The following is a 115,343-nucleotide window of genomic DNA, read 5'->3' on the forward strand; positions in this document are numbered from 1 at the left end:
TACTCCTCTCTTGTTGGATGAAAAGGCACAACAGCGTTGAAAACCTCATTCCATTTTAATTGGTTTATGATTTCTTCAATGATGTTGATACAATCGTTTTGATGAATCAGATTTACGGGAGCATCCGGATTTTCAAGGTTTTCTTTTCCTGCCAAAAATTTCACGGGATGACGATCTTCACCAATCAATCCGCCGAAGCGCAGAATTGTAGTTTCAAAGTTTTGATTTTTCTGCAAAATTCCCTCTGCCAGAAGCAATTGTTTACCGCTTTCGGTTTCCGGATTTGGAGTTATTTCTTCCGTAATCAAATCATTTTCATCTCCATAAACTGAAGTTGAACTCACAAAAAGCACTTTTTTAACTGAGGAATTCTCAATAAACGGAATTAGGTTTTTGATTTTTTCGACAAAAGCTTTCTTTTCAGAATCCGGATTGACAGCTCTCAGTTTTGGCGGAATGTCAATAATCAGGATGTCGCTTTCCGCTAAAAAAGCATTGATGTTTACAGAGACACTTTCGCTTTCAAGCGCAACCAAAAATGGATTTATTCCAGCATCTTTTAAAATCGGAAGTTTATTTTCTGAAGTTGTGGATCCGTTTACTGAATTTCCTTTTTCGATTAGTCTTTTCGCTAAAGGAAGTCCAAGCCACCCACAACCTAATATGCTTATTCGTCTCATTTTTTGAGTTTGTTTTGAGTAATAATCTCGCAAAGTCGCAGAGGCGCAAAGAATGTTAAACTTAGCGTCTTCGCGACTTTGCGAGAATAAAAAGCCAAAGTTATTATTGTTTATTACAAATCCAGAAAAAAACAAACTTTGTCTTTCCCTTTTGCACCAATTCTGTGGTAGAATTTTATAGCTCTTTCGTTAAACTGAGGAGTCCGCCATTGCATGTTCACACAGTTTTTCTCTTTTCCGATTTGCTTTAATGCATTGATTAAGAACTCTCCAATTCCAAAATTTCTGGCCTTTTCTTTCAAAAACAGACAATCCATGTAAATGTAATCGCCGGCACTCCAGGTGGAGTAAGAAAAAGTATAAGTTGTATATCCTATAATTTCTGTTTCAGTAGTAACAACTAAGCAGAATAATTTAGGATTGTCATTAAATAATTCTTTTTTTAAGCCTTCTTCTTTTCCTTTCGGATCATACTCAGCTTTCTCAAATTCTGCGTGTTTTTGGCATAAAACGACTAATTGGGGTAAATCGGCTATTTCACAGTTTCTTATTGAATATTCCATTGCAGATTGATTTCGGTTTGCAGAAAGTTGATAAAATGATTGAAATAGTCCGGATAATTCTCTTTGGCTCGTGTAGCGATAAAATGTTTCCTCTTCAAACCGTTTTTACCAACTTTAATCGCTTTGATGGGACTGGTTTTTAAATGTGGCTGAACTGCCCATTTTACCATCGACATCACACCCATATCGGCCTTTACCATTTCAAGGGAAGCTTCTGTTAAAGGCATTGGCGTTATTTTCTTCGGACTTACTTTTGCAGGAGCTAAAAGAAACTGATGAATCGTAACGGTTTCCATCGGTAACGAATGGATAATCAGATGCTCATTGATAAAATCTTCTGCAACAACATATTTTTTATCCGCCCAGACATGATTTTCAGAAACGACCATCATAACCTCATCTTGGAATAATTCAGTGTATTTTATATTATTGTCTTTTATTGGGTCGCTTATAATGGCGATATCAATGGTATTATCTAAAAGTTTCTGCAGCGGAATATGGGTAGCTTCAATTACAATTTTAAGTTCTACATTGGGATACAAAAGATGAAACTGCTTTAAAACCGATGGAAGCCAGTGATAACTTGAAAAACATTCGGTACTGATTCTGATTTCGCCATATTCGCCAAAAACCATTTGCTTGATCTGACTTTCGGTTTCAGTTAATTTGTTCAGAATTTCATTAGCGAGATCGTAGATTTTTTCACCCGCTTTGGTCAAAACCAGTTTTTTATTGGTTCGAAGAAAAATGGCTGTTCCCAATTGATATTCGGCTTCCTTGAGCTGATGGCTCAAAGCCGATTGTGTCAGATGAAGTTTATCTATTGCTTTGGTAATGCTGCCTTCTTCGACAATTGCTTTTATCAATTTTAAGTGACGTATTTCCATTTTTTCAGTGATTAATACACAAAGTAACAAAATTTTAGATTGGCTTTTGTATGAAAAAAAGTAATACTCAACATGAATTCTTTTCGTTTTTATGTGAATGTAAAGCATCATATTTTTGAAAAAACAAAAAACTTTAAACATTCAATATGGAAGCACAAATTAGACATTACGAGAATAAGCTGGCATTTGAAATGGATCCGTCAGATTTATTTGAAGCCCTGAACAATGGCGAAAAAATTGTTGTAATCGATGCCCGCAGCGCTTTTGGTTACGATGAAGAGCATATTCCAAACGCTCTTAATATTCCACATCGCGAAATGAATTTAGAAGCCACACAGTATTTGAATAAAGATGTTTTGTATGTCGTTTATTGTACCGGAATTGGCTGTAACGCCTCAACAAAAGGAGCTTTGAACATGACCAGACTCGGATTTAAGGTAAAAGAACTAATTGGCGGACTGGAATGGTGGAAAAATGGAGGTTATGCAACTGAAGGCACAAAAGGAGTGAAAGACGGATTGAAGATTGAATGTGCCTGTTAAATATAAAAAAGGCAGACTGTTTTGATAAGTCTGCCTTTTGAATTTTCCTGAATGATTTAATTTATTCAATTTTAATATCGTTTTGCTCAGCAACTTTTTTGAATAAATCTTCTTTCTTTTCACTTTTCATTTTTTGATAAATAGCACCAATAATTTTTTCCGTATCTTTTATGTAATCGGATTTTTCAACGGTATAAATTCGATGTGCTTTAAAAATATTATCTAAAGCTTTTTCAGAATCATCGAGTGCCAAATAGTTTTTCCCTGCGCCAAAAAAACCTTCTGCATTATTAGGATCAAACCTTATCAGTTTTTCATAATAAGTAATAGCTGTTTTGTAATCTGTTTTTAAACTATAAACAACACCAATGTTTACTAAGGCAAAATCACCCTCAGGATAAATTTCAAGTGATTTTTTATAATATTTAACTGCATTGTCATAATCTTTTAATTGTCTGTAACACATGGCAATGTCATCCAGCGCCAAAACAAATTTTGGATCTTTCTTTAGAGCCATTTGGAAACCTTCAATCGCAAGGTCATATTTTTTGTCGTACATAAAGTCTTTAGCAATAATATAAGAGTTTTGCGCCTGTTCATTTTTTGAATCACTGTAAAAAGGGCTTGACTTACTTATTACTGCTTTTGGTTTGGCAATAATTTTATCACAGGTTTTGTTTAAAACCTCAGCTGTTTTTTTAAAAAGATCCTGAATTCCTTCAACTGTATTCATGGATTCCCTAACCTTTACATCTTTATCAGTCATAACAACCTCAGTCATGGATTCGCTTATACAGCTTGTGTATATTTCTTCGGTTATTTCAGTTTTTTTGTTTAAACAATCACATGTCTGTTTCGCTATTTTTTCTTCAATCGTCTGAGAAAATACGTTGTGGAAACTTACAGAAATTACAAAAACCCAAAATGCTTTTTTCATTAAATACGACTTAAATGATTATTGATTTATGACTTCTTTTTTAATTTTCATTACAGGAGTAAGACTGTCTATTTTAACTGTTGTACTATCAGTTACAGGAACAGCTTCTATAGGTTTTACCGGAGCTGTATATCTTTTAATTTTTTGCTGAATCAGAACGGCATCATTCAAAACAAAAGGAGTTGGCATCATCCAGTTACTTCTTGGTTTGATGTTAAACAACGGATTGGTCATTAAATCGAAAGAACTTTCAATCAAATCCATATCAAAAACAGTCGATTTATTAATAATGAATTCCATTACAAGAGGTTCGTTACCCACAACATAATAGCACAAAACTTTACTGTCCTGTCTGTCTAAACGATTTCCTTTTTGCCCAGAAGCCGAAACACCATTGGCTTTAAAGTTATAAAACGTCATTTTTGGATTTGCATAGATATCGTAACGATTTACTTTACGGTTTGGCGTGATTTTTATTTTCAGATATCTTTTACTTCCAATAACACTATCTCTTACAAAGGAAATGGTTGGTTTTGGAACTTCAATTTTAGGTGCAATGGCACTATATGTAAAATTTGAATTGTATTTGCTTGCTATTGGCAAACCGTTTAAGCCTACGGCTTTCTGATTCATATTACCCAGGTAGCTTCTCGTCCAGTCATCAAGATTAGTATCATAAGTTGCCCAGACAGCAGAATTGGTATCGGCATTGTAAACGTACAATAAACTGTTTGATTTTGCTTTTCCTGGTTTATAATCCGAATGGTAGCCAGCGTAGATAAAAAAGCTGATTGATATGGCAAAGAAAAGCATTGTCCAAACCCCTTTTTTTACAAATGAACCAAATACAGGAAGCAGCAATCCGAAAAGTAAAACGGTAAGTATGGCACTTCCAAAAAGTATTTTTAAACCTAAACCAATAGGAAACATAATAATAAACGGAGCTACAATTGCCAGAGCAGGAATACTAAACAATAAATTTAGTCCAACATTATAATGATGTGTAAAAACAAAAATCCCCAATAAAATAACTCCAAAGTAAACCGGGATAATCAGGAAGCCCGCTCCTGTTAATTGATTCGCTAAAATAATATTGATGATTATCCATAATAATAATGGCGCTATGAAATGGTTCATCGTAATTTTTTCTTCCGAAAAATGATGATAGAAAGCAAAACAGATTGCAATACTAAGTGTTACAAAAGCCCCAATGTAGGCATGACCATTGTAGGTGAATCCATTTAGTAAATCCGAATATTGCGGATAAATCTGGAGCACAATTTTCCATCCTAAAAAAGTTACCAGACCAGCAATTATCATAGATCCCAATAGAGGAACAAATCCTTTAAAAATTTCCCTAAAAGAAATAAGATGTTTTACTTTTCCAACGAAAATAAAGAAAACCAATAATCCTAAAGCAATGATGCTCATTGGAAAAACCCATGAAAAAGGATAATTTATAAAAAATCCGAACGGAACACTAAAATAAACATTGTCTTCTGTGGTGTGAGTAGAGTTTAAATCAATATTAGAAAAGTATTTTAAAAGCGGCATCAAATAGGAACCCTGATGCGCCAGTGTTGTTTTGTTTAAATGCTGAAAATCGTCTTGCTGGGTGTGGTAGTTGTAATGCCCGTCGATAAAAGCAAAATTGAAACCCTGAATATTTCCCTGTTCTCTGAAAACCGTTAAATCAGTATCATTTGGCAACATTTTGTAAATACTGTACATCAGCGAGTTCGAAACCGGATATTTTGTTTTTGCATTCGAAAACTCCTTTACAAGCGTCTGATTTCCTTTGTTAGTTTCCATCAGCATATAACTTGGACCTGAGGAACCTCTCGCCTCAAAATTCAAAACCAGTCCGACATCTTTTGCCCACGGATGCTGATTCACAAATAGTGCAGCACCATTCAAACCTAATTCTTCAGCATCAGAAAAAAGAATAATAATATCATTTTTATGCTTTTCGTTAGCATATAAAAAGGCTCTTACACCTTCAAGAATCGTTGCCACTCCCGAAGCATCATCGCTGGCTCCTTTAGAAAAGGAATGCGGTGCACTATCATAATGTGAAAGTAATAACAGGGCTTTCGAATTATCAGTTCCTTTTATACGAGCCAGAATATTTTTGGATTTTACCAAAAGGCCTTTATCATTCAGGGTAAATCCTTCCTGAACCGAAGTTTCAAGACCAATTCTGTTTAGTTCAAGTTTAAGATAATTCGCAACTAACTCATGATTGGTTGAGCCAACAAAATGAGGCTTTTGGGCTATAATCTGAACCTGGCTGAGTGCCCGTTCTGTTGAAAATTCGGCAAGAGCTTCTTCATCTTTAGAAATGTACTGGGGCATCATCGAGGCAAATATGATGGCCAGAATTCCTAAGACTCCTAAAAAAGCCAGAATTGAAGTAGGTTTTTTTTTCATAATGTGGTATTTACTAAATTTCTTTTTTTACGAGCATAAAATAATCATTGTCCAAAGACCGATATCCCTGATCGTACAGGAAATAGTAGGTATTGCCTGTTTTGGTCTGCAAAATATTGGTAAAAAATTCAAAATCAAAACCTTTATTGAGCATTTTATCACGTGTTGCTTTTGATTTTCCTTCCGAATTTAATTCAGACAAAATACGGTAATTTTTACGCAGCTTGTTGTTTACATTGCGCATAAAATTTGTACTGTCTTTATTTATTTTATTGTTGTAGGCATTGCGACAGCTGTCAGAGCAAAACTTTTTATCTTCCCGGCCTACAATTTTTTCGGAGCATTCGAGGCATGTTTTCATGAATCAATTTTCTTTATTTCGTATAAATCTGTTCTTCTGTCTTTTAAGGTATGTACACTTCCATGCTCATGCAGTTCTTTCAGTAAATTCAAATCAACATCAACAATTAATGTCATTTCAGTGTTTGGTGTGGCTTCGGCTTTGATACCGTTGCTTGGGAAAGCAAAATCCGAAGGCGTGAAAACAGCAGCTTGTGCATATTGAATATCCATATTATTTACTTTTGGAAGATTCCCTACACAGCCTGCAATGGCAACATAACATTCATTTTCTATCGCACGTGCCTGCGAGCAGTGTTTAACACGGGTATATCCATTTTGTGTATCGGTCAAAAATGGTACAAACAGAATATTCATTCCTTCATCTGCCAGTAACCTTGGGAGCTCCGGGAATTCTACATCATAGCAAATCAGGATTCCAATTTTACCGCAATCGGTATCAAAAGTTTTAAATTCGGAACCGCCTTTCATTCCCCAGTGTACTACTTCGTTTGGCGTGATATGAATTTTGGTATACATTTCAGAGGTTCCGTCTCTTTTACATAAAAAACCAACATTATATAAATTACCGTTTTCCAAATAAGGCATACTTCCGGTAATAATATTGATATTGTATGAAATGGCAAACTCCTGAAAACGTTTCCTGATAGGAACCGTATAGCGAGCGAGCTCCCGAATAGCTTCGGCTTCGGATAAATGATTGTAATCCGCCATCAAAGGTGCAATAAAAAGCTCCGGAAAGAGTGCAAAATCACTTCCGTAACCGGAAACCACATCTATAAAAAATTCGGCCTGCTCAAAAAATTCTTCAAGATTATTCAGCTGACGCATCTGCCATTGCACAAGTCCGAGGCGAATAACACTTTTTTCGAGATTAATCAGTTTCGGACTTTCGTCATAATAGACATTGTTCCATTCCAGAAGAACTGCAAATTCCTTAGATTCTTCATCGCCTTCCAGATAGTTTTTAATAATTCGCAAAACATGAAAATCATTACTCAGTTGAAAAGAAAGTACAGGGTCGTATAATTCTTTGTGTTTTACCTTATCAATATAATTTCTCGGAGTCAGTTTTTTAGAATGCTGTGCATAATTCGGAATCCTGCCTGCAAAAACAATTGCTTTCAGATTCAGTTGTTCGCATAATTCTTTTCGGGCATCGTACAAACGTCTTCCTAAACGCAGTCCGCGATAATTAGGATGAATAAAAACGTCAATTCCGTATAAAATTTCCCCGTCAGGATTGTGCGTCGAAAAGGTATAATTGCCAATAATTTGTTTATAATTGTGCCTTTTATCGACAAGTTTTTCATCTACAATAAGGGACAATGCAGATCCTACTACCTTGCCGTCCACGAGAATAACTAACTGGCCTTCAGGAAATATAGAGAGCAGTATTTCAATTTCATCAGCTTCCCAATACGAGTTTGCCATTTCAGGATAAGATTCCACCATTGAATTCTTTAACTGTTTATAGTCGTCAAATTCTAAATTCCGTAATTCTACCTTGTTAATTTGAGTCTGCATGTGGTGTATTTCTCTCAAATATAGTAAAATATTTCCATTTACAAACGGTTACAAACAGTTACAACCGAAAGTAAACAGTTCATTACCGACTAATTTTTGAAACCCGTCACATCTTTGCACTGTTGAATTTGACGGACGAGTTCAATTTTATATAAACCTTAAAAATAGTATACGCCATGAAAAACAAAGTACAATTAATCGGTAACGTAGGTAATGATCCTGAAATCAAAACATTAGACAGCGGAAGAAAATTAGCGCATTTAAGTATTGCAACCAACGAGAAATACACCAATGATAAAGGAGAAAAAGTAGAGCAAACCGAATGGCATCGTGTTACAGCCTGGGGCAAAACAGCCGAAATTATCGAAAAATATGTTGCAAAAGGAAAAGAAGTTGCCGTTGAAGGAAAACTAACACATAGAAGTTACGACGATAAAAACGGAGAGAAACGTTATGTTACAGAGGTTGTGGTAAACGAAATTTTATTGCTTAGCAAATAAGATTCGATTTGTTGGTTAACCCCGACAGGTTTTACAGCCTGTCGGGTTTTTATTTTTCATCAAACATGATCAATTAGACAAGGGGCTTCGACCTCGCTGAGCCTGACACCTCTTTAAATTTCAACCGACTAGATATAAAATTATAATATCGAAGCGCCATTGATATCAGTCGTCAGTATTTCGCTCATGTAATCAAAAAAGGGCCTCATATTCTGCATGGTTTCCAAAGACTGTTCTAAAAAGTGCGGACTCAAAACTTCATCATCCGAAAAACGTTTAATAATCAAAAACTGTTTAAAACGCAATAAATCAATAGCCTTATGGTTGATATCAAAACCTTTTGGTGCTGTTTTGAGCTGTTCACCCTGCAACGCTCCAAAAGTATTTTTAAAAGCTTTTGAATTCAGTATTTTTTGAAATGATTCTGGATCATGATCAAATTCGCTTCGAATGCGTTTTAAATCTGCAGCATTGGGTCCCCAAAAACCGCCTGCAAAAAAACTGTTTCCTTTTTCAAGATGAAAATAATAACCGCCTCGTCTTGCCGCTGTTGCTCGTGTATAACTTCCTCCCCAAAAGGTTTTAAAAGGCGTTTTATCTTTAGAAAAACGAATATCGCGGTAAATTCTGTACACACTTTTTTTACCTGATTTAGTTTCCAGAACATCTGTTTTAGAAAGTTCGTGAAGCAAAGCCTCTGCAAAAGTTTCAATATGATTTAATTCGGTTAAATATTCCTGTTTATGCGCTTCGAACCAGAGTTTGTTATTGTTTTCTTTAAGCAGAAGCAAAAAATTAAGAGCAGATTGGGGAATTATGATTTGGTTTTCCATATAAATTTGAGTCTTTTAAAAATCTGACGTTGACCGCAATTTAAAACTAAAAAACCCACCGGAAAAATCTGGTGGGTTTTGTATATATAAGTTAAGCAGTCTTTTTGAATAAATCGAACATAGGACAACGTGAGCAGCGTTTCTTTTCACTTTTTTTGTATTTCTCACAGCAAGAAGATTTACAGTTTTCAATCTTCTTAATTTTATCAAGGATATCTTTGTTTTTCTTTTTCTTTTTATCCTTTTTCTTGTCCTTGTCTTTTTCTTTCTTGCTCAATTTTCCTCTGTATTAAAAACAGAGACAAATATAAACAGAAAATATTATTTTTATATATTCTAAATAAACTTTAACTTTTTTACTTTGGATTAATAGCAATGGAACTGGTAACTGCAATTTGTTGGATATCACGATCGAACAGGTAAAGTCCGCCTTTGTCTTCGCCTATCAGGTTAATTTTATCCAGAATAGATTTAGCTGTAGCTTCTTCTTCAATTTGTTCAGAAACGTACCATTGTAAGAAATTATGTGTTGCATAATCTTTCTCTTCAAAAGTAATATGAACCAGTTCGTTGATCGATTTCGAAACAAAAAGTTCATGATTGTAAAGTTCCTCAAACATTTCTTTAAAAGTAGAATATGTTATTCTTGGCGCTTTTAAATCTGTAATCTGAGCGTGTCCACCTCGTTCGTTTACATACTTTACCAATTTAAGCATGTGTGCACGTTCTTCGTCTGACTGTGTGTACATAAATTGAGAAATTCCTTCTAATCCGTGTACTTCAGCCCAACAAGCCATAGAAAGATAGGTTTGCGAAGATTCTGCTTCTATGCGAATTTGCTTGTTTAGAGCCGTTTCAATATTTTTTGATAGCATAATGTGTGTCTTTTTTGTAAAATTAACGAAAATAATTCATTCTACTTTTTAGAAATAACTAAAACATTAGGCATTTGAATAAATTCAGTAGGATTTAATTTTCCCAAAAGAAGCCGGTTGCGAAAGGATAGACTTATTTATAATTGGGTTTCTTTCTTCATAATTGAATCCATCTGTGAATTTACGCATGATAAATTGTTTGGAAACACTGTCATAATAACTTAAAATGTAATAATCTTTTAATTTTAGTGCATCAAATAATGAAACTTTTTTATTTGTATTTAAAAAATAAAACAAGTTATCTATTGCTAATGGTTCCGCATATTTGTCTTTTATGAAATCCAGATTTTCATTTAGCATAGCATCAAAATAAACCATTTTATGTGATGAATATGTAACACGTTCTCCAAAACCATCGGGAGAGTCAAAGTAATAATCAGAATAATAATACTCTAAATATTCGCCAAAACCGCTAAAAGTAATAAAACTGTTTTTCTTATTTTTAATAACTGAAATACCTGCAGGTAATCCATCCAAATTTTTAAGGAATTTTGCAGTGTTTTTTAATTGATTGGTTTTTCCGTTATTAATTTGAATAAGGAAGGGAGAGTTTTTAAAAGGAATTGTATCGTTTTTTGAGAAAGAATAATTCTTAAGGGTATTTCCAGAATCAAAATCTTTTACCTCAAACAAAAATTCCTCTTCATTTGCGACCATTTGAAATAGTTTCTTTTCAATGTAAAAGGAATTTGCCCTTCTAAATGTTTCTTTAGCAACTGGCAGTTTAAAAGTTTTTTCCTCAATATCGCCAGTATTCAGGTTAATAGTAAAAATCTGTGTCTTTATTAAATCACCATCAAATGTCAAAACAATTTGATCATCAATCACATATAGTTTACTTTTTTTTGATACTAAATCTATAGGATTAAGAATACCTGATTCCATTTTTTGAATTGGAAAGTATTTAATAAGCGCATTAAAAGAGATGTTTACATTATCCTGATTTTTAAAAATAAAAGTAGAAAAATCAAGCATTTTAATTTCACACTTTCCTTCTTCAAATTTGTAAAGCATAAGATGTTCAAAGTCTTTTTCTTTACCCAGAATATAAAAAGCATTATTTTGTTGAAAATAACTTATAATATAATCGTGATTTCCCGGGAAATCAAAATTTAAGGATTTTGAAGTCTTAGTATCCAGATCATAAGTTTTATTTAGGATGTTTCTGTAGTTTCGAGAAATCCAATAGAGAGTTGGTTTATTTTCCTGACTAATGTGGCAGCCAACCAGATTTCGATTCATTTCATATTTTATAGAATCTGTAAATTGATTGGTCAGAAATAAAGATTTATTGTATTTTAAAATGTTTATGTTCTTATTGTCCCAGGCAAAAACATAAATATCATTCGTTTTTTCATCTTCGACATTTAAAATTTGGGTTTTTTCCAGATTATTTAAATGTAAAGGCAAGGAATTTAATACCGTCTGACTTAGTAAGACCGTATTATAAAAGGTACACAAAAGCAGTAGTAATTTTTTCATATGAATTTACGCTCAAATACTGTTCCATTTATTTCTCCTTATGATCCATTAATTCCTGAAAAAGATCAATAAATTTCCCTAAATGTAAACCGTCCATCAAACCATGATGTACGTGAACCGACATTGCAATAGTTCTCTTTCCTGTTTCAGAAGTCATCATTTTCCCAAAAGAAATTTTAGGACAGCTGTCCGGATAAGTGTAGCTGCGCGCATGCGAAAGCGAAGTAAAATTTATCCACGGAATCGCCGAAAAATGAATCAGGTTATCCTCATCAAACGACCTGGTAAAAAGTCCTGATGTTTTCTGAATCCGTTCAATTTCTGCTAAAGCATTTTTTTCAAAAACACCAAAATCAGCGTTATATTCAATTAACGAAAATCCGAAAGTTCCGTCCTCACGACCAATGGTTGCCGATGCATCTATATGATCATTGATGTAAATTTTGTCTTCTGAAATCCGGTATTTAAAATTCTCAATCGAATTTACCGCTACCAAAGTTTTATGCAGGTAAAAGATAAAAAAAGAAGTCTTTAGATTTTTAGCAGTTTGATACCCTTTTGTACAATCAATTTCTACGGTAGCGCCAAAAAAAGGTTCTTCCATTTTGCTGAAATGTTCAAAATGCTCTTTCCTATTCCAGTTTTCTAAGTCTAAAAGGGTTTTCATTATAGTAAATTAGGAACAACTTCTGCAATAGTTTCGAATGAACTAAAATGCTCATGTTCTACTTTATGATTAATTTTTTCATGTTCCCAGGTCGTATGAAACGGAATGTGAACAGCATAACCGCCAATTCCTAAAACCGGAAGCACATCTGATTTTAACGAATTTCCAATCATCAAAAATTCATGCGCCTGAATATCCAGACGTCCTAACAATTTTTGATAGTCAATTTCCTGTTTGTCCGACATGACTTCGATATGATGAAAATAATGTCCCAAACCGGAACGGTGTAATTTGCTGTGCTGGTCTTTTAGATCGCCTTTTGTAGCTACAACCAGTTTGTACTTTCCATGCAAAGCCTGTAATGTTTCCTCGATTCCATCCAGAAGTTCAATTGGTTTTTCGAGTAATTCTTTTCCGTATTGAATTATTTTTTCAATGACTTCAACCGGAATAGTGTTGTTAGAAATATTCATTGCGGCTTCAATCATCGATAAAATGTATCCTTTAATTCCATAACCGTACAAAGGCAAATTTGCAATTTCGACTTTAAACAATTCCTGAGAAATTCCCTGATGTGAAAGATAGTCTTCCATCAGGGCGCAAAATTTATGTTCAGTTTCCTGAAAATACGGTTCATTAACAAACAAAGTATCATCGGCATCAAATGCGATTACTTTTAAAGCAGGGATTTTATTTTTATGAAGCATTTTATGGTTTCTCTAAATATTTATGTGTAAAGTTATTTTTTCTTATTTCCAAATACAATATTTGATTCAAAATTTATCATTCTGTACTAAAAACCTTTTGTTCAGAAAAATAAACAAAAGACAAACTTATAATAAATCATATCCTTTTGATTTTCAAAATTTTAACATAAAGTTGTTTTTTTATGTTCCATTTTATAAAATGAAACAAGCTAATCCTTAAAAACGCTACAGTTTAGATTATTAATTGGCTAATTTTGAGAATCTTAATTAAAAATTAAGAAAATTCCTCTTCAAAATTTCTAAAAAAGGAATCATAGCTTTTAATCACTTTTCAATAAAAAATTAATCCGGTTTTTTCAAATCTTAATGATGGCGCATGAAAAAATCATTAACAAATTTTATTACCATGAAAAAAAGTAAACTTCAAAATGGATTTAGAAATGCAATGCTATTATTTGCATTAATGTGCTTAACAACTAATGAGTTGAATTCTCAAAATAAAAAGCAGCCCAATATCTTAGTACTTTGGGGTGATGATATTGGAACTACAAATATTAGTGCCTATAGTGACGGAGTCATGGGTTATACCACTCCCAACATTGATCGTTTAGCCAACGAAGGACTACGATTTCTTCATTATTATGGAGAACAGAGCTGCACTGCGGGACGGGCAGCATTTTTAACAGGACAGCATGGCCTTAGAACAGGTTTGACAAAAGTAGGTTATCCTGGTGCCCCAATGGGAATGAGTCAGTTAGACCCTTCTATCGGTGGAATAATGAAACAATTGGGATATGCAACAGGGCAATTTGGTAAAAACCACGTTGGAGACCGTAATGAAAATTTACCAACCGTAAATGGTTTTGATGAATTCTTCGGAAACCTGTACCATTTAAATGCAGAAGAAGAACCGGAATTACCTGATTACCCAAAAGATCCTGAATACCTGAAAAAATTTGGTCCAAGAGGTGTTTTAAAATGTACCGCAACAAATACAGATGATTCAACCACTGATCCTCGCTTTGGAAGAGTGGGAAAACAAAAAATTGAAGATACCGGAGCACTTACCAAAAAAAGAATGGAAACTGTAGATGATGAAACTTCTGCTGCAGCCATTGATTATATTAAAAGGCAAACTGCCGCCGGAAAACCTTTTTTCTGTTGGTTTAATGCTACTCGTATGCACCTTCGTACGCACGTGAGAAAAGAACATAGAGGCAGATATACGCATGGAGACAGCGAATATATTGATGGTATGATTGAACATGACGAAACTATTGGAAGCATCTTAAAAGCATTAGACGATTTAGGAATTGCTGACAATACTCTTGTTATTTATTCCACAGATAACGGACCTCATATGAATACGTGGCCAGATGCTGCAATGACACCATATCGTTCAGAGAAAAATACAAACTGGGAAGGTGCATTTAGAGTTCCATGTGTTGTAAGATGGCCCGGAGTTATTAAACCGGGAACTGTAACGACTGAATTAATGAGTCACAACGACTGGATGCCAACTCTTGCTTCAATTGCAGGAGAGCCAGATTTGGTAAAAAAAGCTTTAACAGGGTACAAAGCAAATGGAATTACTTACAAAGTTCATTTAGATGGTTTTGATCAAAGTGATTTTTTGCGTGGCAAAACACAAAAAAGTGCCAGAGATAAATTCTTTTACACTGATGATGATGGTCTTTTGGTTGGTTTAAGAGAAGGTGATTATAAATATGTTTTTGCAGAACAACGTCTTGCCGGTACCATGGGTGTTTGGGCAGAGCCGTTCACAAAACTTCGTCTGCAAAAAATATTTAATCTCTATCAAGACCCATATGAAAGAGCTGATTTCACTTCGAACACATACTGGGACTGGGTTATGAATCATGTTCAGATGGTGTATGGAGCTATATATGATGTAGGTGTATTTGCTGAAACATTTAAACAATATCCACCAAGATCAATTCCGCCGAGCTTCTCTGCTTATACTATTATGGAAGAGGCTATGAAAGATGTTAAAGCACAACAGTATATAGAAAAAAATGTACTTCCTAAGTTAAAAGAAGATGAAGCAGTATCGAAAAAGAAAAAATAAATAATACTAAAGAGATTCAAATTCATAAACCTGAATCTCTTTACTAAAATGAAAACATCATGAGAAAAAAAATATATTTTTTAGCTCTAGTCGTTTTGCTCCTCTTTTCCTGTAAAAAATCAGACGGCTTAACTTCTCCAACAACAGAAAATAATCAGACAGAAACTGAAGTAAACGGCGACCCATTGCCAAGCTGGAATGAGGGCACTTTAAAAAATGATATTATTGCTTATGTTGAAAAAGTAACCAAAGAAGGGAGTCCTGATTTTATTCCATTAGAAAACAGAATCGCGACTTTTGATAATGATGGAACGCTTTGGGCTGAAAAACCTTTAGTTCAGGAATTATTTGCTTTTTATCGGGTTAAAAAAATGGTAGAAGCCAACCCTGCTTTGGCACAAAAACAGCCTTTTAAAGCTGTAATCGAAAAAGACAAAAGTTATTTTGAAAAAGGAGGCGATAAAGCACTCATCGAATTGGTATCCGCAACTCATACCGGAATGTCTGAAGATGAATTTGAAAAATCCGTTCAGGATTTTTTTAAAGACGCACAAATTCCGGGGAAAAATATTCCTGTAAAACAAATACGTTATCAGCCTCAATTAGAATTATTGAATTATTTGCGTGCCAATGGTTTTAAGACATTCATTGTCACAGGAGGTACCATCGAGGTTGTTAGAGGAATCTCTGAAGATTTTTACGGCATTCCAAAAGAACAAATAGTGGGTACTTCTTTTAAATATAAATATGATTCGGATAAAAATGTAGTGATGAGAGAACCTGCTATGGATCTTTTTAACGACAAAGAAGCTAAACCCGTGGGTATACAACTACATATTGGGCAACGCCCGGTTTTTGCATGTGGGAATGAAGGCGGTGCCGGAGATATTGCCATGCTGCAATATTCTCAGGGAAATAAATATACATCCTTTCAATTACTGGTCAACCATAATGATTCGATTAGGGAATACAGTTATCAGGAAAAAGATAATGCTTCATTAAATGCGGCAGCAAAAAATAAATGGCACGTTGTGGACATGAAAAAAGACTGGAAAAAAGTTTTTTCAGATAATTAGATTGAGTTAGTTAGTGATTAAAGTGAAACAACTTTCATTGGTTTAGTTGTTTCATTTTAATCTAAAAGAAGAATCTGTAAAATTAAAAATATGAAACATGTATCGCATAAAGCTTTCAAATTCCTTCTGGGGATCCTTTGTTTTTTTTTAAGTTTTAATTCTTATGCTCAGGAAGAGCCAACAAAACCGGGAAACAGTGCACAAGAACTTGCTGATAAATTAGCAAATCCTGTAGCTAGTTTAATTAGTGTACCGCTTCAGAATAATCTCAACTACGGAATTGGTCCGTACAATGGTGTAAAATATACTATCAATGTACAACCTGTTATTCCATTTAAATTGAATGACAACTTAAACTTAATAAGCCGATGGATTCTTCCTGTAGTAGATCAACGAAATATTACAGGACTAAATTCACATGAATTTGGCTTAAGTGATGCTACAGTTACAGCATTTTTTGCGCCAAAAAGCGAAAAAATAATATACGGAGTCGGACCGGCATTTTTGGTACCAACGGCCACAGAAAAATTATTGGGAACAGAAAAATTTGGTGTTGGTCCCAGTGTCTTAGTAATGCATCAGGGAAAAGGTCTTTCGGTTGGTTTTATCGCCAATCAGATTTGGTCAGTTGCAGGAGCTTCTGATCGCGCTGATTTTAATAGTTTTTATACACAGATATTTATGTCTCATAGTTATAAAAGTGGTGCAAATTGGGGAGTCAATGCAGAAATTACTCAGAACTGGGAAGGCAATACTACTTTAATTTCTCTAAATCCGATGATGGGAGGAATTACCAAATTTGGAGATCAGATTGTTCAGTTCTCTGTACAGCCCTTAATTCCGATAGTCGGACATCAATCCATAAAACCCGATTGGGGATTGAGAGCCGTTGTAGCTTTTGTGTTTCCGAACTAATATGCATTTTTAAGTTTTCATCTAAAAAAATAAATTATGAAATCAAAAATTTTGTCTCTCGTTGTAGTTGTATTTTTGATCTCCTGTACAAAATCTACAACAAAAAATGAAACTACAAATGTTTCTGACAGTACATCATCATCTCAGTTTAAACCTGCAAGTTTAGACGAACAAGTACTATATAATCGTGCATTTGAAGCGGTAGTTTGGGGAATTCCAGCCGTGAATTTTGAATTGCTAAATGAAAGTTTAGCAAAAGCAAAAGGTAATTTCAATCAAATTATTTATTGGTCAGGACTGATTAATTCAAAAAACCAGACATTAACACCTAACCCTGATGTTATCTATATCAATCCTTTATATGATACTAGGAAAGGGCCGGTCGTTTTAGAAATTCCGGCAGTTGATGGAGCTTCTTCACTTACGGGAAGTCTTGATGACGGCTGGCAGACAGCAATTGAAGACATCGGCCCAGCAGGTGTAGATAAAGGAAAAGGAGGAAAATATATAATTCTTCCGCCAGATTATAAAGACAAAGTACCTTCAGGGTATATTCCGATGCCTTCTTCAACTTATACAGGATTTGCAATTTTGCGTTCCAATCTTACTGACGGAAGCCCAAATGATATTAAACGTGCGGTTGAATACGGAAAACGGGTTAAAATTTATCCTTATTCACAATCAGCAAATCCTCCGGCTACTCAGTTTTTAGATTTATTAGAAGTTGATTTCAGCAACACAATTCCTTATAATTTTCATTTTTTCGAAGTATTAAATGAGTTTGTACAACGCGAGCCTTGGTTACCAAGAGATTTAGTTATGATTGATTTTTTGAAATCAGTTGGTATCGAAAAAGGGAAACCTTTTGAAGCAGATACAAGAAAAAAAGAAATCCTTGAAGCAGCGATAAAAAATGCCGGAAAATGGATTGACAGCAGATATCAAGCTATTTTTAAACCGTCTTTTTATAACGGAACCAATTGGGCATTACCTGCATCTCCGGATGTTCTAAAAGCTTTAATGTCAAATTATACAATACCTAATATTTATCCGGTAAGCGATAGAGCTATTAGTTATTCAATGGCTTATTTCAGTTCTAAACATTTAGGAACGGGGCAGTATTACTTAATGTCAATTAAAGATGATAAAGGTGAAGAGTTTGACGGATCAAAATTGTATCAACTACATTTACCGCCAAAGGTCCCTGTAAAGTTATATTGGTCAATAACGGTTTATGATCGCGAAACTCATGCCTTGATCAAAAACATGAAATATTCCAGTCGAGCTTCAACATCTCCGGGACTTCAAAAAAATGCTGATGGATCGGTTGATATTTACTTTGGTGCAAAAGCTCCAGAAGGTAAAGAAAGTAATTGGGTTCCAACAGATCCGAAAGGAAAATTTGAATTACTGGCTCGTTTCTATGGACCTGAAAAAGCTTTTTTTGAGAAAACCTGGAAAATGGATGATGTTACCGAAGTAAAATAGATTATCGCATATTTCTAAATATTAATAAAAACTCCATTCTGTTTCAATTCTTAAACAAAAGGGAGTTTTTATATTTTCTATTTTTTATAAGATAAAAATTTTAGAGAAATAGTCTTATCGTAAAAAGTAATCCGGATTCCGAAAAGTAGAATAATACCACCTAAAACCATCTGCAATGTTATTTGCTCTTCCAAAAACAGCCAGGCTAATATTGAGGTAATTACAGCCTGACTCAACAAACTCAGAGAAACTCTCGTAGCCCGCATGTGCTGTGTTGCATAACTAACCGAAAGCCACGCACACAACTGGCAAATTACAGCCTGCAATACCAATACAAACCAGCCTGTATCTGAAAACCCGGTGAAAGGTTCATTTAGGCTGTAACACAAAATTCCCAAATAGATACTTGAAGCAAATAAACTGATGGTCATAAACGATAAAACATCCACTTTTGAAAGTACATTTTTGCTGACCAAAAGATAAATTGAATATAAAATACCGGACAATACGGCAAAAAGAAAAGCCTGATCGAAATTCAATTCGACAAAAAATTCAAAGCCAACTAAAGTCACCATTCCGAATAAAGACACTATGGTTCCAATCCAGAAATTAGCTGCAGGTTTTGATTTCAGAAACAAAAAAGAACCGATTCCAACCCACACCGGAGATAAGTTCGTCAACAAAGAAGCCTGTGTAGCACTCGAATCTTGAATGGCGATATTCCAAACCGCTACATCTGATGCAAATAAAATTCCGCAAAGTGCTGCTAAAAGAGTGAATTTTAAAGTTGGCAACTTAAAGTTTTTGCTCAAAAGTACATAAGGTAAAAGCAAAGTCACCGCAAAAAACATTCGGTAAAAAGCAGAAATTAATCCCGGAGTCAAACGTAATTTTACCAATATGGGAAAAATTGAGATGCAGAGAATACCGCAGATTAGAGCTAATCTTGGTTTGGAGAGTTTCATTTTTGTATTATTAAACAGAATGCAAAATTAGCATTTTGAAACTGTTCTTATCATAAAGAAATATTAATCTGAGAATTCTATTTTGAAATTTAGGTGCAAAGGTTCAGAGTTTACAAGTTCTTTAAACTCTAAAAGTAAAAGATATCTTTTCAGAAAATCAAAAAGCCCAAAAAGAATAGAATTTTTCCTTTTGGGCTTTTAAATTAGTCTTTCAAACTATATAATATTTTTTGAAAATCGGCTTTAAATGTATCTTTCTTATCTTTAGATGTCCAGGACATTACTTTGTAAAAAGACTTTTTAGTTTCAACTATTCCAACCAAATAATAGATTTCCATATTGGCTTCTTTATCAAAATAAGTAGCATCCGCCTCTATAAAATTAATATCCCCAATTTTTTTAGAAACAGGCTTTGATATCGTTTTCTTCTCCTCATCTGCTAAAAAGTCTTTCATAAAATCATTATAAAAATCATCTACAGAAGTGTAGTTTAATTCGATGTAACCTAATTCTTCTTTAGTATCATAAATTACACATCCATAAACTTCTTTAACCTCGCTTTTATACTGAATAGCCGCAGAAGTGTTTAACCCTGCCGTTTTATTCATATAATCCGGTAAACTAATATCAAAGGTATGACCGGCTTTATATTGTTTCAATTTAGTCTGGGCAATAGCAACCGTACTCGTAAAAGCTAAGGTCATTATAAAAATGGTAATTTTTCTGTTCATTTTATTGATATTAAATATATTGATTTCTGTAATTCGAGTTGTATTGGAGAAGTTCTTCTTTAAAAATTTTAGACTATCCCCTTCTCTAACATTTCCAGCATTACCGGAGAAGCATTTTTAAACGTCGGGTCCTGTTCAATAATACTTCCGGCGTTCTTTTTATTTACTTTGAAAGTCACATCATTGTCTGTAGTAAAAAGCAAAGCTGTCAGAAACGGTTTTTTAATATACGAACCTAAGATTAGCAAAGCTTCTTCTAAAGTATGAATGCTTTCAATTTCTTCTGTTTTGTAACGTGTTGTCAGCGAAATCGAAAATGTATCATCTTCATTTAGAACTAATCTAAAATATATGTTTTTAATCTCGGTATCGCCCATGGTTTTGGCCAAAGTCAGTTTTGCGAAAGTTCCGCTTTTGATGCTTTCTTTAACCCGTTCACAAAAAAGGGCAAATATTGGTTCGTAGGACATTTTTTAAGGTTCTAAACTTTTACAATCTTTGTTTATTATATAAACACAAAGGTCACATTTTTTAGCTAAAGATTAAATGGATTAAATCTTTGCGAATCCCTGTGTGATCTTTGTGTGACTTTGTGGAATAGCTTATTTTCCTGTAAATTCGGCTTTGCGTTTTTCTAAAAATGCAGTGGTTCCTTCTTTAAAATCCTGCGTTCCAAAGCATTTCCCGAATGATTTTATTTCAGTATCAAAACCATTTTTACCATCTTCAAAATTAGCATTGATTGCTTTTATTGCTTTTCCAATTGCAAAAGGAGCATTTTTAATGATTTTTTGCGCAATGACATTTGTAAAAGACAAAAGTTCTTCTTGTGGCACAACATGATTTACTAAACCGTAATCTTTAGCTTGTTCAGCAGTAATCATTGCTGCGGTCATAATCATTTCCATTGCACGGCCTTTACCTATTAATTGAGGCAGGCGTTGTGTTCCTCCATAACCCGGAATTAATCCTAAGCTTACTTCTGGTAATCCCATTTTAGCATTATCAGAAGCAATTCTGAAATGACACGCCATCGCCAATTCTAATCCACCTCCTAATGCAAATCCGTTGATTGCTGCAATAACCGGTTTTTTAAGTCCCTCAATATAATCAAAAAGAGATTCCTGACCTTCAGCAGCCAGTTGCACACCTTCTACAATAGTATAATTCGCAAATTCAGAAATATCGGCACCGGCCACAAAAGCTTTTTCACCGCTTCCGGTCAAAATTATAATGCGAACATCTTCATTTTTACTTAATAATTTAATTGCTTTGCTAAGATCGCTGATAGTCTCTTTATTCAAAGCATTTAGCTTTTCAGGTCTGTTAATCGTTACCGTTGCTATTTTTTCTTCTATAGAAATTAAAATATTTTCGTAGTTCATGACGCTTATTTTATGAGTTCGTAATAGGCAGGATAACCCTGAATGTAGTTCCTTTTCCGTAAGTTGACTCAAAGGTAATCGTTCCTTTGTAATTTTCGATGATGTTTTTGATAATTCCGAGACCAAGTCCCATACCACTGGTTTTGGTCGTAAATTTTGGTTCGAAGATTCGGCTAATATCTTGTTTCTGAATCCCGATTCCGTTGTCTTTCACTGCAATTTCAACATCCTCGTTTAGCCTTTTTACACTAACTACAATTGATTTCTGAAACTGACTTTCCGGAATAGCCTGAGTGGCATTTTTAACCAGATTCGTAATTACACGGATTAACTGCGTACGGTCCATTTTGGATATAATTTCTTCTTCATCACTTTCAAAAGAAATATATTCTTCGTTGAAAATATCCAAAGCCAATTCAACAACCTCAACAACATTTAAGGTTTCATTTTGCTGTGCCGGCATCGAAGCAAAGTTCGAAAACGCCGAAGCTACAGCCGTCATGGTATCAATCTGCTGAATTAAGGTTTCAGAGTAATCGTTCATTTTCTGCTTTACATCAGGAGCAGCAGGGTCAAACTTTCTTTGGAAACTCTGAACCGTCAGACGCATTGGCGTAAGTGGGTTTTTAATTTCGTGTGCAACCTGTTTTGCCATTTCCCGCCAGGCTTCTTCACGCTCACTTTGTGCTAATTTGATGGCACTCGTTTCGAGCTTGTCTACCATTCCGTTATACGCTCTAATCAGAAAGTTAACTTCTTTACTGTTGGCTTCCAGAACAATCTTTTCATTTTTCTGATCCAAATTGGTTTCTTCTAAACGATCGGAAATGGTTTTTAAAGATTTTGTAATATAAGTCGAAAGGAAATAAGCCAATGCAAAAGCCACAATCAGCATGAAAGAATACACCTGACTTAAACGGATCAAAAATGTATTCAGCTCATTGTCATAATAACCATCGTCCTCTAAGTACGGAAGATTCAGGATTCCAAGGGGTTTGAATTTTTCGTCTTTAATTAAACTGTAGGAAGACCTGTTTTTAACTCCGTCAATGGTTTTAATATCTACAAAACGTTTTTCGATGGAGGAGCGAACGAGTTTTAAAATAAAATCCGGAATTGGCGGCGGTGCTTTATCAACGGCAAAAGACTCTTTTGATGATTTTAATAATTTTCCGTTAAGGCTGTAAATATTGATTTCAATTTTGTGAATCTGAGCTAATTCATGGATTTTATCTTTGAAAATCAAATCCAGATTTTGGGTCTTTAGCGGATAAGTTGTAGTTGAAAGAACATAATTAATGTGTTCTTTCACCGCATTTTCTTTTCGTTCTAAACGTTCCTGATGGTATTCTTTGGCCTCAGTCTTAAACTGAATAATCGAAATGGAAGCTAATAAAAAAGATGCCACAACAATCAATACAATCATCGACAGGAATATCCTGGTACGAAGTGAGAGCATTGACATTTTGAAGTTTAGCATTTTTTTTAATTATAAATTGTGAATTGTAAATTATGAATTATTCGGTTTGCGTTATAATTTACCATTAACAATTCACAATTTATCATTATTTCTTTTCTCTAATTCTTTTATAAAAACGAAATCCCAGTATAATTAAAACCGAGAATAAAATAATTCCGATTACGCCGAAAATCCAGTTGATGGCACTTTTTAAAACCACTAAAAATACAACAGCAAACAAAATAATCGTAGCGCCTTCGTTCCATAAGCGCATAAAATTATTCGAATATTTCACCTCATTATTTTGCAGCTGTTTAAAAATCTGATGACATTTTCCGTGGTATAAATACAACAGGAAAACGAAACATAGTTTTACGTGCATCCAAGGCATTTTAAGCCAGGCATTTCCTAAATCGGTGAAGAGCAGCATCCAAAAAGCAAAAATACTCGCCAAAACCGCCGATGGCCATGTAATAATGTACCACAAACGGTAGGCCATAATTTTGTATTGCGCCTGAAGAATTTCTTTTTCCGGCGAAGGTTTTTCACTGGCTTCTATTTGGTAAACAAACAAACGCACAATATAAAACAAACCCGCAAACCAAGTAATTACAAAAATAAGGTGTAACGATTTTAAGTAATTATAGTACTCCATCATAAAGTTTTTTTTCTTTACTCTTTCTTCTAAAGTCTTTGTTCTTTCTTCTATTCTCTATTTAGCCCAGTCATTAATCCAATTCGAAACCGTCTGACACCATTCATCATCATCATTAAGACAAGGAATTGCCAAGAATTCTTCTCCGCCATTTGCTTCAAAATCTTCTTTGGCACGCATGGCGATTTCTTCCAGAGTTTCTAGACAATCAGAAACGAAAGCTGGTGTAACAACTGCCAATTTCTTAATTCCTTTTGCAGGCATATTGTCAATTTCAACATCTGTATAAGGTTCTAACCATTTATCACCTGCCAAACGAGATTGGAAAGTCAAACTGTATTTGTCTTCCGGAAGTCCCAATAATTTAATGACTTGTTTTGTCGTTTCGTAACATTGGTGACGGTAACAGAATTCATGCGCCGGAGATGGCGTGTTACAGCATGAACCGTCAATTTTACAATGCGATTTTGTTACGTCTGTTTTACGAATATGACGTTCCGGAATTCCGTGATACGAAAACAACAAATGATCATAATCAAATCCTACTAAATGTTTCTGAATAGAATCTGCTAAATTCTTGATGTAATCTGGTTTGTTATAAAATGCCGGAACATCTGTAAACTTCATATGTGGAAATTCCTTTTTACGAATTTCCTCTGCTTTCACTAAAATTGTCAAAGTCGAAGCCATTGCATATTGTGGATATAATGGAAAAAGCATTACATCTGTAACTCCTTTGTCGCTCAATTCCTGAAGTCCTTTTTCAATAGTCATGCTTCCATAACGCATTGCCAGCGAAACAGGAACATTTACTAAAGGTTGCACTTTTTTCTGCATTCTTTCTGAAAGAACAACTAATGGTGAACCTTCTTCCCACCAAATTTTTGAGTAAGCATGTGCCGATTCTTCCGGTCTCTTTCTTAAGATAATACCACGAACTAATAATGCTCTCAATAAATACGGAACGTCGATCACGTATTTATCCATTAAAAATTCATCTAAATAAGGTTTTACATCTTTTGGAGTTGGACTATCTGGTGATCCTAAGTTTACTAATAATACGCCTTTCATTATGTATCTTGCTTTTAAGCTTTTATTTGTTTTTAAAATTTCGGCAAAAGTATTTCATGATACTTTATCGAAATATGATATTTATTACTTTTTAATTATTGTGGAATATCTAAAATCAATTTCTCTCGCAGATTCGGGAGATTGAGCAGATTATTTATTTTGTACTAATTCGTGACTAACAAATTAAACATTCGCATTAATCGACATCAAATATTTTTTTGGTGTTGTTCCGAATTTCTTTTTGAATGCAGCTATAAAGTGACTTCCTGTGCTGTAACCGATTTTCAATCCTACTTCGTTTACATTATAAGAACCGCTGTCTAAAAGTTTTCTGGCGAAATCCATTTTGTAATCGAATAAGAAACCATAAACCGTATCGCCATAAATTTGTTTGAAACCCATTTTAAGTTTTTTCAAATTCAGACCTATTTCATCTGCCAATTCCTGTAATCCTGGCGGTTCGGCCATATTGGCAATTACAATTTCCTTTGCTTTTCTGATTTTCAAAACATTGTCCTCATCAATCAAAAACGGACATTGTTCTGCGTTTGGATCTTCGGTTCTGTTGAAATACAGACTTAATAGTTCGTATCCTTTTCCTTTATAATACAGGTTTTTTATGGATGGATGAAGGTTGTAATGAAATAACTGACTCAGCACAATTGCCATTGATGGACTGATGTTTCCTTCGTTATAATACTTCTTATCCTTATTGTCTGGACTTAAAAAAGTAATATAATCGGCTTCGGCAGAAAATAATGCGTGAAATTTTTTGATCGATACTATTACTGAAATCGCCCACGAGTTTGGAGCGAGTTCTAAATTAAGAGGTAATTCTTTCTGCGGATTATACAAAAGCAATGATTTTTCTTCTTTTAGTTCTAAAGCATAAGTGCCCTGATTGAACAAAAATCTGGCATTGCCTTTTATCCCAAAATGAAACTGTATCAGGCCTGTACCTACAATTTCATACTGTGCAAAAAATGGTTCGGCACCGTCGTTTTGAAAACGGATCAGCGTAAAGTCGTCTTCAATTTTTATAATTTCCTGAGAACCCATAGCGATATTTTTTTGAAACGAAAATCAAAACAAAGTTCAAATGTTATTTAGAACGACTCTAAACTAATCCTTTCTAATGAGTTGATTTTGCTACAAAAGTAGTCCTTTTTACTCAAAAACACCTATTTAGGTTCAAAAAAACATACAGCGACATAAAAAGTACTTTTAGCGTTATTTTTATCAATGGTATAGTAATAATTTTGTTGCACTTTTATGAAAGTGAATTTATGGAAAACAATACCGTACCGAAACACCTTTATTTTTACTCAGTTGGTCTGAGTTATAAAAAAGCTGATGCTGAGGTCAGAGGTCAATTTAGCTTGGATGCCGTTGCAAAGACTCGTTTGCTGGAACAGGCTAAAAACGATGGAATAGAAAGTTTAATAGTAACTTCAACCTGCAACAGAACCGAAATTTATGGTTTTGCAGAGCACCCTTTTCAATTAATCAAATTGATTTGCGACAACAGTAATGGTTCTGTTGACGCTTTTCAAAAAGTGGGTTTCGTTTACAAAAATCAGGAAGCAATCAATCACTTATTTCGCGTAGGAACTGGTTTAGACAGTCAGATTTTAGGTGATTTTGAAATTATATCTCAAATTAAGACCAGTTTTATCCATTCAAAATCTTTAGGTTTAGCGAATGCTTTTATGGAAAGACTGGTAAATGCAGTTATTCAGGCGAGCAAGAGAATTAAAACTGAAACTGAAATCAGTTCCGGTGCAACTTCGGTTTCTTTTGCATCGGTACAATATATCCTTAAAAATGTTGAGGATATCAGCAACAAAAACATTCTGCTTTTCGGAACCGGAAAAATTGGAAGAAATACTTGCGAAAATCTGGTAAAACATACTAAAAACGAACATATTACTTTAATCAACCGAACGAAAGACAAAGCTGAGAAACTGGCTGGAAAACTAAATTTGATTGTTAAAGATTATTCGGAGTTACACCTAGAACTTCAAAAAGCCGATGTTGTCGTTGTAGCAACAGGTGCACAAAACCCAACTGTTGACAAAGCAATTTTGAATCTTAAAAAACCGTTGTTGATTCTGGATTTATCGATTCCGAAAAATGTAAATGAAAACGTAGAGGAATTAGAAGGCGTAACTTTAATCCATATGGATTATTTGTCTCAATTGACGGATGAAACATTGGAAAACAGAAAATTACACATTCCGGCAGCTGAAGCCATCATCGAAGAAATCAAAGAAGAATTCATTACCTGGATGAAAGGGAGAAAGTTCGCTCCAACAATTAATGCGCTAAAAGAAAAATTGAACGCTATTAAAATATCGGAATTGGATTTTCAAAGTAAAAAAATTGCTGATTTTAATGAAGAGCAGGCTGAAATCATTAGTAACCGAATCATCCAGAAAATCACTACTCATTTTGCAAATCATTTAAAAGACGATGATACCATGGTCGATGAAAGCATTGAATGGATCGAAAAAGTCTTCAAAATAAAAGCATCTTAAATAAAAATTTAAACCATATAAGTTATATAAGTTCATTTAAAAACTGTGTTTTACCCAAACTACTTAAATTTACTTATATAACTTATATGGTTCAAAAAACAAAACATGGCTGAAAAAACAATCAGAATTGGAACGCGTGACAGCGAATTAGCACTTTGGCAAGCACATACTGTCGAGAAATTACTAAACGATTTAGGTTATAAAACCACAATTGTTGCGGTAAAATCTCAAGGTGACATTATTCTGGATAAGCCACTTTACGAATTAGGAATCACTGGAATTTTTACTAAAACGCTTGACATCGCCATGATTAATGGTGACGTTGATATTGCAGTACATTCTATGAAAGATGTTCCTACTTCTTTGCCAAAAGGAATTGTTCAAGGAGCTGTTTTGCCAAGAGCCAATGTTCTGGATATTTTAGTTCATAAAGGAAATCCTGATTTTGCGAACCCAAGCACGATTGCAACCGGAAGTTTACGCCGTCAGGCGCTTTGGCTGAACAAATACCCAAATCATACAGTAGTGGATTTACGTGGAAACGTAAACACTCGTATGCAAAAGCTTCAAGACAATAATTGGGACGGAGCTGTTTTTGCAGCTGCAGGTTTGGAGCGCATCAACTTAAAACCTGAAAATTATATCAATTTAGACTGGATGATTCCAGCACCGGCTCAAGGCGCAATGCTTGTAGTGGCAATGGAAAATGACAATTATACATTGGATGCACTTTCTCAATTAAATGATATCGAAACGGAAATTTGTACTTATATCGAACGTCAGTTTTTAAGAACGCTTGAAGGCGGATGTACTGCACCAATCGGATCTTTAGTTACCTATAACGAAGATGAAGACACTTTGCATTTTCAAGGAGTTTTACTTTCTATTGACGGAAAACAAAAAATTGAAATCAATAAAACGGTCGATATTTCGGAGTGGAAAAAATTAGGTTTCAACGCAGCTCAGGAAATCTTGAATAATGGCGGAACTGAATTAATGAAGCAGATTAAAGAATCCCTGAAAAAATAATGGCAAATCCAGTTCAAATAGTATCTACTAAAATATTATCACCTCTTCATAAACAAGAGCTAATGAAATATGGCGTTGAATTAATCGAAGCCGATTTCATTAAAACCGAAAACAAACCTTTCGAATTAAAAGACCTAAACGAAAGTCTGATTTTTACGAGTCAGAATGCTGTTCATAGTGTTTTATCCAATCCCAAATCAGTAGAATTAAAAAAGAAAAACGTGTATTGCGTTGGACTTAAAACCAAAAATCTTTTAGAAGAAAACGGTTTTAATGTTGTGGCTTACACTGGTTACGCTTCAGATTTAGCAGAAATTATCACTTTGATTTACAATAGTGAAAGCTTTACTTTTTTCAGCGGAAATTTAAGAAGAGATACTTTGCCAGAAGCTTTAAAAGAAAACGGAATTAAATTCAATGAAATTCAGGTTTACGAAACTACGCTTCAACCTCAGAAAATAAAAGTAAATCCAGAAGCGATTTTGTTTTTTAGTCCGTCTGGAGTTAAAAGTTACCTGAAACACAATACCATAAATAAACAAATCTGTTTCTGTATTGGTGATACCACTGCAGAAGCCTTATCAAAAATCACAAAAAACATCATCGTCGCAGATCAACCCACAATTGAAGACGTGATCGAAGATGTAATTCACGAATATAAGTAATATATAGCAAACCCGACAGGTTTTAAAAACCTGTCGGGTTTAAATAATTAAATAATAAATACCTACAAGGTTTTGAAAACCTTGCAGGAAAAACAAATAAGAGATGTTAAAAAACGACCTATTTTTAAAAGCATTAAAAGGAGAAACAATACAGCGTCCACCGGTATGGATGATGCGTCAGGCAGGAAGATATTTACCAGAGTTTAGAGAACTTCGTGATAAATATGATTTCTTTACGCGTTGCGAAACGCCAGAATTAGCTGCAGAAATTACAGTGCAACCAATTCGCCGAATTGCTCCTGATGCTGCAATTTTATTCTCAGATATCTTGGTTGTGCCTCGCGCAATGGGAATTTATGTAGAATTGAAAGACAATTTAGGTCCTATTATTCCAAATCCAATTCGCACAATGGAACAAGTAAATCAAGTTTTTGTTCCAGATGTAAACGAAACATTAGGTTACGTTTTTGACGCTGTGAAATTGACTAAAGAAATGCTGAACGATGAAGTTCCTTTAATTGGTTTTGCAGGTTCGCCTTGGACCATTTTCTGCTATGCTGTTGAAGGAAAAGGTTCTAAAAGTTTTGATACAGCAAAAGGATTCTGCTTTTCAAACCCGGTTGCAGCGCATACTTTATTGCAAAAAATTACAGATACTACCATTTTATACTTAAAAGAAAAAGTAAAATCGGGTGTAAATGCCGTTCAGATTTTTGATTCTTGGGGAGGAATGCTATCTCCTGTTGATTATCAAGAATTTTCATGGAAATACATCAACCAGATTGTTGACGCTTTAGCGGATATTACTCCGGTTATTGTTTTCGGAAAAGGATGCTGGTTTGCTCTTGGCGACATGGGTAAAAGCCGTGCTTCTGCTCTTGGAGTAGATTGGACTTGTTCTGCAAGAAATGCTCGTTATTTGTCTGGCGGAAACATTACGTTACAAGGAAATTTTGATCCATCAAGATTGCTTTCTCCAATTCCGACGATCAAGAAAATGGTTCACGAAATGATTGATGAGTTCGGAAAAGATAAATACATAGTAAATTTAGGTCACGGAATTTTACCAAATATCCCTGTAGATCACGCAAAAGCGTTTATTGACGCGGTGAAGGAATACGGGCAATAATAGTTGATAGTTTATGATTGATGGTTGTTGGATAAAATGACTATCAACCATAAACCAGCAACCAACAACTTATAAAATGCTCAACAAAGGTCTAAGAGACGAAGAAAAAATAAGAATCGATAACGTCCTCAAAACGTTACGAACTCTTGTTTATGTCCCTTATCCTTTAAACAATCTGGAAAAGGAAAACATTGAAAACCAATTAAAAGAAATTGGGTTAAACCTCGAAACTTTGTCTAACCAAACTAATGAAGATTTAATCACATTATTAATACGTCTTCATTTTGATTGGGAACATTTAGAGCAATTCGGAGATGTTTTAGTCGAATTTTCTAAAGAAGAAAATTATAATTTTGAAGATAAAGCTTTGGCTGTATACCAATATATTCAAGCTGAAAGCAAAGCTTTTTCTTTTGGGATTAATGCTAAAATAGCTTCGGTGAAGGCCAAAAATAATTACAATGAAAGATAAATTTTACGCATACATACAAAATTTACAAGACCAGATTTGCGCTGGATTAGAAGCTGTTGACGGAACTGCAAAATTCCGTGAAGACTTATGGAAACGTCCTGAAGGCGGCGGCGGAAGAACACGTGTTATTGAAAACGGAGCTGTTTTCGAGAAAGGTGGTGTAAACATTTCAGCCGTTCACGGAAAACTTCCTGAAACCATGCAAAAAATGTTCAATGTTGGAGAGGCTGATTTCTTTGCCTGCGGATTAAGTTTGGTTCTTCATCCAAAAAACCCGATGGTTCCAACCGTTCATGCAAACTGGCGCTATTTTGAAATGTACGATGAGTCTGGAAATGTTATCCAACAATGGTTTGGCGGTGGACAGGATTTAACGCCTTATTATTTGTTTGAAGAAGATGCAAAACACTTTCATCAAACGTGTAAAATTGCCTGCGACAAACATAATCCGGATTTTTATCCGAAATATAAAAAACAATGCGATTCGTATTTTTGGAATGCACATCGTAACGAAGCCCGCGGACTTGGCGGTTTATTCTTTGATTATTGCAAAACAAATGAGCAAATGTCAATGGAGAACTGGTACGATTTTGTAACTGAAGTTGGAAATAGTTTTCTTGAAGCGTATGTTCCAATTGTAGAAAAAAGAAAAAACCTTTCTTATACGCCCGAAAACAGAAACTGGCAGGAAATCCGTCGCGGTCGTTATGTTGAGTTTAATCTGGTCCATGATAAAGGAACTTTATTCGGTTTAAAAACTAATGGAAGAATCGAAAGTATTTTGATGAGCCTTCCACCGCACGTACAATGGGTTTACGATCATCACCCGGAAACAGGAAGTGAAGAGGAAAAATTAATAAAAGTATTGGAGAATCCTGTAGACTGGATTTAATCCTTTACAACAAGACATAAAAAAGCCCTAAAATTGATATTTAGGGCTTTTGCTTTTTATTTATTTAATTCGTCAATTAAATCCAATGTCTGCAGAATAATATTTTTGTCTGCTTTTACTGAATTTAATTTTAACTCAAATTTCAGCTTATTATCAATCAGTTTCTTGGCTGAATACAATGTAACGTCACTGAATTGCTGCGCCAGACGATTCAGGACTTTAAGTTCAGATCCTTTAGCTTCACCTGAATTAGAATAAGCTGTTACTAATTTATCGATGCTTATTTTAGCCGAAATATAATTCTGCTTCAATTCTTTTTTAACTTCCTTAGAAAACGAATTGTCTTTTGGATAAATAGCGTCAATATTATTCCCAACAATTACGACATCTTTTTCCTTAAAAATAAACAAACCACCGTATTCCTGAGTTCCTTTTATTTCGTAATAATTCCCTTTTTGAATTAATACGTTTTTGCGAACTCCCAATTGAATCAGTTTATCAGCAAAAGTAGGATGTGTTGAAGTAAAAATTACTGAAAACTGCGGTATTGCTTTTTTTATCGTTTTCACAACCTCCTTTGATTCATAATTTTCATCATATTCAAAAGTTTTTGTGGTAACCTCCTTTTCGGTGACATCATAAAGAAACATGCTTAAATCACCGTCAAAAAGAGTCGCTGTGGCTTCTTCATCAATAATTGTCGAAATCAAATCGGTTACAACACCAATATCTTCTTTCAAAATATAAGGATTGTTGAAAACCTCGGCACTCAAAGTCGGAAAACTATTCAGCATTTCCTTTGTATTAAAATGATAGGTCAAATAACCAAGCGGTTTTTGAGCAGGAAAATAATTAAAGATGTTTTTATTGACTTTTCGATTACTGATTTTACCCACCAAATCGGCGATTGGTTTAGTGTATTCTACAATTTCCTCGATTCGCGCATTATCATTATCAAAATAAAAATTGACATTCACACCTTTTACAAAATTGCCTAAGTTCTTCTGACTTGGTAAAAATTTATTATACGTCGTAAACTTTGCCAAAGCCATATAAGCCGAATTAAAGCTGCTCATTGCTGTACCATAATCAACCCAACAGGAAATATCCGCATTTTCATGAACTTTGTCTGAAGACGGAACCGTAAAACCATTTTCAAAAAGCAACTTTATAAATCTGTTTTGACTGATAGCCTGAATGCTGTCAAAAGCAGTCTGTTCTTTTTGAAAATTAGCGTAATAATTATCTGTGTACGCAGTATCTACAACAGGCTCTTCAATTGTTTCCACTACCATTTCTGTTACCGGAGATTCCGCTACCACAGCTACGGTATCATCTACCACAGGTGGTGCCAAAGCATAATCATTATATGAATATTTTTTTGTTAAGCCGAAGATCACCAAATAACTATCATTCCAGGCAACGGTTGTCTTTTTATCTGCTGAATTATAAACTGAATACTGACCAAAATCTTCAATCAGTAACTTTGAAGATGAAGCATTTTCCTGATCCTTTTGAATTAAAAAGTTCTTAATGTCGCCTCTGCTTTTTATCGGAATTGTAACCTGATAATACGGTATGCTGTCTGAATAATTTCCATGAACAGTTATTTTTTGGTCTAATTTTATAAGATCTGCATATTCATTGACGTCCAGTTTCATTTTCTCTTTCGCATTTTTTAAGAGAGAATGATTTAAAACCTCAGCAACATTAACTTTTTTAGAAAGCTGACTGCCATTAAACTGAACAAAATAATCCTGCTTTTTAGGAAGTGACTGACTATAAGTCAAACCGAACGTAAAAAGAATTAAAAAAGTAAAAATTTGTTTCATTGTAGATGTTTGAAAATATTATTTGATAATAATTATGGAATTAACTGAATGTTGTTATTCATTAATGATGATTTTTTAAGCACACTGTACATACTCTGCTTCAAAAAAACAGTCTTTTTATTTGGGGAAATTTTGCAATTGGTATTACTTGCTGTTACTATATCACGGTCAAAAGTATAAATAGATATGATGTTGGCTTTTTCCAGATCTTCCTTTTTCTTTTCATCCTTCAGTAAGTTTTCCGGAATTGGGTACGATGCAATTCTTTCGAAACTCCTGGAGTCGGCCGTAAAATGAATCTGATTTTTCTGTTTGTTTAAAGTATTTACAACTTCATTTAGGGCTTTCAGGTTTTTATAATCTAATTTGATAATAAAAACATACCGGTCAAAATCGGTTTTGGTTGATACATTCGAAATTCCTTCCATTTTTGAAACTTTCGATTTAAAATCATTTAGTTTCTGTGCAATTTCCTGTTCATTCGGGATTTTCACGCCATCCACTTCTTCCAGCCAGATAGCCGATTTGGTCTTTAGCCATGATTTCGAAAAATCAACCATCAAAGTGTATTCACCACTCTGATCGTCATGATGTTTAATTCTTTCTGTTATCTCAAAACAGCTTGTTAAGAGCAGACAGCAGCATAATACAAATATTTTCTTCATTTGGGAGATTTAAATTTGAAAAAACATTCCGTAAGAAGATTCTTCATAGAAGTTTAAAAAAGCGATACGAATTTAGATAATATTAACGAATTCTACCGCATTGCTGACTCTTTATTTGGCCGTTTTTTCTTTAACTTTGCGGCACTTATTTTAATTTCACTTTAAAATGAATATGAACTATTTACAGATAAATATTCGTTTTAGATTTTATAAAAAAAACACTCTATGTTCCCATTACAAAGAAACCGCCGTTTAAGAACCAATGAGTCTATTCGTTCTTTAGTTCGTGAAACCAGTTTAAGTCCACAGGATTTTATGCTTCCAATGTTTGTGGCTGAAGGAAAAGATGTAAAAGTCGCCATTCCGTCTATGCCCGGAATTTACCGTCACTCTTTAGACAATACCATCAAAGAAGTAAAAGAAGCCTGGGATTTGGGAATCAAAGCAGTGAATATTTATGTAAAAGTAAGCGACCACCTAAAAGACAATAAAGGTGTTGAAGCCTGGAATAAAGACGGATTGATGCAGCAAACTATTCGAGCCATTAAAGATGCTGTTCCGGAAATGATTGTAATGCCGGATGTCGCTTTAGACCCGTATTCAATTTACGGTCATGATGGAATTATAGAAAACGGTCAGTTGATCAACGACGCAACAGTTGATGCTTTGACACGAATGAGCCTAAGCCACGCAGAAGCCGGGGCCGATTTTGTAGCTCCAAGCGACATGATGGACGGAAGGGTTTTGGCCATCAGAAAAGCTTTGGAAGAAAATGGTCACCACAACGTGGGGATTATGAGTTACAGTGCTAAATATGCTTCAGCTTTTTATGGACCGTTTCGTGATGCATTGGATTCTGCTCCTGTAGACTCTCAAAATATCCCAAAAGATAAAAAGACTTATCAGATGGATTATGCCAACCGAATTGAAGGAATTCGTGAAGCATTATTAGACGTTGAAGAGGGTGCAGACATCGTTATGGTAAAACCTGGAATGGCTTATTTGGACATTGTTCGTGAGGTAAAAAATGCCGTTCATGTGCCGGTTGCTGTTTACCAGGTATCTGGTGAGTACGCTATGGTAAAGGCCGCAGCAGAAAAAGGATGGCTGGATCATGACAAAATTATGATAGAGCAACTTTATTGCATTAAGCGTGCAGGGGCTAATATTATCTCTACCTACTTCGCAAAAGAAGCTGCTGTAATTCTAAATAAATAATCATGAAAAAAATAATACTTTTAGCGGCCATGATAGCTTTATCATCTTGTAAAAAAGAAAGTCAGGAGCCATTTGGTAAAAACACAGAAAATGCGACTGAAACTTATTCTGAAGGAGAAACTGCTGCAGCCAAAACACCTGAAGATTTAGGAAAAGAAATTTTTGAAGGAAAAGGAAATTGTATTTCCTGCCATCAGGTGGATCAAAAAGTAATTGGTCCGAGTATTCAGGAAATCGCCAAAATCTACAAAGACAAAAAAGGAGACATGGTTACTTTCCTGAAAGGAAATGGTGAACCAATTGTAGATCCTGGTCAGTTTGCTGTTATGAAAACCAATTTTCCGGTAACACAGGCAATGTCTGATGAAGAACTAAAAGCAATTGAGACTTATATTTACAGTCATTTGAAATAATTATAAACAAAACGGCGCTGAAATTCAGCGCCGTTTTTCATATTCTTTATCCCCTTACCAGATTTTAACTCTCTTCTCTGGTTCAACATACATTTTGTCGCCTTTTTTGATATCGAAAGCCTTATAAAAAGCATCAACATTCTGAATTGGAACAACAGCTCTGTACATTCCCGGAGAATGCGGATCTGTTTTCACCTGACTTTTAAGAGCTTCATCTCTTGATTTTGTTCTCCATACAGTCGCCCACGAAATAAAGAAACGCTGTTCAGGTGTAAACCCGTCAATTAGTCCCGGATTTCCATTAGCTTTCAAATACAATTGTAAACCGTCATATGCGGCATTGATTCCACCCAAATCTCCAATATTTTCACCTAAAGTGAATTTACCGTCCACATGGATTCCAGGTAAAGGCTCCAATGCACTGTATTGATCTGCCAAAGCACCTCCAAGAGCCGTAAATTGTTTTAAATCATCTGCTGTCCACCAGTCAACAAGGTTTCCGTCTGCATTGAAACGTGCTCCGGAATCATCAAAGCCATGTGAGATTTCATGACCGATAACAGCTCCTATTCCACCATAATTTACAGCTTCATCAGCCTGGTAGTTATAAAATGGAGGCTGTAAAATAGCGGCAGGAAATACAATTTCATTATAAGACGGATTAAAATAAGCATTTACAGTTTGCGGAGACATTCCCCACTCTGTTTTATCAACCGGCTTTCCAAGTTTTGCAAGATTTTCTGAGTATGCCCATTTTGAAATGTCTTTCATATTATCAAAATAAGTTCCGCCTTCAGAAACGTTTTTGAGCTCTAATTTTGAATAGTCTTTCCATTTATCCGGATAGCCAATTTTAATTGTAAGTTTTTTCAACTTTTCGATTGCTTTAGCTTTAGTTTCATTAGACATCCATGGCAAAGCATTGATTCTGTTTTCATAAGCCAGCATTACATTTGCAATCATGCTCTTTGCTTTTTCTTTAGCTTCAGCCGGAAATAATTTCTCCACATACAGTTTTCCCAAAGCTTCTCCGGTTGCACCATTGATAACCTGCAAAGCCACTTCTTCACGAGGGCGCTGTTTTAAAGCTCCTGTTAAGGTTTTTCCGTAGAAATCAAAATTTGCATTTTCGATATCGGTACTTAAAGTTGAAGCAGATTTGTTTAGTAAAGACCATTTTAGATATTCTTTCCACGCTTCAACTTTCTTTTCAGTAAAAGTTTTTTCTAATGCAATCATGTAACGAGGCTGAGCTACATTCACAGTGTCTAATTTCTCCATACCTACTCCGGCAAAATATTTATCCCACTGAATAGAAGGTGTGTTCTTTTTCAAATCAGCAACAGCAGTTGGATTATATTGTTTTCTACGGTCTCTTCGTTCTACACGATCCAGTCTTGGTGCAGACATTTCGATTTCTAAAGCCAGAATTTGTTTGGCACTTTCTTTAGCCTTAGCAGGAGATTCGCCAATAAACTGTAACATTCTGGCAACATGAACTTCATATTTTTCGCGTTTTTCCTTTGAGTCTTTATCATCTGAATTGTAATAATCCTTATCAGACAATCCTAAAGTTCCCGGACTCAGAGAAACCGTATTCTTATTACTGTTTTTAGCATCGGCTCCAACAGACACCCCGAAAAAACCTGTCCCGCCCTGTGACTGCATTTCGATTAAATAATTTTGTAAATCTGCTACATTTTTAATAGCATCAATTTTTTTCAAATAAGGCTTAAGCGGTGTTATACCTCTTTTGTTTCTCCCAACAGTATCCAGGATTGTATTGAACAAAGCAATAGCTTTACCCTGATCTGTGTTCGATTTGTACTTCGGGTTTTTCGAAGCTTCTTTTAAAATCGCTAATGAATTATCATCTGTTTTCTGACGTAATTCATTAAAACTTCCCCAGGCATTTCGATCACTGGGAATTTCGGTTTTATCCAGCCAGGTTCCGTTTACATATTGGAAAAAATCTTCTTTTGGGCTAATCTCTTTTTTCATAAAAGAAGTATTAATCCCGGGTTCTTTTGGTCTTGTGTTTTGAGCTTCAGCAGCTGCAAACGAAAGCATTGCAGAAAAAGCATAAAACATAGGTGTAGTAAGCACTTTTTTCATTTATATTTAACTTTTTAGAGTTTCTGCAAACGTATCGCTAATATTTCATTCTCTATGTTAAAAATTCAGCTAATAATTTATTAAAGATTACTTTTTAATAAATTTCTCCATCGTTGCTATATTCAGTGTTAAAAAAAAGCATAACCAAACATTTTAAAAAGCCCTTTTTGTATTTTTGCGCCAAATTATTTTTATGAAATCGCTTCTTTATAAATATCGAAAATTCTTCATTGTTTTAAGTGTATTTTCGGTAATTACAATATCCTTGTTTTATTTTGCTTTAAAACCTCAAAAAACATTGCCAATTTACAATCCGGCTGATGTAAATCCGGAATTGGTTGACAGTACAGTTCAATATAAAAGTAAATATCATACAATCGCTGATTTTTCGTTCATAAACCAAAATGGTGATACGATTACGCAGAAAAATTACGAAGGAAAGATTTATGTTGCCGATTTCTTCTTTACAACCTGCGGATCCATCTGTCCAAAAATGACAACCAATTTAGAGGAGGTTCAAAAAGCGGTTTTAAATAATCCAAAGGTAATGCTGCTTTCTCATACTGTTTTTCCAGAAACAGACAGCGTTTCGGTTTTAAAATCCTATGCGATAAAACATGGGGTTGTTGACAGCAAATGGAATCTGGTTACCGGTGATAAAAAAGAGATTTATACTATTGCTCGAAAATCTTATCTGGCCGTAAAACTAGGAAGACCAGATCAGCTTTATGATATGGTGCATACAGAGAATTTTGTTTTAGTGGATCAAAAACGACGTGTCCGCGGATTTTATGACGGAACCGACAAAGAGGACATTAAACGTCTTTTGGAAGACATTAATTTCTTGTGCGAGGAGTAAAACCCCTTATTTTTAGAAACATTTAGCATTTGTATAAGTGTTAAATACCCTGAAATAAAGAATAATTACCTATTTTTGCAATCTAAACTCAATCTAAATAAGCTTGCAAAACACTATCCACACCCTGAAAAAAGGCGAAAAAGCCATTATCAAAGATTTTGATATCGATTTGATTCCTTTAAAATTATTAGAAATGGGTTGTTTGCCGGGCAGCTTCGTCGAATTACTTCAAATTGCTCCTTTTGGAGATCCTTTATATTTAGATATTAATGGCTCACATGTAGCCATCCGTGTTGAAACGGCTCGTGAAATTGAAGTTGAACTTATCAAAAGCAATTTATAATGAGCGTTCAGAATATTAATGTTGCCCTTATCGGGAATCCAAACACAGGAAAAACATCCGTTTTCAATCAACTTACAGGTTTAAATCAACAGGTGGGGAATTATCCCGGAATTACCGTTGAGAAAAAAATGGGTTTCTGTAAACTTCCCCACAATATCAAAGCCAACATTCTGGATTTACCAGGCACATACAGTCTGAATGCCAGTTCAATGGACGAAAGCGTGGTTATTGAACTTTTGCTGAACAAAAACGACAAGTTATATCCTGATGTTGCTGTTGTAGTAACTGATGTCGAAAACCTGAAACGAAATTTACTGATTTATACTCAGATAAAAGATCTTGAAATTCCGACAATCTTGGTTATCAATATGTCGGATCGTATGGAACGAAAAGGAATTACCCTTGATATTCCATATTTAGAAGAAAAGCTAAAAACCAAAATTGCATTGGTAAGTTCCCGAAAAGGTTTGGGAATTGATGAACTGAAAGAATTAATTGTTTCTTATAAAAACATTACAAACGAACCGTGTCTAAACGCTTCAGTAATTGATCCGGAATATTTTGAAAAGTTACAACACGCTTTTCCAAATCAATTGATGTATAAATTGTGGCTGGTTATTACGCAAGATGTGAATTTTTCGAATTTAGACCGAAATGAAGTCAGAAATACTTTTACCAAATCACATTCTGAATTAAAGCGTCTTCAACAAAAAGAGACCGTTAAACGTTACCAGTTCATAAATGATGTTTTGAAAAAAGGTTTAAAGGTTGATGCTTCGATGGCAAAAGACATCAGGGCAAAACTGGATCGTGTACTAACCCATAAAATCTGGGGCTACGCTATTTTCTTTGCCATTTTATTTCTGATATTTCAATCTATTTTCAGCTGGTCAACTATCCCGATGGATTTTATTGACAACACTTTTGCTTCTTTAAGCAGCTGGGTTGCAGAAGAACTGCCAAGCGGCATTTTAACCGATTTGCTTTCGCAGGGAATTATTCCGGGAATTGGCGGTGTTATCATTTTTATTCCACAGATTGCCTTTTTGTTTCTCTTCATATCCATTCTTGAAGAAAGTGGATACATGAGCCGTGTTGTTTTCCTTATGGACAAAATCATGCGCAGATTTGGTTTGTCAGGAAAAAGCGTTGTACCCCTCATTTCAGGAACCGCCTGTGCCATTCCGGCAATTATGGCAACCCGAAATATTGAGAATTGGAAAGAGCGTCTGATTACTATTTTGGTTACTCCATTTACCACCTGTTCAGCAAGATTACCAGTTTATGCGATTATAATTTCATTAGTAATTCCGAGCAAACGTGTTTTCGGCGTTTTAAATGTTCAGGGATTAACCCTAATGGCACTTTATGTTTTAGGCTTTTTTGCTGCTATTTTATCGGCATATATTTTAAATAAAGTTCTAAAACTGGAATCCAAAACGTATTTCGTTGTCGAAATGCCAAGTTATAAATTACCACTTTTTAAGAACGTTGGAATCAATGTTGTGGAAAAAACCAAAGCTTTTATTGTTGGAGCAGGTAAAATCATTTTGGCAATATCTATTATTTTGTGGTTTTTAGCGTCATACGGACCCGGAAAAGATTTTAATGAGGCAGAAACTATTGTAAAAGAAAGATTCGCAAATACAACCCTGACAGAAACTCAATTTGAAAACGAAGTAGCTTCTCAAAAACTGGAGAATTCCTATATCGGATTGATGGGAAGAGCAATCGAACCTGTTATCCAGCCGTTAGGTTACGACTGGAAAATCGGAATTGCCTTAATCAGTTCGTTTGCAGCACGTGAGGTTTTCGTGGGAACACTTGCTACCATTTACAGTGTTGGCGACACAGATAATGAATCAACTATAAAAAGTAAGATGCAGGCAGAAGTACGTCCTGAAACCGGAGGAAAAGTATTCAATTTCGCAACCGGAATCTCATTATTACTATTTTATGCTTTTGCGATGCAGTGCGCGAGTACGCTAGCCATTACCAAAAAAGAAACCAATTCATGGAAATGGCCAGCAATGCAGTTGGGCTTTATGAGTGCATTAGCCTATTTAACTGCCTTAATTGCCTATCAAATATTAAAATAATGCATCATGATTCAGGAAATTATTGCTTTTACAATATTAGGATTTGCAGTTGGTTTTTTGATTAAAAAGTTCTTCTGGAAATCTAAAAAGAAAAATGACTGTGGAGATGGAAATTGCGGCTGCAGCTGATTTGTTTATTCCACAGAGTTACACAACACAAAGAAAAAACACAAAGATTCGCAAAGAAATTTAAAATAACTTTGCGAATCTTTGTGTTTATTTAGCGAATCTTTGCGAAACACAACTTACTTAATCCCCTCCCACTCTGCATAAAACTGAGCAAGGAAGGTTTCCATGAAACGGTGTCTTTCTTCAGCGATTTGTTTCCCGGTTTCAGTATTCATTTTATCTTTTAAAAGCAAAAGCTTTTCGTAAAAATGATTTATGGTGGGCGCATTATTCTTTTTATATTCTTCTTTCGTCATATTTATAGCCGGTGCAATTTCAGGATCATATAAAGCTCTGTTTTTAAATCCACCATAATTGAAAGCTCTTGCTACACCAATTGCTCCAATTGCATCCAAACGATCCGCATCCTGAACAATATCCAATTCCACTGAAGAAAACTTCTTTTCGAAATTTCCGCCTTTATACGAGATATTTTCAATGATATTGACAACATGCTGAATAATACTCTCAGATACATTTTCTGCCTCTAAAAACAAACGTGCTGTTTTGGGACCAATGGTTTCATCTCCATTATGAAATTTGCTGTCGGCAATATCATGAAGCAAAGCTCCTAATTGTACCACTGTCAAATCGCAATCCGTATTTCCGGCAATCAAAAGCGTATTTTTATATACTCGTTCAATATGAAACCAATCATGACCTCCTTCTGCATCATGAAGTTTTTCTTTTACAAATTGAATTGTTTTGTGTATTAACGCTGAATTATCCATAGTTTTTTTAATGCTTAAACGTATGATTTCTTTTTACTGACAAATAGAATTCTTCTAATTTAATCTAGCTTTCAAATGCATTTTATTTTAAAAAAGAGGCCCCAAATATTAAAAAAATGTTGATTGTCAAAGATTTAAAAACCCCAACAATCAACACTTTTTATAGCTCACTTTTCAAACGCAGCAAAGTTGCATTTAAAAAGATGTAAGTTTTTTTATCAAAATTATAATCTCGCAGGCTCTACCCATTTGAAAATATGAGACTCTTTTGGAATCACAATTCTTTCGGAGATTCTTGCCATACGAGCCGGTAATTTCATTAAATAATCACGTGCTTTTTCGGCTTCATCTGTTAAGTTAGAAATCTTATCAATTTCCCACTTATCAATTAATTTCTGCAAAATGTCAACATAATCATTTGCAGTGTAAACTCCGATTCGCTGAGCAGAATCAGAAAACTGTTCGAAAGCAGAACTAATCTTTTGACCTGATTCTCTTAAGAAATGCGCAGGCATTACGATTTTTTGTTTCATCATGTATTGAAACGCCAGCATCATTTCGCTTGGATCAACCTGAAAAATGCGGTTCACAAACTCACTGTAGGCATGGTGATGACGCATTTCGTCTCCGGCAATCATTTTACACATTTTAGACAACTTTTTATCGCCAAATTTTTTCGCTATTTGCGAAACTCTGTTATGCGATACATAAGTTGCTAATTCCTGAAAACTGGTGTATACAAAGTTTTTGTAAGGATCTCTCCCTGTTCCGATATCAAAACCATCGTTGATTAAATGCTGTGTAGTCATTTCGATTTCACGCATGTTCACACGACCAGACAGATACAAGTATTTATTCAACAGGTCTCCATGACGGTTTTCTTCTCCAGTCCATTGTTTTACCCATTTGGACCATCCGTTTCCACCATTTTCCACCTGATCAACCTGGTCAATTCCTTCAACATCCATAAGCCACGATTCATACGTTGGCAGGGCTTCTTCAGTTATTGTATCACCAACAAGCGTTACCCAGAAATCATATGGAAGTTCCTTGGCAATTTCACGCAGTTCTTTTACATCCTCAAAGAAATTTTCTCCCTGGGAGTCTGGTAAAAAATCTGACGGCTGCCAAATTGTTTCTACTGGAATTAAATACTGCTCTACGAAGCTGTCTACGTTTTTTTCCAAAAACTGCATCACTTCTAATCTAATGTTTTTTATAGACATTACTTTATTTAGATTTGGGTTTTACATTTTAGCCCGGACTAAAATTTAAACCTGTTTATACTCATTTATTCCTTCTTTTACTGATTTTTCAGTAATTTCCATTAACTCTTCAAATTTATAATCTTTTACCGCCAAAGGCTGATGCGCTGTAAAAGTAAGATGGTTTCCTAAACCCACAGGAAACATTCCGAAACGAACCATTTTCCACGAGTTATTGATACTTACCGGTACAACATACGCAGAAGGCGCATATTTACATAAGATTTTTAAACCGCTTTGCGCAAATTCTTTAGGTTTTCCCGTTTTGCTGCGTGTTCCCTCAGGAAAAATGACAGCAGATCTGGTATTTTTTTCGATATATTCAGACAAGCCTTTGATTACAGGAATCGCTTGTTTAGGGTCTTTACGGTCAATGAGCACTGATCCTCCATATTTCAGATTAAAAGAAACACTTGGGATTCCGCTGCCTAACTCTTTCTTACTTACAAATTTACAATGAAAACGTCTAAAGTACCAAATCATTGCCACGATATCATACATACTTTGATGATTGGCCACAAAAATAATCGGAACACCTGTCGGTATTGTATCCAAACCGGTAACTTTATAAGTCGTTCCCACAAGTCTGGTACAGCTTAAAAGACCTAAATTTAAGTAGTCAACACTTTTTTTATGAGCCTGATATCCAAAAAGATTAAGGCAAATCCATTGTATCGGGTGAAAAATCACCAAACACAATCCAAAACATAAATAATAAATTACGGAGATTGGATATGAAATTATCTTTTGCATGCTTGAAAAATTAAACGCCAAAAGTAGTAAATATATTTTTAGCCGTATAAAATTTGAAAACAATAACCGTTTTTATGGTTTAATTGTACCTTTGTCTTTGAAATTGCAAATTTTTTCTGAATTAAATGAACTTCGCTTACCCTAAAAATGAACGCTTAAAGAGCAAAACCACAATTGGATTACTATTTTCTGAAGGGAAATCGGTTTCAAAATATCCGTTGCGTTTGGTTTACTGCCAGGCAGATGAAAATTCAGAAGAGAAAATCAAAATTGGTGTTTCAGTTTCCAAGAAATATTTCAAAAAAGCCGTTGACCGCAATTACTTCAAAAGGGTTTTACGGGAAACCTATCGACTAAACAAACACTTACTTTGGGATAATGTGCAACAGCCTTATTCCCTAATGTTTTTTTACCAGACAAAAGACCGATTGACTTACGAAGAAATCAATACCAAAACAGTTCAGTTGTTTGAGAAATTTGTAGCGCAAATCAATAAACCACAAGATTCCGGGACTAAAGCAGAAGTGTAAATTTCAAAACACAAGATTATTAATCAACTTAGTCAAAAAAAATTGTAGTTTTAGCTCTAAATTGAATTTTATGCGACATATTTTCTTTTTATCTGTTTTCTTTTTGGTTTTTTCCGGCTGCAATAAATCATATGAACCGGAAGAAGCAGCAATGTCTATTCAAACGGTAAAAATGCCTGCAAAAGCAGAAGATGTTGCTTATGATAAAAGCCCAAATCCAGCATCTCCGCTACCTCCTCCTCCGCCAAAAAACAAACAAGAAATTGAGCAAAAAATAATCAAAGAAGCTACTCTGCGATTTGAAACCGATAATTTAGAAAATACTTTCGCTCAAATTAAAAAAGCGGCCGCTACTAGTAAAGCAAGAATAATAAACGATTCTGAAGGAAAAGATTTTGCTACTCTTTACAGAAATCTTACTGTAAAAGTACCAAGCCAAAATTTTGACCGTTTTATAAATGATATTTCTAAAGGCGTTTCCTATTTCGAAGTTAAAACTATATCTGCCGAAGATGTTACAGAGCAATACATTGACCTGACTTCCCGATTAAAAACAAAGAAAAAATTAGAAGAACGTTATCTTGAAATTTTAAAGAAAGCAAACAAAGTCAGTGAAATTTTAGAAATTGAAGAACAAATTTCGACAATTCGCGAAGAAATCGAATCCAAACAAGGTCAACTGAAATATTTAGAAAGCCGTATTTCTGAAAGTACTGTTACCATTGAATTTTACAAAACAATACCCGAAAAAGAAGGCATTAAAATATCGTATAGTTCCAAACTCTTGACTTCCATTAAATCAGGATTTTTTAGTTTATCCGATTTATTACTTTCACTGTTAAGTGTTTGGCCGTTTATTATCCTGTTTTGTTTATTAGCCTATTTTATTAGAAAAAGATTTAAAAGAAAAAAACCATAATCATGTATCCTTATTTCAAGAAGAAATTCATCATACCGGCCGTTGCAACAGGCTTTTTGTTTATTGGAACCAGTTTCAAAGAGGACTTTTTTGAAATTGCCAAACAAATAGAAATTTTCACAACCTTATTTAAAGCAGTCAACACCAATTACGTTGACGAAACCAACCCGGGTGACCTGATGGACAAAGGCATTAAAAGTATGCTGGGAAGTTTAGATCCGTATACCGTTTACTTTAACGAACAGGATGTTGTCAATTTTAAAATCAATAATACCGGAGAATATACCGGAATTGGAGCTATGATTGCCCGTAAAAAAGACCGTCTGATTGTTCGTGAACCTTATAAAAATTATCCGGCCGACAAAGCGGGACTAAAAGCCGGTGATGAAATCATTCAGATTGGTGATGTTATGATTGCCGATTTCAAAGATGATGCTTCACAATTATTAAAAGGCACTAAAAACACAAAAATTACAATAAAATACATCCGACAGGGAAAAACCAATACAACCGAACTTGTTTTGGATGAAGTAGATATTAAATCGGTTCCATTTTTTGGAAAAATTGATGACAAAACCGGTTATATCGTTTTGGCACATTTTAGTAGAAAAGCAGCAATTGAAGTAAAACAGGCCCTTGAAAAACTAAAAACAGACGGAGCTACTCAAATTGTACTGGATTTAAGAGGCAATCCTGGTGGTTTGTTAAACGAAGCCATTGATATCTGCAATTTATTTGTTCCAAAAAACGAAGTGATTGTAACGACCAAATCCCGAATTGAAAAACACAATAACACTTATAAAACCAATAAAGAACCAATTGATACACAAATTCCGTTAGCTATTTTAGTCAATGGAAAAAGTGCTTCGGCATCAGAAATTGTTTCGGGAGCTTTACAGGATTTAGACCGTGCCGTTGTTTTGGGAAGCCGCAGTTTCGGAAAAGGGTTGGTACAACGTACCGTTGACCTGACTTATGGTACACAGCTAAAAGTGACTATTTCCCGTTACTATACTCCTTCCGGACGTTGTATTCAGGCATTAGATTATGCACACAAAGACAAAAACGGAGTCGCCCAAAAGACCGATGCTAAAAATTTCAACGCCTTTAAAACCAGAAAAGGAAGAACAGTTTACGATGGAGGTGGTGTTTTACCGGACATCGAACTGGATGAAGCCAAAATGAGTCCGATCACAAATGCTTTAATGAAAAATGACGGCATATTTGATTACGCAACCAGCTATTATTATAAAAACCCGAATTTAGGCGATAAAATACCTGTACTTACTGATGCGGATTATTCCGCTTTTAAACAGTTTTTAAAGGCCAAAAAAATCACATTTGACACAGAAACCGAACTGGCACTTAAAAACACTTTAACAGCCGCCAAAAACGAAAAAATAGACGAAACTATCGCTATTGAATATCAGCAGTTATTAACTGCTTTAGAAAAAAGCGAAAATACTTTACTGGATAAAAACCAAAAAGAAATTAAAAACCTGATTCTGGAAGAACTCATCAAAAGATACCAATATCAGGAAGGTTTATATCAGTATTATTTAAAAAACAACTCGGAAATCAAAAGAGCTGTTAGTGTATTAAATAATCAGACAGAATATAAAACGATTTTAAAAATGTAGTAAATCAAGATATCTCTGAACTTTATAGATATAATAAAAACAAATCCCAATTACGCTTTGTAATTGGGATTTGTTTTTTGATGGAATTAACTATTACTTTTTCGTCATTACAATTTCCATGCTTTTATATTCAGAACCATTTTTTACATCATACATCTCAATTTTTCGGGTATTTGGATCTATTATGGTATAAACTTCCCGATAAGGCGTTTTTTTACCATAAACAGGGTCCACCATTTCGCCTTTTAATTCTATCGCTTTTGTATTTTCATCGTATTTCCCCATTGCAACTACCATTCCGGTTCCCATATTGTCAATAAAGGTTGTCGTGTATTCTTTACTGGCATTGTTGTAAGCCAAAGTACTTTTTCCTTCAAAAGGCTGCCCCATTATATTTCCCTGATAATTGGTTTCCTGATAACGTCCACCCAAAACCATCTGAATATTGGCTATCGAAGTAGCTTTTTCAGCTTTTCCGTTTGGTTGTGACCAAAAAGTCATATCGCAGTTCCAACTTCCAACTTCTTCCGCCATTAATTTATGAGCTGCACCAGGAGTTGCATAAACAGTCCAGGCTTTCATTTGCGCAGCAGAATCAATAGGTTCTTCAACAATTTCTTCTTCAGTTTTGATACTGTCAGTTTTATTTGTAGTTGTAACTTCTGTTTTTACTTCTTTTTTACACGAAATAAAACATAGCGTTGTAATTACTAATGTTGCGATTATTTTTTTCATAACTATTTGTTTTTATGTTTGTTATAAATAAAATTACAAAAAAAAAACAGTTTGAAAATTGTTTTAAGTTTCAAGTTTTACATGTTGACTTCTTTAACTTTAAAGTCCACCAGAAAGTTGAAAACCTGAAATAGAATCTCTTATCGTTTGTCGATTTTTGCTGTTTTGATAATGGCTTCTAAATCCAGCATTAAATCCCGTTCCTGATGCGATGGGGAATAACAAAATCCTTCGATAACCAAAACCCGGCTAAAAGTTTCGTCCAGAATTGCATAATTAATAAAAGGCCCGGTCATAAAATCATTTTTGAGTTCCCAGGTTCCTTTGGTTTCAAAAGCGTCTTTATAATCTAATTTTATTTTTGAAAAATATGGAGCGTAGGCCTCACTTGTAATCATCTGTGTGTTTGGTTCGCGACCTTGTATGTGCTTTCCAACTGAGTCACGCATTTTAACAATTGCATTTACCACGTCTTTTTTCTTTTTAAAACTGCGGATCGGAATCTGATAAATTAATAAACTTGTGTTTCCACTGATAATATCTTTCTTAAGCCAGATAAAATTTTGCTTATGCAGCATGTATTCATAACCACTTGGGATTTGCAGGTTAACGTGAAATTTGTTTTTGATAATCGCAGGATTCAAAAGTGATTTACTATTCTCCTGTTGTATTTTTTTAATTTCAGTTTCACGGATTGATTTAATGATTTCTGCCGAATTCATTTCGATACTACAAATAATATCGTCAATCGATTTACCATAAATCCGAAAAGTATTATGGGGTACCGATTTATTATTTGTTTTAACCTCAAATTTGTCTGCAGTCGATTTTTTAACCACAATAATACTCCGACTGTCGGTTACAAAACCTTCCAATAATTTAGCCGGATATTGGTTTATTGTAAAAAGGGGTTCTTCCTGTGTGAGACCCAGCACAGGCGAAGCAAATTTATTTCGAATACTATCCCCTACCTCACCATACCACAGCTGGTCATCGATGATAATAGAAATAGTGTTGGTTTTTCCTGGTTTTTGTTCAGTTTTGCTGTCGTTTTTCTGAAAACAGGATGCGAGCAAAACAGAAAACAGCAGAAACAAAAAATGGGTTTTATTCATTTTTATAATTTTAAAGAATAAAACCCAAATTTAAGTAAGTTATTTTTATTAACCGTTTATTTTAAGCTTCATTCCCGGTTTTATATCCTCGTCTTTAATTCCGTTCCACTTTTTAATATCAGAAATGGTTACTCCAGGATATTTTTTTGAGATACTGTATAATGAATCACCTTTTTTAACATAGTAATCCTGAGACATACTTTTAGAAACTGTTTTTTTCTTGAATGAATCAACAGAAGCAGATGCAACAACTGTAGGTTCTACAATCGTATTTTCTTTTTTAGAAACAACCAAAGTTTTACCTAATGCTAAATTATTTGATGTTAAGCTGTTCCATTCTTTTAATTCAGCTAAAGTAATACCGAATTTTTTAGCAATATTACCCAAATTGTCACCGCTTTTTACAACGTATTCTACCTCAATTTCATTTTTATCTGATATTTCGGCAGCTGCAATAGCTTCTTCAGGTTTTTTAATTACTTCCGGAGCAGTTTTGGCAACAATCACATTAGACTTTAATTTTAAAGATTTTCCTAATGCAACTGTATTTCCTTTCAGGTTATTCCATTCCTTAATCTCTGATATGCTCACATCATATTTTTCTGCAATAACACTTAGATTATCTCCCTTTTGAACAGTATAATATTGAATATCGGCTGCTGGAGAATCAATTGCTTTAGGCTTCGCTTTCACTTTTGGAGTAATTTTTGAAGCTAATCTTGAAGGAACTTTTATAATACCGGAATCATACTTTGCGTAGGCATAAATTTTATCCTCGTTATTTACAAAAGTTGCGATTTTGTCTTTCGGTAGGCGTAAAAAGTGTTGTTCATTTTGATAAAAAGGGACAACTTTTAATTTGTATGAAGGATTTAGAAGTTCAATTTGCGATTGTGGCATATCCAATAAATCGGCAATTTGTTTGAATGTCATTTGGTTTTTTATACAAACCGTGTCTGTTTCAAAATTCTTAACAACTGCTCTTTCCGGATTGATACCATGTTCTTTGTGGAATTCAAAAAGATACATTGTTGCTAAAAAGGCAGGAACATATCCTTGTGTTTCTCTTGGAAGGAAATTTCGAATGTCCCAGTATTTGGTTTTCCCACCAGAACGGCGAATTGCTTTGGTTACATTTCCCGGACCTGAATTATAGGATGCCAAAACCAGTTCCCAATCACCAAAAATATTGAACATTTTAGTCATATATTCAGATGCAGCCGCTGTGGCCTTTAAGGCATCGCTTCTTTCATCGATATATGAGTCTATCTTAAGATCGTATTGCTTACCAGTTCCGTACATGAACTGCCAAAGTCCTGTGGCGCCCATTTTAGAAACTGCTTTAGGATTTAAAGCAGATTCTACAACGGCTAAATATTTAATTTCTAAAGGCACATTTTGTTTTGCAAATGCCTCTTCGAAAATCGGAAAGTAGTATTCTGACAAAGCCATCAATCGTGAAAATGACTTTTTACGATTTTTAAGGAATGACTTTATTATATTTTCTAATCCCTGATTGTATTCTATTTCAAAAGGTGACTTTTCATTCATTACCTGAAGACGCTGTTTCAGCAATTCAGTAGGCAGTTCCTGATCTACAGTCACATCTTTATTGATCGTTTGAATATCCTTAGTTAAATCTTCATAAATATCAAGGCTCGTCAGTTCATTCATCCAAAGGCTGTCAACCCGGATAGCCAAATCGTTTTTTACAAACGTCTTTTTTACTGAATCTAAGTACGAAATCTTTACTTCAGGCTTTATTTCGTTATCGGCTTTAACTACATCTTGTGCAAAACCTGCTATCGAAAAAAAGACTGAGACGACTAAGGAAATTTTTCTTATGATCATATAACATTTTTTTAAAATTCTATAATACAAACAATTACAGAATGTGGTATTTTTACAAACTTAAGCAGAATAAGCGTAAAAAACGTTAAAAAAAATGTTAATTGTTATATTTTTAATCTAAAATAGCAGCAATACCAGGTAAAACTCTTCCTTCAAGCATTTCAAGCATTGCTCCACCACCAGTAGATACATAACTCATTTTTTCTTCAAAACCGAATTGTTTTACAGCAGCAACAGAATCACCACCTCCAACTAATGAGAACGCTCCGTTTGCAGTAGCTTCAGCAATATAATCACCTAAAGCGATAGTTCCTTTTGAGAAAGTTTCCATTTCAAAAACACCAAGAGGACCATTCCATAATATTGTTTTAGATTCTAAAATTACCTTTTTGAAATTTTCCAAAGATTTAGGACCAGCATCAAGACCCTGCCATCCGTCAGGAATTGCAGTTACATCAACAATCTGAGTGTTTGCGCTGTTTGAGAAATCGTCAGCAGCAACTACATCAACAGGAATATGAATCTGAACTCCTTTTTCTTTAGCAGCTTTCAAAATATCAAGAGCTAAATCTAATTTATCATCTTCACAAATAGACTCTCCAATTTTTCCGCCCTGAGCTTTGATGAATGTAAAAGTCATACCGCCACCAATGATCATGTGGTCAACTTTATCCAGAATATTTTCGATAACTGTAATTTTTGACGAAACCTTAGAGCCCCCTAAAACTGCAACTACAGGTTTTACACTATTATTCAGTACTTTATTTAAACTGTCAATTTCTTTTGCCAGCAATGTTCCGAAACATTTTTCAGTTGGGAAAAATTGTGCAATGATAGTTGTCGAAGCGTGTGCTCTGTGAGCTGTTCCAAAAGCATCATTCACATAAATATCTCCAAGTGAGGCTAATTCTTTAGCGAAAGCAACATCTCCGGCTTCTTCTTCTGCATGAAAACGTAAATTTTCAAGTAAAAGAACTTCACCTGGTTTCAAATCTTTTGCTGCAGCCTGAGCAGATTCTCCAATACAGTTTTCAGCAAATTTAACCGGAACACCTAAAATTTCAGAAGCAGTTTTTAAGATATGTTTTAAAGAGTATTTTTCTTCAGCTCCTTTTGGTCTTCCTAAGTGTGACATCAAAATAACACTTCCACCCTGAGCCAAAATTGCATCAATAGTTGGTTTTGCAGCTTCAATACGTGTTGCATCTGTTACATTGAAGTTTTCGTCCAAAGGCACATTAAAATCAACACGGATAATTGCTTTTTTATTTTTAAAATCGAAATCGTTTAGAGTTTTCATTTGATAAAATTTTATGTTTTTTTTGAAAGAAAAACAAATATAGAACTTTTACGGTTCTAATAAATTCGGATAAACTAAAAAACCAATAATTTAAAGAACGAAATCGTTATAATTTCACAAATAAATTCCTTTATTAAATATTAAACACAAATTTTGACATAAAATAAGCTGCTATCCAATATAAAAAAGCCTTTTTTACCAACTATCAAAGTAAAAAAGGCGAAAACAATATGTGGTTTTTGTTTTTGGAAGTAATAACGATTTATTCGTTTTGAATGTAACAGATTGACAAATGTGACTGAACCGGAAACATAATTGTTTCGTATCCATTTTTGCTTTCGGTATTTTTAGAAACCAGAAAATTTCCTTCTATAATTCCGAAATAACTCAATAAGGGAGAATAAAATGTGATTCCGATTTTATGCTTTGAAATATCTGTAACATCGCTGTTTATAATATCGAGCTGATAATTGGTAAAAGGAAAATACTGATTTCCTAATACATCAGAAACTCTGTAAAAATTGCCTTTTAATTGTTGGATATAACCATCGGCAGCAATTCCAACTAAAAAATGCAGCTGAGAAGCCTTTTCATTATCAGACAACAATTCCCTGAAAGTATTTTTAGGATTCTCTGCCGAATTGAATTGCTGACTTTGCATTTTATATTCTTTAAAAGTATCTTCAAAAACATATTTATCCCAGATTATTGTAGAAGAACTATCAATAATCACACGATATGCCAGCCTTATTTTTGATATTTTCATAAATTCTTATTCAACGATTCACTTTAAAGACACTTCAAAAACTAATAAAATGGCATTTTCAGACAAAGCTTCCCATTCTATTATTTCTGTGTTTTTCATACTTAAACCATCCTTCGCTTCTAAAAGTCGGTCTTCAACCTCAAAAGCACCATTAACTACAAATACGAAAACACCATTGTTAGGATTTTTCAAAGTATAAAAGCCTTCTTTCCTTCCATCATAAACACCAATAAAACAAGTCGTTTCTTCAATTTCAATCAATCGGATTAATTTATTACTAATAGTCAAATCGATTTCTGATTTGTGAAAATATTTTTTTAAACATTGTGTTTCCTTTTGAAAATGAATGGTAAGAAAACTAACGTTTTCACTTTCGTACGGATTAAAAATTTCCACAGTCATTTCGTCATCAGCAGCTATAACCCGAATTTGCTCAACTCTCAAAAATTCAGCATTACCAAGATTGTCCTTGTATTCTATTCCACCAAATAAAGGCAAAATAATCAGACTCGAATTTGCTTTTATAACTCTGGAAATACAATGTTGGGGAGCTAGTATTTCTTCGTTTAAAATCTGTAAAGAGCCAAATGGTCTTCTGGACAAATCCTGGTACTGGTCAAAATTAAAGGTGGCAAAACAATTGTATTTTTCTGACCTGAAAATACCTCTTGTTTCTGACTTATATATTTGAGCTGGAATCTGTTTAATCATCTTAAACTGTATTTTACAAGTTTTTAACTCGCAACGTTAATGGTATGTTTTAAAACAAAACCTTCAGCAACACTTCCTGTAACTGTTGCCAGTTCACTTGCTACTGAATCTGAAAACACATTATCAGAAGCATTATATGTATAACCCGACAAACCTTTTGTATATCCATTGGCCGTTGATGCATTTACCAAAGCCACCGCACTGCCAGAACCTTCTGGAAATGCAATTTGCGTAACTAACAATGAAGTTCCGCTTGCATTATAAATATGAACGTGTATGTGCGTGGCACGACTTGTGTACCAGCCAGGAAAAATAGAAGTAAAAGTTACTAATCCATTATCATCTGTAGTTTGTCTTCCTCTTAAAAAGTGTACAGAAGTATAATCAACAGACTGCATCGAAGTTCCTCCATATTCTGAATAATAACCATCTTTATCGCAATGCCAGATATCAACAATAGCACCTTTTAAGGCCGCACAACTTGCTTTTGTGTTTTTTATAGTAATATTAATTGTAAAAGCAACACCCGTTCTGTCCATCACAATATTTGATTTTACCAGAGAAGATGGTGTAATCGTCGGAAATGGACCTGCTGTTTCTGAAGGAGTGACAGAACAATCACTAGAAGAACTTGAACCGGAACCTGTATCAGTGGCCGTTTCTGTATCTGTTGATGTTTCTTCTGAAGAGTCATCATCTTGACTACATGCACTTATAATTGGAATAGCCATGGAACCAATTCCTACTAAACCTAAACCTCTTAAAAAATCTTTTCTGTTCATAACTACTACAATTTACGGTTACAGTTGTAAAAGTATTTAAACACTTAAAAACATTAAAATTTATGAGGTAACGGAATCTTTTTATGCGGTGAAAGCAACCAATTTCATAAAATTTTGCATTAATATTATCGAAACCAAAACTATTCAGTCTTACTTAAATTTTTGTTTTCTGCAAATTATATTCATACAAATGGTTTAAGAATTATACATTGGTTCTATATTATATTTAAAAAAATTAAAACTTATAGGTTACCCCTAGTTTCAGGAAAAAAGGCGTTCCCGGAGTGAAATGGATTTCTTCTACACTCGCCGTTTCATTTTTCAATCGGGATTCTGTTGCAAACTGGGTTTCATTCCACTCCGAATTGAATAAATTCTCGATAGCTATACCCAGAATAACTTTTTTAAAAGTATAATTCACATTAAAATCAGTAATAAAATAGCCTTTTGCTACAATAGAGTTGTCTTCGTTAGCCGGTCTGTCTTTCATATATCTGTAGCGTAAGCCACCTGAAAAACCTTTCCAGTTTTGAAAACTTAGCCCTCCAGTGGAAGTAAAATCCGGAGCCAGTGGAATATAATTTTGTCCTTTTGGATCATCAATGCTTCGTGCATACGTGTAATTGGCATCCAGATTAAAAAAGAAATAATCATTTAACTGATAACGAATTCCTAAATCAAAACCTGCTCTTTTCGTTTTACCGCTTGGCTCCACAACTCCAGCATCTCCGACATATACAAACTCCTGCTGTAGATACAAATACCATAAAGCTGAATTGATAAGCAGCCTCGGGAAGGGTTTCCAAATAGTTCCTAAATCTGTTCCTATTGCGGTTGGTAAAATTTCCTTCCCATTATTTGCAATTACCACTCTGGTATCATTCGAATGAAAACCTGTTCCTGTTTTGAGATAAAACTGCAGATCATTGCTTTGGGAATATACAAAATTAAGTTTGGGAGATAGTTTTGCCTGACTCTCGGTCTGTGTTTTATAATTCACAGCCAATTTATCCTGATAGCCGAATTTAAAATAATCCAGTCGAAGGGCAGGATTAATAAGCCATTTGCCTAAACGAATCTCTGAGTTTAAATAGGTAAAGATATTTGATTCATCGATGTCCCCTAATTTAATTGGTTCTAAAGTGGTTCTTCTGTTAAGTGTATGTGATAGTTCGGTATCTTTTGTGGCATCATTTCTAAGACCAAAGCCTAATTGAAACAACAAATCGACTGATTCTTTATGAATATTTTTATTCAGTTCTGCATTGATTCCATAAATATTGCGATTTTCTTTCTGCTTAATCTGGTCTCCATTTACAGGATCTTCCAGGAAAAAAGTAAAGTTTGAAAAGAGCTCAAATTTATAATTCGAATAGAAAGTGTTGGCTTTCAAAAATGTATTTTCATCAATAGGTTTGTGTATTGACAAATTAAAATTGGCTCTGGAAGTTGATCCGCCTTCGGTATCATCTACAGAACCGAATCTGGAAATAGTTCCATCATCAACCAGTCTCTGTGGTATTTGTCCCGATGCATCCCATTTACTGATAAAGCGGGAAGCTGTAAGTGAAAAACGGCTGCTATCTTCTAAAATAAAAGAATATTTTCCGAATAAATTGATTCGGTTAAAGTTTTGAGGAGAATCAAAAGGGCCGTCAGTAACGATATATTCAGTGGCAATATAAGCGCTTTGCTTTTTATTGTTTCCTAAAAGATCAAACATCCCCAGAGTTCTAAAAGTATTAAATTGTCCTGCTTCAATACGGATACTGCTAAAATCCAGTTTCTCTTTTGTGCCAAAATCAACATAGCCTGCTGTTGCAAAATCTCCTTTGTTTGCATAATAGGTTCCTTTTCCAAAATCTATTTTCTCAACAGTTTCCGGAATTACAAAATGCAGATCAGCATATCCCTGTCCGTGTGCATGTGAGACCATATTTACAGGCAATCCATCAACACTAATGGCAATATCTGTTCCATGGTCGATATCAAAACCCCTTAAAAATATTTGTTCTGCCTTACCTCCTCCGGCATGCTGTCCTATAAATAATCCCGGAACTTTACGCAAAATTTCTTGTGAGGAATTGACCGGAGTGGTTTCCAGATCAATTTTTGAAATCACATTAATAGCTGATATCTTAGACTGAATAATCACTTCTTCTAGTTTAAAGCTATCGCTTTGCATCACAATTTTAATTTCAGTATCTGTAATAATGTAATCTGTTTTTTTATATCCTAATGCCGTTATGGTTAGTGTATCTCCAGCATTGACTTTATCAATATTAAAAATCCCTCCTTCGTTTGTATGGGAGTGTGTATTTAATTTGGGATTGCTAATAGTGGCATTTTCTATTGGCTTTCCGTTTTCATCAACAACAATTCCTTTGTGAATCTGACTAAAAGCGGTTAGATTTAAAAAAGTTAAAAGAAGAAGAAGGTTAATTTTCATAGGGGTAATGATGATTTGGTTTTAAATAAATTCTTAAGCAACTGGATACTGGTTAGAATTCCTTTTACGGCTGCTTCGGTAATGTAATCCGAAAAAAGTTAAAGAAAAAATTGCCAGTATTAAAATTCCCCAGGAAGCATAATGATAATTATTTTGTATCAGATCCGAAACTCGGTTTGGCTTTTCGGAAACACGCTCCATAATCCAGGCTATGGAAGCAATTGCTGCCAAAATCGCCCAAATAATTCTAACCCCTCTATAAATTGATGTCTGGCTCAATAAAATTAACCATGGAATTATAAGTATCACGACAAATAACTGCATAATTTCAATCCCTAGATTAAATCCTAAAATGCTTAAAGCCATTGTACCCACATCTAAATTCAAAACAGAAATAATAGTCGCAAAAGCCAAACCGTGTACGAGTCCAAAACCTGCTGCCACATAAACTTCTTTGTTTGGAAAAACAGGATAAACAGCATGTACCGCAGAAATTAAAATAGAAACTGCAATTAAAATTTCTACAGGTTGTACAGGCAGATTAATCCAGCCTAAAGCACCTATTAAAAGTGTAATGGAATGTCCAATTGTAAAAGACGTAACAATTTTCAGCAGTCGCATAATACTGTATTTAGTCCCACCAAAATTTCCCCATCTTCTGTGATTCATTACAAGAGGTGCAGGTAATAACAATACCAATAGAAATAATAAATGATCTGTACCTTCCTTAATGTGTTCCATCCCTAAAGAAAACATTCCTTTAAAACCAGTCCACCAGTTACCACCTTTTTCTAAGTTTATTTCTAAGGGATAAATAAGCGTAGTCTTTGTATCTACCCTAATTACGCCAACTTCCACAGGCTCTTTATTCGTTTTTCCCAGTTCCCAGTCACTTCGAATGGAAACCAAGGCGCTGTGGGTAACCAGCTGATGCATAATTACATCATAATCAAAAATAAATTTTCGGGTACTTGCTCCATTGGGGGGAGTAAGAATAAGCCGTACAATAATTTCCTGATAAGGCCCGCTTAAGGTTTGTTCTGCTTTTCCAAGTCTCATATCGTTTACTTCAACCTGCCAGGGCATATCTTTAGCCGTCATAGGATGGATATGGGCCAATAGATATTCTTTCAACTGGGGACCAAATTTTTCAATTAAATGATCCGGATCTTTTGTGATTTCATGGCCAAAGGCTAATTCTAATTCCCCCAAAGGCATTTGCAGTTCAACTAAAACCGCTCTAGGATTCACATCCAGTAATACGATAGTACTTGGGGTCTGGTGTGCATATATTCCCTGTAAAGAACAAAGCAGTACGAGAAACAAAAACAACCGCCATTTTTTGAAATGGCAGTTGTTTAAAATTAGTTTTTGAATCATTTTATAATGATTTTATTTGTTTTACAATCCAACATAATCACTTGTATGATCTCTGTAAACACTGTGATAGTGAATCTGATTTGGAACTACCACACCGGTCTGGCAGATAAATTCTATCCATACACGAGGCCCGTCAATACGAACATAATCTGTATTGGCAGTGAAAAAAGAACTTGCATTACCTGAAACACCATTAGAATTACTCGCATACGTCACATATGTATCGGCTAAGGCATTACTGTAAAGCGTTGTAAATGCAGCAGCCGAAGTAGGATCTAAATCTTCAATCCACGGTGCCATTGCTGCTAAAACTTTAGCCTGAGCAGCAGAACTCAGCGTACTCACCTTAACACCCAATTTTGTAGTTGGGAATGTATTGGTAGTAGAGCCCGGAACCATCGTAACATCTGAAAAAGTAGATGAAATCTTTGCACTGGCCAGTTCAGCAGTGGTAAAAGAAGCCAGCATAGCCGCCATTGCTGCTTTTTCAGCTGCCATTGGAGAATAGGTAGTTCCGTTATAGGTAAAAGTGGTAGGCTCAATCCCCTGATGAGAAGGTGTAGTGCTTACCACAGCGCCTGCATTATAAGTAATATTCTGCGCGTAATGATGTCCTCCAAACTGTAATTGCCATTTTCCTGTTGTACTAGGCGTGCCCAGAAAAGCAATTACATAATAACCTGAGGAATAACCACCTGAAGAAAGCGTTCCTAAATAATCATCAGCAGTATTTATGGCAATAAATTCATTATATCCTTCTTCTGTTCCTGTACCGCTTGCAGCAGCTATAACCGCTTTTGCGGCAGTAAGTTGCGCAGATGTAAGACTGCTGAAAGCCAGTCCGTTTCGACAGGATAATCCGCAAGGAAGGTTAGACCATCTTTTCGCATTTGTAAGATTTAATGTAAGTACTACAGATGACTGCTGCGTGGTTGTTAAGGTTGCTAAAAATGCATTGGCCAGACATACCACTTTTGCCACTCCTGTTGCCGAAGAGCAATCTGCTGTTGCAGCTGAGTTGACCGTCAAAGTAATGGTTACGGTTTTTCCTCCAAATGTGATAACAAAACTGGCTGTTCCTGAAGATGTAGGAGTTCCTGTAATAGTATAGGTTAAATTACCTGCGCCGTTTGCCAGTGTTCCGGCCACCAATGTAGCGGTTAAGCCCGTAACTCCTGTTGATGAAACCGCAGTTCCTGCTGAATACGTAGCTCCATTACCACCAGTATAGGGAAGTGTCGCTGTTCCGCTGTAAGCTATATTAATGACAGCCGTAGCCGAAAAAACTGCCGAACCCGAGGTAAGAGCCGTTACAGAAGCACTGCTTGATGAAGAGCTGTCGTCATCGCTTTTGCTGCAGGCAACAAAAACGCTTATCGAGATCAGCAAAATCATTGCAATCGATACAATTAGTTTTAATTTTTTCATAGCTTTAGGGTATTGGTTGATATTTAATAACATACAAAATTAACAAAAGCTTTAATCGGGATTTTTTTTTGTGGTCAATCCCTTTTTTGTAGTGGTAAATAAAATTGAAAAGCTATTAATTGGCATATCAAAATATTTTTACCCACTACATTTTTCAATTTTGCCACATTTATTTTCCGATAGTGATTTATTATATAATTTTACATCATGCCACTCAAAAGACAAAAAATATATTTAGTAACAGGAAGTCTGTTGTTTTTATTTCTTCCGTTATTATTTTCACCGCATCCGCCAGAGGAAGAAAATTTTTTGTTTTCCAGAGCGACCCAGCGTGATTTTTTGGCTAATTTATTAATGCTCTTTTTCTTTTTTTTGAATTTTTATGTTCTAATTCCGGCATTTTATCTAAAGAAAAAGTATCTTTTTTATGGTTGTATTATTATCATTAGTTTATTGATAGTTTGTATTTTACCCTCTCTTATTACTGGTCATAATCCTTTTTCTGTTCAAAATGATTTTCTTCCCAGAGTTCATAAAACTGAAGGTCATTTTATGCCCAAGCGTCCGAATGGTTTTTCTTTTATTGAAGAAATCAGGCATCATATTTTTCTCTTTACAGCCGTAATTTTTTCATCTGCATTTCTTCGGGAAAAAATTCGGAACAAAATCATAGAAAACGAAAAATTACAGGCAGAACTTTCACATCTTAAAACGCAAATCCACCCTCATTTTTTATTCAACACCTTAAATAGTATTTATGCATTGTCAATCAAAAAAGATGATAAAGCAGCAGATACTATCGTAAAATTATCAGAGTTCATGCGGTATTTGCTAAATGATTCCAGTCAGGATGAAGTAATTCTGGAGAAAGAAATAAACTATATTGATAATTACATTGATTTACAAAAATCACGGCTTCGAAATGCGGTAGATCTCCAGTATAGCACCAATGGTGATTTCTCTAATTACAGGATTGCCCCATTATTATTGTTTCCCTTTATTGAAAATGCCTTTAAATATGGAGTAAATCCGGATGAAAATTCAGTTATAAAAATAGGCATACAATTAGACAAAAATCATTTAAATATGACCGTTTTTAATCGCAAAGTTAGTGTGAGAAATATCGAATCATCAAAAATAGGACTACAAAACACTTATGACAGACTAGAACTATACTATCCAAAAAAGCACTACTTAACCATTGAAGAAGATGAACAAACTTATTACGCGAATTTAAAAATTGAACTGGCATGATAACAGCAATTGCTTTAGACGATGAATTAGCTGCACTGGAAGTTTTGGAGGCCTTTTGCATTAAGAGCCAAAGTGTAAGTCTGGTAAAAACATTCACAAAAACACAGGATGCCCGTTTTTATCTCGAAGAATTTCCGGTAGATTTAATTTTTCTTGATATCAATATGCCATCCATTTCAGGAATAGAATTTTATAAATCAATTGAGCAGCAAACTAACTTAATATTTACCACGGCTTATGCAGAATATGCCGCAGAAAGTTATGAATTGAATGCTGTAGATTATTTAATGAAACCTTTTAGTTATGACCGCTTTTTGAAAGCTGTTGATAAAGTAAAAAAGCTAAATCCAATTCAAAAAGCGGATAAACAAAACTATATCCTTTTTCGGGTTGATTACGGACTGACCAAAGTATTGTTATCTGATATTTTGTTTATAGAAGGATTGGATAATTATTTAAAGGTGCACATCAAAAACCAAAAGGCTTTGGTTGTAAGAAAGACCCTGAAGTCACTTTCAGAAAAACTTCCTTCTGACGAATTTATTCGCGTACACAGGTCTTATATAATTTCAATATCAAATATGGAATCCTATCGCAATAAAATTATCTACATAAACGGAGAAGAAATTCCTTTGGGAAACAGTTATGAAAATGATTTTTTTCAAATTTTGAATAGTTAAAGACATAAATACTATTTTAAAATATCACTTTGTGACTTTCCAAATAATGTAAAAAACAAAGTCAGGCTTTATGATTAAGCAAAGCAAAAAAAGCCGCTTCATAACTGGTACTCACCGGAATTTCTTCTTCCTTAATATATATAGTTTTGTTTCGAACTTTCTCTATTTTAGAAACAGGAACGATAAAGGATCGATGTACTCGAATAAATTCTGTAGAAGGCAATTTTTCTATAAGTGCTTTTAAAGTCATTCTGGCCACAACTGTTTTTTGGTTTTGAATGTGAATTTTAAGATAGTCATCTAAACCTTCGATGAATAAAATGTCCGAAAAAAGAATTTTTATCAAACTATAATCGGCACGAATAAAAAGATATTGTTGCTCTAAATTCTGATTTTGGGTTTTCCATTGCTGCAATGCCTTTTCAGCAGCCTGCTGAAATCGGGAAAACGAAATGGGCTTTAAAAGATAATCTGTTGCGCTCAATGTAAATCCTTCAACAGCATATTCAGAATAAGCTGTCGTAAAAATTACCATTGTTTTATGAGGCAGTTTTTTATAGAAATCCAATCCTGAAATGGATGGCATATTGATGTCCAAAAACAACAAGTCAACTGGGTATTTTTTAAGGTATTTAAAAGCTTCATCAGATTTTGTAAAGTTTTTTTGCAAATCGATATATTCAATTTCTGCACATAAACTTTGTAAAATCTCTAAAGCTAAAGGTTCATCATCTAATGCAATCGCTTTTATCATACTACTTGTATACTTAAATTTACAATGTACTTGTCGTAAGTATCTTCAATCTTTAACTGATGTTTGTTTGGATATAATAACGTCAGTCTTTCAATTGTATTTTGCAGACCAATCCCCGTTTCAGATTGTATCGAAAATGTCTTCTTATTTGACACCTGCATCGTAAGTACATCTTCCAAAATATTAATATAAATACAAATCTCCGAAGTCTGATCCGGATTTACACCATGTTTGAATGCATTTTCAATGAATGAAATTAAAATAAGCGGGGTAATTGCCTTTCCAAAAGGACTTCCGTTTACCTGATAATCGACACTTACCGTATTACCGAGACGTGTTTTTTGCAGTGATATAAAATTATTGATGTAATTGATTTCTTTACTTAAATCGATTACTTCATCATTTGCATTGGTAATGATATAGCGCATAAGCTCAGAAAGCTGTATGACAGCATCGGGAGTTTTATTATCCTTTTTTAAAGCCAGCGCATAAATACTATTCAGTGTATTAAACAAAAAATGAGGATTGATCTGAGCTTTCAAAAAAGCCAATTCTGACTTCATTTTTTCTTTTTCAACATTTTGCAACCTTCCCGAAATAGCAAATAATAGACTTGAAATTACTCCAAGCAAATATACCAAAGCTGTATGTCCGTACTGTGTTGGTGGTCCTCCCATAATATCAAAAGACTTTGGTTTTGGGGGCATGTTTCGAAAATCCGGAGGCGGTTTCATTCCGTCTTTAAAAGGTTCCGGATGATTTAAAAAAGGTTTAGGATGATCTCTAAAATCCAGGAAATTATGATCCGGATGATCTAAAAATCTTGATATCCAAAGAAGGAATAAAAGAAAACAAGCAATCATTACAAAATATAATAATTGCTTGTTTTGAAAATAATATCGTGGAATTAAATAATAATAGTTAAAGTAAAAGAAACACAATAAACTAAAATATATAAAAAAATAAATACGGTCGTGTACGTTTGAGTACAAATCGGGCCATACAAAAACGGTCTTCACAGACGTAAATGCGTAGGGCAAAAATAAAAAAGCCAGACATAAGCAAAAATGCAGGGCATAAAACGAAATTTTACTTTTCATAAATCCTATAGATTTATTCAAATTTAGCAATCCTGGCGCTCAGAATCAAATTAATGAGGTAAAACCGGACAATCCTGCGATTCGTTTCAATCTTTGCTTAAAAACTTCTCTTTTAAAATTACAATAAATTAATCATGAACAGGACTTTCTGTACAAGGACAGCTACTAAGCGCCTGAAGAAAATCAAAGCCTAGTGTCACAACATGTGTTCCTGAGTTATAGTATCCTAAATCGTTAAACATAACCTGATAAGAATATGCAAAATAGATTTTAGATTTCATGAAACCAACCATTGGTCCAACCGATAAAGGTTTTGGAAACTGGTCATTCAGCATACGATAAGAAGCTCCAATCCAGTAATACTCTTCATAACGGTTGTAACGTCTGTACTTAAAGTTTATGTCTGTAGTCGAACGTTTATCACTAGCAAAATACTGATAAAACACAGAAGGCTCGTATTCGATACGACCGTTTTCAGCATCCCTAAACGTAAAACCTGTATAGATTTGATAATTAGAAAGCAAATCAGGCTCCTGTACTCTTTCTACGTTAACTTTTTTCTTTAAAACGTTATTAGCGTTAAAACTAAAATAAAAATTCTTGTTACGATACAAGGCACTAAGGTCGAAGTTATTATTGGTTGTGTATCGATCATTAGTTACCGAAGGATCGGGAATTGGATGTTCTATATCAGTACCAAATTTATCCGTCTCTACTCTGAAAGTGTTTAAGTTATACGAAATACCAAATGATAGATATTGTTTAGAATAATAATCTAAAATGATATGGTGTGCAAATGATACCTTGGCACCAGTTTGCTTCGTATAACCATTACTATCATTATAAAGCGACAACCCGACTCCGGAACGATCCAGAAGCCTAAAGTCAATGTAAGCTGACTGATTTTGTGGGGCGTCTTTAATCCCGACCCATTGTGTCAATCCGTTTACCCTGATTCTAAGGTTGTCCCCAATACCGGCATAAGCCGGTGAAAGTACAAAAGGGTTATCTGCCAAATACTGCGTAAACACCGGTAGGTTTAACTCCTGGCTGTAACCTGATGTTACAGCTAGGAGTACTAAGGATACTAATAATTTTTTCATTGTAATAATTTTTTTAGATAACATCATCGGGGCTGCTTATTTGTTATCTGTATAAAGTGAAATGTCCGACAAACTCTCTTGCATCATTCTTGTCATTTAGTTTAAGAACATACCAGTAATCACCTGTTGGCAATTCCTCACCGTTGTACTTACCGTTCCATTTTTGACCATAGTGATATTTCGCAATTGCACGTCCGTATCTGTCAAAGATTGTGAACTCAAGGTTATTGTAAATATTGGTACAACCAGGACCCCATTCGTCATAAATACCGTCTCCGTTTGGTGTAAAGTAATCAGGTACACAGACATCAACATACTCGATATAGTAATCCTGATAATCTGTACAGCCATTCTTATCTCTAACAGTAATTCTGTAAGTACCTGTTTTATAGATCTTGAATTTATTTTCAGAACTAAAGTTTTCACCATCAATACTGTATTGGTAATCTCCACCACCACCTACAGCGGTTGCGGTAAGTACATTCCAAACTCCTTTTTCTTCAGTTACTGTTATATCCAGTTTCGCAACTGCTACAATAGTAAAACTTGCTGTTGGTACTTCACAACCGTTAGTGTGTCTGGCCAATACAAAGTGAGGACCCGGAGCAACATTTGTAAAGATGTTACTTGCCTGGAAAGGAGCAACTCCGTCAAGAGCATAATCAACATCCGCAAGGTTTGTAATACTCGGATCAATAGTAATTGTTACTGAATTAGCAGCAGCATTATTCACACAGTCGTAATTAATTACGTATTGTGGATCAAGCACAACAGCATCCGGCATGATTACTTCAAGTTCATATGTACAGCTTGCTGCATCTTTAATGTAAACTATATGTGTACCTCCTGAAAGATTATCAAAATCAAAATCAGTTTGTCCAACAGCTCCCTGTGTATATGTCCCGTTTTTAGCATCAAGACTCACACTATATGGAGCAGTAGCACCTTTTATTCTAATACTGAAGGTACCATTTTTCTCTCCTTTACATTCTTCAGGCAACATCGTATTCGGAATAAGAGCTGCGCTTAAAGGTGTTGGTTGGGTAATATCAAATTCATACGAAACATAACATCCTAAAACATCCTGAGTAATTACTGTATAATGATCTGGTGCCAAATTATTAAATTCGCCATCATCAAAGAACTGATTCAAATTAGGAGAAATTGCATACATAATTTGTCCTGTTCCACCAGTAGCGTTCATAATGATTTTTCCATCATCATTTCCATTACAAGTTACGTTTGTTACTTTAGGATCTATAGACACCGCAGTATCCGGTGCAGTAATCTCAACAGGAATGTCTGAGTCTTTACTACAATCTCCGCTATCTACATGAACAGTATAAGTTCCTTCAGGCAAGTCATAAAAGTTTCCGTCTGCTTTTGGTCCCTGAACGACTGTAGTTGTTCCAGTAATTAATAAAGTGTATACATAATTTCCTAAACCGCCCTGAGCTTCAGCAACTATAACACCTGTTGCATCACCTTTACAGTTAATTACAGCATTCTCTACATTCACATTAATATCAAGTTCAGGTAATACCGGAACATTAATACCATTTGAAACAAATCCGATACAGCCATTTGCATCTTTTACATAGTATTTATAATCACCAGGTGTTACATTGAAAGTAACTGAACCTGAAGCTGCGAATGAACCAAGTACAGTCGTAAAATTAGGATCTGTACTATATGTATAAGAACCTGTTCCACCTGTTGCACTTAGTGTAAGGCTATCTTGTGTTAAACAAGTTGCATTACCAGAATGAACTAACAATGGTGTAACAATTGTTGGCTCTGTGATTGTTATCTCAGCAGAAGTACCACTACAAGTGAAACCATCAGTAACAGTAATACTATAAGTTCCTGCACCTAATCCTGAGAAACTTGGTGAATTTTGCGGGCCTGAAGAAATTACTTCTGTAGCCGTTATTCTATTCAAAGTATATGAATAATTACTTCCCTGACCACCTGTTACACTAGTTGCTGTAATCGTGGCACTTTCACTTCCATAACATGGTACTATAGTCATATCCGGAGCAGCAACAACTACAATAGGTGTTGGAACTACCAATGATACATTAACCGTTGCAATACAACCTTTTGAATCTTTAACACGTACAATGTAGTTTTCTGCTGTTAAATTAGTATAATCACGTGTTGTTGACCAAACAGAAACCACACCCGTACTATTCTCTAATTGGAATTCGTATCCTCCAGACCATCCTCCGGTTGCAGAAACTAAAATACTTCCATCATTATTACCTGAAATACAAGTAATAAGAGTGTGAGTTTCAGAAATCTCTAATCTTGCATCTGGTTGTCCAATTACAAATGTAGTTGAAATAGTACAGTAAGGACTATCGATTAATGTAGCTGAAACTGTATACTCCCCAGCTGTTAAACCTGATAAGTCTAATGGTCCCGCTGTAGTGGTTGTTCCTGAACTTGCTACAGGACCTGATACAGTATAATTGAATCTTCCTGCTTCATCAGGATTTCCAATATTGTCAACCAAAGTAATAGATACTGAACCTTCATTTGATCCGTAACATACTACATCACTGTTTTTAACAGTATTTAAGTAGAACGTATTTGGTTCGTTTACATAATGAGCTTTTTGAATACTACATCCTGTTGCCGGGTTAAACGCTGTGATAATATACTGACCAACAGCTAAACCTGTAAAGACACCGTTTGTATTAACCGGAGATGTAATTCCTGTATTAGCGTTTGTCAATGTATATTCAACACCTGTTACAGTTGTACCAGCTGCATCAACAGCCGTAGCCGTAATACTTTCCAGGTTATTACATGTAATAGCTGTTTTCGCAACATTTATTTTATCCAGTTCAATGTACGGAACAATTGTTATAGGTGTAGTGTAAGTTCCCATACAACCATTACTATCATAAACATTCACAGTATAACTTCCACCTGATAAATCAAATTCAGTATAAGTATTTGAAGTACCTATTTGAACCTGAGTACCATTTTTAATGAATTCATAAGTCACATATGTACCTGAACCACCACTTACTCCTGTAGCCGGATCAACAGTAAGCGTTGCAAAATTCGATGTGTTACCAGTTGTACAAGTAAACTGCGAAACAGCAACTGCATTTACAGCTACAACACCTGGTTCGATAACCGTAATTGTTTTAGTATCCTCACAACCTCTTTCCGATCTTACTACTACTGTATGAGGTCCGCCTGAAACTCCGGTAAATACAGGAGAATCCTGAGGTGTACCTCCATCCAGACTGTAAGTATATACCGGATTATCGTTAATACCTTCAGCCGGACTATCCATAATTGCTGTAATAATACCATCGTTAGCACCGTTACAACTTACAGGCGTTGATGTCAACGCAAATCCTGTAACTATGGTAGCTGGTTTTATGTCTATAGTTACAAATACTTCACATAAAGTAGTCGTATCCTTAACACCTATAATACGAGAACCTGAATGAACTCCTGTTAATGGTGTAGCTGCTCCGAAAGCACCTCCGTCAATGTTATAAATATAGTTTCCTGAACCTCCTGTTGTTGACACAGCTATAACACCATCACCGTCTGTACAAGAAGGCGAAGTTGTAACGATTGGAGTTAGAACTAAAGGCTCAAGAATAGTAACCTGAGTAACAGCTGAAGAACAACCATTAGTATCTTTTACCGTTACGTTATAGGTACCAGGAGCATTAACTGTAATAACATTGTTTGAATCAAAACTCACACCATCAACACTATATAATAATGCAGTGTTGAATCCGCTTGCTGTAACAGTAATATCATAAGTACCTGTTACACTTGGACATTGTGTTGCTACAGCGTTGGCAATCGTTGGGTTTACATCCACACTTATTAACTGAGCGTTAGTAGCAGGACAATTATTGCTGTCTACTACATATACAACCCAGTTGAGATCTGCACCATTGTTTGTATCTACAGTTAACTGGTTACTTGTAGAATAATTTGTTGGTGCCGAATCGGTAGCTCTTGCTACAGCATATTTGTAAGAACCTGTTCCTCCAGTAGCTGTAATAGTAATCGTAGCGTTATCTTCGTTACAATTAATATTTGTTGCAACTGAAGTTGAACTTAATACATCAGCTGGTTCGTTAATCGTAAAGTTAACCGGAGCTGAACAACCAGAAACATTATCGGTAATTGTGAAAGTATAATTACCATAAGGTAAATTAATATAACTAAACACATCTCCGTTTTGAGTCATCGTACCTAAATTAGGAGACAATGAAGGTGTATAGCTACCTCCCGTAATATAATTCGCTATAGTTAAATTCACAGCACCTGTGCTATCTCCTTTACAATATACATCATTAACAATTTGATGTGTTACAGATATTTTATCAGCTTCTTTAACAATAATTGTTTTAGTTGTACTACAGCCATTGTTATCTGTTACTTTAATAACATACGTATCAGGCGATAGATTAGCAAAACTATTTGTTCCATTAGAAGCAATCGCTATTGGAGAAATAATTTCGTAAATATATGGTGCTACACCTCCTGCTACTGAATTTACTGTTACTGTTGCAACAGTTCCTGGAGTATTACAATAAATAGGAGTCGCCGTAATATCCATATCTGTTGGTGGTAAATATGGATTAACTACCGTTTGTCCAGTTATACTACATCCATTAGCATCAAGAACTACATAATTAATAGTTTTTGCACTATTTACAGAGAATGATGCTGAAGCTTGGAAAGTAGTTCCTCCATCAAAACTATAAGTATAATCAGATGTTCCTCCAGTCGCTACAATTGTTACTATAGCATCCTTAGGAGCATTTGTATTATCGCAACCAAATGGCGTTACAACTGCATTAGCCCCTAAAACAACTGGCTCGGTGATCGTTACCGGAATCGGATCGGAAGGACATCCTTTAGCATCCGTTACAACTACTGAATAACTAGTACCACATTACCTGAGTTACAGCCAAATGGTGTTACAACATCACTAGCTGACAATAATCCCGGCTCGGTGATCGTTACCGGAATCGGATCGGAAGGACATCCTTTAGCATCCGTTACAACTACTGAATAACTAGTACCTGCAATCAGGCCTGTATAGATTCCTGTCGTATTACCGCTTGCATTGGCTCCTGTTCCGCTTAGAACAAAAGTATATGGCGCAACTCCGTTTGAAGGCGTTACTGTGATCGTTCCGTTGCTCTCTCCATTACAGATTACTGCCGTTGGAACTGCTGTACCCAATGGTTTGGCAGGAGGCGTTACAACTGCTGCATTAGTAGTCACTGAACAAACTGCTGCATTGCTGTCTGTAATGACAAATGTATAACTGCCTGTTGCTGAAACTGAAGCTGTAAAGCCTGTCGGTGTAGCCGTTGCAGCTCCTGTAAGAACTCCGTCTACATACATTTGGTAAGTATACGGCGCAACTCCATCTGTAATAACAACATCAATTGTAGCATTAACTGATCCTGCACAATACAAGTCTTTAGTCAAGGTAGCTGTAGCTAACAATTGTTTTTCGATTGTATAACTTACAAATGCCTCACAACCATTGTCATCCTTAATTCCTAATGTATAAGTACCAGGAGATGTAAAGGTAGCTGTTGAGCTAGCCAAAGCTGATCCGTTTAATGTGTATGATTTAACTCCGTTGTATGTCGTAGTCAAAAGATCCAAATCAACTGTCAACGCTGAACCTGCATAACACTGTGGTGCTGCCGGAGTAATAACAGGAGGCGCATCGTTTGTGATTGTCACATTCTCCATATGGATACAACCATTAGTATCTTTTACATAAACATCCCATGACAGATCTGTCAGATTAGTATCTACTGACATTACTGCATTTGTACCATAAGCTGTAGCAACCGGTGCAGTAGCTCCGCCTTGTACAACAGCGTAAGTATAAGATCCTGTTCCACCTGTAACTCCACTAACTGTAATGGTAGAAATATCCTGTGAACAGAACACTTTTGTACCTGCTGCCGTGAAAGCAATAGCAGTTGGCTCTGTTATAGTAACAGCTGCACTCTCTGAACAATGTGTTGTATTGTCTTCTACTGTTACTGTATAAGTACCTGCTGATAAACCTGTTAAGGTAATTACATCACCAACTTGTGAAATCTGTCCTGCTGCAACTACAGGAGAAGTTACAACGCTATAATTACCCGTTGAACTGAAACCTGTAACTGTGTATTGTGCAGAACCATTATTTGTGGTTCCGTCTGCAGCATTACATGAAATATCATTTAACATAATTCCTGCAATAGCAATTGGAACAACAGGAACAACTCTATAGTTCTTCTCTATTGAACAGCCATTAGCATCGGTTACTTTGAATAAATATGTATCAGGTGCCAAACCGGTAAACAACGCATTATTGCCGTTATCAACTGTAATTGGTGAAATGATTTCGTATTTAGCCATAGGTGTATATCCTCCCGATACCGTCAGGGTAACATCGGCAATATTGGTTGGACAAACCGGTGCCGTAGTCAGAGCAAACGTAATATCGGTTAACGGTAAATATTTATTTACTGTAGTACTTCCGTTAAAGATACAGCCATTGGCATCTTTTACTGAATATGTAATAGTCTGGTCCGTTCCGTTATCTGTTACAAATAATGTATTTGCCCCAGCATAAGTAGACGATCCGTTAAAACTATAAGTATATGGCCCTGTACCTGAGCTTGCAGTTACCGTAACAACTGCCGGTTGTGGTACATTACCTGAGTTACAGCCAAATGGTGTTACAACATCACTAGCTGACAATAATCCCGGCTCGGTGATCGTTACCGGTGCAGAATTTAATGTACAATTTCTGGCATTACGAACAGTTACAACATAAGCTGTTCCGGCCGTTAAACCTGTAAACGTATTAGTTCCCTGCTCAGTTAAACCTCCATCTAGACTATATTTATAAGGTCCTTCACCTGCAGTAACATTTACAATAATACTTCCATCAGTACCACCATTACAACTTACATTGGTCACTGTTGTTCCAAACACTGTAGTTGGAATAGGGTCTAAATCAAAACTTGTTATCGTTTGACATAGTGTTGCATTATTAGCATCTGTAACTCTAAACACATAATTTCCAGCTGACGCGGCATAATATGGATTTGAAGCTGTTACGAATGGAGCACTATTATAAGATACTTCATAAGTATAATTAGCAGCAGGTGTTGTATTTCCTCCAGTAGCTGTTAAAGTAATTACTGCTTCCGGATTTGTTGTACAATCTAATTCTTTAGTCAATGAAGCAGATAAGTTTAACTTAGGATACACTTCAAAATCAACATCAGCTGTACATCCGTTTCCGTCTTTGATTACTAAATTATAAGTGCCAGCCGCATTGAATGTAAAACTTGGTGAGCTTTGGAAAGCACTTCCGTTTACACTATAAGTTGCTGCTCCTACAATATCAGGATCAACTGTTCCTGAAAAAGTAAGTGTAAACGCTGTTCCATCATAACAAAGCGGAACTGCTGGTGGAGTAACTGTTGGAGCATCATCTGCATCTAACGTTACAGCTGCAGTTTTAATACAACCATAAGCATCTTTTGCGTAAACAACATAATTTCCTGTTACACTAGTTGCAAAAGTCGTATTTCCGGTCCAACCTGCTGTACTTGCTATTGGTGGAGTAGCTGATGCTAATAAATATTGATATGTATAAGGTGCTGTACCATCTTTAGCCAAAGCAGCAATTACACCATCTTCATTACAATTAACATTTTTAATTTTTGAAGCTGTAACAGATAAATCAATAGCAGATTCTGTAATATCAAATGGAGCCGAAGCTTTACTACAACCAGCATTTGTTGCACCTGCATCTTCTGTAATCAACACAAAATAATTACCAAATGGTAGTGTGCCAAAATTATTTACAACTAATGAACCACTAGCCGGAATAATTGTACTAACTAATCCTCCCACCGGAGTAACAGATTGTGAACTATAAACCTGATAAGTAACAGGTGTTGCTACACCATATGTATGATTCATAGTAAATGTTACATTCCCGTTTGCTGCACCTTTACAAGTAATATTGTTCCCTGTTAAAGGGGTAACTGTAATTGTTGAATTTGTTCCGATCGGGAATTCTGATGTTTCAAAATAGTAACATCCTGTTCCTGTACCTCCATGAGCTGCATCTGCATCATATACTACAAAAGTATAAGTTACCCCTGCTATCAAGTTAGTAAATGTAGTTTGTTTACTTCCCACAGCATCTTCAGCTAACCATGTTCCTGATGGGTATAAAGGAACAGAACCTGTATATAAACTGAAATAAAACGGTCCTGTACCAATAGTACTTGTCGGTGAAGAACTAACAGCTACAAGCGCAGATCCCGTTCCTGAACAAACTACCGGAGATGGTGAAACAGTAATATCTAAATCATCTGGTGGAGATGCAACCAAAATATTCTGATGCAATTTTTGGCAACCATTTGCATCTGTAATAATTAATTCATATAATCCAAAATCAACGATATCAAACACTTGTGAATTACCTGGTTGATTTGTGAACTTTTGATTGTAACCATTTACTCCAGTAACATGGTAAGTATAATTTGGAGTTCCACCTGTTACACCATTAACAATTATTCTTCCTAATGAAACACCTCCGGCCCCACAAGTAATAGGGTCAACATCATAATCAACCACAATAGGGTTTGGTTGAGAAATACTAATACTTCCTGTATCTGTACAACCTTTGGCATCTGTTACAGTAATTGTATAATTACCTGCTGCTAAACCAGAAGTCTGAGTTCCGTAATCAGTTCCTGTTGTTGTATTCAATACATTGAAAACAAACGGAGCTAATCCTTTTGTATTATCAATTGTTATATTAATTGCTGCTGTATTATCTCCATTACAATTAATAGATTGTGTTTGAGAAACACCTGTAATATCTGGGTTAACAGCTGGACTAACTACAATTGCTGTTGTTGTTGAAGCAGAACATAAATTAGCATCCGTAACCGTGAAAGTATAATTACCCGGAGTACTTGTGGTAAATACATTCCCCGCAAAAGTTCCTGAACCACCTGAACTTGCGTATGTAAACGGTCCTGCACCTCCTGTTGGAGTTAAAGTAATTTGCGCAGCTGTTGGAGCTGGATTACAAGTAATATCTTTATTTAAAACTGCACTTAAAGTTAATTGTGGAACTACTGTAACCGGATTACTATCTTCAGTACAGCCGTTAGCATCCTTTACACGAATAATATATATTCCTGCTGATGTTATTGTGAAAGTATTAGCAGCCTGGTAAGAAGCTCCTCCATTAATACTGTAAGACAATGTTCCTGTACCACCTGTTACAGATGCAGAAATAGTATAACCTCCGGCAGTACCTAAACAACCTGCTCCTGTAGCAGTAACTGATGGAGTACTGTCTGTTGAAATGGTAACATCCACTTTAACGGTACATCCGTTTAGGTCTTTCACCCACTGTACCGGTAGCCGTAATCGTAAAACTACTGCCTGAGCCTGTACATTGGTTACTCACCAAGGCAGTAACTGATGGAGTACTGTCTGTTGAAATGGTAACATCCACTTTAACGGTACATCCGTTTAGGTCTTTCACCCAAACATCCCATTGCGTATTGGTCGTTGGATTCAAATCTGCACTGTTGCTGGCAACATAATCCGCTGCTACCGGAGCAACTCCGTCTTGTTTATAAGCATAAGTATATGTTGGTGTACCACCTGTAGCGGTTACGGTAACCTTAGAGGTAGCAACATTACAATTCGCATTTATCTGTGCAACCGAAGCTCCTAATAGGCTTGGCTGGGTAATGGTGATAGAAGTAGAGAATGGACATCCTGTAGTCTCATCTGTGAAAACAACATCATAAGTACCTACACCAAGGTTTGGCAGGGTAAACGAAGCTGCACTCTGAGCCGTAACTGGCGTACCTCCGTTTATACTGTAACTGTAAGTAGTAGTAAACTGGCTTACATCATATCGGATAGAACCTGTAGATCCTCCATTACAATATACATCGTTTAGTTTGGTAGCAGTCGCTGCAATTGGTGTAACAACAGGAACTGTATGAGATCCTGTAGCATAACAGCCACTTGCATCGGTTACTTTGAAACTATAAGTAACTCCTCCGGCCAATCCAGCGAAAGATCCTGTAGTATTTGAAGTCACTGAAGCGGCTGGTGCCGTAATTTCATAAGTAACCGTACCAACTCCTGTTCCTGCTGTCTTGGAAACAGTAACTGTACTGGTAGTACGAGAAGCAGGTGTACAGTAAATATCAGTATGGGTAATATCTGAAATTACCGGTGGGTTTAATCTGTTGATAGTAACTGAACCTGTAAAGGTACAGCCGTTATTGTCTTTTACTATATAATCAATCGTTTGATCTGAACCGTTATCATTAACTGTGAAAGTTCTTGTACCTGTAAAAGCTCCTCCCTCAAAACTATATGTATATGGAGCTGTTCCTGTAGTTGGTACATCGATCGTAACATCTGCGGACTGCTTAACATTAGTCGAATTACAGCTAAAAGTACCTGCAGAGGCTGTAGCTGTTAAAACTGTTGGCTGAGTAATAGTAACATTAACTGAACCTGTACAGCTCTTGCTGTCTTTTACATAAAAAGTATAAGAGCCTGCAGCTAATCCCGTAAAGGTAGCTGTAGCTGTAAAGCCTGTAGTAGCATTATTGCTGTAAGTATAACCTCCAGAACCTCCGGCTCCTGTTAAGGTAACTGAACCATTGGAATTTCCATTACAACTCGCATTCACTTGTGAAGCTGTCACTGTAGGGTTTGAAATCGCATTCACTGTAGCTGTAGTGATAACTGGACAGCTATTGGCATCTGTGATCCTGAATGTATAAGTACCTGCACTAGCTGCTGTATAAACATTACTTGCCATTGCTGTATATGTAGATCCACCGTTGGCAGAAACTTCATAGGTATAAGACGTTCTGCCTCCCGAAGCCGTAACGGTAATTTGTGCCTGAGGGGTCGTTGCAGAACAACTAAGCTCTCTGCTAACCGCTGCAGTAGCTGTCAACTGTGGATAAACCGTAATTGGTGTGGCAGAAGCTGTACAGCCATTGCCATCTTTTACCCAAACAGTATAAGTACCTGCCGAAACTGTAAAGGTTGGACTGCTCTGGAATGCACCGGTAGCTCCGCCGATTCCATATGTCAAACTTCCTGTTCCTCCTGTACCGGTAGCCGTAATCGTAAAACTACTGCCTGAGCCTGTACATTGGTTACTCACCAAGGCAGTAACTGATGGAAGGTTATCACTAACGACAGTAACTGTCCTTTTTGCAATACATCCATTAGCCTCTCTAACATAAACATCCCAAACTAAGTTTGCACCAGAATTAGTGTCAACTGTTAAAATGTTATTATTTCCATAAGTAGATGTAGGAACCGTTGATGGATTTACAGCATACGCATATACGTAATTTGGCGTTCCACCTGTTGCGGTTATTGTAATTTGTGAATTATCGTTATTACAATTAACATTAGTTGCTACTGCATTTGTTATAGAAACGGCTGCTGTTGGCTGTGATAAAGTAACTGAATAAGTACCAGTACATTTTGTTTTTCTATCAGTAACAGTAATTGTATAAGTATTTGCTAGAAGATTATTCAGATCAATAGTGGCAGCTGTTTGATTTGTATTAGAACCAATTGTTACATTAGATGAATTTCTAACAATATAATCATAACCACTAGTAGCAACTCCTGAAACAGTAAACTGAATACTTCCGGTTTCTCCAAAACATTTAATAGTACTAATTACTGAACCTCCAGCTGTAATAGCCGGAATTCCACTAATAGTATGATCTTTCGTAAACTTACAATTGGTTTTAGTATCTGTTGCTTCGAAAATATAACTTCCGGCAGCTAAACCTTGAAAAATTCCCGTTGAATTAGCTGAAGTATTATATCCTGTTGGTCCAGAAATAATTTGATAACTAAATGTATTTCCTGTTCCCGCTTTAACAGCAGTAATCGTAACTTGTCCACCTACTGGTGTTGTAGAACAGTCATAACCATTATCTACAATAGTAATATCTGTAATTGGTACTAAAGCCCCAATTGTAACAGATAAAGGTCCTATCTGACAACCACTATTATCTTTTACATAAGCAGTAACCGTTCCTGCTACAGAAGTAGAATACGTATTTGTAGTTGTAAAGTTTGATGCTCCATTAAAACTATATTGATAAGCTCCTGTTCCTCCTGAACCTGTCACTGTGACAACTGCCGGAACTGTTCCTGATGTACTACATTTTAATTCTGTTGCACTAATTGTAGCAGTAACTACACCCGGATTTATAATAATAATGTCACTTACAGCAGATTCACAACCTTTACTGTCAATTACTTTAATATTATAAGTACCCGCCGCTAAACCAGTAAACTGATTTGTTGTCTGAGTTGTATAAGTAGATGCAGAACTTAGTTTAATTGCATAAGTGTAAACTGTAGTTGCTCCATTTGAAGCAGTAACTGTAATTGTACCATCATTTGCATTGTTACAAGTAATATCAGTTTTAACTGTTGTTAATGTTGGTGTCGTTTTTGGCGTAACAACAATCGTATTACTTGTTGCTGTACAACCCTTGCTATCTGTTACTGTAAATATATAATTTCCAGCCTGAGTTGCTGTATAAGGAAATGAAGTTACAGCACTGGCAGTCCCACCATTTCGGGAAACAGTATAAGTATAAGGCGCTCCATAACCACCTGAAACGACTGTTGTAATTGAAGCATTTACTAAACAAGTCAAATCCTGAGCTAAGCTTGCAGTTAATTTCAATTCCGGCTCAATAATAATATTTGAAATAGTCGCTGTACAATTATTACTGTCAGTAACTACAATTGTATGTGTACCAGCTCCAACATTATTAAATGTATTACTATTAACTGGTGTATTACTATCTAATTTATAAGTGTAAGGAGATAATCCTCCTGTCACAGTAACAACTAAACTAGCAGGGTTAGAAGGTGTATAACACCAATCAGTAGAAGCAGCCAAAGTTGCTGTTGGTCCGGTTGGTCTGGTTATTATGATATCAGCTGATGGCTGAGATAAACATCCATTTGCATCTTTTACCATAATGGTATAAGTTCCTTCTCCTAAGCCTGCGAAAGTTTTACCTGACTGATAAACCCTAACAATTCCTGAAGCATCACTCAATTGATATAAATAGCTACCTGTTCCTCCTGTAACAGTCGTAACTGTTATAGATGCATCTGGGGATGGAGCACAGGTTAAAGCTGTTTTATCTACCTGAACAATAAGAATTCCCTGAGGAGATTTAATAACTGAATCAAATGAAAAAGAACAAGTTCCGGCATTGTCATTTTTCACAATAACTTTATAGGTGCCGGCACTTAATCCTGAAATTGTTACTGGTGAAGTTGTAGAAGTATGCCAATTTAAACCATTATCGATTGAATAATAAAATCCGTTTGTAGTGTCAAAATTAGATGCTGCAATAGTAATTACACCATCATTAGAAGTACTACACTTCGTATCCTGTACACCAGGTGTTGGTACTGCAAATGCACCATTGGTATTAACAACAACAGGTATTTCTATTTCATTTCCACAAGCTTTTGGTACCTGATAAACAAGAATATCATCAATTGCTAAATCATTACCTGTAACTACTTGACTATTTGATATTATTTGGAAATCTAAAGAAGTATTAGTTCCTGGATTTAAACTCAAAAGAGCACCTGCCAAATCGGTACTTGAATGCCATTTTTCATCTCTAGGAATACTAGGCATTACTTGGGAAGCGATAACCGTACCATTTTTAACTAATTGAACCGTCAATTGCGGAGACGGTAAATCATTAGTGATTTTCAATAAATTGGTCATAAACAATGACACATTTATTGGTTGGTTAGGAATCACATCGTTAATTGGCTTACTATATAGTACTGCTCCAAGAGGAATCGTTGAACCAATATTCACAGCCAAAAATCTTCCTCCTGTAACAAGTGGTGTATTATTTAACACCGCAGTATGGTCTTTAGGTAACCACCAATTAAAATCAGGACCATGATCAGGTAGCAACGCACTTGTTACTACATAATCTCCATCGTTCATTAACCATGGATGCCAATCAGAGAGACTACAAGTCGCAAAAGCAAGAGTATTACCATCTTGTTTTTCCCAACAATAAGCCGAATTAATACCCGGAGATTGAGTATCTCCTCCTCTTCCAAAATCTTCCTGCAATAAGTTACTATAAGTAGAAACTGTTTGAATATTATATTTTACAATAACAGTGTGATTTCCGGCAGGAACATTTGTAAATGTATTACTTGTTATTGGAGTATTTGGAACAGCAGTTGCTGAACCATTCTTTTTAATATAATACTCATAAGTATAGGTAGTCCCACTACTTGTAGTAGGAGTATTTACCACAACAGTTGCAGTAGCCGAACCATCACAATTGTATATAGGAGTAATATTATTGTCAACAGACGGATCCTGTGGTTTAGGATCTAAAATAACATTATAAGGAATTTTATAGATACATCCTAAATTATCCTTAACACGTAAATCGTAAGGAACTGTAGAAGATATAACATACTTTTGCGGAGAACTTTGCCAACTTGCACCACCATCAAAACTGTATTGGTATGGAGCCGTTCCTCCCTCAACATTAGTAAACCTAATTAATCCCGTTGGCTGACCTCCTTGTAATGGTCCACAACCCGCTAATTCAGCAACACCAGCCGAAGCAGTTACTGACGAAGTTGGTCCTGTTATAGTAACAGACTGTGCCGGATCAGAACACTCTTTGGTTTCTGTATAAGGCCAATTTGTAATAGGATAAGTGACACTATATTTTACTTTTACGCTATAAGTACCTGGTGTCAAATTTGAAAAAACAGGATTGGTCTGATATGTTGCTCCACCATCAATACTATAACCCATAGTATATCCTGAAGTTGAACTGGTCAGATTAATTCTTATCTCTGCAGCATCATCATAACAATTACTGTTCGTATTAGAAACTGTATAAGTTGGTTTAGGCGTTTTAGGAACATCAATAGTGATAATTTTTTCACAGTTATTTGATCCCACAACTCTAATCGTATAGGTTCCTGCTGTAGTTACCTCAATTTCATTAGAGGTTTGGAAAGTAGACGAGCCGTTTACAAAATAGTAAAAAGAATTACTCCAATTTCTATCTTGTGAAGCCGTTATTTTTATTATACCTGTAGTACAATCTGTTAAAGGTCTTGAAATTGCTGCTGAAGCTTTTATTTCTCCTGCAGATTGATTAATAGCTACATAATAATTTGTATAAGAACATCCATCGTCTGTTTTTACTGTATAGGAATAACCTCCTTCATCTAAATTATTAAAAGTATAATCAGCTGCAGTTACTGGTCCAACTTTTTGAATAGAAGTACCATTTTTAAAAAGTTCATAATAATACTGTCCTCTTACACCAGAAGTGTTAACTTTAATACTTCCTTTGTCTCCAAAACATATTGGATGAGTTACAATTGTTTCAACCTCTAATTTTCTGTCAACAATAGTAACAGATAATTCAAATATACAAGGGTTTGTATCAACACCTGTTTGTTTAATATATACAGTATAGTTCCCCGCTGTATTTATTGTAAAAGTATTAGTGCTGGTATATGTTCCGTTTTTGGTCAGACTATATACATATCCAGTAGGAAGACCATTTACTGTAATTTTACCTTTTGTGTTACAATAGATATCGTTATAAGTTACAGTAGGATTTACTTCGTTTTTAAAAACATTAAAATAAAACTGGTTAACACAATTATTTTGGTAGGTAATTGTTAAGCGATATTGTCCCTTAGTATCGGCTCGGTAATCTGGTCCGGATGCTACTTGCGACCAGCTACAGGATTCATTTTCATTGGCACATTTATCATTTGCGACTGCCGGACAACTACCTTCATTAAGCTTTTCCCAAACTATTGTAGTTCCTGTTGCCGAAATACCTGTTTTTATATCTCTAAAATCACTTGCTCCGCATAAAAATAAATTAGGCAATAATTTTCCGTTATCAGGGCATTCTGTAATACTTCCTGCATATGGGGATCTTGCATAAGGTAATACAGGGTTTTCCAATAAATTATTTGCTAATGTTACTGTAAATTTTTCGGCTATTGACAAACAAGGTGCAGGAGCAGTATTTTTAACATAATATACTCCTTCTTTTACGACTGTAAGTGTTTGACTGGTTCCAATTACAGGTGTTCCTGTCGGGCTGGTTGACCATGAATAACTGCTGTAGCCGTTAGCTGCCTTAATTTGAATACTTGTTCCGCATAAAACTTCGTTTTTTTCAAATTTACAGTCATCAACATCAACCAAAAAGTTTGTTGATTGTGGAATACCCACATTACAGCTTGTATAGGAATCTAAACTTTTATCCCCAAAAATTCCTGTATTGTAAGTACCTGAATAATTTGATAATGCCGTATTCTGAATAATATTAGAACAAACATCACTTATCTCACTACAAGATTCTACAACTTTAACTTTAAATCGAATAGTATATCTAGGATCACTTACTTCAACAAATTGTTTTGGAATCGTAAATGTAATAGTACGTGTTGCAGCATCATAACTATGGGTCACTTTATATCTAACACCACTAATAACTATATCTGCCGGTAGTTCAACTATATCAGTAGGATAATTAAATTTGGTGTTAATAGGTAAAATATCTGTTATGGTAAAATTGGTAGCATTATCATTACCCTGATTTTGAAAACCAATTACATAATTTAACTCCTTACCTAAAGTAACATCCTTATTACCCATATTGGTAGGAGGAGTTGTAGAATAATCAAAAACCTCTTTGGTTAAAGTAATTTTTGGTTCAATAACATCTACCGCAAAAGTAGCCAAAAATGCAGCGTAACCATCTCCTCCCCCTGATTGGTCATTTGTAAACATTCTAAAAGTTCCCTGAGTTGCACCATTAGGAATTACAGAATTGGATGGGTTTGGAATTTCTAAATAATCAATATCAAAACCTAAATTATTCCTGTTGGTAGGATTACGATTCGTAACCTGGGCATTATCAACAGTAATCGAAGCATTGAAAAAGTTAGAACTTGTTTCTGGAGAAAGTGTTGTTGGATTAAGTGTGTTTGTAATGGGTGTAAATAGACTATTTGCTGTAGCAGAAGGAGGAGTTGGTACCAATCCATTTTTAAATAATAAACCATCACCATTTTTGCTATAATCTCCATCCAAGGCAGCCACACCAACTTTTGCTATTACAGGAAATCCAACAGGCAAAGTTTGAAATCCACTAATCGGTATATCAACTTTCAATAATTGATTCGTTCCCGCATCGACATTTGTCATTTGTGCTCCGTCAAAAACAGAAATATACTTACTTGAAACTGTCGGACTTTCGTAAATAACTGCCAAAGTCCATCCACCTGCACTACCTCCCTGTCTAATACCCGTTGTTGCTCTTAAATTAGCTACTGTATAAGTACCATCAGCATCTGCCAATCCCTGCAATATTGAAGTTACATCTTTAAAACAAACATAAACTCCGTTATTAAAATTATTACTATTATCCCCTTTAAAAATTACCTCTTTAGTACCACTAGCAGTCAACGTTTGATAAGTACCTCCCGGAACCTTAAACTTCACCTGGTTCCAGTCAGTTAACGCAGTAGTACCACAATTAAAACAGTTCCCGTTTGTACTTGCTGCATTAGGATACATGGCTGACCAATACAATCCGGCAAAGACAATTCTTTTACAACTATTATTGATAAGTAAATTTGCACTACTTGAACTTACCGTACTATTATCACCATCAATATCTACATAAACAGCATCCAAATCATTATTGTTTCCCGCATCATTAAAAGGTAAACTTTTACCCTTTGGAGTCAAAATTGTGTTTCCAATCAATTTGATATCTCCCTGAACTTTAAGATACTTATTTCCTTTTCCATCATCAAGCCTGGCAGAGAAGGTTGTTCCTACCTGTGCATGGCCAATGTTAAAAGATAAAAACAATAAAAATACAAGAACTGCAAGATTCCTCGTTTTTGAAGCTTTCAAAAACTTTATCTCATTGAAACAACAAAGTATTCTTAGAGCATGAAACTCATTTTTAGCAAACATTACAAGATTTGTAAGGATTGCTAAAACCAATTCTGCAGGTTTAAAAGTAGTAGGTTTTTTCATGGTATTTACTTTTTTTGGGGCTTAGGCTTTTATCTAAGGGGCGTTAGAAAAAGCTTTGGGCACTTTAAAAATATTTATTTTATCGGTACTTTTAAAAGAACCGTATTCTTTATTCCTATTCTAATTAATTTTCAACTTTTACTATTGCCATTTTTCCGTTGTAAGGTTTATTTCCTTTTGCTTCCAACGCCTTTTGAGCATCTGATAAACCTTCAAATTTTTCGTAATAAATGTAATATTTACTTGTTGTTATGTCATAAAAGAAATTAACATCTGAACGTCCGGCAGCAACAGCTTTTGTTAAAAACTGATCGCGTTTTTCAACACTATTGTGAACTGCAAGAATTAAATAATAGCCATTTTCAGAGTTTTTAATATTCTTAATAATCTGCATATTTGACTGATCTTCTCCAAAATCAAAATCACTTTCAGTCAATGGCGTACTGCTTAATTTTGTCGTTTCTTTTATACGTTTAAGAGCTGCAATATCCTGAGCATATCTTCCCTGATCATTTTCATAAGCTGCACGTTTAATTCTACGTTTTTTCTCAATTTCAGTTTCCGTTTTAATACGCTCTAAATTAGCAATCAATGCAATATTATCTTTTTCAGCTTTTATTTGAGCTGCCTTCAATTCATTGATTTTTTCCAAATAAGCTCTGTTTAAAGCATCATCTTTATTAGGAACCTTTTTAAGTCTTTCGTTATATAGATTTGTCAAATTCGCAATAGCATTCTTTTGAGCTCTGTTCGCATCAGCAATCTGACTTTTTAACGACTCTATCATACTATTTTCTGCCGCAACACTCTTAAATGGTTTAGGTTCTTTATAAATACCTTTTTCACTCAAATCATTTTCTTCCTTCATATCATCCAAATCTTTTTGCTTATTCGCAACGGTGGCATTAAATTTCGCAATTAAATCTGACTGAACTTTACCTGAATCTTCAATCGATAGTGTTAAGTTATCAATCTCTTTTGCAGTTTCATCTTTTTGAGTCGAGGCAGCCAGTGCATCCGCTTTAGCTTTTTCCTCTGCTGCTAACTTAGCTTGTAGTGCTTCTGCATCAGCTTTGGCTTTGGCTTCAGCTGCTAACTTAGCTTGTAATGCTTCTGCATCGGCTTTGGCTTTGGCTTCGGCTTTGGCTTCGGCTGCTAACTTAGCTTGTAATGCTTCTGCATCGGCTTTAGCTTTAGCATCGGCAGCTAACTTAGCTTGTAATGCTTCTGCATCGGCTTTAGCTTTGGCTTCGGCTGCTAACTTAGCTTGCAATGCTTCTGCATCGGCTTTAGCTTTGGCTTCCGCAGCTAACTTAGCTTGTAATGCTTCTGCATCAGCTTTAGCTTTGGCTTCCGCAGCTAACTTAGCTTGTAATGCTTCTGCATCAGCTTTAGCTTTGGCTTCGGCTGCTAACTTAGCTTGTAATGCTTCTGCATCAGCTTTAGCTTTGGCTTCGGCTGCTAACTTAGCTTGTAATGCTTCTGCATCAGCTTTGGCTTTGGCTTCAGCTGCTAACTTAGCTTGTAGTGCTTCTGCATCGGCTTTAGCTTTGGCTTCGGCAGCTAACTTAGCTTGTAGTGCTTCTGCATCAGCTTTAGCTTTGGCTTCCGCAGCTAACTTAGCTTGCAATGCTTCTGCATCGGCTTTAGCTTTGGCTTCCGCAGCTAACTTAGCTTGCAATGCTTCTGCATCGGCTTTAGCTTTAGCATCTGCTGCTAACTTAGCTTGCAATGCTTCTGCATCGGCTTTAGCTTTGGCTTCGGCTACTAACTTAGCTTGTAATGCTTCTGCATCAGCTTTGGCTTTAGCATCTGCTGCTAACTTAGCCTGTAATGCTTCTGCATCAGCTTTGGCTTTGGCTTCAGCTGCTAACTTAGCTTGTAGTGCTTCTGCATCGGCTTTAGCTTTAGCTTCGGCTGCTAACTTAGCTTGTAGTGCTTCTGCATCAGCTTTGGCTTTAGCTTCGGCTGCTAACTTAGCTTGTAATGCTTCTGCATCGGCTTTAGCTTTGGCTTCTTCAGCCAATTTCAACTTTTTAGCTTCTTCTTCAGCCTTAGCTTTATTCGTCGCTTCTGCATCAGCTTTTAGTTTAGCATCAGCGATTAATTTTGCCTGTAAAGCTTCCATATCAGCTTTTGCTTTTGCTTCGGCAGCTAATTTTGCCTGTAAGGCTTCCGCATCAGCTTTAGCTTTGGCTTCCGCAGCTAACTTAACTTTTAATATCTCTGCATCAGCTTTGGCTTTAGCTTCGGCAGCTAATTTTATCTGTAATGCCTCAGCATCGGCTTTAGCTTTGGCCTCTGCTGCAATTCTTGATTGTCTTTCTTCAGCATCGGCTTTAGCTTTGGCTTCGGCGGCTAATCTTTCTTTTTCTGCCGCTAATGCAGCTGTTTTCGCTTTGGCATCTGCTGCTGCTTTGGCTTTAATTGCAGCATCCTTCGCTGCTTTAGTTTTAGCTTCAGCTGCTGCTTTCGCTTTAGCTTCAGCTGCTAATCTTGCCTGAAGTGCATCAGAATCTGCTTTTGCCTTAGCATCAGCAGCAATAATAGATTGTAAATCTGCTGCTTCTGCTTTTGCTTTAGCTTCTGCTTTACGTTTTGCTTCTTCTGCATCGGCTTTAGCTTTAGCTTCTGCTAATAATTTTGATTTTGTTGCTTCAGCATCGGCTTTAATTTTTGCTTCTGCTGCTAGTTTTATTTTTAATGCCTCAGCATCTGCTTTTGCCTTATTATCTGATTCTAATTTTGCTTTTGCTGCAGCTTCAGCATCAGCTTTAACTTTTGCTGCTGCAGCCAATCTTGCCTGTAATGCTTCAGTATCAGCCTTAGCTTTAGCTTCTGCTGCTAATTTTGCTTTTGTTGCACCATCTACTCTTGTAATTGGAGCAGTTGATTTTTTAGCTATTACAGGTTTTGGCTTGTAAGTATCTATTAAAGAGCCTTCTTCATCATCTCCATAATAGTATCTTGTATTTTTAAATTTATATGCAATAACAAATTCATGAGAGGCTCCTAAATTGGTGAAATTACCAAAACCTCTTTCATAATTATATTCAATTGCAATATTGGCTGTTATATTAGCTCCTAATCCTGCAGAAACTCCGTATAAAGTATTATAACCAACTTGCCCCCAAATTCCTTTCGGAAGAGTTAACATAGCAAGCCCTGAAATAATGGTATTGTCTTTTTTAATTTCTGTTTTTACAATCCCTGAAAATTTACTTTGATCAAAAAAACCATAGCTATCAATATATCCTGTATACATAGCGTGCAATTGAATGGCTTTTTCAGGATCCTCTTTTACCATTCCTGAACCAAAATTATACAGAATTAAATTGTTCATGGATAAACCGAAATCAAGAAAGGCCGTTCCGTAGTTGATCCCTGGATTTATTGCAATAAGAGTATTTGTAGGATAATCTACATTCAAAACATCGTCAGATATTATTTTTCCTTTATTCAAACCACTTTGGTAAGCACCAACGTTTAATCCAAAAGTTAAATTACTGTCCTCTTGTAATTCAATATTATGAGCAAAATTGAAAACTCCCCCAAAAACTGTCATTAAACCGTAATTTTGCTGAAATAAACCTATAGCATACCCATCATTTTCCTTCAAACGTCCTGAGTAATTAAAGAGATAAGTATTTGGAGCGTCATCAAATTGTACGTATTGTCTTTTGTTATAGAAACTTACCGTAGGATTTTGTTCCCTAACAAAACTGAATGTCGGGTTGATTAAATATCTATTAAACTTTAATGAATTTCTGATAGGTAATGAAAACGAAACAACTCCACCCTCATTTGTATCCTGAGAGTAGAGTAACTTTGGTAAACCGCAAAATAAAGTTAAGAATAGTAAAATTTTCTTCATATTATTTTAGCACCGTTATTGATCCCTTTTTTTCACCTGCATCGCCTTTAATGACATAGTAGAATACCGGATTTATATTTTTAATATCTAATCCTGTCTGAGGCCAATCACCTTGATAATTGACAACATCCAGAACCTTTTCTCCATTTGAGCTTATAATTATAACTTTTGTGCTTTCGTTTTGATATTCTTTAGGAATATTCCAATATGGAGAAGTACTTAATTGAATGATGTTTGGAATTACTGTAGCGTCACTTGGTGGTCCATTAACTTTAAAAGTAAATTCTTTTGTAGAAATACATCCACCTGCCTGAGAAACTTTTACTCTATATTTTCCTCTAAAAGAAACTACATAAGTATCAGATGTTGCTCCTTCAATAAGATTACCATTCAAATACCATTCATAAGTTGGGCTTGAAGCATCATCTGTTACAGTGACACTTAAAGTTTCACCTTCATTGATAGTTGTTTCTTCAGCCACATCAATACTTGCATCAAAGCTATTACTAATTAGGTTAATGCTTCCTGATCCTGAACAACCTCCAAAATTAACATCAACGGTATAAACACCTGCTTCGTTTGTAGCATAAGTACGGCTTGTTACACCGCTTATTACTACACCGTCTTTTTTCCAGATGTAACTATTACCAGACGTTGCCGTCAAAACAGTATTACCCCCGTTTGCACAAAAAGGATTTCCCAAACTAGAACTAATTGAAACCGATGCTCCTGATCCAGATGAACTTGTAACTGTAACACGATTAGAGCTAAAATTATTATCAGAACATTTACCGTAGTCAATTTTTGCATAATAACTACCTGGAGTATTCACAGCTAAACTTGCTGCACTTTGTCCGGAAACCACAACCTCATCTTTATACCAAATGTATTTTAAGTTTGAATAGTTTACTGGTGAAGACTCTTTTACTGACGGGGTAGGATTGTCAATAGAAAGTGTCAGACTTCCTCCACTACAAAAAGTAGCAGTACTAGCCTGATTATTGATAGAAAACGAATCAACATAATTTTTATAATAAACGGAAAAAGTATCGTTATTACTAAAATTTTTAATTCTTTGGCTATTCACACTTTTATTGCTTCTAATTCTTATACTATAAGTGTCAGACCCTTTTAAATCAACGGGAATAGCAAATTTTATTTTTTGCTGGCTAGTAGAAATATTTGTAACTTCAAGCTTAGTGGCCAAAAGCGGGGTAGCTAAAAAAACTCCGTTCTCGTCTGATATTTCTACGTCAAAAGTTACATCAGCGGTAAAATCACTATATGTAAAAGTTACATTATACTCATTAAAGGGTTTGCCGTTTACAAAATCCCCTGCACAAATATTCACAAAATCAAACTTACTTGCTGAGATTGTGGCTTGGGCATTAGATTTGTAAACGGTAAATAAAAAAACTCCTAAAACAAATAATGATTTTAGAGAAAGAGTAGTTTTTTTCATCATATAGTGCGAATTCTTGCCAAATCTATATCTTCAAAAAACAAAATATCTATAAACGTTTCAGAAAAATCATATTTATAATTCTCAATAATATCTTTTGCAAGCGCTGAGTATGTTGCGATATTTTTGGACTGCTTTTCTGTGGTTTTGACATCTGTATTTGATTTATCAACTCCTTCAGCGACTACAGCAAAGCTATCCTTGGGGATGGATAGCTCTACTATAAACTGTTTAGAATTATCTAAAATAATTACAGGTGTAATTGCGGTTGCTTGGTTTAATTTTTTTAACGCACAAGAAGACTTACCAGCAGCAATATTTGAAGAGACAGACTTTTCAATTTTGCTTTGGGCATATAAACTTAACGATAAAGGGAAAACCAAAAATATTGTATATATAAAATACTTTTTAATACTTGGGGCCATATTCTGTTTTGATCTTTATTTGGGTCCTGTACAAGACGTATACATAAATTGTCTGGGGACTTTTTATTAATAAAATTTACGCTTTAAAATAAAAATCTAAATCTCTTATCTGTTACCGCTTGAAGCAGTAATTTTTCCTAATTGAAGTCTGAAATCTGGTTTCTTTGGATTAAAAATATCTATAAATGTTTCTTTGTTATCACTTTGAGAGTACACGTTAAAGAATACACTATTACCATACCAGCTCTCTAAATCTTCATTATTTGAATTGAACTCGGTAAAGATGTTTCCTTTACATAGGTTGAAGTACATTTCCTCAAATTTAATTTTCTTAAGATTCGCATCGTTAATTTCTGTTTTACTGTCTAATAATACAGCTGGGTTAAATCCAGAAATTACACTACGTTTCATTTGAAGTGAAGCGTTTTCAGCAATGTAAACAGCTTCTTTTACCAAACCTGACTGAATATCTGCATTAATATTTTCGCTATCATTAAGCATAGTAATATTCGATGCTACAACCAAAGTTTGTTTTTTAGTAAAATCAGTTTCGCTTTTTTTCTCGTAAGAAGCAACTTCCATACAACGAGATCCGTCTTTATTACTTGATAAATAGGAAGATCTTACTGCTAGTGAATTATGAAGACGACATTGTACTCCCTGAGTAAACTTAAAATCATCATTAATTGATTTATAAGAAACTAATTTAGTAGCATTCACATCACCTCCAAAAAATGCAAATGCGTCACCACCAGAATAGCTTACCATAACATTTTCTACAATAGTTTTATTACCAACTGCTGCTAAAGTTAATCCATTAAAAGTTCCTGAACCTTTTACTTTTTTTCCTGCAAATTCAATTCTAACAAATCTTAAGATACCTGAATTACCTGCTGCATTATCACCACCATAAGTAGTAAGTGTAGGATCAAGATCTAAGTTATAAGAACCAACATTTCCAAATTTATTAATTGGAGCATCACCAAGAATTACGATTCCTCCCCAATCTCCTGCTTTTTTCTGACTTCTGTTAGAAGTAAAAACGATTGGATCTGTTTCTAAACCGTCTGCAATAATTGATGCACCTTTTGTGACTACCAACGTTCCTTTTGTTTCAAAATCACCAATAATTAAAGTTCCCGGTTCAATTGTTAAAACCGCATTATTGGTTAAATAAACATTTCCCTGCAGAACATAAATATTTCTCTTAAGTAGTTTCGTGTTTGTTGAGATATTTCCAGCCAAAATTTGGTTAGCTTCACCATATTCAACTTTATTAGGCTTAAATTCGGTCCAGTTATTCAACCAGTTGGTGTAGCCCATAATTCCTTTTTCTTGTTGAGCACTCATACTGGCAACTGTCAAAAAAACACAGATAATTTGAGTAAATTTTTTCATGATAAGGGGGTATTAGGGTTAATAATAAATTTGGGTATGCGTATGCGTAAAAAACTCATCCCGAGTTTTCCAAAAATTTAGAATACTACGAAAACGAGCTTTAAGACCTTTTTTAAAATGTTAAATGAAATTTAATTCATGGGTAGGCAAACATTTTAAAAAAGGTTTAAAAGTTTATTTTAAAATTACATTTCATTCAATTCGTTGAATTCATGCAAAGATTTCAATGTTCCTTCGTAAAATAAAATTGCTGCAATTAAATTTGCTTTATCTGAATAAGGCATCATTTTTCTTTGAAAATCTACAGTAGTATCCAAGAAAGTTGTAGTTCCTAATGCTTGATTTTCTAAGGATTTTTTATGTTCGTTATCGTCCGGGATACCTAAGTCTGCCATAGTAACTCCTGGTTTTGTAACCAAAGCAATGTAAGGAAGTGTTTTTACCAATACTTTGATACGTTCGATATACAACTCCAGTAATTCTCCTTTTTGCATACCACTTAATTCTTTTTGATCATGGTATTTACGAATAAGAGCTGTTGTACTAATGATACTTTTTGGAGCGTTTTTAGCTTGTGCTGAAATAGCTCCCGTAGTCAATAAAAAAAATGCACTTAAAAAAATAATTTTCCCTTTCATATATTCTTATTAAAAGTTTGTTGTTGATGAAAACAAAAATATGTAAATTAACTTAATCTGCAACTTTAATATTTTTTTTTTTAAAAAAAAGACTTAAAAAAAACTTAAAGAATTTCTTTTATCCCTGTAAAATAAGCTGTTAACAATTACTAGTTATATTTTTATCAAAATTTAATTATGTAAGATTTTTATATTGAATTGCCCTCAAAAATAATTATTTTCAACGAATATATTACACAAAAAAAACCTACTTTTATCCTGTTAAGCAAAAAACTATTAACAAAAAAATCTTAATATCTCGTTTCAAAATTCTCAATATTAACAAAACCTGACAAAATAAAAATTAACAATTATCCAAAACCAACTATCCATTTAAAAATAAAAAATGAATATTTTAAAGTTTAATTTATAATATTTCCGACTCACTCATTTTCTTATATCTTTGCTTCATGCAATTTTCTCAAATTTTAGGACAGGATCATATCAAAAATCACCTGATAAAAAGTGCTTCTTCAGGAAGAATTCCTCATGCACAGCTATTCATCGGGCCTGAAGGAAGTGGTACATTATCTACCGCTATTGCTTATGCTCAATTTATTTTATGCAACAATACAGGCAATGAAAACGAAAATGGAAACGATTCCTGTAATTTAAAATTCCTAAACATCTCCCATCCGGATTTGCATTTTATTTATCCAACCGTTACAACAGAAGATGTAAAAACAAAACCAAAAAGTTTAGACTTTATTCAGGACTGGCGAACTTTTATTCAGGAAATGCCTTATGGAGGTTTATTTGACTGGTATAAAATTTTGGGTGTTCAAAACAAACAGGGCGAAATTCGGGTTGAAGATGCCCAGGAGGTTTTAAAATCACTTTCGTTAAAATCTTATGAAGGCGGTTATAAGATCATGATTATATGGATGGCCGACAAGATGAATATTGCGGCATCAAACAAATTACTGAAACTACTCGAAGAACCTTCAGATAAAACCATTTTTATTCTGATTTCTGAAAATGAAGAAGATATTATTCAAACCATACGATCTCGTTGTCAGGTAATTCATTTTAATGGAATTCCTGAAAAAGTAATGGCTGAGGCTCTTGTTTCAAGAGAAAATGCAGATCCAAACTACGCCAAAAAAATTGCGCATCAGGCTCAGGGTAATTTCAATAAGGCACTGCACTTGTTAAAAGAGGATGATACTGAATATCCTTTCGAGCAATGGTTTGTTAATTGGGTACGTGCGGCTTTCCGTGCAAAAGGAAATGCAGCTGCCATTCAGGATTTAATTTCATGGAGTGAAGAAATTGCAGCTCTAGGCCGCGAAAGCCAGAAAAAATTTATTCAGTTTTGCATCGAAATGTTTAGACAGGCGCTTCTATTAAATTATCAGACACCTGATTTAGTTTACATTGAACCAAGGGTTGACAAATTTAAACTTGAAAATTTTGCTCCTTTTGTCAACGGAAATAATATTCATGAGATTTTTAAAGAACTCTCTGATGCTATGTATCACATTGAAAGAAATGGAAATGCAAAAATAATCTTAACCGATTTATCCATAAAACTGACTCGTTTAATTCATAAAAAATAGTTTTAAAATGAATAATTCCGCCTCTATTCTGCTTTTGATTTTTTTGGCCCTTACATTTTTACAATCTGGCTACGAAAAAATTTTTTACTGGAAAGAAAATATTTCCTGGCTTAAAGAACATTTTTCTAAAACAGTTCTAAAAAACCAGGTACCTCTTGCTTTACTCCATCTCTTAATTTTAGAGTTAATTTCTGGCATTTTATGTTCAGTTGGGGCAATCCAGTTATTTACAAAAAGTGGTCGTGAATATGGTTTTTACGGCGCTGTATTTTCTTGTATCTGTTTGTTAATGATGCTTTTCGGCCAAAGATTAGCTAAAGATTATGATGGTGCGAGAACCATTGTTATTTATTTTATCCCAGCTGTCATGGCTGTTTATTGGCTGAATTAATCAGTCGTTATTTTAAATTTTACCAAAACGAAAATGAATCCAAAACATCCTTCAGAATCCTTAACTATTTTAACCGATTTAGTTTTACCGAGCGAAACAAATCCTTTAAATAACCTTTTTGGTGGTGAATTATTAGCCAGAATGGATCGTGCTGCGAGTATTTCAGCCCGAAGACATTCACGTCGGATTGTAGTTACGGCTTCAGTAAATCATGTCGCTTTTAACAGAGCTATTTCACTGGGAAGTGTTGTAACAGTCGAAGCAAAAGTTTCAAGATCATTTAAAAGCTCTATGGAAGTTTTTATTGATGTCTGGGTTGAGGACCGTGAATCCGGAAACAGGACAAAAGCAAACGAAGCCATTTATACTTTTGTTGCAGTTGATGATACCGGAAGACCCGTAGAGGTACCTCCAATTGTACCTGAATCCGAACTTGAAATACTTCGTTTTGAAGCTGCTTTACGTCGAAAACAATTGAGTTTATTATTGGCTGGAAAAATAAAACCCGAAGAAGCTTCAGAATTAAAGGCTTTATTTATATCTTAAAAATCTTACTTTTTTATACTCTCTCTTTCGTTGTCACATCAAAAAAAAGAAGTATTTTTACAAAATTATAAGCCTAAAAAAACTAAATCAGTGGTTGCTAACAAACTGATTTACCATAAAAAAGAAAAAATTATAACAATTTAGATAAAAGAAAATGAGTTCAGACAAAGATGCTAAATTAAAAGCGTTACAACTTACGCTTGATAAACTTGATAAAACCTACGGAAAAGGAACCGTAATGAAAATGGGCGACAAAGCCATTGTAGAAGTTGAAACGATTTCTTCAGGTTCACTTGGTGTTGACTTAGCTCTTGGAGTAAATGGTTATCCAAAAGGAAGAATTATTGAAATATACGGTCCGGAATCTTCTGGTAAGACCACATTAACCTTACATGCAATTGCTGAGGCACAAAAAGCAGGCGGAATTGCCGCTTTTATTGATGCCGAACATGCTTTTGATCGAAATTATGCTGAAAAATTAGGTGTTGATATCGAAAACCTAATCATTTCACAACCAGATAATGGGGAACAAGCTTTGGAAATTGCAGAAAACCTTATACGTTCCGGGGCTATAGACATTGTTGTAATTGACTCTGTAGCAGCATTAACTCCAAAAAGTGAGATCGAAGGAGAAATGGGAGATTCAAAAATGGGACTTCATGCACGATTGATGTCTCAGGCTTTGAGAAAACTTACCGGAACTATCAGTAAAACAAACTGTACTGTTTTCTTTATCAACCAATTGAGAGAAAAAATAGGTGTAATGTTTGGAAATCCTGAAACTACAACAGGAGGTAATGCATTAAAATTCTATGCTTCTGTACGTTTAGATATTCGCCGTTCATCACAAATTAAAGATGGTGAAAATGTTATAGGAAACAGAACTAAAGTTAAAATCGTAAAAAACAAAGTTGCTCCGCCATTTAAAACTGCCGAATTTGACATCATGTACGGAGAAGGCGTTTCTAAAACCGGAGAAATTCTAGATCTTGCTGTTGAATTTGAAATTGTTAAAAAAGCAGGATCATGGTTTAGCTATGGAGAAACCAAACTAGGACAAGGACGTGATGCAGTTAAAACTTTGATTAAAGATAATCCAGAATTAGCTGATGAATTAGAAATAAAAATTAAAGATTATATGAAAGAGTTAGCAAACTCTTAACTTAAGATATTCTAAATTAATATTTTACAACCCAACAGTTTTAAAAATCTGTTGGGTTTTTTATTTTTTTTAAATAAAGACGCAACCTTTTAGAAATCTTTACATCTAATAGATAACGTAAACTTCGAAATGTATCTGTCATACGTACTTTCGAAGACTTTTTAGAATAAATTTGGTTGGTTATTCAATAAAAATCCGTTAGTTTTTAATTTGATACTAACGGGTTTTTATTAATTTTTTTAAGAATTTTTTAGTTTTTTATACAACCTTTTTATTTTATGATACCCATAATATTATCATGACAATTTGAGTTTTAATCAGACTAACTATTATCAACCGTTAATATTTTTTAATCATGAAAGAAAAAAAAGAAATTCTGTTGAACATAAACCGAAGAAAAACCAAATTAAAATTTAAAAAATTACTAAGATTTATTTCAGAAAAGATAATTCATAGATAAAATTTTGAATAAAAAGGGGTTTTTAATTCAAAATTAAACCCGGTAAGTTTTAAATTTACCGGGTTTATTATTTATTATAGACTTAAGAATCCTTCTTATCTTTTTTAAATTCAAGTAATCCTTTATAAATCAATTGTCTGGTTTGATCACGAAGATCTTTCCTGTTTTCAGATGTAAGTCCTTTTGTTTCGATAAAAGCTAAAATTTTCCCTCTCATCTTACCGGGACTTCCACTTAAAAAAGTATATGAAAAACGCTTTTTATTATCCGCAAAAACAATGGGTACAATCGGAATTTGATGATCAATTGCCAATCTAAAAGCACCGTCTTTAAACTCATCCAGCAAAATAGATTCATCATCGGGTACTCCTCCTTCAGGAAAAATACAAATACTCAGACCTTTATTAAGCCTGCTTTGAGCTCTCTTAAATACTTCATTTTTGCTTTTTGAAGAATTTCTATCCACTAAAATACAGGTTCTTTTATAGAAAAATCCAAATAACGGAATCTTTACAAGCTCTTTTTTTCCAACAAAAACAAACGGATTTTTTATAATGGCAAGCATTAACATAATATCTGTCATTGAAGTATGATTGGCTACAATCATGTAACTTTTTCCCTTTTCGAGTGTTTGCAGACGCTCAATTTTATAATAAAAACCCATTCCAAAAAGGATGAATTTAGCCCAAATTCGAGCCATTTTGAAGAAATATGGATAACCGCTTTCGGTTATGATTGAAGCCAGTAAAAATGGCAGCATAATCAATATTGGAATAGCCATTAGGATGTAAAACCAAATGCGCCACAATATCCAAAAAATAATTTTTAATACTTTCATAGCTTCAAATGTAAGAAAACAGTTGTGATTATAAATTTTTGGACAACAAGATTTTCAGAATATTTAGCCTTTTATGAAAATAAAAAACTGAAATCTGAAAAAACTTTTAGAAAACTTTCTAATTTTTGCAGAAGAAAAAAATAAACCTTGCATGCTTTGCAAAAAAGTTTGCGAACTTTGCAGTTAGAAATAAGAACCAAAATGGCAAAAATACTTACCGGAGTTCAAAGTACCGGAACACCTCACTTAGGCAATTTGTTGGGAGCAATTATTCCGGCAATCGAATTATCGAATAATCCGGCAAACGAATCTTTTTTGTTTATTGCTGATTTACACTCGATTACACAAATTAAAGACGGCAAAACATTAAGAGAGAACACTTACAGCACTGCAGCGGCTTGGCTTGCGTGTGGTTTAAATCCTGATCAAGTAACTTTCTACAGACAATCTGATGTGACTCAAACTGCTGAATTAACATGGTATTTAAGTTGTTTTTTTCCTTATTCAAGATTAGCTTTAGCACATTCATTCAAAGACAAAGCTGATCGTTTAGATGACGTTAATGCGGGACTTTTTACGTATCCGATGCTTATGGCAGCCGATATTTTGTTGTATGATGCTGAATTTGTTCCTGTTGGAAAAGATCAATTACAACATCTGGAAATCACTCGTGATGTCGCTTCAAGATTCAATCACCAAATGGGTGAAACCTTTGTGCTTCCGGAAGCCAAAATTCAGGAAAACATTATGCTTATTCCGGGAACAAATGGTGGTAAAATGAGTAAATCTGCAAACAATATCATCAATATTTTTCTGGATGACAAAGCTTTACGAAAACAAGTTATGAGCATTGAAACTGACAGTACTTCACTTGAAGCACCAAAAAATCCGGATACCTGCAACGCTTTTGCTATCTATTCTCTTTTAGCAGATGAGACTCAGATTGTTCAAATGAGAGCCAATTATTTAGGTGGAAATTACGGTTACGGCCATGCCAAACAAGCTTTGTTTGAGCTGATTACAGAGAAATTCAAAACCGAAAGAGAAAAATACAACTACTACATTAATAACCTTGACGAAGTTGATTCCCTATTGAAAAAAGGCGCTGAAAAAGCTTCAGTTGTTGCCAATGGCGTTTTGGCAAAAGTTAGAGAAGTTCTGGGATTTGGAAAGTAAATATTACAAACCCGACAGATTTAAAACTTGTCGGGTTTTTATATAAAATCTAATTTTACTGAATCACTTATAAAACAAAATGTTTAGCAAAATATTTACAAAATACCTTTCATTCCTCTTAATACCACTTTTCGGATTATGCTTTATATTGAATTATTTATTTGGAAATGAGCAATCATTTGGAATAAATAAAACTGTTGGATGGGCATATGATTTTTCTAATCAGGTATTTTACAATGCAATCCTCTTGCCTATAAGTTTAAAACTTTTCGTAATAGGTTATTTTGTAATATTTATAATTCGAAGAAAGACAAATTTATATTTATCAATTTTTCATTTTGGTGTTATTATAATATCAATTATTTCATCCATAATTGGTTATTATTCAGTTGGTAACACATTATGTTTACTCTCTTTATTTATATTCTTTTTCAATATAATTAAAACTTACAAATAAGTAAATTAAATTGCCTCAAACAATTTCCCTGGCAAAGGTCTCACAACTCCTTTCAATTCCATATTCAATAAGATTCCTGAGATTTTAAAAATGGGTAACTCACATTGAAGAGCAATAATATCAAGCAGTTCTTTACCGTTTTTTAGTAGAAAATCATAAATCTTTTGTTCATCCAGTTCTAAATCTATAAACAATTGTTTTTGAATCGGTTTAATCTCGCTTTTTATATCCCAATTGAGCATATAAACCAAATCAGCGGCACTAGTTATTATATTGGCCTTTTGCGTCTTTATAAGTTGATTACAACCCTGACTGTATTTGTCTGTTACACGGCCAGGAACGGCAAAAACATCCCGGTTATATTCGTTTGCCATATTCGCTGTTATTAGCGAACCTCCCCTATCTGCGGATTCGATTACAATTGTTGCTTCAGACATTCCGGCTACGATTCTGTTTCTTCGCACAAAATTTTCCTTATCTGGATTCGTTGAACTCCAAAACTCGGTTATAAAACCTCCATTTTCCTCCATTTTAGCCATATACTTCTTATGCGCTTTTGGGTAAATCTGATTTAAACCATGAGCCAGAACTCCAATCGTCTGGAGTTTGTTTTCTATAGCCAACTGATGGGCCACAATGTCAACTCCATACGCAAAACCACTAACAATTACAGGGTTTAAAGGAGCCAGATCTTCTATCAAATCTCTGCAGAATTCAATTCCGTAAGATGTTATTTGTCTCGTACCTACAATACTGATTATTTTATTGTTATTTAAATTTATATTCCCGGCAGAAAAAATTAAAACCGGGGAATCAATGCAATGTTTTAATCGATCAGGATAATGTTCTTCCTGAAAAAAAGATGTTTTGATATTGTTTTGATCAATAAATTTCAGTTCCTGACTTGCCTTCTCAAAAACAGTTTTATCCTTTATATTTTTCAATAATACTGCCCCAACACCATCTACAGCAGCAATTTGACTATTTTTTGCCTTGAAGATATTTTCAGCATTTCCAAAATTTGCTAATAGTTTTTTGGCCATTATATCTCCAACACCTTCAACTCTAAGCAAGGCTAATAAATAAAATAAATCTTGTTGTGTCATGGCTTATAATTTTTCAGAGGAAGGTACTTTTAATAAACAGGACTTGTTCATATAAAAAACAAAGATGCAAATAGAAGTAAATTCTTTCAAAAAATAAAATTTTCAGCCATTAAATATATTCTTGATATAATATTAAAATATTTAAATTACTAAATATCAATTATATATAAAATATTTTGAATTGTTAATAAAAATTGTGAATAAATTTTTGATAACTATATTGGATGTATAACTTTGTTATTATGAAAATCGAAACTTACATCTCACAGTTATTATATCGTTATCAGTGTGTAACGGTCCCAGGATTTGGTGCCTTTTTAACCGAAGTTCAGTCGGCACAGTTAAATGAAAGCACAAATTCGTTTTTTCCTCCTAAAAAATTGATCTCTTTTAACAGTCAAATCAAAAACAATGATGGTTTGCTGGCGAATCATATTGCAAATGCAGAAAAAACATCTTATGGTTTTGCTGTAAGTTCCATTACTTTTGAAGTTTTGAACTGGCAAAAAGAATTAGAAGAAAATGGAATTTTATATTTGAAGAATATTGGTGAAATCCGTTTAAATAGTGATAATAAATTGGTTTTCAGTCCAAATCAGCAAAATAATTATTTATCAGCATCTTTTGGTTTAAGTCCTTTCGTTTCACCAATTGTAAAGAGAGAGATTTTTGAAAAAGAAATTGAAAGGATCGAAAAGAAACTACCTGCTCAATTCCATGAAAATGAGGAGAGAAAATCTTCAAATTCTTATCTGAAATATGCCGCTATTTTTGTGTTAGCCCTTGGAATAACCGGAAGTATTGGATATCCTTTATATCAAAAGCAAATTGCTGCAGAAACCTTAGTTGTTGAAAGTTCTGTACAGAAAAAGGTACAGAATAAAATTCAGGAAGCTACTTTTTTGATTCAGAATCCAATGCCGGCGGTAACACTTTCGGTTGATACTTCAAAAACAGAAACAGTTGAAAAAACTATGCCTTATCACATTATTGCAGGCGCTTTCAGAAGCGAAGCAAATGCAAGAAAAGCTTACAATGAATTGATCAAAGAAGGATATGAAGCCAGAATGCTGGGCGAAAACAAACATGGCTTATTTCCCGTTTTGTATGGAAGCTATTCTACCATGTCTGAAGCTGAAAAAGCACAAAAAGAGATTCGAAAAGCTGAAAATCCTGACGCCTGGATTTTAATCGAAAATCTATAAAATTTGAAAAATCCTATTCATTATAAAAACGAATAGGATTTTTTGTTTCACTTATTTAAAAAATTGCTTTCTAAAGTCTATTTTACATAATGTTTTTGCCTCTATTTCGTTCTAAAAGTTAATTTATACTGGCTTTGTACATTTTAAGTTCATCCCATGTAAATTCATCTCCATATTTTTCTTTTAAAGGTCCTAAAGATTCTTCCTGATAGAATTGAAAAGCTTCGCGCAAAGCAAGAATTTTATCATAAGGCAAAACATCTGAAATTTCGATTTTTTTTGCCTGAATTAACTTTACTAAATGAGTTTCTATAGTTTGAACTGTAAGCTTTCGGATACGTGCTATATCTTCAACTGAATTCTTTTCTAACCACAAATCGTGCGTTTCCTCAACAGTCGTCTTTTTTGGGCCTTTTTCATCGTTTTTAGCGACTTTTTTTGATGAATACCTTGTCATGGGTTCATCGACCTGAAACATGTCTGCATTTGTCGTTTTAAATTCTTCTCTGATTTTTGAAACTTTCTCAGCTTTATAATTTTTAATAGCAGGTGAAGTCAGTTTCTCTTTGCATACTGTTTCACGGGAAACCATTATTTCAATCAATAATCTTGCTTTCATGAGTCGTAAAACAGCTTTGGTCTGCAAATCGTCCAAAAAAGCTAATTCTTCATAAAATTCTTTTACTTTTTTAAATTTCTGAATTTCAGCCATTTTATGTAAAAGATCTGTAACAAGTTTATCCATTGGCTTGAAAAAATATTCGTAAGCAGCCTCTACCCTTTCTTTTACAAATAACAAATCGACTGTTTCGGTACTAAATATTTTATTAAGCTGAACAATAAATTTTTGCGAATGATTTGCCAGCCCTTCAATAGAATTTAGACTCTTATGAGCCCAAACCGAGTGTTTTCCTTTTTCTGATCCAGACGCATTTTCATTATAACTAAATCGGTGATTGCGCCATTCCTGTGCCAAATCTGTCCAGTTAAAACTGTTTATCAAATAGTTATGAATAAAATTTTTGGTTTCAAAATGAAGCGAATTTTTTAAATCGTCTTCAGTAGCCTTATTTAAAGCATAATCCATTACATCCTGGTCATTAGAAATACCATTCATACGTATCGGAGAAAGCAAAATAAGCCCTTTTAAAGACGTTAAACGAGAAAGTGCCACATAGGCCTGCCCAGGAAGAAAAACTTGCGATACATCAAGCGCAGCTTTCTCAAAAGTTAATCCCTGACTTTTGTGAACTGTAATTGCCCACGCCAATTTAAGCGGATAATGTGCAAACGTACCTAAAACCTCTTCTTCAATTTCTTTTGTGAGTTCATTTATTTTATACCTAATATTTTTCCATTCGTACTTCTCTACTTCAATGGTTTTGTTTTCTTCCGGAAAATGAACAAAAATTTCTTCGGCTGATAGTGATTTTATTACACCCATTTTTCCGTTAAAATATCTTTTGTCAAAAGAAAGATCATTTTTGACAAACATAACCTGAGCTCCAACTTTCAACTTCAGATTTTCTTCCACCGGAAATATTTTTTCAGGAAAATCCCCAACAATAAAAGGCTGATAATTATACACATTTCCTAATAAATCATTGATTGCCTGTTCATTGATTGAATCAGCTTTTGCATTATGGGTAGTAAGAGTAATATATCCCGGATTAAGTTTTAAATCAAAATCAGGTTTTACATATTGATTTAAAACCTGAATATCCTCAGGTGAAATCGTATTATTCCGAAGATTATTTAAAACTGAAATAAAAACATCATCACTCTGACGGTAAATTTTAGACAATTCAATATAAAGAGGCGGATTATGCTGAATAACATGCGAATGAAAAAAGAATTTTCCCTTATAAAAATTACGCAGCGTACGCCATTCTTCATCTCTGATTACAGGTGGCAATTGCAATAAATCACCAATAAAAAGTACCTGAACCCCGCCAAAAGCCTTTGTATTCTTTCGAACTGTCTGCATCATAAAGTCAATAGCATCAAGCAGATCTGCACGCAGCATACTTACTTCATCAATTATCAGCAATTCCATATTACGAATAACATTACGCTTCACATTATTCATTTTAAAATGACGACGCAAAGATTCTTTATTTTCAAATTTAACGGTTTCTGTAAACTTTGAACTTTCCCCATAAGACGGAATAAAAGCAGAAAAAGGCAATTGAAACATGGAATGAATCGTAACACCACCTGCGTTAAGCGCAGCAATACCTGTTGGAGCAACAACAACCGTATTTTTATGTGTTGTCGCAATGATTTCACGCAAAAGAGTCGTTTTTCCAGTACCGGCTTTGCCCGTCAGAAATATAGATTTTTGCGTTTGATTGATAAATTGTAAGGTATAAGCAGCTGCTTCTGAAACGTTTTGCATTGGGCAGATATTGAAAAACTAAAAGTATCGCATTTTTATAAAATAAAAAAACCTAAATCTGTTTAGTTTAGATTTAGGTTTTTAAATGGTTAGTTATTTTGGCAGTTATTTTTTAGCCTCTTCACCTTCTTTAGCAGGGGCTTTATCTGTTTTTGGTTCAGCTTTATACTTGTCATTCAAAGCTTTAACTATTTCTTTTGTAATATCATACTTATCTTCTGCATATAATACTGTTGCTGCATCACCTGTCCCGTAGATATAAGAATATCCATTCTTCTTACCATAATCTTTGATGAATTTCTTCACTCCACTTACAAGAGAATCCATTTCAACACCACTTTCTTGCTGCAATTGTTGAGCTAAAGCCTGTTGAGCATAGCCTAATTGCTGCTCTCTTTTTTGCAATTCTGCACCTCTTTGCTGTGCCCATTGCTGACCATTAGCCTGTGCCTGACTTTGAAAATTTGCTGCATCTTGTTTAAAGCGATTAATTTCAGCTTGAAGTTGTCTTCCTTTTTCTTCTGATTGTGCTTTGTATTTTGCTTCTAAGTCTTTAGCTTCAGTGTACTCTTTCATTAAAACTGAAGTATCTACGTAAGCTGTTTTTACTTCCTTTACTTCAGCTGTTTTATTACATGAAACAACCAAAACCGAAAGCGCGATAATTACTAATGCTTTTTTCATTTTCTGAATTCTATTTTTTTTATGTATGAAAGACAAAAATATAAAAAAATAAATAGCATCAACATAAAGTTTAAAAAATGCTGTTTTTTAGAGATAAAAAATTTTCAAAACTAATATTTTTAAATTTTTCACAATACATAACCAAAAAAGCAAGCACAAAAAATTCAAGTCAAGAATATTTTCAAAGTTTTGTTTTTAATAATAACAAAAACGTTATACTATTTTTTTATATAATCTTGATTTAAAAATTTGAATTCATAAAACGAAGAAAAACTCACAAAACAGCAGTAATTTCAAAGCATTATTTTTTTTTATGAATACAAAAAAAGCTATAAAATATCATTATTAAAAATGACTTTCATAGCTTATGTTAGAGGTGTTTTCTCGGAAAAGACAATATAAGCCTCGTTTAATCAAAGAAAACATCTTAAATGCGCTTATTTTGCGTTTTAACTGTTTTTTATCACGTAAATGTGAGACGAATACTCTTTTGTTCCCGATGCTTTTAAATTTGACTTTAAACCGATAAAAAAAGCTTTGATATAATTCATTTTTCCCGTTTTATATTTTTCTGATAAAAGGCTTACGTAAAACGAATCAAATTTCATCGGAAGTATTTTTTCTAACTTCATATCTACTTTTTCAAAAAGGAGCTGAATTGATTTTTTAGAGAAATGCCAAAAGTGAATCGGCACATCATAAGCTGCCCAAAAAGTTTGATAATGATTTGCATCAAACGATTTGTAATTTGGAACCGCAACAATTAATGTTCCAGTTGGTTTTAGCAAACGCTTCAATTCTTGTATCTGATGTTCTAAATTTGGAACGTGTTCCAAAACATGCCACATCGTAATTACATCCAAAGAATTATTTTCTAGAGCACTGATTTCTTCTACAAATGAAATCCCTTTTTGTTTTGCACTATTTTTTGCTCTTTCGCTTGGTTCTACTCCAATTGTCTCCCAGCCGTTATTTTTTGCTGTCAAAAGAAAATCTCCTGTCCCAGCACCAATATCCAGTAATTTACCTTTTTGAGGCTGTTCGGCATTAATTAAATTCAATTTATTCTGAAGCGCTATGTTTTTTACAAAATGATAGGCTTTTTCAAATAAGGAACGTTTGTTGTCTGTATGCGAGATATAATCTTCACTTTCGTAATACTTGCCTAAATTTTGCAATTCTGGCTGCGGTGAAGTAATCAGCATGTCTAATTCTTCATCATAATACAAATCGAAAATTTCTTTTGAAACAGAATGATCTTTTACCGTAAGAAAGTGTTTTTTGTTTAAAACGTCCATTTTTAAAATTATAGATATTTGGGTTTAATTTATAGCAAATCCTAAAAACGAAATTTTATCATTTTTAGGATTTTTATTTTTTGTTATTTGTTATTTTCCAATTGATCTTCACAGCTGCAATTTTATCATTTTCTAATCGAATATCATTCAAAACATAAAAACCATTTAGAACATAAAATTTCTAATAGCGATCTGTATTTTTCTTTATTTCGTTTAATATCTCTTTCATGATCGATAACCCAGCCGTTCAAAATTTGATTATAGTTTTCTGTATTTATTAAAGCATCACAATACGATTCAAATTCCTGAAATGTTTCGTGACCAAATTGAATTGGATATTCATTATTCCACAGTTGCCACAATGTTTCTTTTTCTTTTTCTGAAAAACTATTTTGATGTACAACTTTTATTTTTTGATTTCTTTTTAAAAAACGTTTCACGTGGAACATTTGTTTAGTGATCAGTATTCCAGTTTTTAGTTGGCAGTTAACTGAACACTAAAAAACTGAACACTGATCACTACAAATCTATCTTCCCATATAAATCAAAAGCACGGAAATATCACTTGGTGATACCCCGCTTATTCTTGAAGCTTGAGAAATGGTTACAGGACGAATCTTGCTTAATTTCTGTTTGGCTTCAATCGACATGGATTTGATTTTATTATAATCGAAATTGTCTGGAATTTTTACTTCTTCCAAACGATTCAGTTTATCGGCATTATTTCTTTCCTTTTCGATATAACCCGAATACTTAACTTGAATTACGGCTTGCTCAACAATTTCTTCATCCAAATTATTCTCTTCGATATATGTGGCAACTTTATCGAACTTCAGCATATCCTCCAATTCGATTTGCGGACGAGAGAAAATTTTAAACATTTTATCTCCCTGCGAAATTGGGGCAGATTCTTTTGCTTTCAAAATTGGATTTGTTTCAGCAACACTTACACTCGTTTCTTTGAAGAACTGAACCATCTTTTCAGATTCATTCAATTTCTTTTCCATTCTTCGTAAACGAGCTTCAGAAGCTAAACCAATTTCGTATGACATTGGTGTCAATCTGAAATCGGCGTTATCCTGACGCAGCAAAGTTCTATACTCCGCTCTTGATGTAAACATTCGATATGGTTCTTCTGTTCCTTTCGTAATCAAATCGTCAATCAAAACTCCGATATATGCTTCGTCACGTTTTAAAATCAATGGATCTTTTTCGTGCACTTTTAAATGCGCATTGATTCCTGCCATCAAACCTTGAGAAGCTGCTTCTTCATATCCGGTTGTTCCGTTAATCTGTCCTGCGAAATATAAACCTTCAACCAATTTAGTTTCCAAAGTATGTTTCAATTGAGTCGGCGGAAAGAAATCATATTCGATAGCATAACCAGGTCTAAAGAATTTTACATTTTCAAAACCTGCAACAGAACGAAGCGCTTTGAATTGAATATCTTCTGGAAGCGAAGTTGAAAATCCATTTACATAAACTTCACAAGTATTCCATCCTTCTGGCTCCACAAATAATTGGTGACGCTCTTTATCTGCAAAACGATTAATCTTATCTTCGATAGACGGACAATATCTTGGCCCAAGACTTTTGATTCTTCCGTTGAACATTGGAGAACGATCAAAGCCTTCTCTCAAAATATCATGAACATCCAAAGACGTATATGTCATATAACAAGAACGCTGATGCGTTAATGGAGAAGTCACATCTGAATAAGAAAATTTATTTGGCTTTGCATCTCCTTTTTCTTCGTTCATTTTAGAATAATCTAAAGAACGTCCATCTACTCGAGGTGGCGTTCCTGTTTTCATTCTTCCAGCTTCAAAACCTGCTTTAATCAAATCTTCGGTAATTCCGATCGCAGCACTTTCTCCTGCTCTACCTCCACCGAATTGTTTTTCTCCGATATGGATCAAACCATTCAAAAAAGTACCATTTGTCAAAACAACAGATTTGGAACGAATCTCCACTCCTAGTGAAGTTCTAATTCCTTTTATCTTTCCTTCTTCGATAATCAACCCTTTTACCATCTCTTGATAAAAATCAAGATTTGGAGTTGCCTCCAGCATCATTCTCCATTCTTCTGCAAAACGCATTCTGTCGCTTTGAACTCTTGGCGACCACATTGCAGGTCCTTTCGATTTATTCAACATCTTAAATTGAATTGCCGTACGATCCGAAACAATTCCTGAATATCCTCCAAGTGCATCGATCTCACGAACAATCTGTCCTTTTGCAATTCCACCCATAGCAGGATTACAAGACATTTGTGCAATGTTCTGCAAACTCATTGTAACCAATAAAGTTTTAGATCCCAAATTTGCAGCTGCAGCTGCAGCTTCAGATCCAGCATGGCCAGCACCAACCACAATAACATCGTATTTTTCTAAAAACATTTTGTTTTATTATTCTCTAAAAACCGCTAACGCGGTTTTTAGAATTACATTTATTTTTCTCTTGTTCCACGTGGAACGTATATTTTTTTTTGTTTCAAGTTTCAGGTTTGAGATTTCAAACTAGAAACTTTAAATCACAAAACCCAAAGAAACGTTCCACGTGGAACGTTTATAAAATCTTCAATCTAGAACTTTCGAATAGAACTCTCAAAGCAGAACTCTCTCAAAGCAGAACTTCCAAACAGAACTCTCAAAAACAAAATTCAAACTCATGTTCCACGTGAAACATTTTAAATATTTCACTCTAAAAATCCTGTTTTCAAAAATCGTTCCACGTGAAACACTACTTATTTACCTTAAAAATTCAAACTTTAAAATCGTTCCACGTGGAACGATTTTAATTATTTATTCAAACTTCCTATATAACGTTCCACGTGGAACGTTATATAATTTCTTTATTTCTCTTTTAAAATGTTTCACGTGGAACAAACTTCTATTTAAAAGTATTTAATTACTGTTCCACGTGAAACATCTTCATCTTTTCTTCTTCCTTTGATCTCATCAATTGAGCATCTTCGTCGCTCTTATCTTTATAACCACAGTAATGAAGTATACCATGAGCTAATACTCTTTTAAGTTCTTCAGCGAAAGAAACATTAAAATCTTTTGCATTGTCTGCAACACGTTCGACAGAAACAAAAATATCTCCATTCAACTCGTTACCAACAGTATAATCAAAACTGATAATATCTGTTAGGGTATCGTGATCCAGATATTCTACGTTAATTTTATGAAGGTATTCATCATCACAGAATATATAATTTATTTCTCCTTCATTCTTGTTCTCTGAAACAATAACAGCAATAAGCCAGTCATTGAATGCTTGCTCGTCTCCTAAAGTAAAATCAGTTTCGTAATTAAAATTTATCATTTTGTATTAAAGTATTCTTGAACTTTTTGATTAAAATTCGAGCGCAAAGGTAGTGATTGTCTGTTTAATATCTCAACGCTGTTTAAATATTCCAATAGTGAACTTGGTAAAGCATTGGAACGATTTGTAAATTCTGCCTTATTGGTTTCAGATTTTCTTTGTGTATCCTGACCTTGTTGCTGAACTGCATTATTCAATTTCCATAATTCCTGCTGTATATTTAGAATACGCTGTAAGTTCTCATTCTTAAATCCTTTATTTAAAATCTGCTTTTCAGATTGTTTCATCTGATCTATTACAGATCTGCCTTGAGCATCTAAACCTTTCTTTGCTAATTCTTTTTGTAATGCTTCACGAAGCTTAACCTGCTCTTTGTAAATTTCCATTATAGCTTCTGCATCACCTTCTCCATCTTCTCCTTCACTACCATTCTTCTCTCCTTTTCCGTTCTTTCCATCTTTACCAGAATTACCTTTGTCACCACTTTTATTTCCTTGGCCTTCCTTACCTTGTCCATCTTTGCCCTGCCCGCTTTGTCCTTGTCCAGACTTACCATCTTTTCCTGCTCCTGGTTTATCTCCTTGTTGCTGTCCTGGTTTCATTCCGTCTTTCATTTTATCAGCAAGTCCTTTTTGTTTCTGAATAATATCTGGTAACTGCATCCCTTGTCCGTCTCCAGGTTTTGGTTTTCCTGCACCTGGTTTAGACATCGACATCTGCATATTGTTTAATAAATCACTTAAGAAATCAGCTAACTTATTAGCAGATGAAACTGCATATTGCTGATGTGAAACACCTCTAGGAATCTGAACATCGGTTAAAGTTTCTATAGCTTTGTCCATGTTGTATTGTACATTTCCAATTTCTTTGGTAACGTCCTCAGCTACCTTTGGATTACGTAATGATAGTGCAAACAAACTATCATCAACATGTCTGAACTGCTGTTTCAAATTCTGCTGAATCTTAATATTTTTTGTAAATGTAGAAGAACCTAATTTCATTGCTTTAAACTGTTTCATCACATCTTCTTGTGATAAAGAATACGCTAAAAGATTGTCTAGAATCTGACGAAGCATTGCTACATCTTCTTCCATCTGTTCTTGTTCACCACCTTCCATTTCACTCTGCATTTGTTGAGCCATAGACTTCATTTTCTTTGAAGCACTTTTCTGTTTTGGTTTAGCAGATGAAGTATTCTTTTTACTTAATTCTTCAGAAGCTTTATTCAAATCATTCTCCACATCTTTCTCTTTTGAAGCATCAGTTGGAATGTCCAAAGGTTTCTTTAACGTCCTATTTTCCTCTTTCAAATCTTTTAAATCTTCTTGAATCTTATCAAAAGATTTATTGATTTCATCCTGCTTCTCCTTCGTATTTTCTTTTTCTTTATTAGATAATTGTTCTTGCTGATCTGCTAGTTTATTTAGTTTCTCAGCAACCTGTTCAGCTTTCTTTGAAACATAAAAACGTTTGGTTAGCTCTACTAATTGTTCTAAATTACGAGATTGGTTTTTACTGATTTGTTTGAACTTTTCCATTTTATCAAACAGTTCTTCACTGTTTAATTTATCATTCAAGTTCTTTAATTCATCTAATAATTTCTGGTTCTTTTCTAAATCTTTCTCTGCATTATCTAAACGCTTTTGTAAATCTTCAGCTGTTTTATCTTTCTTATCATCTTTAAACTTGTCTAGATTCTGATTCATTTTTTCAGAAAACTGTTTCATCATTTCGTCTTGTTGTTTCTGACGTTTGATAAAATCATTGATCTTCTGCTGATCTTTAAACTCTAAATTATCTTTTTCTTTTCCTGCATTCTGAAGCTTATCCATTTCTGAAATCTGCTTTGTTTGGTTCTTCAAAGATTTAGATAAACTATTAATGTTTTGATTTTGTTGTTGTAATTCCTGATCGTGAACTTCATCTGTTGTAGCTACACGATCTGAAAATGTAGAAGACTTTGTACTCTTAAATCCGTGTGGTGTATCGTTATCAAAAACTTCAAAGTAGTACTCGTATGATACTCCTTCTTCTACAGGAAGGTTACTTGGAAAATTAAAAACAAACTGATCAAATACACCAGACTTCACGGGAATGTTTCCACGTTTAGCAGACTGTGGTTTGTTACGTTCGTAGTATACAATTTGTAATTTCGATAGTCCATAGTCGTCACCTAGTCTACCCAAAATATAGTTCTTATCCAGCTTCAAACTATCAGGTGCAGGGCCAACACTAATACTTGGAAACTGATCTTTGATCACAGACAGCTGATAGTCTAGTTTTTCGTAGTTTTTAACCTTATCGTTTGATGTAAGTATTTGATATTCGGTATTTTGACTTATATTTTTAGCCAATTTAAACTCATTTTCTGCCTTATTAAACTTAAACACTTCATTATCTCTTTTCCATACTACTTCTTGTGTAGATTTGGTGTTCATTTTCCAGGTTACAGTTGTTCCTTCTGGTACAATTGCGTTTCCTGTTCCTTGAATTGTTTCTGATTTTTTCTTTAGATAAGAAGGAAAATTTAAAACCATTTCGAAGTTAGCGATTGACGGAACAGTGATCACTTTCAATTCATATTCTTCTGAAACAACCGAATTTCCTTCAAAAGAAAATTGAATATTTTCTACCGGTTTCTCCACTTTAAATTCAAACTTTCCAGCTTTAGAAGATTCCATAAAATAACTTTCATTACCAATATGAATCATCACATTTTCTGGAACTACGTTACCAACAGATTCCATTTTAATCACGAAATCTTTGTTTTGTTCTGCTTGTAAATTAGAATTCAAAACCACAAATTTGAATGGAGCTGGTGGTAAAAAAGCAGAATTAAAATGCACTACTCTATTCAAACTTTGCGAAATTATATTACTATTTCCAGAAATATAAAACACAGCGAAAAGCAAAATTGGAACTAAAGCTAATGGCAAATACTTTTTATTTGTTTTAAAATTGATCGCATTTCCAAAAGGAATTGGCTGTAAAGAATTTGCTTTTTGTTCGATCGAAGCCAAAACCAATTCTGAACTTTCAGCATTATTATCAGATGCTAATTGCAAAAAGTTAGTCAGCTTATCGCTCACTTCTGTGAAATGATTTCCAATAATTTTTGAAGCCTGAGTATAATCAATTCCCTTTTGAAGTTTGAATAATTTGAATAATGGAAACAGAATTAAACGGACTAAAAGGAAAACTTCAACTCCTATAAATAACCAAAATAGAAAAGTTCTTCCTAAAGGTTTTAGCCAAAGAAAGTATTCGATAAAAAGCGTAAATAGAAAATATAATAATCCAAAACCAGTAAAAAGTAATAGTCCTTTTATCAATTCGTTGGTATAATATTTCTTAATGAAAGCCTCTAATTTTTGATAAATTGCAGATGATGTTTTCAAAATAAATCTGTTTTAATTATAACCTATAAAAGTAGTAATTATAAAGATTCAAATTCCAAAAAATTAAATTCCAAATTCCAAGTATCCACTGCCTTTTTAATTTGGAATTTTAAAAAATTGGGATTTATCTAAAGTTGTATCTTTGCATCAAAATATAAACAAAATGTCAAAGCAAGTTCGTGTGCGTTTTGCACCAAGTCCAACAGGGGCGTTACACATTGGCGGAGTACGTACTGCCCTATTTAATTATTTGTTTGCCAAAAAACATAATGGCGTTTTTTATCTGAGAATTGAAGATACAGATCAGACTCGTTTTGTTCCAGGTGCAGAGGCTTACATTATGGAAGCTTTGGAATGGTTAGGAATTTCTCCTGACGAAACCGTTGGGAAAAATGAAAAATTTGGTCCATACAGACAAAGTGAACGTAAAGAATTATATAAAAAATATGCTGACGAATTGATTAATTCTGGATGGGCATACTATGCTTTTGATACTCCTGAAGCTCTTGATGCTTTAAGAAAAGAACATGAAGCTGAAAAGAAAACATTTATTTACAATCATACAAACCGAGAAAAACTAGATACCTCTTTAGTAATTGCTACTGATGAAGTTTCAAAAAGAATTGCAAATGGAGAACATTATGTAATTCGTTTTAAAACTCCGGTTAACGAAACTTTACATTTAAAAGATATCATTCGTGGTGATGTAAATTTCGAAACCAATCTGTTAGACGATAAAGTTTTATTTAAAAGTGACGGAATGCCAACGTACCATTTGGCCAATATTGTGGATGATCATTTAATGGAAACTTCACATGTAATCCGTGGTGAAGAATGGCTGCCATCTATGCCACTTCACGTTTTATTGTACAGAGCTTTTGGCTGGGATGCTCCAGAATTTGCACATTTACCTTTGATTTTAAAACCAAGTGGAAAAGGAAAATTATCAAAACGTGATGGTGAAGTTGGAGGATTTCCTGTGTTTCCTTTAGATTGGAAAGACTTAAAAGGTTTTAAAGGTGATGGATATTTACCAGAAGCATTAGTAAACTTTTTGTCAATGATTGGCTGGAACGATGGAACGGAAAGAGAATATTTTTCATTAGAAGAATTATGCCAATCTTTTGACTTAAGCAGAGTTCATAAAGCAGGTGCAAGATTTGATATTGATAAAGCAAAATCTGTGAATCATCATTATTTATCAAACAAAAGTGATTCATTTTTAGCTGCAACTTTTCAACCTGTTTTAGATGAAAAAGGAATTAAAATTGAAAAAATTACACTTGAAAAAATAATCTCATCAATAAAAGAACGTCTAGTTTTAACAACTGACATTTGGGATTTGACTGATTTCTTTTTCCAGGCTCCAACATCTTATGATGAAAAAGCAAGCAAAAACTGGAAGAAAGAAACTCCAGCTTTAATGCAGGAATTGATTTCAGTTTTAGAAAACATCGAAGATTTTACTTCTGCAAATATTGAAACAATTGTAAAAGACTGGCTGACTAAAAACGAAATCGGAATGGGTAAAGTGATGCAGCCTTTCCGTATAAGTTTGGTTGGAGCGCTTAAAGGTCCTCACCTATTTGACATTGTTGAAATCATTGGAAAAGAAGAAACTATTACGAGAATTCAAAAAGCAATTTCAAGTTTATAATTAGAAATTCAATCTATAAAAGCAAACGCTAAGTACATTTGTTAGATGTTACTTAGCGTTTTTTTAATGTTTGATAATTTTAATTTAGAAGAATTTTCGTAATTTACAAAAAATCATAAATTAAATAAAATAACCATGAGTACAGCATTTATTATCTTTTTAGTATTGGCATTCTTCATTTTCATGTCGTCTTTCTTTACAGTTAAACAACAAACTTCTGTAGTAATCGAAAGATTTGGAAAATTTCAGAGTGTTAGAAATTCAGGATTACAACTTAAAATTCCGTTGGTAGACAGATTGGCCGGACGTGTAAATCTTAAAATTCAACAATTGGATGTAATCATCGAAACTAAAACCAGAGACAACGTTTTTATCAAAATGAAAGTTTCAGTTCAATTCAAAGTAATCCAAGATAAAGTATACGAAGCATTTTATAAATTGGAATATCCTCACGATCAAATTACTTCTTATGTCTTTGATGTAGTTCGTGCTGAAGTTCCAAAACTAAAATTAGATGATGTTTTTGAAAGAAAAGATGATATTGCAGTTGCAGTAAAACGTGAATTGAATGAAGCAATGTCTACTTACGGATACGACATCATTAATACTTTGGTAACTGATATTGATCCGGACATTCAGGTAAAAAATGCAATGAACAGAATCAATGCTGCCGACAGAGAAAAAACAGCTGCAGAGTTTGAAGCAGAAAGTTCAAGAATAAGAATTGTTGCCAAAGCAAAAGCTGAAGCTGAAAGTAAACGTTTACAAGGTCAAGGTATTGCAGATCAGCGTCGTGAAATTGCCAGAGGTCTTGTAGAAAGTGTTGAAGTTTTGAACAATGTTGGAATTAATTCTCAGGAAGCTTCTGCTCTAATTGTTGTAACCCAGCATTATGATACTTTGCAGGCAATTGGTGCCGATGCAAATTCTAATTTAATTTTATTGCCTAATTCTCCACAAGCTGGAAGTGATATGTTAAACAATATGGTTGCTTCATTTTCAGCATCAAACCAGGTTGGTGAAATGATGAAAAAACACAATAAAAAAATAGAGAAACCAAAACCAATTCATCCACAATCTGGATATGAAGATGATATTCAACCAGATCTTCAATCATAATTTGAAAATAAAAAAGAGGCTTAAATGCCTCTTTTTTTATTTATAAACCAGTTAATAACAAAAGGTATAATCGATTGTAAAATTTGTGGATACGATATTTTAAGAGAATCTGTATATGAAGAAACAAATCCGTTTACAATATTTTGTGGTGTAATACTTTCTTTAGTTCTCTGAAAACTTAAAACCAATTTCTGATAATTGATATCTTTCTCTAATTTTAATATTTCCAAATTCCTATCGATTTCAGCATACGAGGAGTATTTTTTCTTTTCCATAAACTCTAATCATTAAAAAAGATTTCTGAAAATTTCTCTAGAATCGGACCTTCAACAAATTTATCTTTTATAAAGAAAAGTAAAATAGTAAAGAAAAGATAGATCCCTCCTACTGTCAAAAATCCAAGTGCATTACTGTCAAACAAAGAACCAAAAGCGTACGCTGCAGCAAAAGATCCAAAAATTAAAACCATACTAAAACACAGTAAGATCAAAGTAAACTTAAAGATCAAAGTGGTTGATTTCATCGCCACCTTAAAACCCCAAAGTTTATAATAAGCCAAATGGCTTTCAAGGTAAATTTTTGCCTTATCCTGTATGTCCTCTGTATTTTCTTTTAAATCTTCGAAAGCCATATTATGAATATTTAAAAAAGAAACACAAAACTTCCTATAAAAGAGGTATATTTTGTGTTTTTGATATTTATTATTTTTGAAGTTTAGCGTTCTGTTCTTTTAAATCGGCTAATTTTGATTCCAGAAAAGTAATCACTTCTTCTGTTTTATAACTTACATTAGAAAGTAAATCATCAAATGTCCCATCAATATCTTTTGTAGCACTTTTAAATTTATCACGAAGAACTTCAGAACTTGCTTCAAAAGAATCTTTCAAATTATTTGTTATATCATCAAAACCTTCTTTGAGCTTCGCTCTTGTTTTAGAACCTTTATCCGGAGCCAATAAAATTCCGATTGCTGCACCAACAGCAGCACCAGCTAAAATTGCTGCAATTGCTTTTGAATTACTTGACATAATATTAAATTTAAAGTTGATTCATAAAGATACCATTTTTTTAATTTTTAAATTACTTAAAATTTCATATTTGCCCTTTTTTAGAAGAAATATAACCAATTGCATATTAATAAGTCTTTGAATTGATTAATTTCTATTCAAATTTAAAATGAAGCTCATAAATAAACAATTATTTAAAAAATGAGTTATCTATTAACCAACTTTTAAAAACGTCTTAAAATTGATTTATGAAGGCTAAAATAAATTCATAAAAACTATTATTTTATTATTTTAAATCAATTTTACAAATAATAATTAATAACTAAATATTAAAATAAAATAATAATTAAAACTTATAGCTATAAAAATTGAAGTCTAAAATTTAAAAAAATAAGAAAAACGTTAATTCTAGCTTTTTGAGAAGAAAAATGGAACTAAAAAAAGTAAAAAATTTAAATAAAGAGTTTTAATGAATGAAAAACAAAAAAAGGCCTTCTCTATTCGACCATTTTTTACATTAGCTTAAAAACAATTTATGAAAGTTAATTTTAATCTATAAAATTAATTAAAAATTAAATTATAATAGTTTTTATAAATAATAAATTTAATTAATTAAAAATATAAAATAATAGAATTAATTGATTTAAAATGATTTTTGTTTAAAATCTTGACTTAAAAAAGATAAAACTTAAAATAAAGCCTTTTAATAAAAATAAATCAAAAAAATGAACTAGTTATCCAACTAAATTTTATTTTCTATTAAAATCAATTTATGAAAGTTATTTTTAATATATAAAAATTATTAAATTTAAAATTTTAATAATTAATTTATATAATAAAAAAGCGCTTATAAAAGCGCTTTTCAATAGATTGTAATTATTTTATTTTTTTATGACATTTTCCAAAATTTCTTTTTCTCTCTCAGTTGAA

General features: G+C 34.4%; 92 protein-coding genes (2 of these 92 cut by a window edge). 31 read left to right on the forward strand and 61 right to left on the reverse strand.

Features of this window, described 5'->3' with window-relative positions; genetic code table 11:
• The 3 genes from GWR14_RS12415 to GWR14_RS12425 form a co-directional block, all read right to left on the reverse strand.
• Positions 1 to 680: the 5' portion of a Rossmann-fold NAD(P)-binding domain-containing protein gene (locus GWR14_RS12415; RefSeq protein WP_163409342.1), read on the reverse strand. 136 nt of this gene lie to the left of the window's left edge; only the first 680 of its 816 coding nucleotides appear in the window; the start codon lies at positions 678 to 680; its stop codon lies off the left edge, out of view.
• 113 nt (positions 681 to 793) lie between these two features.
• Entirely contained in the window at positions 794 to 1,243 is a 450-nt protein-coding gene (locus GWR14_RS12420) for a GNAT family N-acetyltransferase (protein WP_163409343.1), read from the reverse strand.
• The gene (locus tag GWR14_RS12425) at positions 1,228 to 2,130 is read right to left on the reverse strand and encodes a LysR family transcriptional regulator (protein ID WP_163409344.1); all 903 of its coding nucleotides are present in this window, start codon (positions 2,128 to 2,130) and stop codon (positions 1,228 to 1,230) included. Before GWR14_RS12425 ends, GWR14_RS12420 begins: the two co-directional genes overlap by 16 nt.
• Before the next feature lie 146 nt (positions 2,131 to 2,276).
• On the opposite strand from GWR14_RS12425, the gene GWR14_RS12430 reads away from it, so the two are divergent.
• Positions 2,277 to 2,672 (forward strand): rhodanese-like domain-containing protein, encoded by a 396-nt coding sequence (locus tag GWR14_RS12430; protein WP_163409345.1) that lies wholly within the window; start codon positions 2,277 to 2,279, stop codon positions 2,670 to 2,672.
• Between the two features lie 61 nt (positions 2,673 to 2,733).
• Here GWR14_RS12430 and GWR14_RS12435 read toward each other — a convergent pair whose 3' ends face one another.
• Genes GWR14_RS12435 through GWR14_RS12450 form a run of 4 tightly spaced genes read right to left on the reverse strand, consistent with a single transcriptional unit; the run spans position 2,734 to position 7,926 of the window.
• Positions 2,734 to 3,609, reverse strand: a complete 876-nt coding sequence (locus tag GWR14_RS12435) for a tetratricopeptide repeat protein (RefSeq protein ID WP_163409346.1) — start codon at positions 3,607 to 3,609, stop codon at positions 2,734 to 2,736.
• A gap of 18 nt (positions 3,610 to 3,627) precedes the next feature.
• The gene (locus GWR14_RS12440; protein WP_163409347.1) at positions 3,628 to 6,039 is read right to left on the reverse strand and encodes a M28 family peptidase; all 2,412 of its coding nucleotides are present in this window, start codon (positions 6,037 to 6,039) and stop codon (positions 3,628 to 3,630) included.
• A gap of 13 nt (positions 6,040 to 6,052) precedes the next feature.
• Positions 6,053 to 6,400: a hypothetical protein gene (locus GWR14_RS12445; RefSeq protein ID WP_163409348.1), complete on the reverse strand. Its 348-nt coding sequence runs from the start codon at positions 6,398 to 6,400 to the stop codon at positions 6,053 to 6,055.
• Positions 6,397 to 7,926 (reverse strand): bifunctional GNAT family N-acetyltransferase/carbon-nitrogen hydrolase family protein, encoded by a 1,530-nt coding sequence (locus GWR14_RS12450; RefSeq protein ID WP_163409349.1) that lies wholly within the window; start codon positions 7,924 to 7,926, stop codon positions 6,397 to 6,399. The genes GWR14_RS12445 and GWR14_RS12450 overlap by 4 nt, the downstream gene beginning before the upstream one ends.
• A 176-nt stretch (positions 7,927 to 8,102) precedes the next feature.
• On the opposite strand from GWR14_RS12450, the gene GWR14_RS12455 reads away from it, so the two are divergent.
• Complete coding sequence (locus tag GWR14_RS12455) at positions 8,103 to 8,426, forward strand: single-stranded DNA-binding protein (protein WP_163409350.1); 324 nt, start codon at positions 8,103 to 8,105, stop codon at positions 8,424 to 8,426.
• Positions 8,427 to 8,566: 140 nt separating this feature from the next.
• On the opposite strand, the gene GWR14_RS12460 is transcribed toward GWR14_RS12455, so the two are convergent.
• The 6 genes from GWR14_RS12460 to GWR14_RS12485 all read right to left on the reverse strand — a co-directional run bounded on the left by GWR14_RS12460 (position 8,567) and on the right by GWR14_RS12485 (position 13,050).
• Positions 8,567 to 9,259, reverse strand: a complete 693-nt coding sequence (locus tag GWR14_RS12460) for a DUF2461 domain-containing protein (protein WP_163409351.1) — start codon at positions 9,257 to 9,259, stop codon at positions 8,567 to 8,569.
• 91 nt (positions 9,260 to 9,350) lie between these two features.
• A complete protein-coding gene (locus GWR14_RS12465) occupies positions 9,351 to 9,536 on the reverse strand; it encodes a hypothetical protein (RefSeq protein ID WP_029271150.1) in 186 nt (61 codons plus the stop codon).
• Positions 9,537 to 9,615: 79 nt separating this feature from the next.
• The gene (locus tag GWR14_RS12470) at positions 9,616 to 10,134 is read right to left on the reverse strand and encodes a ferritin (protein WP_163409352.1); all 519 of its coding nucleotides are present in this window, start codon (positions 10,132 to 10,134) and stop codon (positions 9,616 to 9,618) included.
• Between the two features lie 84 nt (positions 10,135 to 10,218).
• Positions 10,219 to 11,676 (reverse strand): hypothetical protein, encoded by a 1,458-nt coding sequence (locus GWR14_RS12475; RefSeq protein WP_163409353.1) that lies wholly within the window; start codon positions 11,674 to 11,676, stop codon positions 10,219 to 10,221.
• Positions 11,677 to 11,704: 28 nt separating this feature from the next.
• Positions 11,705 to 12,343: a chloramphenicol acetyltransferase gene (locus GWR14_RS12480; protein ID WP_163409354.1), complete on the reverse strand. Its 639-nt coding sequence runs from the start codon at positions 12,341 to 12,343 to the stop codon at positions 11,705 to 11,707.
• Entirely contained in the window at positions 12,343 to 13,050 is a 708-nt protein-coding gene (locus tag GWR14_RS12485) for an HAD family hydrolase (RefSeq protein ID WP_163409355.1), read from the reverse strand. Before GWR14_RS12485 ends, GWR14_RS12480 begins: the two co-directional genes overlap by 1 nt.
• 406 nt (positions 13,051 to 13,456) lie before the next feature.
• Here GWR14_RS12485 and GWR14_RS12490 point away from each other — a divergent pair, with 406 nt between their 5' ends.
• From GWR14_RS12490 to GWR14_RS12505, 4 genes are all read left to right on the forward strand, one after another.
• The gene (locus GWR14_RS12490; protein ID WP_163409356.1) at positions 13,457 to 15,139 is read left to right on the forward strand and encodes an arylsulfatase; all 1,683 of its coding nucleotides are present in this window, start codon (positions 13,457 to 13,459) and stop codon (positions 15,137 to 15,139) included.
• Positions 15,140 to 15,198: 59 nt separating this feature from the next.
• Positions 15,199 to 16,215 (forward strand): HAD family hydrolase, encoded by a 1,017-nt coding sequence (locus GWR14_RS12495; RefSeq protein WP_163409357.1) that lies wholly within the window; start codon positions 15,199 to 15,201, stop codon positions 16,213 to 16,215.
• A 90-nt stretch (positions 16,216 to 16,305) separates the two neighbouring features.
• A complete protein-coding gene (locus GWR14_RS12500; RefSeq protein ID WP_163409358.1) occupies positions 16,306 to 17,130 on the forward strand; it encodes a hypothetical protein in 825 nt (274 codons plus the stop codon).
• Positions 17,131 to 17,166: 36 nt separating this feature from the next.
• The gene (locus GWR14_RS12505; protein ID WP_163409359.1) at positions 17,167 to 18,618 is read left to right on the forward strand and encodes a DUF1254 domain-containing protein; all 1,452 of its coding nucleotides are present in this window, start codon (positions 17,167 to 17,169) and stop codon (positions 18,616 to 18,618) included.
• A gap of 77 nt (positions 18,619 to 18,695) precedes the next feature.
• Here the strand turns inward: GWR14_RS12505 and GWR14_RS12510 are convergent, their stop codons facing one another.
• The 8 genes from GWR14_RS12510 to GWR14_RS12545 all read right to left on the reverse strand — a co-directional run bounded on the left by GWR14_RS12510 (position 18,696) and on the right by GWR14_RS12545 (position 25,943).
• Entirely contained in the window at positions 18,696 to 19,583 is an 888-nt protein-coding gene (locus GWR14_RS12510; RefSeq protein ID WP_163409360.1) for a DMT family transporter, read from the reverse strand.
• Between the two features lie 203 nt (positions 19,584 to 19,786).
• Positions 19,787 to 20,314 carry a hypothetical protein gene (locus tag GWR14_RS12515; RefSeq protein WP_163409361.1) on the reverse strand — a complete coding sequence of 176 codons (528 nt, stop codon included), beginning with the start codon at positions 20,312 to 20,314 and terminating at the stop codon, positions 19,787 to 19,789.
• Positions 20,315 to 20,382: 68 nt separating this feature from the next.
• Positions 20,383 to 20,784: a hypothetical protein gene (locus GWR14_RS12520; RefSeq protein ID WP_163409362.1), complete on the reverse strand. Its 402-nt coding sequence runs from the start codon at positions 20,782 to 20,784 to the stop codon at positions 20,383 to 20,385.
• 132 nt (positions 20,785 to 20,916) lie between these two features.
• Positions 20,917 to 21,699: an enoyl-CoA hydratase/isomerase family protein gene (locus GWR14_RS12525; RefSeq protein WP_163409363.1), complete on the reverse strand. Its 783-nt coding sequence runs from the start codon at positions 21,697 to 21,699 to the stop codon at positions 20,917 to 20,919.
• A gap of 10 nt (positions 21,700 to 21,709) precedes the next feature.
• Positions 21,710 to 23,125 (reverse strand): sensor histidine kinase, encoded by a 1,416-nt coding sequence (locus GWR14_RS12530; protein ID WP_163409599.1) that lies wholly within the window; start codon positions 23,123 to 23,125, stop codon positions 21,710 to 21,712.
• Positions 23,126 to 23,264: 139 nt separating this feature from the next.
• The gene (locus GWR14_RS12535; protein ID WP_163409600.1) at positions 23,265 to 23,813 is read right to left on the reverse strand and encodes a CopD family protein; all 549 of its coding nucleotides are present in this window, start codon (positions 23,811 to 23,813) and stop codon (positions 23,265 to 23,267) included.
• Positions 23,814 to 23,870: 57 nt separating this feature from the next.
• Positions 23,871 to 24,884 carry a ferrochelatase gene (gene hemH, locus GWR14_RS12540; protein ID WP_163409364.1) on the reverse strand — a complete coding sequence of 338 codons (1,014 nt, stop codon included), beginning with the start codon at positions 24,882 to 24,884 and terminating at the stop codon, positions 23,871 to 23,873.
• 183 nt (positions 24,885 to 25,067) lie between these two features.
• On the reverse strand, positions 25,068 to 25,943 hold the full coding sequence (locus GWR14_RS12545; RefSeq protein ID WP_163409365.1) for an AraC family transcriptional regulator: 876 nt from the start codon (positions 25,941 to 25,943) through the stop codon (positions 25,068 to 25,070).
• A 227-nt stretch (positions 25,944 to 26,170) separates the two neighbouring features.
• On the opposite strand from GWR14_RS12545, the gene hemA reads away from it, so the two are divergent.
• From hemA to hemF, 6 genes are all read left to right on the forward strand, one after another.
• Positions 26,171 to 27,421: a glutamyl-tRNA reductase gene (hemA, locus tag GWR14_RS12550; RefSeq protein WP_163409366.1), complete on the forward strand. Its 1,251-nt coding sequence runs from the start codon at positions 26,171 to 26,173 to the stop codon at positions 27,419 to 27,421.
• A gap of 105 nt (positions 27,422 to 27,526) precedes the next feature.
• Complete coding sequence (gene hemC, locus GWR14_RS12555; RefSeq protein WP_163409367.1) at positions 27,527 to 28,450, forward strand: hydroxymethylbilane synthase; 924 nt, start codon at positions 27,527 to 27,529, stop codon at positions 28,448 to 28,450.
• Entirely contained in the window at positions 28,450 to 29,115 is a 666-nt protein-coding gene (locus GWR14_RS12560; protein ID WP_163409368.1) for a uroporphyrinogen-III synthase, read from the forward strand. The genes hemC and GWR14_RS12560 overlap by 1 nt, the downstream gene beginning before the upstream one ends.
• A 103-nt stretch (positions 29,116 to 29,218) precedes the next feature.
• Positions 29,219 to 30,244, forward strand: coding sequence for a uroporphyrinogen decarboxylase (gene hemE, locus GWR14_RS12565; RefSeq protein WP_163409369.1), 1,026 nt, complete (start codon positions 29,219 to 29,221; stop codon positions 30,242 to 30,244).
• A 76-nt stretch (positions 30,245 to 30,320) separates the two neighbouring features.
• A complete protein-coding gene (locus GWR14_RS12570) occupies positions 30,321 to 30,716 on the forward strand; it encodes a hypothetical protein (protein WP_163409370.1) in 396 nt (131 codons plus the stop codon).
• Positions 30,706 to 31,608 carry an oxygen-dependent coproporphyrinogen oxidase gene (gene hemF / locus GWR14_RS12575; RefSeq protein WP_163409371.1) on the forward strand — a complete coding sequence of 301 codons (903 nt, stop codon included), beginning with the start codon at positions 30,706 to 30,708 and terminating at the stop codon, positions 31,606 to 31,608. Before GWR14_RS12570 ends, hemF begins: the two co-directional genes overlap by 11 nt.
• Positions 31,609 to 31,664: 56 nt before the next feature.
• Here hemF and GWR14_RS12580 read toward each other — a convergent pair whose 3' ends face one another.
• Together GWR14_RS12580 and GWR14_RS12585 are read right to left on the reverse strand one after the other, a co-directional pair.
• Entirely contained in the window at positions 31,665 to 33,440 is a 1,776-nt protein-coding gene (locus tag GWR14_RS12580) for a hypothetical protein (protein ID WP_163409372.1), read from the reverse strand.
• Positions 33,441 to 33,472: 32 nt separating this feature from the next.
• Positions 33,473 to 34,105, reverse strand: a complete 633-nt coding sequence (locus GWR14_RS12585; protein ID WP_163409373.1) for a hypothetical protein — start codon at positions 34,103 to 34,105, stop codon at positions 33,473 to 33,475.
• Positions 34,106 to 34,330: 225 nt separating this feature from the next.
• Here GWR14_RS12585 and hemB point away from each other — a divergent pair, with 225 nt between their 5' ends.
• Entirely contained in the window at positions 34,331 to 35,323 is a 993-nt protein-coding gene (gene hemB / locus GWR14_RS12590) for a porphobilinogen synthase (RefSeq protein WP_163409374.1), read from the forward strand.
• A 2-nt stretch (positions 35,324 to 35,325) separates the two neighbouring features.
• A complete protein-coding gene (locus GWR14_RS12595; RefSeq protein ID WP_163409375.1) occupies positions 35,326 to 35,736 on the forward strand; it encodes a c-type cytochrome in 411 nt (136 codons plus the stop codon).
• Between the two features lie 54 nt (positions 35,737 to 35,790).
• On the opposite strand, the gene GWR14_RS12600 is transcribed toward GWR14_RS12595, so the two are convergent.
• Positions 35,791 to 37,851 (reverse strand): M13 family metallopeptidase, encoded by a 2,061-nt coding sequence (locus GWR14_RS12600; RefSeq protein ID WP_163409376.1) that lies wholly within the window; start codon positions 37,849 to 37,851, stop codon positions 35,791 to 35,793.
• 193 nt (positions 37,852 to 38,044) lie between these two features.
• Between GWR14_RS12600 and GWR14_RS12605 the strand changes: the two genes are divergently transcribed.
• The 4 genes from GWR14_RS12605 (at position 38,045) to GWR14_RS12620 (ending at position 41,281) form a co-directional block, all read left to right on the forward strand.
• A complete protein-coding gene (locus GWR14_RS12605) occupies positions 38,045 to 38,710 on the forward strand; it encodes an SCO family protein (protein WP_163409377.1) in 666 nt (221 codons plus the stop codon).
• 103 nt (positions 38,711 to 38,813) lie between these two features.
• Positions 38,814 to 39,053 carry a FeoA family protein gene (locus tag GWR14_RS12610; RefSeq protein ID WP_163409378.1) on the forward strand — a complete coding sequence of 80 codons (240 nt, stop codon included), beginning with the start codon at positions 38,814 to 38,816 and terminating at the stop codon, positions 39,051 to 39,053.
• A complete protein-coding gene (feoB, locus tag GWR14_RS12615) occupies positions 39,053 to 41,152 on the forward strand; it encodes a ferrous iron transport protein B (RefSeq protein ID WP_163409379.1) in 2,100 nt (699 codons plus the stop codon). Before GWR14_RS12610 ends, feoB begins: the two co-directional genes overlap by 1 nt.
• A gap of 6 nt (positions 41,153 to 41,158) precedes the next feature.
• Positions 41,159 to 41,281 carry a FeoB-associated Cys-rich membrane protein gene (locus tag GWR14_RS12620; RefSeq protein WP_394367938.1) on the forward strand — a complete coding sequence of 41 codons (123 nt, stop codon included), beginning with the start codon at positions 41,159 to 41,161 and terminating at the stop codon, positions 41,279 to 41,281.
• A gap of 116 nt (positions 41,282 to 41,397) precedes the next feature.
• Here the strand turns inward: GWR14_RS12620 and GWR14_RS12625 are convergent, their stop codons facing one another.
• The 3 genes from GWR14_RS12625 to GWR14_RS12635 form a co-directional block, all read right to left on the reverse strand.
• Positions 41,398 to 42,051: an HD domain-containing protein gene (locus GWR14_RS12625; protein ID WP_163409380.1), complete on the reverse strand. Its 654-nt coding sequence runs from the start codon at positions 42,049 to 42,051 to the stop codon at positions 41,398 to 41,400.
• A gap of 224 nt (positions 42,052 to 42,275) precedes the next feature.
• On the reverse strand, positions 42,276 to 43,277 hold the full coding sequence (locus GWR14_RS12630) for an acyl-ACP desaturase (protein ID WP_163409381.1): 1,002 nt from the start codon (positions 43,275 to 43,277) through the stop codon (positions 42,276 to 42,278).
• A 45-nt stretch (positions 43,278 to 43,322) separates the two neighbouring features.
• A complete protein-coding gene (locus GWR14_RS12635) occupies positions 43,323 to 44,069 on the reverse strand; it encodes a lysophospholipid acyltransferase family protein (protein WP_163409382.1) in 747 nt (248 codons plus the stop codon).
• A gap of 125 nt (positions 44,070 to 44,194) precedes the next feature.
• On the opposite strand from GWR14_RS12635, the gene rnpA reads away from it, so the two are divergent.
• The 3 genes from rnpA to GWR14_RS12650 all read left to right on the forward strand — a co-directional run bounded on the left by rnpA (position 44,195) and on the right by GWR14_RS12650 (position 47,158).
• Positions 44,195 to 44,599: a ribonuclease P protein component gene (gene rnpA, locus GWR14_RS12640; protein WP_163409383.1), complete on the forward strand. Its 405-nt coding sequence runs from the start codon at positions 44,195 to 44,197 to the stop codon at positions 44,597 to 44,599.
• Between the two features lie 70 nt (positions 44,600 to 44,669).
• Positions 44,670 to 45,518: a DUF4349 domain-containing protein gene (locus GWR14_RS12645; protein ID WP_163409384.1), complete on the forward strand. Its 849-nt coding sequence runs from the start codon at positions 44,670 to 44,672 to the stop codon at positions 45,516 to 45,518.
• A gap of 2 nt (positions 45,519 to 45,520) precedes the next feature.
• Positions 45,521 to 47,158 carry a S41 family peptidase gene (locus GWR14_RS12650; protein ID WP_163409385.1) on the forward strand — a complete coding sequence of 546 codons (1,638 nt, stop codon included), beginning with the start codon at positions 45,521 to 45,523 and terminating at the stop codon, positions 47,156 to 47,158.
• 93 nt (positions 47,159 to 47,251) lie between these two features.
• Here the strand turns inward: GWR14_RS12650 and GWR14_RS12655 are convergent, their stop codons facing one another.
• The 10 genes from GWR14_RS12655 to GWR14_RS12700 form a co-directional block, all read right to left on the reverse strand.
• Positions 47,252 to 47,893, reverse strand: a complete 642-nt coding sequence (locus GWR14_RS12655; protein ID WP_163409386.1) for a DUF1579 domain-containing protein — start codon at positions 47,891 to 47,893, stop codon at positions 47,252 to 47,254.
• 140 nt (positions 47,894 to 48,033) lie between these two features.
• Positions 48,034 to 49,008, reverse strand: coding sequence for a DUF4837 family protein (locus GWR14_RS12660; protein WP_163409387.1), 975 nt, complete (start codon positions 49,006 to 49,008; stop codon positions 48,034 to 48,036).
• 48 nt (positions 49,009 to 49,056) lie between these two features.
• Entirely contained in the window at positions 49,057 to 50,859 is a 1,803-nt protein-coding gene (locus GWR14_RS12665; protein ID WP_163409388.1) for a lytic transglycosylase, read from the reverse strand.
• Positions 50,860 to 50,971: 112 nt separating this feature from the next.
• On the reverse strand, positions 50,972 to 52,159 hold the full coding sequence (locus tag GWR14_RS12670; protein ID WP_163409389.1) for a phosphoglycerate kinase: 1,188 nt from the start codon (positions 52,157 to 52,159) through the stop codon (positions 50,972 to 50,974).
• Positions 52,160 to 52,421: 262 nt separating this feature from the next.
• Complete coding sequence (locus GWR14_RS12675) at positions 52,422 to 52,925, reverse strand: hypothetical protein (RefSeq protein WP_163409390.1); 504 nt, start codon at positions 52,923 to 52,925, stop codon at positions 52,422 to 52,424.
• An 18-nt stretch (positions 52,926 to 52,943) separates the two neighbouring features.
• On the reverse strand, positions 52,944 to 53,636 hold the full coding sequence (locus GWR14_RS12680) for a pirin family protein (protein ID WP_163409391.1): 693 nt from the start codon (positions 53,634 to 53,636) through the stop codon (positions 52,944 to 52,946).
• A gap of 23 nt (positions 53,637 to 53,659) precedes the next feature.
• A complete protein-coding gene (locus tag GWR14_RS12685) occupies positions 53,660 to 54,418 on the reverse strand; it encodes a dioxygenase family protein (protein WP_163409392.1) in 759 nt (252 codons plus the stop codon).
• A 235-nt stretch (positions 54,419 to 54,653) separates the two neighbouring features.
• Positions 54,654 to 56,867: a TonB-dependent receptor gene (locus GWR14_RS12690; RefSeq protein ID WP_163409393.1), complete on the reverse strand. Its 2,214-nt coding sequence runs from the start codon at positions 56,865 to 56,867 to the stop codon at positions 54,654 to 54,656.
• 33 nt (positions 56,868 to 56,900) lie between these two features.
• Complete coding sequence (locus tag GWR14_RS12695; protein WP_163409394.1) at positions 56,901 to 58,247, reverse strand: HupE/UreJ family protein; 1,347 nt, start codon at positions 58,245 to 58,247, stop codon at positions 56,901 to 56,903.
• Positions 58,248 to 58,268: 21 nt separating this feature from the next.
• Complete coding sequence (locus GWR14_RS12700) at positions 58,269 to 59,675, reverse strand: DUF3500 domain-containing protein (protein WP_163409395.1); 1,407 nt, start codon at positions 59,673 to 59,675, stop codon at positions 58,269 to 58,271.
• 207 nt (positions 59,676 to 59,882) lie between these two features.
• Here GWR14_RS12700 and GWR14_RS12705 point away from each other — a divergent pair, with 207 nt between their 5' ends.
• Positions 59,883 to 60,929 (forward strand): sensor histidine kinase, encoded by a 1,047-nt coding sequence (locus GWR14_RS12705; protein ID WP_163409396.1) that lies wholly within the window; start codon positions 59,883 to 59,885, stop codon positions 60,927 to 60,929.
• On the forward strand, positions 60,926 to 61,609 hold the full coding sequence (locus tag GWR14_RS12710) for a LytR/AlgR family response regulator transcription factor (protein ID WP_163409397.1): 684 nt from the start codon (positions 60,926 to 60,928) through the stop codon (positions 61,607 to 61,609). Before GWR14_RS12705 ends, GWR14_RS12710 begins: the two co-directional genes overlap by 4 nt.
• A gap of 61 nt (positions 61,610 to 61,670) precedes the next feature.
• Here GWR14_RS12710 and GWR14_RS12715 read toward each other — a convergent pair whose 3' ends face one another.
• From GWR14_RS12715 to GWR14_RS12765, 11 genes are all read right to left on the reverse strand, one after another.
• Complete coding sequence (locus tag GWR14_RS12715; protein WP_163409398.1) at positions 61,671 to 62,363, reverse strand: LytR/AlgR family response regulator transcription factor; 693 nt, start codon at positions 62,361 to 62,363, stop codon at positions 61,671 to 61,673.
• Positions 62,360 to 63,463, reverse strand: coding sequence for a sensor histidine kinase (locus GWR14_RS12720; RefSeq protein ID WP_163409399.1), 1,104 nt, complete (start codon positions 63,461 to 63,463; stop codon positions 62,360 to 62,362). Before GWR14_RS12720 ends, GWR14_RS12715 begins: the two co-directional genes overlap by 4 nt.
• A gap of 128 nt (positions 63,464 to 63,591) precedes the next feature.
• Positions 63,592 to 64,566 (reverse strand): PorP/SprF family type IX secretion system membrane protein, encoded by a 975-nt coding sequence (locus GWR14_RS12725; protein WP_246236320.1) that lies wholly within the window; start codon positions 64,564 to 64,566, stop codon positions 63,592 to 63,594.
• A 43-nt stretch (positions 64,567 to 64,609) separates the two neighbouring features.
• Positions 64,610 to 69,172: a T9SS type B sorting domain-containing protein gene (locus GWR14_RS12730; RefSeq protein WP_163409401.1), complete on the reverse strand. Its 4,563-nt coding sequence runs from the start codon at positions 69,170 to 69,172 to the stop codon at positions 64,610 to 64,612.
• Between the two features lie 317 nt (positions 69,173 to 69,489).
• Positions 69,490 to 74,019: a SprB repeat-containing protein gene (locus tag GWR14_RS12735; protein ID WP_163409402.1), complete on the reverse strand. Its 4,530-nt coding sequence runs from the start codon at positions 74,017 to 74,019 to the stop codon at positions 69,490 to 69,492.
• Positions 73,991 to 82,786, reverse strand: a complete 8,796-nt coding sequence (locus GWR14_RS12740) for a beta strand repeat-containing protein (protein WP_163409403.1) — start codon at positions 82,784 to 82,786, stop codon at positions 73,991 to 73,993. The genes GWR14_RS12735 and GWR14_RS12740 overlap by 29 nt, the downstream gene beginning before the upstream one ends.
• A gap of 124 nt (positions 82,787 to 82,910) precedes the next feature.
• Positions 82,911 to 86,660, reverse strand: a complete 3,750-nt coding sequence (locus tag GWR14_RS24020; RefSeq protein ID WP_163409404.1) for a PorP/SprF family type IX secretion system membrane protein — start codon at positions 86,658 to 86,660, stop codon at positions 82,911 to 82,913.
• 1 nt (position 86,661) lies between these two features.
• Positions 86,662 to 88,125: a gliding motility protein SprC gene (gene sprC / locus GWR14_RS12750; protein WP_163409405.1), complete on the reverse strand. Its 1,464-nt coding sequence runs from the start codon at positions 88,123 to 88,125 to the stop codon at positions 86,662 to 86,664.
• Positions 88,122 to 88,547: a hypothetical protein gene (locus GWR14_RS12755; protein WP_163409406.1), complete on the reverse strand. Its 426-nt coding sequence runs from the start codon at positions 88,545 to 88,547 to the stop codon at positions 88,122 to 88,124. The genes sprC and GWR14_RS12755 overlap by 4 nt, the downstream gene beginning before the upstream one ends.
• 105 nt (positions 88,548 to 88,652) lie before the next feature.
• A complete protein-coding gene (locus GWR14_RS12760) occupies positions 88,653 to 89,945 on the reverse strand; it encodes a hypothetical protein (RefSeq protein WP_163409407.1) in 1,293 nt (430 codons plus the stop codon).
• 185 nt (positions 89,946 to 90,130) lie between these two features.
• Positions 90,131 to 90,583, reverse strand: a complete 453-nt coding sequence (locus tag GWR14_RS12765; RefSeq protein ID WP_163409408.1) for a hypothetical protein — start codon at positions 90,581 to 90,583, stop codon at positions 90,131 to 90,133.
• A 449-nt stretch (positions 90,584 to 91,032) separates the two neighbouring features.
• On the opposite strand from GWR14_RS12765, the gene GWR14_RS12770 reads away from it, so the two are divergent.
• The 4 genes from GWR14_RS12770 (at position 91,033) to recA (ending at position 94,280) form a co-directional block, all read left to right on the forward strand.
• Positions 91,033 to 92,181, forward strand: coding sequence for a DNA polymerase III subunit (locus GWR14_RS12770; protein ID WP_163409409.1), 1,149 nt, complete (start codon positions 91,033 to 91,035; stop codon positions 92,179 to 92,181).
• A 7-nt stretch (positions 92,182 to 92,188) separates the two neighbouring features.
• Positions 92,189 to 92,572 (forward strand): DoxX family protein, encoded by a 384-nt coding sequence (locus tag GWR14_RS12775; protein ID WP_163409410.1) that lies wholly within the window; start codon positions 92,189 to 92,191, stop codon positions 92,570 to 92,572.
• A gap of 33 nt (positions 92,573 to 92,605) precedes the next feature.
• Positions 92,606 to 93,118: an acyl-CoA thioesterase gene (locus GWR14_RS12780; RefSeq protein WP_163409411.1), complete on the forward strand. Its 513-nt coding sequence runs from the start codon at positions 92,606 to 92,608 to the stop codon at positions 93,116 to 93,118.
• A gap of 154 nt (positions 93,119 to 93,272) precedes the next feature.
• Positions 93,273 to 94,280: a recombinase RecA gene (recA, locus tag GWR14_RS12785; protein WP_163409412.1), complete on the forward strand. Its 1,008-nt coding sequence runs from the start codon at positions 93,273 to 93,275 to the stop codon at positions 94,278 to 94,280.
• Between the two features lie 542 nt (positions 94,281 to 94,822).
• Here recA and GWR14_RS12790 read toward each other — a convergent pair.
• A complete protein-coding gene (locus tag GWR14_RS12790; protein WP_163409413.1) occupies positions 94,823 to 95,578 on the reverse strand; it encodes a lysophospholipid acyltransferase family protein in 756 nt (251 codons plus the stop codon).
• A 201-nt stretch (positions 95,579 to 95,779) separates the two neighbouring features.
• On the opposite strand from GWR14_RS12790, the gene trpS reads away from it, so the two are divergent.
• Complete coding sequence (trpS, locus tag GWR14_RS12795; protein ID WP_163409414.1) at positions 95,780 to 96,754, forward strand: tryptophan--tRNA ligase; 975 nt, start codon at positions 95,780 to 95,782, stop codon at positions 96,752 to 96,754.
• A gap of 462 nt (positions 96,755 to 97,216) precedes the next feature.
• Here trpS and dprA read toward each other — a convergent pair whose 3' ends face one another.
• Positions 97,217 to 98,317 carry a DNA-processing protein DprA gene (dprA, locus tag GWR14_RS12800; RefSeq protein ID WP_163409415.1) on the reverse strand — a complete coding sequence of 367 codons (1,101 nt, stop codon included), beginning with the start codon at positions 98,315 to 98,317 and terminating at the stop codon, positions 97,217 to 97,219.
• 242 nt (positions 98,318 to 98,559) lie between these two features.
• Here dprA and GWR14_RS12805 point away from each other — a divergent pair, with 242 nt between their 5' ends.
• On the forward strand, positions 98,560 to 99,522 hold the full coding sequence (locus GWR14_RS12805; protein ID WP_163409416.1) for an HU domain-containing protein: 963 nt from the start codon (positions 98,560 to 98,562) through the stop codon (positions 99,520 to 99,522).
• 118 nt (positions 99,523 to 99,640) lie between these two features.
• On the opposite strand, the gene GWR14_RS12810 is transcribed toward GWR14_RS12805, so the two are convergent.
• The 7 genes from GWR14_RS12810 to GWR14_RS12840 all read right to left on the reverse strand — a co-directional run bounded on the left by GWR14_RS12810 (position 99,641) and on the right by GWR14_RS12840 (position 110,630).
• Positions 99,641 to 101,920 carry a helix-turn-helix domain-containing protein gene (locus tag GWR14_RS12810; protein WP_163409417.1) on the reverse strand — a complete coding sequence of 760 codons (2,280 nt, stop codon included), beginning with the start codon at positions 101,918 to 101,920 and terminating at the stop codon, positions 99,641 to 99,643.
• 105 nt (positions 101,921 to 102,025) lie between these two features.
• Positions 102,026 to 102,604, reverse strand: coding sequence for an OmpH family outer membrane protein (locus GWR14_RS12815; protein WP_163409418.1), 579 nt, complete (start codon positions 102,602 to 102,604; stop codon positions 102,026 to 102,028).
• Positions 102,605 to 103,053: 449 nt separating this feature from the next.
• Positions 103,054 to 103,902, reverse strand: a complete 849-nt coding sequence (locus tag GWR14_RS12820) for a class I SAM-dependent methyltransferase (RefSeq protein ID WP_163409419.1) — start codon at positions 103,900 to 103,902, stop codon at positions 103,054 to 103,056.
• Positions 103,903 to 104,045: 143 nt separating this feature from the next.
• Positions 104,046 to 104,342 carry a hypothetical protein gene (locus GWR14_RS12825; RefSeq protein WP_163409420.1) on the reverse strand — a complete coding sequence of 99 codons (297 nt, stop codon included), beginning with the start codon at positions 104,340 to 104,342 and terminating at the stop codon, positions 104,046 to 104,048.
• 87 nt (positions 104,343 to 104,429) lie between these two features.
• Positions 104,430 to 106,301, reverse strand: a complete 1,872-nt coding sequence (mnmG, locus tag GWR14_RS12830; RefSeq protein WP_163409421.1) for a tRNA uridine-5-carboxymethylaminomethyl(34) synthesis enzyme MnmG — start codon at positions 106,299 to 106,301, stop codon at positions 104,430 to 104,432.
• Between the two features lie 511 nt (positions 106,302 to 106,812).
• Positions 106,813 to 107,232: an rRNA maturation RNase YbeY gene (gene ybeY / locus GWR14_RS12835; protein WP_163409422.1), complete on the reverse strand. Its 420-nt coding sequence runs from the start codon at positions 107,230 to 107,232 to the stop codon at positions 106,813 to 106,815.
• Positions 107,229 to 110,630, reverse strand: coding sequence for a DUF4175 family protein (locus tag GWR14_RS12840; protein WP_163409423.1), 3,402 nt, complete (start codon positions 110,628 to 110,630; stop codon positions 107,229 to 107,231). Before GWR14_RS12840 ends, ybeY begins: the two co-directional genes overlap by 4 nt.
• 163 nt (positions 110,631 to 110,793) lie before the next feature.
• Between GWR14_RS12840 and gltX the strand changes: the two genes are divergently transcribed.
• Positions 110,794 to 112,287 carry a glutamate--tRNA ligase gene (gene gltX, locus GWR14_RS12845; RefSeq protein WP_163409424.1) on the forward strand — a complete coding sequence of 498 codons (1,494 nt, stop codon included), beginning with the start codon at positions 110,794 to 110,796 and terminating at the stop codon, positions 112,285 to 112,287.
• Between the two features lie 135 nt (positions 112,288 to 112,422).
• Positions 112,423 to 113,406 (forward strand): SPFH domain-containing protein, encoded by a 984-nt coding sequence (locus GWR14_RS12850; protein WP_163409425.1) that lies wholly within the window; start codon positions 112,423 to 112,425, stop codon positions 113,404 to 113,406.
• Positions 113,407 to 113,426: 20 nt separating this feature from the next.
• Here the strand turns inward: GWR14_RS12850 and GWR14_RS12855 are convergent, their stop codons facing one another.
• From GWR14_RS12855 to GWR14_RS12870, 4 genes are all read right to left on the reverse strand, one after another.
• Positions 113,427 to 113,681, reverse strand: coding sequence for a DUF6327 family protein (locus GWR14_RS12855; protein ID WP_163409426.1), 255 nt, complete (start codon positions 113,679 to 113,681; stop codon positions 113,427 to 113,429).
• A 5-nt stretch (positions 113,682 to 113,686) separates the two neighbouring features.
• The gene (locus GWR14_RS12860; RefSeq protein WP_163409427.1) at positions 113,687 to 114,037 is read right to left on the reverse strand and encodes a competence protein; all 351 of its coding nucleotides are present in this window, start codon (positions 114,035 to 114,037) and stop codon (positions 113,687 to 113,689) included.
• Between the two features lie 70 nt (positions 114,038 to 114,107).
• The gene (locus GWR14_RS12865) at positions 114,108 to 114,434 is read right to left on the reverse strand and encodes a YtxH domain-containing protein (protein ID WP_163409428.1); all 327 of its coding nucleotides are present in this window, start codon (positions 114,432 to 114,434) and stop codon (positions 114,108 to 114,110) included.
• A gap of 860 nt (positions 114,435 to 115,294) precedes the next feature.
• A protein-coding gene (locus GWR14_RS12870; protein ID WP_163409429.1) for a glutamine--tRNA ligase/YqeY domain fusion protein crosses the window boundary here: on the reverse strand, positions 115,295 to 115,343 show its final stretch. Its footprint extends 2,069 nt past the window's final position; the window shows 49 of its 2,118 coding nt (coding positions 2,070-2,118); its start codon lies beyond the right edge, outside the window; its stop codon occupies positions 115,295 to 115,297.

The organism is Flavobacterium ajazii (genome assembly GCF_010614725.1).
Lineage (GTDB): Bacteria > Bacteroidota > Bacteroidia > Flavobacteriales > Flavobacteriaceae > Flavobacterium > Flavobacterium ajazii.

Coding starts and splice junctions, on each gene's coding strand:
- GWR14_RS12660 (WP_163409387.1), bottom strand. CDS start 49,008: ATGAATAAAACCCATTTTTTGTTTCTGCTGTTTTCTGTTTTGCTCGCA.
- GWR14_RS12425 (WP_163409344.1), bottom strand. CDS start 2,130: ATGGAAATACGTCACTTAAAATTGATAAAAGCAATTGTCGAAGAAGGC.
- GWR14_RS12595 (WP_163409375.1), top strand. CDS start 35,326: ATGAAAAAAATAATACTTTTAGCGGCCATGATAGCTTTATCATCTTGT.
- GWR14_RS12545 (WP_163409365.1), bottom strand. CDS start 25,943: ATGGGTTCTCAGGAAATTATAAAAATTGAAGACGACTTTACGCTGATC.
- GWR14_RS12435 (WP_163409346.1), bottom strand. CDS start 3,609: ATGAAAAAAGCATTTTGGGTTTTTGTAATTTCTGTAAGTTTCCACAAC.
- GWR14_RS12490 (WP_163409356.1), top strand. CDS start 13,457: ATGAAAAAAAGTAAACTTCAAAATGGATTTAGAAATGCAATGCTATTA.
- GWR14_RS12855 (WP_163409426.1), bottom strand. CDS start 113,681: ATGGAAAAGAAAAAATACTCCTCGTATGCTGAAATCGATAGGAATTTG.
- GWR14_RS12470 (WP_163409352.1), bottom strand. CDS start 10,134: ATGCTATCAAAAAATATTGAAACGGCTCTAAACAAGCAAATTCGCATA.
- GWR14_RS12720 (WP_163409399.1), bottom strand. CDS start 63,463: ATGAAAAGTAAAATTTCGTTTTATGCCCTGCATTTTTGCTTATGTCTG.
- GWR14_RS12645 (WP_163409384.1), top strand. CDS start 44,670: ATGCGACATATTTTCTTTTTATCTGTTTTCTTTTTGGTTTTTTCCGGC.
- GWR14_RS12500 (WP_163409358.1), top strand. CDS start 16,306: ATGAAACATGTATCGCATAAAGCTTTCAAATTCCTTCTGGGGATCCTT.
- GWR14_RS12515 (WP_163409361.1), bottom strand. CDS start 20,314: ATGAACAGAAAAATTACCATTTTTATAATGACCTTAGCTTTTACGAGT.
- GWR14_RS12480 (WP_163409354.1), bottom strand. CDS start 12,343: ATGAAAACCCTTTTAGACTTAGAAAACTGGAATAGGAAAGAGCATTTT.
- hemE (WP_163409369.1), top strand. CDS start 29,219: ATGTTAAAAAACGACCTATTTTTAAAAGCATTAAAAGGAGAAACAATA.
- dprA (WP_163409415.1), bottom strand. CDS start 98,317: ATGACACAACAAGATTTATTTTATTTATTAGCCTTGCTTAGAGTTGAA.
- trpS (WP_163409414.1), top strand. CDS start 95,780: ATGGCAAAAATACTTACCGGAGTTCAAAGTACCGGAACACCTCACTTA.
- GWR14_RS12815 (WP_163409418.1), bottom strand. CDS start 102,604: ATGAAAAAAGCATTAGTAATTATCGCGCTTTCGGTTTTGGTTGTTTCA.
- GWR14_RS12495 (WP_163409357.1), top strand. CDS start 15,199: ATGAGAAAAAAAATATATTTTTTAGCTCTAGTCGTTTTGCTCCTCTTT.
- hemA (WP_163409366.1), top strand. CDS start 26,171: ATGGAAAACAATACCGTACCGAAACACCTTTATTTTTACTCAGTTGGT.
- GWR14_RS12775 (WP_163409410.1), top strand. CDS start 92,189: ATGAATAATTCCGCCTCTATTCTGCTTTTGATTTTTTTGGCCCTTACA.
- GWR14_RS12505 (WP_163409359.1), top strand. CDS start 17,167: ATGAAATCAAAAATTTTGTCTCTCGTTGTAGTTGTATTTTTGATCTCC.
- GWR14_RS12560 (WP_163409368.1), top strand. CDS start 28,450: ATGGCAAATCCAGTTCAAATAGTATCTACTAAAATATTATCACCTCTT.
- GWR14_RS12770 (WP_163409409.1), top strand. CDS start 91,033: ATGCAATTTTCTCAAATTTTAGGACAGGATCATATCAAAAATCACCTG.
- GWR14_RS12810 (WP_163409417.1), bottom strand. CDS start 101,920: ATGCAAAACGTTTCAGAAGCAGCTGCTTATACCTTACAATTTATCAAT.
- GWR14_RS12600 (WP_163409376.1), bottom strand. CDS start 37,851: ATGAAAAAAGTGCTTACTACACCTATGTTTTATGCTTTTTCTGCAATG.
- GWR14_RS12475 (WP_163409353.1), bottom strand. CDS start 11,676: ATGAAAAAATTACTACTGCTTTTGTGTACCTTTTATAATACGGTCTTA.
- GWR14_RS12755 (WP_163409406.1), bottom strand. CDS start 88,547: ATGGCCCCAAGTATTAAAAAGTATTTTATATATACAATATTTTTGGTT.
- hemC (WP_163409367.1), top strand. CDS start 27,527: ATGGCTGAAAAAACAATCAGAATTGGAACGCGTGACAGCGAATTAGCA.
- GWR14_RS12700 (WP_163409395.1), bottom strand. CDS start 59,675: ATGAAAAAATTAAAACTAATTGTATCGATTGCAATGATTTTGCTGATC.
- GWR14_RS12605 (WP_163409377.1), top strand. CDS start 38,045: ATGAAATCGCTTCTTTATAAATATCGAAAATTCTTCATTGTTTTAAGT.
- gltX (WP_163409424.1), top strand. CDS start 110,794: ATGTCAAAGCAAGTTCGTGTGCGTTTTGCACCAAGTCCAACAGGGGCG.
- GWR14_RS12670 (WP_163409389.1), bottom strand. CDS start 52,159: ATGAAAACTCTAAACGATTTCGATTTTAAAAATAAAAAAGCAATTATC.
- GWR14_RS12740 (WP_163409403.1), bottom strand. CDS start 82,786: ATGAAAAAACCTACTACTTTTAAACCTGCAGAATTGGTTTTAGCAATC.
- GWR14_RS12820 (WP_163409419.1), bottom strand. CDS start 103,902: ATGGACGTTTTAAACAAAAAACACTTTCTTACGGTAAAAGATCATTCT.
- GWR14_RS12585 (WP_163409373.1), bottom strand. CDS start 34,105: ATGAAGAAAATATTTGTATTATGCTGCTGTCTGCTCTTAACAAGCTGT.
- GWR14_RS12715 (WP_163409398.1), bottom strand. CDS start 62,363: ATGATAAAAGCGATTGCATTAGATGATGAACCTTTAGCTTTAGAGATT.
- GWR14_RS12520 (WP_163409362.1), bottom strand. CDS start 20,784: ATGTCCTACGAACCAATATTTGCCCTTTTTTGTGAACGGGTTAAAGAA.
- GWR14_RS12680 (WP_163409391.1), bottom strand. CDS start 53,636: ATGATTAAACAGATTCCAGCTCAAATATATAAGTCAGAAACAAGAGGT.
- GWR14_RS12665 (WP_163409388.1), bottom strand. CDS start 50,859: ATGATCATAAGAAAAATTTCCTTAGTCGTCTCAGTCTTTTTTTCGATA.
- ybeY (WP_163409422.1), bottom strand. CDS start 107,232: ATGATAAATTTTAATTACGAAACTGATTTTACTTTAGGAGACGAGCAA.
- hemF (WP_163409371.1), top strand. CDS start 30,706: ATGAAAGATAAATTTTACGCATACATACAAAATTTACAAGACCAGATT.
- GWR14_RS12510 (WP_163409360.1), bottom strand. CDS start 19,583: ATGAAACTCTCCAAACCAAGATTAGCTCTAATCTGCGGTATTCTCTGC.
- GWR14_RS12420 (WP_163409343.1), bottom strand. CDS start 1,243: ATGGAATATTCAATAAGAAACTGTGAAATAGCCGATTTACCCCAATTA.
- GWR14_RS12850 (WP_163409425.1), top strand. CDS start 112,423: ATGAGTACAGCATTTATTATCTTTTTAGTATTGGCATTCTTCATTTTC.
- GWR14_RS12530 (WP_163409599.1), bottom strand. CDS start 23,125: ATGATTGTATTGATTGTTGTGGCATCTTTTTTATTAGCTTCCATTTCG.
- GWR14_RS12765 (WP_163409408.1), bottom strand. CDS start 90,583: ATGAAAGGGAAAATTATTTTTTTAAGTGCATTTTTTTTATTGACTACG.
- GWR14_RS12695 (WP_163409394.1), bottom strand. CDS start 58,247: ATGATTCAAAAACTAATTTTAAACAACTGCCATTTCAAAAAATGGCGG.
- GWR14_RS12625 (WP_163409380.1), bottom strand. CDS start 42,051: ATGGATAATTCAGCGTTAATACACAAAACAATTCAATTTGTAAAAGAA.
- GWR14_RS12760 (WP_163409407.1), bottom strand. CDS start 89,945: ATGAAAAAATTTACTCAAATTATCTGTGTTTTTTTGACAGTTGCCAGT.
- mnmG (WP_163409421.1), bottom strand. CDS start 106,301: ATGTTTTTAGAAAAATACGATGTTATTGTGGTTGGTGCTGGCCATGCT.
- GWR14_RS12440 (WP_163409347.1), bottom strand. CDS start 6,039: ATGAAAAAAAAACCTACTTCAATTCTGGCTTTTTTAGGAGTCTTAGGA.
- GWR14_RS12485 (WP_163409355.1), bottom strand. CDS start 13,050: ATGCTTCATAAAAATAAAATCCCTGCTTTAAAAGTAATCGCATTTGAT.
- GWR14_RS12690 (WP_163409393.1), bottom strand. CDS start 56,867: ATGAAAATTAACCTTCTTCTTCTTTTAACTTTTTTAAATCTAACCGCT.
- GWR14_RS12460 (WP_163409351.1), bottom strand. CDS start 9,259: ATGGAAAACCAAATCATAATTCCCCAATCTGCTCTTAATTTTTTGCTT.
- GWR14_RS12635 (WP_163409382.1), bottom strand. CDS start 44,069: ATGCAAAAGATAATTTCATATCCAATCTCCGTAATTTATTATTTATGT.
- GWR14_RS12675 (WP_163409390.1), bottom strand. CDS start 52,925: ATGAAAATATCAAAAATAAGGCTGGCATATCGTGTGATTATTGATAGT.
- GWR14_RS12685 (WP_163409392.1), bottom strand. CDS start 54,418: ATGAACAGAAAAGATTTTTTAAGAGGTTTAGGTTTAGTAGGAATTGGT.
- GWR14_RS12450 (WP_163409349.1), bottom strand. CDS start 7,926: ATGCAGACTCAAATTAACAAGGTAGAATTACGGAATTTAGAATTTGAC.
- GWR14_RS12430 (WP_163409345.1), top strand. CDS start 2,277: ATGGAAGCACAAATTAGACATTACGAGAATAAGCTGGCATTTGAAATG.
- rnpA (WP_163409383.1), top strand. CDS start 44,195: ATGAACTTCGCTTACCCTAAAAATGAACGCTTAAAGAGCAAAACCACA.
- GWR14_RS12445 (WP_163409348.1), bottom strand. CDS start 6,400: ATGAAAACATGCCTCGAATGCTCCGAAAAAATTGTAGGCCGGGAAGAT.
- GWR14_RS12570 (WP_163409370.1), top strand. CDS start 30,321: ATGCTCAACAAAGGTCTAAGAGACGAAGAAAAAATAAGAATCGATAAC.
- GWR14_RS12865 (WP_163409428.1), bottom strand. CDS start 114,434: ATGTCAAGTAATTCAAAAGCAATTGCAGCAATTTTAGCTGGTGCTGCT.
- GWR14_RS12730 (WP_163409401.1), bottom strand. CDS start 69,172: ATGGATATTACGGCGACTCCTATTTATTGTAATACTCCAGGAACTGTT.
- GWR14_RS12780 (WP_163409411.1), top strand. CDS start 92,606: ATGAATCCAAAACATCCTTCAGAATCCTTAACTATTTTAACCGATTTA.
- GWR14_RS12805 (WP_163409416.1), top strand. CDS start 98,560: ATGAAAATCGAAACTTACATCTCACAGTTATTATATCGTTATCAGTGT.
- GWR14_RS12790 (WP_163409413.1), bottom strand. CDS start 95,578: ATGAAAGTATTAAAAATTATTTTTTGGATATTGTGGCGCATTTGGTTT.
- GWR14_RS24020 (WP_163409404.1), bottom strand. CDS start 86,660: ATGAAGAAAATTTTACTATTCTTAACTTTATTTTGCGGTTTACCAAAG.
- GWR14_RS12455 (WP_163409350.1), top strand. CDS start 8,103: ATGAAAAACAAAGTACAATTAATCGGTAACGTAGGTAATGATCCTGAA.
- recA (WP_163409412.1), top strand. CDS start 93,273: ATGAGTTCAGACAAAGATGCTAAATTAAAAGCGTTACAACTTACGCTT.
- GWR14_RS12860 (WP_163409427.1), bottom strand. CDS start 114,037: ATGGCTTTCGAAGATTTAAAAGAAAATACAGAGGACATACAGGATAAG.
- GWR14_RS12580 (WP_163409372.1), bottom strand. CDS start 33,440: ATGAAACAAATTTTTACTTTTTTAATTCTTTTTACGTTCGGTTTGACT.
- hemB (WP_163409374.1), top strand. CDS start 34,331: ATGTTCCCATTACAAAGAAACCGCCGTTTAAGAACCAATGAGTCTATT.
- sprC (WP_163409405.1), bottom strand. CDS start 88,125: ATGATGAAAAAAACTACTCTTTCTCTAAAATCATTATTTGTTTTAGGA.
- GWR14_RS12650 (WP_163409385.1), top strand. CDS start 45,521: ATGTATCCTTATTTCAAGAAGAAATTCATCATACCGGCCGTTGCAACA.
- GWR14_RS12620 (WP_394367938.1), top strand. CDS start 41,159: ATGATTCAGGAAATTATTGCTTTTACAATATTAGGATTTGCAGTTGGT.
- GWR14_RS12525 (WP_163409363.1), bottom strand. CDS start 21,699: ATGAACTACGAAAATATTTTAATTTCTATAGAAGAAAAAATAGCAACG.
- GWR14_RS12710 (WP_163409397.1), top strand. CDS start 60,926: ATGATAACAGCAATTGCTTTAGACGATGAATTAGCTGCACTGGAAGTT.
- feoB (WP_163409379.1), top strand. CDS start 39,053: ATGAGCGTTCAGAATATTAATGTTGCCCTTATCGGGAATCCAAACACA.
- GWR14_RS12630 (WP_163409381.1), bottom strand. CDS start 43,277: ATGTCTATAAAAAACATTAGATTAGAAGTGATGCAGTTTTTGGAAAAA.
- GWR14_RS12725 (WP_246236320.1), bottom strand. CDS start 64,566: ATGAAAAAATTATTAGTATCCTTAGTACTCCTAGCTGTAACATCAGGT.
- GWR14_RS12535 (WP_163409600.1), bottom strand. CDS start 23,813: ATGGAGTACTATAATTACTTAAAATCGTTACACCTTATTTTTGTAATT.
- GWR14_RS12705 (WP_163409396.1), top strand. CDS start 59,883: ATGCCACTCAAAAGACAAAAAATATATTTAGTAACAGGAAGTCTGTTG.
- hemH (WP_163409364.1), bottom strand. CDS start 24,884: ATGAAAGGCGTATTATTAGTAAACTTAGGATCACCAGATAGTCCAACT.
- GWR14_RS12655 (WP_163409386.1), bottom strand. CDS start 47,893: ATGAAAAAAATAATCGCAACATTAGTAATTACAACGCTATGTTTTATT.